Source organism: Martinezella sp. CNPSo 3957 (assembly GCF_057784395.1).
This window is the reverse complement of the sequence record NZ_JBXSOU010000013.1, coordinates 57,672-168,269: the sequence shown is the minus strand read 5'-3', so window position 1 is coordinate 168,269 and position 110,598 is coordinate 57,672. Positions and strand designations below refer to the sequence as shown.

106 protein-coding genes and 3 pseudogenes are annotated in these 110,598 nt (G+C 58.7%); 60 read left to right on the top strand and 49 right to left on the bottom strand.

All coding sequences use genetic code 11. The annotated features are described in order from the left end of the window. On the top strand, nt 1–555 hold a 555-nt coding region (locus AC13QE_RS25470; RefSeq protein ID WP_488485782.1), incomplete at its 5' end, for a biotin/lipoyl-containing protein. 277 nt (nt 556–832) lie between these two features. On the opposite strand, the gene AC13QE_RS25465 is transcribed toward AC13QE_RS25470, so the two are convergent. Then, the gene (locus AC13QE_RS25465) at nt 833–1,738 is read right to left on the bottom strand and encodes a LysR family transcriptional regulator (RefSeq protein WP_488485781.1); all 906 of its coding nucleotides are present in this window, start codon (nt 1,736–1,738) and stop codon (nt 833–835) included. A 152-nt stretch (nt 1,739–1,890) separates the two neighbouring features. Between AC13QE_RS25465 and AC13QE_RS25460 the strand changes: the two genes are divergently transcribed. The 9 genes from AC13QE_RS25460 to traR all read left to right on the top strand — a co-directional run bounded on the left by AC13QE_RS25460 (nt 1,891) and on the right by traR (nt 10,051). Then, nucleotides 1,891–3,063 carry an aminotransferase class I/II-fold pyridoxal phosphate-dependent enzyme gene (locus tag AC13QE_RS25460; protein ID WP_488485780.1) on the top strand — a complete coding sequence of 391 codons (1,173 nt, stop codon included), beginning with the start codon at nt 1,891–1,893 and terminating at the stop codon, nt 3,061–3,063. Nucleotides 3,064–3,168: 105 nt separating this feature from the next. Further along, nucleotides 3,169–3,825, top strand: a complete 657-nt coding sequence (locus AC13QE_RS25455) for an RraA family protein (RefSeq protein WP_488485779.1) — start codon at nt 3,169–3,171, stop codon at nt 3,823–3,825. 65 nt (nt 3,826–3,890) lie between these two features. Further along, nucleotides 3,891–4,727, top strand: a complete 837-nt coding sequence (locus AC13QE_RS25450) for an ABC transporter substrate-binding protein (RefSeq protein ID WP_488485778.1) — start codon at nt 3,891–3,893, stop codon at nt 4,725–4,727. Between the two features lie 74 nt (nt 4,728–4,801). Further along, nucleotides 4,802–5,500: an amino acid ABC transporter permease gene (locus AC13QE_RS25445; protein ID WP_488485777.1), complete on the top strand. Its 699-nt coding sequence runs from the start codon at nt 4,802–4,804 to the stop codon at nt 5,498–5,500. Between the two features lie 9 nt (nt 5,501–5,509). Then, nucleotides 5,510–6,259: an amino acid ABC transporter permease gene (locus AC13QE_RS25440; protein ID WP_488485776.1), complete on the top strand. Its 750-nt coding sequence runs from the start codon at nt 5,510–5,512 to the stop codon at nt 6,257–6,259. Beyond that, the gene (locus AC13QE_RS25435; protein ID WP_488485775.1) at nt 6,256–6,981 is read left to right on the top strand and encodes an amino acid ABC transporter ATP-binding protein; all 726 of its coding nucleotides are present in this window, start codon (nt 6,256–6,258) and stop codon (nt 6,979–6,981) included. The genes AC13QE_RS25440 and AC13QE_RS25435 overlap by 4 nt, the downstream gene beginning before the upstream one ends. A gap of 4 nt (nt 6,982–6,985) precedes the next feature. Beyond that, on the top strand, nt 6,986–8,248 hold the full coding sequence (locus AC13QE_RS25430) for an NAD(P)/FAD-dependent oxidoreductase (protein WP_488485774.1): 1,263 nt from the start codon (nt 6,986–6,988) through the stop codon (nt 8,246–8,248). Then, the gene (locus tag AC13QE_RS25425; RefSeq protein ID WP_488485773.1) at nt 8,245–9,039 is read left to right on the top strand and encodes a prephenate dehydrogenase/arogenate dehydrogenase family protein; all 795 of its coding nucleotides are present in this window, start codon (nt 8,245–8,247) and stop codon (nt 9,037–9,039) included. Before AC13QE_RS25430 ends, AC13QE_RS25425 begins: the two co-directional genes overlap by 4 nt. 307 nt (nt 9,040–9,346) lie before the next feature. After that, nucleotides 9,347–10,051 (top strand): autoinducer-binding transcriptional regulator TraR, encoded by a 705-nt coding sequence (traR, locus tag AC13QE_RS25420; protein ID WP_488485772.1) that lies wholly within the window; start codon nt 9,347–9,349, stop codon nt 10,049–10,051. A 9-nt stretch (nt 10,052–10,060) separates the two neighbouring features. On the opposite strand, the gene AC13QE_RS25415 is transcribed toward traR, so the two are convergent. The 8 genes from AC13QE_RS25415 to AC13QE_RS25380 all read right to left on the bottom strand — a co-directional run bounded on the left by AC13QE_RS25415 (nt 10,061) and on the right by AC13QE_RS25380 (nt 19,095). Continuing rightward, entirely contained in the window at nt 10,061–10,369 is a 309-nt protein-coding gene (locus AC13QE_RS25415) for a transcriptional repressor TraM (RefSeq protein ID WP_488485771.1), read from the bottom strand. A 233-nt stretch (nt 10,370–10,602) separates the two neighbouring features. Then, entirely contained in the window at nt 10,603–11,886 is a 1,284-nt protein-coding gene (pepT, locus tag AC13QE_RS25410) for a peptidase T (protein ID WP_488485770.1), read from the bottom strand. A gap of 142 nt (nt 11,887–12,028) precedes the next feature. Further along, nucleotides 12,029–13,282 (bottom strand): CapA family protein, encoded by a 1,254-nt coding sequence (locus AC13QE_RS25405; RefSeq protein ID WP_488485769.1) that lies wholly within the window; start codon nt 13,280–13,282, stop codon nt 12,029–12,031. Between the two features lie 81 nt (nt 13,283–13,363). Beyond that, nucleotides 13,364–15,031: a dipeptide ABC transporter ATP-binding protein gene (locus tag AC13QE_RS25400; RefSeq protein ID WP_488485768.1), complete on the bottom strand. Its 1,668-nt coding sequence runs from the start codon at nt 15,029–15,031 to the stop codon at nt 13,364–13,366. Then, nucleotides 15,028–15,903: an ABC transporter permease gene (locus AC13QE_RS25395; RefSeq protein WP_488485767.1), complete on the bottom strand. Its 876-nt coding sequence runs from the start codon at nt 15,901–15,903 to the stop codon at nt 15,028–15,030. The genes AC13QE_RS25400 and AC13QE_RS25395 overlap by 4 nt, the downstream gene beginning before the upstream one ends. 11 nt (nt 15,904–15,914) lie before the next feature. Next, nucleotides 15,915–16,892 carry an ABC transporter permease gene (locus tag AC13QE_RS25390; RefSeq protein WP_488485766.1) on the bottom strand — a complete coding sequence of 326 codons (978 nt, stop codon included), beginning with the start codon at nt 16,890–16,892 and terminating at the stop codon, nt 15,915–15,917. Between the two features lie 5 nt (nt 16,893–16,897). Then, nucleotides 16,898–18,493 carry an ABC transporter substrate-binding protein gene (locus AC13QE_RS25385; protein WP_488485792.1) on the bottom strand — a complete coding sequence of 532 codons (1,596 nt, stop codon included), beginning with the start codon at nt 18,491–18,493 and terminating at the stop codon, nt 16,898–16,900. Nucleotides 18,494–18,753: 260 nt separating this feature from the next. Beyond that, the gene (locus tag AC13QE_RS25380) at nt 18,754–19,095 is read right to left on the bottom strand and encodes a hypothetical protein (protein WP_488485765.1); all 342 of its coding nucleotides are present in this window, start codon (nt 19,093–19,095) and stop codon (nt 18,754–18,756) included. Nucleotides 19,096–19,429: 334 nt separating this feature from the next. Between AC13QE_RS25380 and AC13QE_RS25375 the strand changes: the two genes are divergently transcribed. From AC13QE_RS25375 to AC13QE_RS25360, 4 genes are all read left to right on the top strand, one after another. Beyond that, a complete protein-coding gene (locus AC13QE_RS25375) occupies nt 19,430–19,708 on the top strand; it encodes a helix-turn-helix domain-containing protein (protein WP_488485764.1) in 279 nt (92 codons plus the stop codon). A 76-nt stretch (nt 19,709–19,784) separates the two neighbouring features. Beyond that, entirely contained in the window at nt 19,785–20,228 is a 444-nt protein-coding gene (locus tag AC13QE_RS25370) for a Cif family virulence factor (RefSeq protein ID WP_488485763.1), read from the top strand. 426 nt (nt 20,229–20,654) lie between these two features. After that, on the top strand, nt 20,655–20,957 hold the full coding sequence (locus AC13QE_RS25365; RefSeq protein ID WP_488485762.1) for a type II toxin-antitoxin system Phd/YefM family antitoxin: 303 nt from the start codon (nt 20,655–20,657) through the stop codon (nt 20,955–20,957). After that, nucleotides 20,954–21,427 (top strand): PIN domain-containing protein, encoded by a 474-nt coding sequence (locus tag AC13QE_RS25360; protein ID WP_488485761.1) that lies wholly within the window; start codon nt 20,954–20,956, stop codon nt 21,425–21,427. Before AC13QE_RS25365 ends, AC13QE_RS25360 begins: the two co-directional genes overlap by 4 nt. Before the next feature lie 274 nt (nt 21,428–21,701). Here AC13QE_RS25360 and AC13QE_RS25355 read toward each other — a convergent pair whose 3' ends face one another. From AC13QE_RS25355 to traA, 8 genes are all read right to left on the bottom strand, one after another. Continuing rightward, entirely contained in the window at nt 21,702–22,202 is a 501-nt protein-coding gene (locus AC13QE_RS25355) for a GNAT family N-acetyltransferase (RefSeq protein WP_488485760.1), read from the bottom strand. Between the two features lie 114 nt (nt 22,203–22,316). Continuing rightward, nucleotides 22,317–23,723, bottom strand: coding sequence for a hypothetical protein (locus AC13QE_RS25350; protein ID WP_488485759.1), 1,407 nt, complete (start codon nt 23,721–23,723; stop codon nt 22,317–22,319). A gap of 28 nt (nt 23,724–23,751) precedes the next feature. After that, nucleotides 23,752–24,801 carry a class I SAM-dependent methyltransferase gene (locus tag AC13QE_RS25345; protein ID WP_488485758.1) on the bottom strand — a complete coding sequence of 350 codons (1,050 nt, stop codon included), beginning with the start codon at nt 24,799–24,801 and terminating at the stop codon, nt 23,752–23,754. 223 nt (nt 24,802–25,024) lie between these two features. Beyond that, a complete protein-coding gene (locus AC13QE_RS25340) occupies nt 25,025–25,762 on the bottom strand; it encodes a LuxR family transcriptional regulator (RefSeq protein ID WP_488485757.1) in 738 nt (245 codons plus the stop codon). Nucleotides 25,763–25,891: 129 nt separating this feature from the next. Next, nucleotides 25,892–26,524, bottom strand: coding sequence for a TraH family protein (locus tag AC13QE_RS25335; protein WP_488485756.1), 633 nt, complete (start codon nt 26,522–26,524; stop codon nt 25,892–25,894). Nucleotides 26,525–26,536: 12 nt separating this feature from the next. Beyond that, a complete protein-coding gene (locus AC13QE_RS25330; protein ID WP_488485755.1) occupies nt 26,537–27,736 on the bottom strand; it encodes a conjugal transfer protein TraB in 1,200 nt (399 codons plus the stop codon). A 16-nt stretch (nt 27,737–27,752) separates the two neighbouring features. Further along, entirely contained in the window at nt 27,753–28,283 is a 531-nt protein-coding gene (gene traF, locus AC13QE_RS25325; protein WP_488485754.1) for a conjugative transfer signal peptidase TraF, read from the bottom strand. Next, nucleotides 28,280–31,582 (bottom strand): Ti-type conjugative transfer relaxase TraA, encoded by a 3,303-nt coding sequence (gene traA, locus AC13QE_RS25320; protein WP_488485753.1) that lies wholly within the window; start codon nt 31,580–31,582, stop codon nt 28,280–28,282. Before traA ends, traF begins: the two co-directional genes overlap by 4 nt. Before the next feature lie 232 nt (nt 31,583–31,814). Between traA and traC the strand changes: the two genes are divergently transcribed. The 5 genes from traC to AC13QE_RS25295 all read left to right on the top strand — a co-directional run bounded on the left by traC (nt 31,815) and on the right by AC13QE_RS25295 (nt 35,444). Continuing rightward, entirely contained in the window at nt 31,815–32,111 is a 297-nt protein-coding gene (gene traC / locus AC13QE_RS25315) for a conjugal transfer protein TraC (protein WP_488485752.1), read from the top strand. Continuing rightward, a complete protein-coding gene (gene traD, locus AC13QE_RS25310) occupies nt 32,086–32,331 on the top strand; it encodes a type IV conjugative transfer system coupling protein TraD (protein WP_488485751.1) in 246 nt (81 codons plus the stop codon). The genes traC and traD overlap by 26 nt, the downstream gene beginning before the upstream one ends. Further along, on the top strand, nt 32,318–34,300 hold the full coding sequence (traG, locus tag AC13QE_RS25305) for a Ti-type conjugative transfer system protein TraG (RefSeq protein ID WP_488485750.1): 1,983 nt from the start codon (nt 32,318–32,320) through the stop codon (nt 34,298–34,300). The genes traD and traG overlap by 14 nt, the downstream gene beginning before the upstream one ends. 222 nt (nt 34,301–34,522) lie before the next feature. Further along, the gene (locus tag AC13QE_RS25300) at nt 34,523–34,864 is read left to right on the top strand and encodes a hypothetical protein (RefSeq protein WP_488485749.1); all 342 of its coding nucleotides are present in this window, start codon (nt 34,523–34,525) and stop codon (nt 34,862–34,864) included. Between the two features lie 181 nt (nt 34,865–35,045). Beyond that, nucleotides 35,046–35,444: a WGR domain-containing protein gene (locus AC13QE_RS25295; protein WP_488485791.1), complete on the top strand. Its 399-nt coding sequence runs from the start codon at nt 35,046–35,048 to the stop codon at nt 35,442–35,444. Nucleotides 35,445–35,569: 125 nt separating this feature from the next. Here the strand turns inward: AC13QE_RS25295 and AC13QE_RS25290 are convergent, their stop codons facing one another. Continuing rightward, a complete protein-coding gene (locus tag AC13QE_RS25290; protein WP_488485748.1) occupies nt 35,570–36,625 on the bottom strand; it encodes a Fic family protein in 1,056 nt (351 codons plus the stop codon). Nucleotides 36,626–36,767: 142 nt separating this feature from the next. After that, nucleotides 36,768–37,076, bottom strand: a complete 309-nt coding sequence (locus AC13QE_RS25285; RefSeq protein ID WP_488485747.1) for a DUF736 domain-containing protein — start codon at nt 37,074–37,076, stop codon at nt 36,768–36,770. A 392-nt stretch (nt 37,077–37,468) separates the two neighbouring features. On the opposite strand from AC13QE_RS25285, the gene AC13QE_RS25280 reads away from it, so the two are divergent. Next, nucleotides 37,469–37,879, top strand: a complete 411-nt coding sequence (locus AC13QE_RS25280; RefSeq protein WP_488485746.1) for a hypothetical protein — start codon at nt 37,469–37,471, stop codon at nt 37,877–37,879. Nucleotides 37,880–38,042: 163 nt separating this feature from the next. Continuing rightward, nucleotides 38,043–38,627 (top strand): hypothetical protein, encoded by a 585-nt coding sequence (locus AC13QE_RS25275; RefSeq protein WP_488485745.1) that lies wholly within the window; start codon nt 38,043–38,045, stop codon nt 38,625–38,627. A gap of 62 nt (nt 38,628–38,689) precedes the next feature. On the opposite strand, the gene AC13QE_RS25270 is transcribed toward AC13QE_RS25275, so the two are convergent. The 6 genes from AC13QE_RS25270 to AC13QE_RS25245 all read right to left on the bottom strand — a co-directional run bounded on the left by AC13QE_RS25270 (nt 38,690) and on the right by AC13QE_RS25245 (nt 44,654). Next, the gene (locus tag AC13QE_RS25270) at nt 38,690–38,998 is read right to left on the bottom strand and encodes a DUF736 domain-containing protein (protein WP_018326263.1); all 309 of its coding nucleotides are present in this window, start codon (nt 38,996–38,998) and stop codon (nt 38,690–38,692) included. A 634-nt stretch (nt 38,999–39,632) separates the two neighbouring features. Then, nucleotides 39,633–40,556, bottom strand: a complete 924-nt coding sequence (locus AC13QE_RS25265) for an ArdC family protein (protein WP_488485744.1) — start codon at nt 40,554–40,556, stop codon at nt 39,633–39,635. A gap of 274 nt (nt 40,557–40,830) precedes the next feature. Further along, nucleotides 40,831–41,418 (bottom strand): hypothetical protein, encoded by a 588-nt coding sequence (locus tag AC13QE_RS25260; protein WP_488485743.1) that lies wholly within the window; start codon nt 41,416–41,418, stop codon nt 40,831–40,833. Nucleotides 41,419–41,802: 384 nt separating this feature from the next. Then, entirely contained in the window at nt 41,803–42,114 is a 312-nt protein-coding gene (locus AC13QE_RS25255) for a hypothetical protein (RefSeq protein WP_488485742.1), read from the bottom strand. Between the two features lie 133 nt (nt 42,115–42,247). After that, nucleotides 42,248–44,005: a ParB N-terminal domain-containing protein gene (locus AC13QE_RS25250; protein WP_488485741.1), complete on the bottom strand. Its 1,758-nt coding sequence runs from the start codon at nt 44,003–44,005 to the stop codon at nt 42,248–42,250. A gap of 331 nt (nt 44,006–44,336) precedes the next feature. Beyond that, entirely contained in the window at nt 44,337–44,654 is a 318-nt protein-coding gene (locus AC13QE_RS25245) for a hypothetical protein (RefSeq protein ID WP_488485740.1), read from the bottom strand. 292 nt (nt 44,655–44,946) lie between these two features. Between AC13QE_RS25245 and AC13QE_RS25240 the strand changes: the two genes are divergently transcribed. Further along, nucleotides 44,947–45,207: a hypothetical protein gene (locus tag AC13QE_RS25240; RefSeq protein ID WP_488485739.1), complete on the top strand. Its 261-nt coding sequence runs from the start codon at nt 44,947–44,949 to the stop codon at nt 45,205–45,207. A 164-nt stretch (nt 45,208–45,371) separates the two neighbouring features. On the opposite strand, the gene AC13QE_RS25235 is transcribed toward AC13QE_RS25240, so the two are convergent. The 5 genes from AC13QE_RS25235 to AC13QE_RS25215 all read right to left on the bottom strand — a co-directional run bounded on the left by AC13QE_RS25235 (nt 45,372) and on the right by AC13QE_RS25215 (nt 53,079). After that, complete coding sequence (locus AC13QE_RS25235) at nt 45,372–50,465, bottom strand: DEAD/DEAH box helicase family protein (RefSeq protein ID WP_488485738.1); 5,094 nt, start codon at nt 50,463–50,465, stop codon at nt 45,372–45,374. Between the two features lie 99 nt (nt 50,466–50,564). Next, complete coding sequence (locus tag AC13QE_RS25230; RefSeq protein WP_488485737.1) at nt 50,565–50,966, bottom strand: DUF3085 domain-containing protein; 402 nt, start codon at nt 50,964–50,966, stop codon at nt 50,565–50,567. A 13-nt stretch (nt 50,967–50,979) separates the two neighbouring features. After that, complete coding sequence (locus tag AC13QE_RS25225; RefSeq protein ID WP_488485736.1) at nt 50,980–51,588, bottom strand: DUF1419 domain-containing protein; 609 nt, start codon at nt 51,586–51,588, stop codon at nt 50,980–50,982. Nucleotides 51,589–51,728: 140 nt separating this feature from the next. Continuing rightward, a complete protein-coding gene (locus AC13QE_RS25220; RefSeq protein WP_488485735.1) occupies nt 51,729–52,691 on the bottom strand; it encodes a DUF3991 and toprim domain-containing protein in 963 nt (320 codons plus the stop codon). 211 nt (nt 52,692–52,902) lie between these two features. Further along, entirely contained in the window at nt 52,903–53,079 is a 177-nt protein-coding gene (locus AC13QE_RS25215) for a hypothetical protein (RefSeq protein WP_165422072.1), read from the bottom strand. Between the two features lie 506 nt (nt 53,080–53,585). On the opposite strand from AC13QE_RS25215, the gene AC13QE_RS25210 reads away from it, so the two are divergent. After that, nucleotides 53,586–54,428, top strand: coding sequence for a DUF3800 domain-containing protein (locus AC13QE_RS25210; protein WP_488485734.1), 843 nt, complete (start codon nt 53,586–53,588; stop codon nt 54,426–54,428). Nucleotides 54,429–54,513: 85 nt separating this feature from the next. Here AC13QE_RS25210 and AC13QE_RS25205 read toward each other — a convergent pair. Beyond that, nucleotides 54,514–55,264 (bottom strand): annotated as a pseudogene (locus AC13QE_RS25205) (ATP dependent DNA ligase). A gap of 303 nt (nt 55,265–55,567) precedes the next feature. Between AC13QE_RS25205 and AC13QE_RS25200 the strand changes: the two are divergent. After that, nucleotides 55,568–55,786, top strand: coding sequence for a hypothetical protein (locus tag AC13QE_RS25200; protein WP_488485733.1), 219 nt, complete (start codon nt 55,568–55,570; stop codon nt 55,784–55,786). Further along, a complete protein-coding gene (locus AC13QE_RS25195; RefSeq protein ID WP_488485732.1) occupies nt 55,779–56,366 on the top strand; it encodes a hypothetical protein in 588 nt (195 codons plus the stop codon). The genes AC13QE_RS25200 and AC13QE_RS25195 overlap by 8 nt, the downstream gene beginning before the upstream one ends. 74 nt (nt 56,367–56,440) lie before the next feature. Here the strand turns inward: AC13QE_RS25195 and AC13QE_RS25190 are convergent, their stop codons facing one another. The 4 genes from AC13QE_RS25190 to AC13QE_RS25175 all read right to left on the bottom strand — a co-directional run bounded on the left by AC13QE_RS25190 (nt 56,441) and on the right by AC13QE_RS25175 (nt 62,264). Continuing rightward, nucleotides 56,441–56,686 carry a hypothetical protein gene (locus AC13QE_RS25190; protein WP_488485790.1) on the bottom strand — a complete coding sequence of 82 codons (246 nt, stop codon included), beginning with the start codon at nt 56,684–56,686 and terminating at the stop codon, nt 56,441–56,443. Between the two features lie 124 nt (nt 56,687–56,810). Beyond that, nucleotides 56,811–60,071 (bottom strand): error-prone DNA polymerase, encoded by a 3,261-nt coding sequence (locus tag AC13QE_RS25185; protein WP_488485731.1) that lies wholly within the window; start codon nt 60,069–60,071, stop codon nt 56,811–56,813. After that, nucleotides 60,068–61,591 carry a Y-family DNA polymerase gene (locus AC13QE_RS25180; protein ID WP_488485730.1) on the bottom strand — a complete coding sequence of 508 codons (1,524 nt, stop codon included), beginning with the start codon at nt 61,589–61,591 and terminating at the stop codon, nt 60,068–60,070. The genes AC13QE_RS25185 and AC13QE_RS25180 overlap by 4 nt, the downstream gene beginning before the upstream one ends. Continuing rightward, on the bottom strand, nt 61,506–62,264 hold the full coding sequence (locus AC13QE_RS25175) for an ImuA family protein (protein ID WP_488485789.1): 759 nt from the start codon (nt 62,262–62,264) through the stop codon (nt 61,506–61,508). Before AC13QE_RS25175 ends, AC13QE_RS25180 begins: the two co-directional genes overlap by 86 nt. Nucleotides 62,265–62,555: 291 nt before the next feature. Here AC13QE_RS25175 and AC13QE_RS25170 point away from each other — a divergent pair, with 291 nt between their 5' ends. Then, a complete protein-coding gene (locus AC13QE_RS25170) occupies nt 62,556–63,329 on the top strand; it encodes an SOS response-associated peptidase (RefSeq protein ID WP_488485729.1) in 774 nt (257 codons plus the stop codon). 19 nt (nt 63,330–63,348) lie between these two features. Here the strand turns inward: AC13QE_RS25170 and AC13QE_RS25165 are convergent, their stop codons facing one another. Continuing rightward, the gene (locus AC13QE_RS25165) at nt 63,349–63,702 is read right to left on the bottom strand and encodes a hypothetical protein (protein ID WP_488485728.1); all 354 of its coding nucleotides are present in this window, start codon (nt 63,700–63,702) and stop codon (nt 63,349–63,351) included. A gap of 181 nt (nt 63,703–63,883) precedes the next feature. On the opposite strand from AC13QE_RS25165, the gene AC13QE_RS25160 reads away from it, so the two are divergent. The 8 genes from AC13QE_RS25160 (at nt 63,884) to AC13QE_RS25125 (ending at nt 70,309) form a co-directional block, all read left to right on the top strand. Beyond that, nucleotides 63,884–64,102, top strand: coding sequence for a helix-turn-helix domain-containing protein (locus AC13QE_RS25160; RefSeq protein WP_488485727.1), 219 nt, complete (start codon nt 63,884–63,886; stop codon nt 64,100–64,102). Between the two features lie 403 nt (nt 64,103–64,505). Beyond that, complete coding sequence (locus AC13QE_RS25155) at nt 64,506–65,417, top strand: 3'-5' exonuclease (protein WP_488485726.1); 912 nt, start codon at nt 64,506–64,508, stop codon at nt 65,415–65,417. A gap of 267 nt (nt 65,418–65,684) precedes the next feature. Continuing rightward, nucleotides 65,685–66,653 (top strand): AraC family transcriptional regulator, encoded by a 969-nt coding sequence (locus AC13QE_RS25150; RefSeq protein ID WP_488485725.1) that lies wholly within the window; start codon nt 65,685–65,687, stop codon nt 66,651–66,653. A 113-nt stretch (nt 66,654–66,766) separates the two neighbouring features. Next, nucleotides 66,767–67,420, top strand: coding sequence for a nitroreductase family protein (locus tag AC13QE_RS25145; protein ID WP_488485724.1), 654 nt, complete (start codon nt 66,767–66,769; stop codon nt 67,418–67,420). 33 nt (nt 67,421–67,453) lie between these two features. Further along, nucleotides 67,454–67,999: a carboxymuconolactone decarboxylase family protein gene (locus tag AC13QE_RS25140; protein ID WP_488485723.1), complete on the top strand. Its 546-nt coding sequence runs from the start codon at nt 67,454–67,456 to the stop codon at nt 67,997–67,999. Between the two features lie 43 nt (nt 68,000–68,042). Further along, nucleotides 68,043–68,705, top strand: a complete 663-nt coding sequence (locus AC13QE_RS25135; RefSeq protein ID WP_488485722.1) for an FMN-dependent NADH-azoreductase — start codon at nt 68,043–68,045, stop codon at nt 68,703–68,705. A gap of 80 nt (nt 68,706–68,785) precedes the next feature. Then, nucleotides 68,786–69,253 (top strand): DUF3788 domain-containing protein, encoded by a 468-nt coding sequence (locus AC13QE_RS25130; protein ID WP_488485721.1) that lies wholly within the window; start codon nt 68,786–68,788, stop codon nt 69,251–69,253. 138 nt (nt 69,254–69,391) lie between these two features. Next, nucleotides 69,392–70,309: an NADP-dependent oxidoreductase gene (locus AC13QE_RS25125; protein WP_488485720.1), complete on the top strand. Its 918-nt coding sequence runs from the start codon at nt 69,392–69,394 to the stop codon at nt 70,307–70,309. 74 nt (nt 70,310–70,383) lie between these two features. Here the strand turns inward: AC13QE_RS25125 and AC13QE_RS25120 are convergent, their stop codons facing one another. After that, complete coding sequence (locus tag AC13QE_RS25120; protein ID WP_488485719.1) at nt 70,384–71,070, bottom strand: hypothetical protein; 687 nt, start codon at nt 71,068–71,070, stop codon at nt 70,384–70,386. A gap of 105 nt (nt 71,071–71,175) precedes the next feature. On the opposite strand from AC13QE_RS25120, the gene AC13QE_RS25115 reads away from it, so the two are divergent. Together AC13QE_RS25115 and AC13QE_RS25110 are read left to right on the top strand one after the other, a co-directional pair. Beyond that, the gene (locus tag AC13QE_RS25115; protein ID WP_488485718.1) at nt 71,176–71,331 is read left to right on the top strand and encodes a hypothetical protein; all 156 of its coding nucleotides are present in this window, start codon (nt 71,176–71,178) and stop codon (nt 71,329–71,331) included. Between the two features lie 29 nt (nt 71,332–71,360). Further along, complete coding sequence (locus tag AC13QE_RS25110) at nt 71,361–72,191, top strand: hypothetical protein (RefSeq protein WP_488485717.1); 831 nt, start codon at nt 71,361–71,363, stop codon at nt 72,189–72,191. A gap of 55 nt (nt 72,192–72,246) precedes the next feature. Here the strand turns inward: AC13QE_RS25110 and AC13QE_RS25105 are convergent, their stop codons facing one another. The 6 genes from AC13QE_RS25105 to AC13QE_RS25080 form a co-directional block, all read right to left on the bottom strand. Further along, nucleotides 72,247–72,663 carry a very short patch repair endonuclease gene (locus tag AC13QE_RS25105; protein ID WP_488485716.1) on the bottom strand — a complete coding sequence of 139 codons (417 nt, stop codon included), beginning with the start codon at nt 72,661–72,663 and terminating at the stop codon, nt 72,247–72,249. A gap of 64 nt (nt 72,664–72,727) precedes the next feature. Beyond that, a complete protein-coding gene (locus AC13QE_RS25100; RefSeq protein ID WP_488485715.1) occupies nt 72,728–74,533 on the bottom strand; it encodes a response regulator receiver domain in 1,806 nt (601 codons plus the stop codon). Next, on the bottom strand, nt 74,526–77,444 hold the full coding sequence (locus tag AC13QE_RS25095) for an ATP-binding protein (RefSeq protein ID WP_488485714.1): 2,919 nt from the start codon (nt 77,442–77,444) through the stop codon (nt 74,526–74,528). Before AC13QE_RS25095 ends, AC13QE_RS25100 begins: the two co-directional genes overlap by 8 nt. Beyond that, the gene (locus tag AC13QE_RS25090) at nt 77,441–78,580 is read right to left on the bottom strand and encodes a DNA cytosine methyltransferase (protein ID WP_488485713.1); all 1,140 of its coding nucleotides are present in this window, start codon (nt 78,578–78,580) and stop codon (nt 77,441–77,443) included. Before AC13QE_RS25090 ends, AC13QE_RS25095 begins: the two co-directional genes overlap by 4 nt. Next, on the bottom strand, nt 78,577–78,768 hold the full coding sequence (locus AC13QE_RS25085; protein ID WP_488485712.1) for a hypothetical protein: 192 nt from the start codon (nt 78,766–78,768) through the stop codon (nt 78,577–78,579). Before AC13QE_RS25085 ends, AC13QE_RS25090 begins: the two co-directional genes overlap by 4 nt. Before the next feature lie 186 nt (nt 78,769–78,954). Next, complete coding sequence (locus AC13QE_RS25080; RefSeq protein ID WP_488485788.1) at nt 78,955–80,091, bottom strand: RHE_PE00001 family protein; 1,137 nt, start codon at nt 80,089–80,091, stop codon at nt 78,955–78,957. Between the two features lie 189 nt (nt 80,092–80,280). Here AC13QE_RS25080 and AC13QE_RS25075 point away from each other — a divergent pair, with 189 nt between their 5' ends. From AC13QE_RS25075 to AC13QE_RS25040, 8 genes and pseudogenes are all read left to right on the top strand, one after another. Further along, nucleotides 80,281–80,538, top strand: a complete 258-nt coding sequence (locus AC13QE_RS25075; RefSeq protein WP_488485711.1) for a type II toxin-antitoxin system VapB family antitoxin — start codon at nt 80,281–80,283, stop codon at nt 80,536–80,538. Beyond that, complete coding sequence (locus AC13QE_RS25070) at nt 80,535–80,936, top strand: type II toxin-antitoxin system VapC family toxin (RefSeq protein WP_488485710.1); 402 nt, start codon at nt 80,535–80,537, stop codon at nt 80,934–80,936. Before AC13QE_RS25075 ends, AC13QE_RS25070 begins: the two co-directional genes overlap by 4 nt. Before the next feature lie 25 nt (nt 80,937–80,961). After that, nucleotides 80,962–81,246, top strand: coding sequence for a DUF7673 family protein (locus AC13QE_RS25065; RefSeq protein WP_488485709.1), 285 nt, complete (start codon nt 80,962–80,964; stop codon nt 81,244–81,246). Beyond that, entirely contained in the window at nt 81,239–82,420 is a 1,182-nt protein-coding gene (locus AC13QE_RS25060; RefSeq protein ID WP_488485708.1) for a site-specific integrase, read from the top strand. Before AC13QE_RS25065 ends, AC13QE_RS25060 begins: the two co-directional genes overlap by 8 nt. A 108-nt stretch (nt 82,421–82,528) precedes the next feature. Next, nucleotides 82,529–83,505, top strand: a pseudogene (locus AC13QE_RS25055) (Fic family protein). Nucleotides 83,506–83,703: 198 nt separating this feature from the next. Beyond that, nucleotides 83,704–84,224, top strand: a pseudogene (locus AC13QE_RS25050) (tyrosine-type recombinase/integrase); the annotation flags it as partial. A 121-nt stretch (nt 84,225–84,345) separates the two neighbouring features. Further along, nucleotides 84,346–85,464, top strand: coding sequence for a serine hydrolase domain-containing protein (locus tag AC13QE_RS25045; protein WP_488485707.1), 1,119 nt, complete (start codon nt 84,346–84,348; stop codon nt 85,462–85,464). A 154-nt stretch (nt 85,465–85,618) separates the two neighbouring features. Further along, nucleotides 85,619–85,912 carry a hypothetical protein gene (locus AC13QE_RS25040; RefSeq protein WP_488485706.1) on the top strand — a complete coding sequence of 98 codons (294 nt, stop codon included), beginning with the start codon at nt 85,619–85,621 and terminating at the stop codon, nt 85,910–85,912. 706 nt (nt 85,913–86,618) lie between these two features. Here AC13QE_RS25040 and repC read toward each other — a convergent pair. From repC to repA, 3 genes are all read right to left on the bottom strand, one after another. After that, nucleotides 86,619–87,833 carry a plasmid replication protein RepC gene (repC, locus tag AC13QE_RS25035; protein WP_488485705.1) on the bottom strand — a complete coding sequence of 405 codons (1,215 nt, stop codon included), beginning with the start codon at nt 87,831–87,833 and terminating at the stop codon, nt 86,619–86,621. Nucleotides 87,834–87,988: 155 nt separating this feature from the next. Next, entirely contained in the window at nt 87,989–89,011 is a 1,023-nt protein-coding gene (gene repB, locus AC13QE_RS25030; RefSeq protein ID WP_488485704.1) for a plasmid partitioning protein RepB, read from the bottom strand. Further along, complete coding sequence (repA, locus tag AC13QE_RS25025) at nt 89,008–90,222, bottom strand: plasmid partitioning protein RepA (protein ID WP_488485787.1); 1,215 nt, start codon at nt 90,220–90,222, stop codon at nt 89,008–89,010. The genes repB and repA overlap by 4 nt, the downstream gene beginning before the upstream one ends. A gap of 376 nt (nt 90,223–90,598) precedes the next feature. Here repA and traI point away from each other — a divergent pair, with 376 nt between their 5' ends. Genes traI through trbI form a run of 12 tightly spaced genes read left to right on the top strand, consistent with a single transcriptional unit; the run spans nt 90,599 to nt 100,917 of the window. Then, a complete protein-coding gene (gene traI / locus AC13QE_RS25020; protein WP_488485703.1) occupies nt 90,599–91,237 on the top strand; it encodes an acyl-homoserine-lactone synthase in 639 nt (212 codons plus the stop codon). Then, nucleotides 91,234–92,205 (top strand): P-type conjugative transfer ATPase TrbB, encoded by a 972-nt coding sequence (trbB, locus tag AC13QE_RS25015; protein ID WP_488485702.1) that lies wholly within the window; start codon nt 91,234–91,236, stop codon nt 92,203–92,205. The genes traI and trbB overlap by 4 nt, the downstream gene beginning before the upstream one ends. After that, entirely contained in the window at nt 92,195–92,605 is a 411-nt protein-coding gene (trbC, locus tag AC13QE_RS25010) for a conjugal transfer pilin TrbC (RefSeq protein WP_488485786.1), read from the top strand. The genes trbB and trbC overlap by 11 nt, the downstream gene beginning before the upstream one ends. After that, nucleotides 92,598–92,897 carry a conjugal transfer protein TrbD gene (locus AC13QE_RS25005; protein WP_488485701.1) on the top strand — a complete coding sequence of 100 codons (300 nt, stop codon included), beginning with the start codon at nt 92,598–92,600 and terminating at the stop codon, nt 92,895–92,897. Before trbC ends, AC13QE_RS25005 begins: the two co-directional genes overlap by 8 nt. A gap of 11 nt (nt 92,898–92,908) precedes the next feature. After that, on the top strand, nt 92,909–95,371 hold the full coding sequence (locus AC13QE_RS25000; protein WP_488485700.1) for a conjugal transfer protein TrbE: 2,463 nt from the start codon (nt 92,909–92,911) through the stop codon (nt 95,369–95,371). Then, on the top strand, nt 95,343–96,152 hold the full coding sequence (gene trbJ, locus AC13QE_RS24995; RefSeq protein ID WP_488485699.1) for a P-type conjugative transfer protein TrbJ: 810 nt from the start codon (nt 95,343–95,345) through the stop codon (nt 96,150–96,152). Before AC13QE_RS25000 ends, trbJ begins: the two co-directional genes overlap by 29 nt. Next, nucleotides 96,149–96,382, top strand: a complete 234-nt coding sequence (gene trbK / locus AC13QE_RS24990) for an entry exclusion protein TrbK (RefSeq protein WP_488485698.1) — start codon at nt 96,149–96,151, stop codon at nt 96,380–96,382. The genes trbJ and trbK overlap by 4 nt, the downstream gene beginning before the upstream one ends. Then, nucleotides 96,376–97,566: a P-type conjugative transfer protein TrbL gene (trbL, locus tag AC13QE_RS24985; RefSeq protein ID WP_488485697.1), complete on the top strand. Its 1,191-nt coding sequence runs from the start codon at nt 96,376–96,378 to the stop codon at nt 97,564–97,566. The genes trbK and trbL overlap by 7 nt, the downstream gene beginning before the upstream one ends. A gap of 19 nt (nt 97,567–97,585) precedes the next feature. Further along, nucleotides 97,586–98,248 carry a conjugal transfer protein TrbF gene (locus AC13QE_RS24980; protein ID WP_488485696.1) on the top strand — a complete coding sequence of 221 codons (663 nt, stop codon included), beginning with the start codon at nt 97,586–97,588 and terminating at the stop codon, nt 98,246–98,248. Nucleotides 98,249–98,265: 17 nt separating this feature from the next. After that, entirely contained in the window at nt 98,266–99,120 is an 855-nt protein-coding gene (trbG, locus tag AC13QE_RS24975) for a P-type conjugative transfer protein TrbG (RefSeq protein WP_488485695.1), read from the top strand. Then, the gene (gene trbH, locus AC13QE_RS24970) at nt 99,120–99,599 is read left to right on the top strand and encodes a conjugal transfer protein TrbH (RefSeq protein WP_488485694.1); all 480 of its coding nucleotides are present in this window, start codon (nt 99,120–99,122) and stop codon (nt 99,597–99,599) included. The genes trbG and trbH overlap by 1 nt, the downstream gene beginning before the upstream one ends. A gap of 10 nt (nt 99,600–99,609) precedes the next feature. Further along, on the top strand, nt 99,610–100,917 hold the full coding sequence (trbI, locus tag AC13QE_RS24965) for an IncP-type conjugal transfer protein TrbI (RefSeq protein ID WP_488485693.1): 1,308 nt from the start codon (nt 99,610–99,612) through the stop codon (nt 100,915–100,917). A gap of 501 nt (nt 100,918–101,418) precedes the next feature. Here trbI and AC13QE_RS24960 read toward each other — a convergent pair. Both AC13QE_RS24960 and AC13QE_RS24955 read right to left on the bottom strand, forming a co-directional pair. Then, the gene (locus AC13QE_RS24960; protein WP_488485692.1) at nt 101,419–102,288 is read right to left on the bottom strand and encodes an amidohydrolase family protein; all 870 of its coding nucleotides are present in this window, start codon (nt 102,286–102,288) and stop codon (nt 101,419–101,421) included. Next, nucleotides 102,285–104,300 carry an acetoacetate--CoA ligase gene (locus AC13QE_RS24955; RefSeq protein WP_488485691.1) on the bottom strand — a complete coding sequence of 672 codons (2,016 nt, stop codon included), beginning with the start codon at nt 104,298–104,300 and terminating at the stop codon, nt 102,285–102,287. Before AC13QE_RS24955 ends, AC13QE_RS24960 begins: the two co-directional genes overlap by 4 nt. 161 nt (nt 104,301–104,461) lie before the next feature. On the opposite strand from AC13QE_RS24955, the gene AC13QE_RS24950 reads away from it, so the two are divergent. From AC13QE_RS24950 to AC13QE_RS24940, 3 genes are all read left to right on the top strand, one after another. After that, nucleotides 104,462–105,790 (top strand): aspartate aminotransferase family protein, encoded by a 1,329-nt coding sequence (locus AC13QE_RS24950; RefSeq protein WP_488485690.1) that lies wholly within the window; start codon nt 104,462–104,464, stop codon nt 105,788–105,790. A 124-nt stretch (nt 105,791–105,914) separates the two neighbouring features. Next, the gene (locus tag AC13QE_RS24945; protein WP_488485689.1) at nt 105,915–107,180 is read left to right on the top strand and encodes an aminotransferase family protein; all 1,266 of its coding nucleotides are present in this window, start codon (nt 105,915–105,917) and stop codon (nt 107,178–107,180) included. Beyond that, on the top strand, nt 107,119–108,012 hold the full coding sequence (locus AC13QE_RS24940; protein WP_488485688.1) for a prephenate dehydrogenase/arogenate dehydrogenase family protein: 894 nt from the start codon (nt 107,119–107,121) through the stop codon (nt 108,010–108,012). Before AC13QE_RS24945 ends, AC13QE_RS24940 begins: the two co-directional genes overlap by 62 nt. On the opposite strand, the gene AC13QE_RS24935 is transcribed toward AC13QE_RS24940, so the two are convergent. Further along, the gene (locus tag AC13QE_RS24935) at nt 107,990–108,724 is read right to left on the bottom strand and encodes a TetR/AcrR family transcriptional regulator (protein ID WP_488485687.1); all 735 of its coding nucleotides are present in this window, start codon (nt 108,722–108,724) and stop codon (nt 107,990–107,992) included. The genes AC13QE_RS24940 and AC13QE_RS24935 overlap by 23 nt on opposite strands. A gap of 512 nt (nt 108,725–109,236) precedes the next feature. On the opposite strand from AC13QE_RS24935, the gene AC13QE_RS24930 reads away from it, so the two are divergent. Continuing rightward, complete coding sequence (locus AC13QE_RS24930; RefSeq protein WP_488485686.1) at nt 109,237–110,580, top strand: amidohydrolase; 1,344 nt, start codon at nt 109,237–109,239, stop codon at nt 110,578–110,580. The last annotated feature ends 18 nt before the right edge of the window (nt 110,581–110,598 follow it).

The following is a 110,598-nucleotide window of genomic DNA, read 5'->3' as shown; positions in this document are numbered from 1 at the left end:
AAGCTGGAGCGCAAGGTCGACGATTTCGAATTCGCCTCCTACCTGATGTATCCAAAAGTCTTCACCGACTATGCACTGGCTGCCGACACATACGGACCTGTCTCGGTATTGCCGACGCCGGCCTATTTCTACGGTCTCAAGGAAGGCGATGAGCTCTTTGCCGAGATCGAGAAGGGCAAGACGCTCGTCATCGTCAACCAGGCGATGACGGCGACCGACGAGAAGGGCATGGTGACGGTGTTCTTCGAACTCAACGGCCAGCCGCGCCGCATCAAGGTGCCGGATCGCGCCCATGGCGCCTCCGGCAGCGCGGTGCGCCGCAAGGCCGAGACTGGTAATGCCGCCCATGTCGGCGCGCCGATGCCGGGCGTCATCTCCACGGTCTTCGTCTCGCCCGGCCAGGCCATCAAGGCCGGCGACGTGCTTGTTTCCATCGAGGCTATGAAGATGGAGACCGCGCTGCACGCGGAAAAGGATGGTACGATCTCCGAGGTGCTGGTGCGCGCCGGCGACCAGATCGACGCCAAGGATCTGCTTATGACGTTTAAGTATTGACCAAGTAATCGAGCTAACGGCTCTCCAGGAACAAATTTGCGACGTCGACACTCGTTATGCGGGTACGAACCGCTGAAAGCTTAAAGTGAAAAATTGAGCTGATTGAGATTCGAGTTCCATATCGCTGTTACTTTCCCCGCGAGCCAAAACCCGCCACCTCGCCCGGCAAGAACTGCCGGGCATTTTTTTTACAGAAGATAACCTCCGCCTACGGCGGAGGTCTATGACTTTCGCGAATAGCCACGGCTGCCGTGCCTCAACGGAAAACCGTACAAGCTTAACTCTGCAATTGCCGGGAAAAGTCGCAGATATCACACATAAGGTCTGCTATCGATGACACGAAGGCAGACGGACCATCATTCCGGTACGCAGCGCTATAGGTGATCGGCGGGAGAATAGGCCGCGTCGCAATGACCACGAGTTTTCCTTCGTCGACCAGCGGCCGAAAGCATTGGCGCGGCAGATAAGAGATACCGACCCCAGCGACCGTCAGACCGAGTAGAGCCATCAAGTTGTCGCTAATGAGCGACTGATTGAATACTAGGCCCTGCGACCGCATCCACCTGTTATAAAATAGCCCGGTTCCAGATTGCCCTCCCTGCAGGACCGCAGGATACTCGGCCAATTGCTCAAGGGTCAGTGCATCGTCGGTCTTTACGAGGCCGGGACGCGCCATCCAGACGTTCGATACATCCGCGAGGCGTACATATGTAACGTCCTCGGAGGGAAAAACTTCGGGCACAACAATCAGATCCAAATCGTTATCTTTGAGCATGTCGTCAAGCGTTCGACTTGTTGCTACGATGGGCTCGAGACTTACGTTCGGGTGCGTTTCGCGAATGCGTGAGACCAAACGGGGAAACCAGGTGAGAGCGGAAAGCTCGGTGATACCAATTCTTAACCGACGCGCCGGGGTCTCTTCCGAGGATTTCAATTCAAGGACTCGGTCATGTAGTTTGAGCATTTCTAGGCCTAGCGCCAGAAGATGCTCACCTTTTTCCGTCAACCTGGCTCCCCGTTGATTCCGATCGAAAACCGCAAGGTCCGCGGTCATCTCCAGTTCTTGAATTCTCTTCGAAATGGCAGACTGGGTCGTGTTCAAGCGAGCCGCCGCCCGTTCGAACGTCCCGAGTTGCGAGATCCAGTAGACGGCTTCCATTTGTTTCAGGGTGATAAGGGTCACAGCATCATTCCAAATAGCGATTTCCTTGAATTCCTTTTAATCTGTTTTTCGCATGACAGAAAGGCCCTAGTATTTATTTGATCAAGACGACGTGACCTCCAACGAAAAGGTGCCCCTCTGTGTCAACAACTCTCGCTCACCGAGTAACCCAAATGAAGCCTTCGGCCAGCATCGCGGCGAAGAAGAAGGTAACGGAACTTCAGGCGGCAGGTCATCAGATCATCGATTTTACAGTTGGCGAACCCGATCTCGACACGCCGGCCCATATCGTAGACGCTGCAATCCAAGCGATGCGTCACGGTGAGACTCACTATACGGCGACCCCCGGCACACCGGCCCTTCGCGCTGCAATCGTTGGAAAACTGCGCCGCGAGAACGGCCTGCAATATGGTTCAGAAAACATTGTTGTCGGAAGCGGTGCTAAACAAATTATTCTATCTGCTTTCGAGGCAACGCTGAATGAAGGCGACGAGGTCATCGTGCCCGCGCCTTACTGGGTATCGTATCCCGACATGGTCAAGCTTTACGATGGCAAGCCTGTGATCGTCACTTGCCCGGAACAGGACGGTTTCAAGCTGACCGCCGAAGCGCTCGAAGCGGCTATAACACCCAAAACGCGTTGGCTGGTACTTAATTCCCCCAATAACCCGACTGGCGCCGTCTATAACAGTAATGAAATCAATGCGTTGGTGGACGTTTTGGCACGTTATCCGCGGGTAATGGTGCTGACCGACGATATCTATGAGCATATTATGTTCGATAACGCCGAGTTCGTTAACGTCGTCCAATGCGCGCCAAACCTGTTTGATCGGACGCTTGTAGTGAACGGATTGTCCAAAAGCTTTGCAATGACCGGATGGCGGGTCGGTTACGGTGCAGGACCGGTTGATCTGGTCAATGCGATCGTGAAACTGCTCGGGCAGAGCACCACCTGCGCCAGTTCCATCTCACAAGCGGCAGCTGTTGCAGCATTGGACGGCAAACAGACGTTCGTCACCAACTCCTGTGCCGAATATCTGAAGCGGCGCGATCGGATGCTGGAACTTATAGGCGAAATTCCCGGTATATCGGTCACAAAGCCACAGGGCGCTTTCTATCTTTATCCTTCGGTCGCCGGACTGATCGGACGCACGACGCCTGACGGGAAGACTTTGCAGACCGACCTTGACGTATCGATCTACCTTTTGGAGGAGGCAAAAGTCGCTGTGCTCGATGGCGCGGCTTACGGGTTGTCGCCCTATCTGCGGTTATCATTCGCGACGTCCCTATCGGCGATCGAAGCGGGATGTGCCCAGATTACGGAAGCCGTTTCGAAGCTTCGCTGATTTTTCATTCCTTAAAGAGATTATGGTGCATCTAATAATATCTCTTTACGGACTTTTAAAAACTATTAACGTTCCCAAGAACGCAGTCAGCTAAAGGCAATTACAATGGTTGAGATCAAGAAAAACCGCAGCCCTGCGCAGGCCGATCCTGCTCTTCTCGACGGTTTTCGTACTGCAGCGACTGCGGTCATCAGCGATAATCTGCAACGCCTTCCCGGTGTTGCCGGCTTGCAGCCCTATCATAGCCACGGCGGTGTCATGGTGGGCACGGCCTTTACCGTCAAAACGCGCCCCGGCGACAACCTCGCCATTCACGAAGCCTTGGAACATGTTCGTCCCGGCGATGTCATCGTTGTCGACGGCGGTGGTGACTTGAGCCGCGCCCTAATCGGCGAAATCATGGTCAACATCGCCATCTGGAAGAAGGCGGCTGGTCTGGTAATCGATGGCGCAATTCGAGATGTCGGCGCCATCGCTGGCCTCGGTCTGCCTTGCTTTGCCCGCAGCGTCATCCACAAAGGCCCCTACAAGGACGGCCCGGGTGAGATCAATGTCCCGGTATCCGTCGGTGGCATGGTTATCCAACCTGGCGACATAGTCGTTGGCGACGAGGACGGAGTGGTGGCGTTTCCGCAACAGATTGCCGCCGAGCTTCTCAAGGCTGTGAAGGCGCAGGAAGCACGTGAAGCCGAAATGATCAGATCAATCCACGAGGGCAAGTACAAGGGGGCCTACGGCAAGGCCGTCACTGCCGCGCAATAAACTATAAAACATAGCAGAGCTTCGCCAAGAAGCCACTCACCCAAACCAAACCAGAGGGAATGAACATGATTTCTTTGAAGACAATTTGCGGCGCTGCCGTTCTTTCCGTAATCGCCTTGACTGCGGCGAAAGCTGATCAGCTAGCCGACATCAAGGCTAAGGGTACACTCATCTGCGGCACGATGGGCACATTCGAGCCCTTCAGCTTCCAGGACCCGAAAACCCGCAAAACCGTCGGTTATGAAATCGACCTTTGCCAGAAGGTCGCCGACGCTATCGGCGTGAAGCTCGAACTGAAGCTTCTGGCCGTCGAAGCTCGCATTCCCGAATTGACTCAGGGTCGGGTTGACATTCTCTCCGCCGCCATGGGCTACTCCGACGAGCGAGCCAAGCAGATCGATTACAGTCTGACTTCCTTCGTTAGCCGCCAAATGTTCATGACGAAAGCAGGCAGCGGAATCACCACAATCGCCGACCTCAAGACCGACAAGATCAGCGCCCCCAAGGGCTCGAGTTCAGAGAAGTATGTGCGCGCCCTTCTGCCGGAAGCAACGCTCCTGACCTTCCAGGATCCGCCTAGCGCATTCCTCGCTCTCCAACAGTCTAAGGTGAAGGCGCTTATTCTGTCTGAACTGGCTCTCAAGAAGTTTCAGGCACAAGCCGGAGACGGCCTTGAGTTCATCAAGGAGCCGGCTGCCATCGAATATTGGGGACTGACCGTCCGCAAGGGTGAGCCGGCGCTGCTTGCCGTAGTCGACAAGGCACTTAAGGATCTAGAGACTTCCGGTGAAGCCCAGAAGATCTTCGATAAGTGGATCGGCAAGGACTCGCCCTTCAAGCTCGAACGCACCTTTACGCTGGACAAGCCGGTTGGAAATTCAGTTCTCGCCGAAGTCAAGTAATCGACAATCGCTGTATTGGCCCGGATATTCTAAATAATATCTGGGCTTAACCGGTTCAGATGAGGAGCGCTTGCATGGCCTACTCGTTCGATTTCTCGTCGGTTCTATCAGGCGATCACCTTCATTGGCTAATAGATGGCCTGATCCTGACGCTTGAACTGACGGTCTGTTGTTGGCTGCTGGCATTTGCTTGGGCGGTCGTGCTGCTGATATTGCGCAACTCCACCTTCAAGTCCGCAGAATGGTTCGTTACCGCATTCGTAGAAGTTCACCAGAACATTCCCCTGCTGGTGCAGGTCCTTTTCTGGTATTTCGCAATGCCGGAACTTTTCCCTGAGGCGATCCGGACCTGGATCAATGAGCGCAATAGCGAATTCATCCTGGCAATGTTTGCCGTGGCGTTCTGCATGTCTGCCTATATGTCGGAGGCGCTCCGCAGCGGGATGCGCGCAATACCTCACACGCAATACGAGGCAGGTCGCGTTCTCGGCTTCGGTTATCTGCGGACGATGCGCTATATCGTGTTGCCGCAGGCGATCAAGCACGCTATTCCGCCGTTGCTCAACTATTCGCTGCTTCTATTCAAGAATACCAGCATAGCGATGGCGATCGGCGTCCACGAACTCACGTACCAGAGCCGGCAGATCGAGAATGATACCTTTCGTACATTCGAAACATTTGCAGTGGTGACGGTTATCTATCTGGCCATTTCGTTCCTGATCATGATGGCTGGCGCAGCTTACGAGCGCCGTCAGTTCGTACCAACGCGGTGAGGAACAGCCATGATTGACGTAATTCGTGACAATTGGCTGCTTTTTTTGATCGGCCAGTACCCCAATGGCCCGCTGGGCGGGCTCGTAGCGACCCTGCTGATCGCAATAACAGGCCTGCTTCTCGCTCTCCCCTGCGCGATGTTGCTAGTACTCGGCCGGATCAGCCCATATCGAAGCGTCCGCCTAGCTGCGAGCGCCATAGTTCAGACGCTACGTGGCACCCCCTTCATCATGGTGATCTTCTGGAGCTATTTCGCGCTACCGTGGCTCATAGGTAGACCAATTAGCGGCTTCTGGACCTTAGTGGGCGCCTTGGTTATATACGAGGCCGCCTATCTGGCAGAGGTTATCCGTGCTGGGATTCTTGCCCTCCCTAGAGGGCAGACGGAGGCGGCGCGTTCTCTCGGTCTGGGTTACTGGCGGGCGATGATCTACATCATTCTCCCACAAGCAATCTATAACTCTCTGCCCAGCCTTCTCAGCCAGTTTGTTTCATTAATCAAGGAAACCTCACTCGGTTACGTGATCAGCGTGAACGAATTCACCTTCGCGGCCGCGCAAGTCAATACGGCGCTTCTGACGAAGCCCGTGGAGGTCTTTTCGATCCTCGCAGTCACATACTTCTTGCTCTGCTTCTCGTTGACCGAGACGGCACGTTTCATCGAACGCCGTATCTCACGGCGCCGCAAGGGGCAGGGAACTGCTCAGGAAAACCCCAGCCCCATCATCAACCCGCTCACGACGGAGCCGGCCCCATGATCGAATTCCAGAATGTCAACAAGTGGTATGGAAACTATCAGTGCCTGACGAATGTCTCGGCCACCGTGCCGAAGGGACAGGTTGTGGTGTTGTGCGGACCTTCCGGTTCGGGCAAGACCACGCTGATACGCACGATAAACCGACTGGAGGAAATCCAGAATGGCAAGATCATCGTCGACGGTCGTGACGTGCATGAGAAGAAACTCGATGTTAACGAGCTTCGAATGTCGATCGGTTTCGTCTTCCAGCAGTTCAATCTTTTTCCGCACATGTCGGTGATGGAAAATCTGACGCTTGCACCCCGGAAGATCCGTAAACTCTCGAAAGAAGAAGCCATCGAGAACGCGAAAAAGCTTCTTGACCGCGTCGGGCTCGCATCGAAGGCCGAAAGCTATCCAGCACAACTTTCAGGCGGCCAAAGCCAGCGTGTGGCGATCGCTCGTGCGCTTGCTATGGAGCCTCCGATCATCTTATTCGATGAACCGACAAGCGCTCTGGACCCGGAAATGGTCGGCGAGGTCCTGTCAGTCATGAAGAGCCTTGCCCATAGCGGCATGACGATGATGTGCGTGACGCACGAGATGGGTTTTGCGCGCGACGTTGCAGATCGTGTGTGGTTCCTCGATGGTGGCGTCATCCTGGAGGATAGCACACCTGAGGAATTCTTCGGGAACCCGCAGCATCCGAGGGCTAAGCAGTTCCTCTCCGATCTCAGGCACTAATTCAATGCGGCCTTCTTCTGATATTTCGGGCACGATGCCCGTTGCCATTGTGGGCGCCGGGGTCATCGGGCTTTCCCTTGCGGTGCAGTTGCAGCGCGAAGGTCAAAAGGTCACAGTCATCGATGCAGGTGAGCCTGGAGGGGGAGCATCCTACGGTAACGCTGGCTTTATTAGTCAGGGAAGCATTTTCCCCCCGGCCTCTCTTTCTCTTCTCAAAAAGTTGCCCTCAATGCTTTTGGACCCGGATAGCCCATTGGTGATCCGGCCATCCTATGTGACCCATTTCCTGCCGTGGGGTCTGCGGCTCCTCCTGGCCCTTCGTACGCCAAGGCTCCGTCGGATTATCGAGGCGCTGGCCGCAATGAATCGACAAGCCATACCGGCCTACCGCAACCTTCTTTCTGCCGCACAGGCGGAGGATCTCCTCGTTCAAAAAGGCAGTTTGTTAGTTTGCCGCTACGGCTCGACACTTTCGGGAAAGGCCGTTCTGATACCGACGTACCGTGAAAATGGTATAGCGGTTGAGGAAATTGACCGGGATACCTTACTCGGGCTAGAGCCTTCCTTGAGTTCGGATCTCGCCGGCGGCCTTTATTTTCCGACGAATGCACATTGCTTGGATCCTGGCGAATTGTGCCTTCGTTTTGCACGAAGTATAGTTTCCGGCGGCGGGCAGGTCTTCAGGGCAGAAGTGGGAAGAATCTGCCGCGAAGGCGATACTTGGCGCATAACGACGCCGTCCGGAGATCTGTTCGCAAGCCGCATCGTCGTCGCAGCAGGACACCGCTCAGGAAGCCTTCTGACAACTCTCGGTTTGAAAGTCCCCCTGGCATCGGAGCGAGGTTACCATTTGATGTTGCCAACGCCTGGCCTAACGTTGACGCGACCTGTCGTCATGGCGGAGCCGTTCTTTGCAGCGACACCGATGCAACATGGTATGAGGTTGGCCGGAACGGTGGAGTTTGCAAATGCTGACGCTCCGCCGGATTTCCGACGCTCCACAAACCTCTATAAGCTGGCGTTACCCTACCTACCCGGGCTCAGGAATGACGGAGAAGCAACATGGATGGGCATTCGCCCGTCTCTGCCCGACGCCTTGCCTGCAATAGGTCGATCATTCACGCATCCCGATCTTTACTACTCCTTTGGCCACCAGCACGTGGGCTTGACCCAAGCAGCCGCCTCCGCGCAGCTTCTAACAGATGTTATTCTGAACCGCCCGAGCTTTATGGACGCGGCACCATTCGGTCTGGAGCGGTTCGGATGAAGCTGCAGCGTTCGTTTAAGACTGTTGGAATCGTTGGCTACGGAGCCTTCGGGAAGTTGATAGCACACCATCTTTTCCTGTATTTCGAAGTCAATGTTTATGATCCGGCGATCGCCGCCGAAGAAATTCCAGGTACTAATCGGATCAATGTTGTGGATTTGCGTTCGGTGGCCTCGTGCGACATCGTCGTCTTGGCCGTTCCGGTTGCGCGCATGGAAAAAGTCATTCGGGACCTTCTTCCTTACCTCGCTCCTGATGCCATCGTCGTGGACGTAGGATCGGTAAAGATGTCGCCCGTTTCGGCCATGACGCGGCTACTACCTGACACGGTCGAGGTCATTGCGACACATCCACTGTTCGGACCTCAAAGTGCCAAGGCCGGAATAGAGGGGCGGAAAATCGTTGTTTGCCCCGTTCGTGGCCGGCATGCAAGACGTGCCGGGGCCTTCCTCAGAAAGGTCCTTAGACTCAATGTGATATTTGCGAACCCAGAGAAGCATGACCGCGAAATGGCTGTTGTGCAGGGTATCACGCATTTGGTCGCGAAAGTTCTGGTGGAGATGGAACCGTTACCCACGGCCATGACAACCGCAAGCTTCGATCTTCTCATGGCGGCTGTGGAGTTGGTCAGATACGATTCACCGAATGTATTCCTTGCTATTGAGCACGAAAACCCATTTGCGGCAGAAGTGCGACGGTCCTTCCTTGACGCACTGATAAAGTTTGCAGGGGGCACAATGCAAAAAAGATCAACCGGCTGTTCGCCGATTACCTCAGAAAGCGCATTGTGAATGTGGGCGTTGGATCCTTCTAATATCATCCGCATTCCTTAAATGGCGGCGCTGCGCTGTGACTTCAGATCGCGGGCTCTCCGGGGAGTAGTGCAATTGGAATTTTGTTCGCGGCAAAGCGAAACAATAATGGGAAACAACCGATCCACATTAGCGAAAAGACGCCACCAAAATTTCTTTACATGCACCATTCAGTTCCATAATATCTATTATCTTACTTTCAATCATAAGTTGTATTCTGTGATAAATACCATTCGCTGAGGGGCGCCTCGTGACCTGTCCCACCTGATAATTTACGGAGTAAAACATGCAATATTGGCTACACAAGCTAATCGATCTTGCTGCGCTTCGAGGCGACGAAGTTGTTCTCAAGGGTGCTCTGACCCATCTTGCCCACCAAGCGGGATTTTCCGGCTACGCCTATCTATTCATCCGACCTGGTCACACCATCGCCTCATCGAATTATCCTGCCGAATGGCGGTCGATCTATTTCAAGCGAAAATTCGAGGCCATCGATCCGATCGTAAACCGGGCAAAGTCGCTGAAGCAGGTGTTTCCGTGGAGCGGAGAGGCAGAAAGGCGGCACCTTTCCAAAGAAGAGCGGGTGTTCTTTGACCGCGCAGCGGATTTCGGGATCCGCTCTGGAATCACCATACCCATTAAAGCTGCCAATGGATCGATTTCCATGTTCACGCTGGCCTCCGATAAGTCCGCAATTGACCTCCAACGCGATATCGATCCTGTTGCGGCGGCCGCCGCCGTCGGCCAGCTTCACACCCGTATGTCGTTCCTTCCCCTAACACCGACTGACCAGCACCCGGCCTGGCTCGACCCGAAGGAGGCCGCTTATCTCAATTGGATCGCGGTCGGTAAAACGATGGACGAAGCCGCCGATCTGGAGGGCGTCAAATACAATTCCGTCAAAAGCAAGCTCGAAGAAGCCAGGAAGCGGTTTCAGATTCACACCATGCCGCACCTAGTTGCGCTAGCCATCCGGGCAGGGCTCATCTGATCGACGGCATCAATTGACGGATACGTTTGGGATATAACCCAGAATCCTAACCAGCGTATTGAGGGCGTTCATCTGCGCGTGCATCGCGATCATAGCTTCCACGTATTCGAGATGCTGCTCTCCACCAGCGGCCTTTGCGGTTTTATGGTCTACTGGTAATGCTTGGAACAGCTGATCAGCCTTCTCCACCAGTTGCCTATGGAGACGTATGGCGTTGACCGTCAAAATCTCGATCTCCGCTGTGCTCAGACCCCGTGTAAGCCCGATCACCGGGCGCAGTTCACTCGTATCCGATCCCGTCGCGTCACTCAAATTCATTACCGATCCTCCCAAGTTTAGTCCGCGGTCCGCCCCAAACCGCTAGTCCTCGATCCCGGCCGGGTTGAAAATTGCACCCGGCGTGTCCTGCGGCCTTTGGCTCCAGCGCATGGACACACATCGAATCAAACGCAGTGACATTTCTCACAGATCTCCTAACCTATCCACCCTGCTCTTTTTGTGAATTAGTGAACCTTAAACTGCTCCAAGTTCATTCGTACCACTCTGACGAGTTAGCTCGCGCTGCTTCGCCCGATCCGGATCGACCCGTTAGCGTCCCGGGTTTTCGCGCCGCGTTCTGCTGTAAGAGTGCAGAGCATGAAGGCGGTCTCGTAGGATTTTTCGAACGCCGGAATCGGCAGGAATTCGAAGCGCGAATGGAAATTATAAGCACCGGTGAAAAAATTCGGCGTAGGCAGACCGCGCGCAGATAGGGCCGCCCCGTCGGTTCCGCCACGCATCGGCGTGAGTTTTTTCTCGATCCCGAGCCTGTCCAACGCGCTGAACAAGAGTTCGGCTGAGCGGTCATCGCCCTTAAGGCAGTCCCCGATATTACGGTAGGTGTCGGCTACACTGTAATGTACCGATGCGGACGGATATTGCGACCCGATCCGTTCCGCGACATCGCCGATGCGTTGTTTTCGTTGTTCGAACATGGCGTTATCGAAGTCGCGGATCATGACCTTGAGCCGCGCCTCGGTGTCGTTCGCAACAAGATCCTTGAACCAGAAATACCCCTCTCGTTTCTCCGTGCATTCAGGTGTTTCGTTGCGGTCGAAATGGGAAATGAAGTCGAGCGCCATCAGCAGCGGATTGATAAGCACGCCCTTCGCGGACATTGGATGCGCGCTGACGCCGGTAAAGACGATCTCGCCGGATGCTGCATTGAAATTCTCCACGACGACCTCGCCGAGCTCGCAGCAATCGATGGTGTAGGCAAAGTCGCATGGGAAGCGGCTCAGATCGAGTTCCTTGGCGCCGCGCAACCCGATCTCCTCGTCCGGAACGAAGGCGACGAAGACATCGCCATGGGCGTCGGCTGAATCAAACCGTGCGACAAGCGTCATGATGACCGCGATAGCAGCCTTGTTGTCCGCGCCAAGGACGCTCGTGCCGTCACTGACAATAATGTCCTCCCCCTGCCAAGCGAGAATTTCCGGATGGTCTGCGACCCGCAGCCAGATATGGTGCTCGGGGTTGAGGCACAAATCCCGCCCCGCAAAGCGTTTGATCTGAGGCCGGATGACCGGCGATAGGCCGACATCGACCGTATCAAGATGGGCAATGAATCCGATGCGCGGCACCCCTCGCCTGTTGCCGCGCTTTACGCCGGTCACGATGGCATGCTCGTCGACGACGACGTCATCGACGCCGAGGTCGCGCAGTTCCTGCGCTAAGAGCTTCGCGAGCTCAAGCTGACCCGGAGAAGAGGGCAGATGTGTCGAAGCCGCATCGCTCTGGCTTTCGATGGTGACGTAGCGGAAGAACCGGGCAACAAGTTCATCGCGAGGGCTCATCGCTTTTTGTTCAATCCAATGCATTCCATTGCCTCACTTGCGACGGATAATGATACTCTGCGGGATGTGCCGAGAACAGGCGACGATCGCCACCCATCCCCCTCGCCTCCCAAATCATACAGCCTCTACGCATGGAGCCAGATCACGATCCAGCCGACGCATGAACGCGAAGAATGCCGACTCCGTTCTCCAGTTCGATTTGCGCGCCCAGTTCTGCTGACTGTTCCTTGAAGCGCTGGAGGATTCTTATTGCACTGCTCCCGGTCGCAAGGTGGGGAACCATCCGGCTTTCGAGCAATCGATCCTTCAACCCGTCCTCACCGCCGATTACGATAGGATAGAATCTGATGTCGCTCAGATCATTGTCTCGCCCGTAAGAACATAGGCCGACAACACTTTCCCACACTTCCGGCGCCTGCCATGTCGATTTTTCCGACCTGACATGAAAGATGAAATTTCCCAGGCTGTAAAAAATCGGGCGACGGCGATAGATCTCCACGGGCTGGAGCACCGGCGCGCCGTGGCTGACGAACATTGAGGCGCCTGCGTCGATGCACCTTTTAGCAACGGCGCTGACCCACTCTGGCACCTGATACCAGTCGGACGCCCAGTGGTGATGATGCAGATAAGCTATGACGAGGCACCCCTCGTCGGCAGCAGAAGCGATAGCCGCCAGGTTCCGTGCAATGTCGTTTTCATCGACTTTGACGCTCCTTCCGTAGCTGTCGGATCGTTTGAAGATTGCGCGCGCGATCCCGATCTCTTCTTGCGGATCGACAAGCGGCGGATCGTCCGGCTGGCTGTCATTGGTGAGGTCGATCGCAGTGTAGCCGACACTCTCCCGAATGGAGCGGAGCTGGCCGAACGCCGTCTCATCGACTTCGATGACCTGCGACAGACGCAGCCGGTTCACGCCCGGCCGCGGAGGCCGACCTATGTCAGCATTCGCTGCATACATGAAATCGGGACCCGGCCCGCCGTCCATCGCGACGATGGCGATACGCCGTCCGGCAATTGTCCGGATGCCGGCCCGCGAAGCCTCAAATTGATCTCGGCCGAGACCGGCGTGGAGAAAGCTTCGCTTCTCAACCTCGTTCAGGGTCGATAGCACGCCGGGCGGGCCAAGATCGAAGGCATGGTTGTTCGACAGCGAAAGTGCCCCAAATCCGCTGGCTCGAAGCGCATCCAGAACCACGGGTTCGCTGCAACCAAAGAACGACCCCTTGAGCGGCCATCCACCATGACTTCCAAGGATGGTGCCCTCAAAGTTGGTAAATGAAAGATCCGCTCCCCGAAGTAGGGCTTGCACTTCGTGAAAGGCGGGCGCGCGAATGGCGCGGATGTCGTATTTTATGAGCGATTGGCCCGTGACGGCCAACGTGAACCTGTCATTCATTCGTCACCTTTTATGGCTGCGAAGCGCCATCAACGTTTGGAAAGCGGGAGTTCAAAACCTGGCCGCAACAGCTCGGCGGGCTCAACAGGTGAACCGGCTCGGCCGTGCATCGACGAGGGCGCGGGTGTAAAGATTTTGGGATTGCGAGAAGATGAAATCGGAAGGCCCGAAGTCCTCGACCCGGCCGTCCCTGAAGATATAGACGGAGCTGCAGAGCTGTTGCACGACCGCGAGATCGTGGGAGATGAAGATCATCGTCATTTCCCGCTCCTCGATGCTCTCCTTGAGAAGCCCGATGATGTCCGCCTGTACGGACACGTCCAACGCCGAGGTTGGCTCATCCGCAACGATGATCTCAGGCCTCGCCAATAGCGCCCGAGCGATGCAGACGCGTTGCTTCTGGCCACCCGACAGCTGATGCGGATAGCGGCTGAGAAGGTTTCGGGGAAGTCCTAGCCGATCTATCATCGCCGCCGCCTCCCCCGGCTCATTATCGGATTGCATTCCTGCACCAAACCGAATGCTTTCGCGCAAGGTCTCTCCTATGGTCATCCTGGGGTTGAGTGAGACCGCCGGATCCTGGAAGATCATCTGCACGCGACCGAGAAGACCGTTGCGGCGGCCGCTTTTCGAAATATCGAACTCAGTTGCCCCGATCGTAACTATGCCGGCTGGGGCCGTCTCCAATCCGGCGATGATCCGGCCAATCGTTGTCTTTCCACTTCCGCTTTCGCCAACAATGCCGACGATCGCACCGCGCGGCAGCTCGACGCTCACATCCTGCAATGCGAACTTCCCGTTGGTCCGACCAAAGCGGCGCAACAAGCCCGGCGAAAAGCTCTTCGAAACGCCGGCGGCGGTAAGTAGGATCGTGCGATCCGGCACCTCCCGAGTCGAGATGCTCCGATCGCCCTTTGCGTCTTCCTCAGCAGCAGTTGTAGAAGTCCGCAGCCGTGGAACCGCGGCAAGAAGGCTGCGCGTGTAGTCGTTCCTGGGCATATCGAGAACGGTCGCGGTGCGATCCTGCTCCACCGCCTGACCCTTTCTCATGACGAGAACCCGGTCGGTGATTTCCGAAACCACCCCCATATCGTGGGTGACGAGGATAATGGAAACGCCCGTCTCGTCGACAAGGGTGCGAAGTAGTTTCAGAATTTGCTTCTGGACCGTAGCATCCAGTGCCGAAGTCGGCTCGTCGGCGATGATGATGTCTGGAGATCCAGCAAGCGCGATGGCAATAACCACCCGTTGTCTTTGTCCTCCGGAAAATTGGTGAGGATAATTCCCGTATCGACGCTGCGGCTCAGGAATACCGACACGGGCCAGGAGCTCAACAGCACGCATGCGAGCCTCCCGCCTCGAGACAGAACTGTTGATCGCAAGGATTGTTTCCTCGACCTGAGCGCCAACACTCATCAGCGGATCGAGGGAAGCCGTATGATCCTGAAAAATTGCGGATATCCTCCGCCCACGGATGCCTCCCTGCCCTTCTTCCATGGTGTTGATCGGTCTGCCATCGAATTCGATCGTCCCGGTCGTCCGTTGAAATTCAGGGGCAAGCAAGCCGAGGACGGCATTGCCCAATGTCGACTTTCCGGCACCCGATTCGCCTATGATGCCCAGGATCTCGCCGCGCCCGAGCTCGAAACTCACATCCTGCAGAATCGTGACCGGCCCGGATGCGGAGAGATGGCGAAGGCCGAGGTTCTTCACCCGAAGCAGACGCGTTTCTTCAATTTCATCAGTCATTCCGGACGGCTCCTTGGGTCGAGATGGCGGCGAACGTCCTCACCGACGAGATTGATGCTTGCGATCAGGCCAAAGAGGGCAAGGCCGGGGAAAAGGCTGATCCAGTATTGGCCTGTCAGAAGGTACTGGAACCCGTTTGCGACCGTGGAGCCGAGCGACGGCCTGTCGATCGGAACACCGAGGCCAAGAAAGGACAGCGTCGCTTCAAGCGCGATTGCATGGCCGATTTCGATCGGTATCAAAGTGACGGCCGGCGCGATGCTGTTTGGAAGAAGGTGGCGGAAGATGATCCGAGATGTCGGCAGCCTCATGAGCCGCGCGGCATCCATGTAGGACTTGTTCGTTTCGCTCAACGCCACGCTCCGCGCCAACCTGGCATAACCAGCCCACTGGACGATGATCAGCGCCAGGATGATCCGGTCGATTCCTGGCCCCAGCGTGACGATCGCGATCAGAGCGACGAGGATCGTCGGCAGGCTGAGCTGAAGATCGACGAGCCGCATGATCGCGATATCGGCCCATTTGCCGAAATAGGCGGCGCTGACGCCGGCCGTCAGCCCGATCAGGGCGGCAATCGCCGCACTCGTGACCGAGACAACCAAGCTGATGCGCAAGCCATAGAGGATGCAGCTGACGACATCCCTCCCGAGCCCGTCCGTTCCGAGCAGATAGAGATAGCCGCCGCTGCTCAATGTGCCTGGAGGAGCGGACGCCTCCCACCCATAGATTTGTAGGGGGTCGTAGGGATTTTGCGGAGCAACCACCGGTGCGATGAGAGCAACCAGAACGAAGGTGGCGAGCAGAATGCCAGACACGGTCAGCGTTGGCCATGGAGGGTGCCCGCTCAAGACCCGGAGAATAAGAGCTTTCATGACGGTTCCCTTTATGAAGGCAGACGCACGCGCGGGTCGAGCACGGCATGGAAGAGATCGACAAAGGCATTCAGTGCAACGAAGACGACCGAGATGAAGGTCAGTGTCGCCATCACCACTGGACGATCGAGAAGCTGGATGGAGTCGATCAGGAGCTTGCCGACGCCGGGCCACGAGAAAATCGATTCCACGATGACGGCGAAGGCCAGCATGCCGCCGAATTGCAGGCCGATGATCGTCATGATCGGCATGCTGATGTTCGGCAGCGTGTGACGAAGCAGGATTCTCCGCGGAGAAAGCCCTTTCGCACGGCAGAACCGTGTGAAGTCCAGGCTCTCGACCTCGATCGTGCCCGACCGCGCCAGACGCGCGATCAGCGCGATGTTCGGTATGGCGAGCGCGAGCGCCGGAAGGGCCATATGCCACAGGCCGTCCCAGGTCAGGACGCTCCATTCCTGCCCCATGAAGTTCGCCGTCGCACCCCTGCCCCCGGATGGAAACCAACCCGTCAGGATGGCGCCGACGAGGATCAGCACCATGCTCAACCAGAATGAGGGAACGCTGAGTGCGAACACGCTCGATTTGAGGATGGCGCGGTCGCACAGGGTGCCTCTCCTCCGGCCGGCAAGGAGCCCCACTCCAATACCGGCCGGAGCCGCGATGAGCATCGCCACGCAGGCGAGCTCGAGCGTCGCGGGAAGCTTGCTCATGACCAGCTGGAGGGCCGGCAGATGATAGATGTACGACGTCCCGAAGTTTCCACGGATGACGTTATCGATGAAAAGAGCGTATTGGCGCCAGATCGGTTGATCCAATCCCAGCGCCGCCGTCGCGCGCTGAATATCCTCGGGCGTGGCGGTTTCGATGTTGACGATGTTGAAGACGGGATTGCCGATGCTGTGAATGCCAATGAAGCCGATCAACGACATGGCAATGAGGAGAAGGAAAGCTTGGCTCAGTCTTCCCAATGCTGCTGAAATCAGGGCCATGTCGCTCACTCCGTCACTGGAAGCGTCTGCATCGCGGTCGTCCAGCCGCGTGGATGCATCACGTAGGAGCCAACCCGCGGGCCGAAGCCGACGATATGATGGAAATGGTAGAGTGGAATGATTGGCTGGTCGGCCATCACGAACTCCGTCGCGTCGGCCAGCGCCTTGTTCCGCTCCGGTCCGTTCGGGAGGCTTTCCGCCTTTCCAAGCATTGTGTCGAAAGCCTCGTTCCGGTAGTGCCCGAAATTCAAGGCGCCGGTTCCACGTTCGGAATTCGGCGAGGCCAGGAGGGCGTGGAGAATAATATCGACCGCCTCGCCTGACGTGCCGCCGTACCAGACGGCAAAGTCGCCGTTCGCCCGCTTGGTGTTGAAGACCGAGAACGGAAAGGCTGCGGGCTGGACGCTGACGCCGATGCGAGCCCAGCTTTGGGCGACAGCCTGGAGGCTCTCGCTGTCGCCGGGATAACGGCCGGCGGGTCCGGCAAGAACCACGTTGAAGCCGTTTGGAAAGCCGGCCGTCGCGAGAAGCTCTTTCGCCTCCTTATAGTTCGGAACCTCCGGCTTCAGATCTGTCGAAGTGCCAGGCAGGCCAGCCGGGAATACCTGCGCCGCGGCGGTTCCATAACCGGACAGAATCTTGTCGACGAGGATTCCACGGTCTGTTGCCATCGCAAGCGCGCGCCGTATCGACGGGTTTTTGAAGGGATTGTGAATCTGCTTGCCGGATTTGTCCGTCACACCGGGAAGCGTTTCCCGCTCGACGTCGAATTGCAGGAAATTGATACGTGCGGCACTGATGTTCTCGATCCCAGCACCGCGCTGCTTCAGGGAAGCAACGTCGCGGGCCGGGATAGTGTCTGCAAGATCGGCATCTCCGGCGGCCAATGCCGCCACACGCGCCGCCGGGTTCTCGATGATCCGAAAGGTCACCGTCGACCAGGCGGGTTTGCGGCCCCAATAATCGTCATTCCTCGTGAGCTTCAGCATCTCGCCGGAACTCCAACTCTCGAACTTGTAAGGGCCTGTGCCGTCGGGAGGGCTGCCGGCATTGAGCTCCTCCGTGGTCTGGAACCCCTGCCCCGTCGGCCGATGCATCACGAAGATCGAGGATAAGGACAGCGGCAGGTTGGGAACATCGCCGTTCGTATCGATGACGACGGTGAGAGCATCGGGCGCGGAGACGGCCCTGATTCCATTCAGATACGAGCGAAAACCGCCATTCGGCGTGTTCAGGAAATTTCGAATACGCTCGATCGTGTAGACCACATCGTCCGCGGTGAAGGGCGAGCCATCGTGAAAGCGGACATTTTCCCTGAGCTTGAATTCCCATTGTGTGTCTGACGTCGCCCGCCAGGAGACGGCAAGCCCGGGCTTCAGATCGAGACGCTCATCCTGATAGACCAGCCGCTCGTAGATGTGCGACAGCAGTGAGGTATTTTCGTTGAGGTTCGCATAATGCGGATCGAGCGTCATCAGCTTGTACGAGGTCGCGATCCGCAGCTCCTGAGCCTGTGCCGGCCCGGCCAGTACGGCCCAGACCGCGAGCAGGATCAGCGACGCGGACAGGATGAGCCGACGCAATGGATTTCCGAGTGTCATCATGAAGTTCCCTTTTTCGTTTTCGGCGCGGCCGGTGCCGCCGCGGTGGAAGCGGTCCCACCACGCATGCCTGTTGAGATGATTTCCTCAAGGATCCGGCTTGCACCGTTTGGCTTGAGCGGTTCTCCCGATGAGCAGCCCGAAGCGCAATCCTCTGATCGCAAAAGGCAGAGCCGTTTCCGCATCAGCGTAGGTGAACGAAAACGGATTAATCCCTAGGGAAGGATCGAAACGGCGAACACGGCCTGCGACGGACGGTGCTAAACACCGTGAATCGCTCCCTGCATCGCCGCCGCGACCTGACGACGGAAGCTGCCGCGAGACGATATTTCGGCGTCGATCTCAAGCAGATCAGCGATGACGGAACGGAGCTGTGGCCAGGGATATTCATCGCTTGAAATGGATGGTTGCCATCTGGCCAGCATGGCATCGAGCTTGACGCTCACGCCAACGATCGATTCCGCTGGCGTATCCCACAGCCTTTCGGCCAGATCGTCCTCCATGGCAGCCGTGCGTTCCTCTTCCTGGACCGCCTCGCTATATCCGATCTCCTGGTCGGCCGCCTTCCAGACGCCGGGCGCGTCGGGTGGCGTCCCAACCATCGCGAGCAGTCTCTTTTCGAGCCCCTGGTGCCGCAGACATGATTCGATCAATTGGTGCGGAGCCGCACGCCATTGTTGCCAAATGACAAAGGCGAGATCGTCATTCTGGACGTCCAACGGCCCCGTGAGCCGGGCTGCAAGCCCAGGATGTGTGGGAAAAGACGCCTCCACGAAGGAATGGAGGTCTCCCTGCGTGACCCTAGACAAAGTTCTGCTATTGTCGGAATCAGCCATGATCCGAGCTCCCATAAGCTTGGGTTGTGGTCAGGCTGCATTCGGTGTTCGAGCACCGAGTGCAGCTGCTAGTAGCACCTACGTAACATACGAGATTCGATTGATCAATTCGAAATCACATGAGTTCAACAAAATCACAGGTACGCAACTGCGCGCGGCGCGGGCAATGATTCATTGGAGTGCAAAGGACCTTGCGCAAGCGGCGGGGATTGGTGTCGCGACAGTAAGCCGCGCAGAGGTCGAAGACGGAGTGCCCTCGGTGACGAGCGCTAATCTAAAGGCCATGCAACTGGCCTTGGAAGCCGCCGGAATAGAATTTATCCCCGAAAACGGTGGCGGAGTCGGTGTTCGTCTCAAGAAGTCGGGCGTAGACCGTTAAAAACACAATCGCTCGGAACACGAGGCTCCAGCCGTTCAATCGCCGGGGTGGTTCTATTACCTGTTTAGGAAAGACAATGGTCCTGCCAAGGAGCGTTGAAGAAGAGTTAGATGAACGTCACGCCGTGGCCCGCGCGGCATATCTCAATCGGGACATAGCCGCATATGGCGCGCTCTTCTCGCCCGATCTGGCTTATCAACAGGTCGACGGTTCGATAATCGGCCGCCGCCAGCTCCTGAAGGATGTCGCCCTGCAGTTTCGCCGGCGTCATAGGGCGACATGGCATTTTATTCGCGAGGATCTGAAAATGGAGGCCGACGAGGTCATTGAAACCCTCGTTCAGCTGGGCACCATCGAAGCAAGCGCATTTGGTCTCATTCGTCGAAGATGGATGCTCAACCGGCGCGCGGCCTATGTCTGGACCAAGAAGAGGGTTGGTGCCTGGGCGATCAGCCGGGTGCAAGTCTTCTCTGAGGAGATCAGGCACTCCGGCTGGCGGTTTGGATTTGGGCGAAGATAGACCGGATATCCGATCTTCAACGTCAAATTGGTTTGCTGACGATAGCCCACCGTGGAAATTTGATCGAGCACCGGCTAAAGCTCGCGCGGCTTTGAAGGATCGAGCTGCAAGAACGAAGTAAGGCGGCGCTCGAACTCGGAGGAATTTTTGGTTTGGCGCTGCCAAATTACCAAAGGCTTCCACCCACGAAACCAAAACTGCTCGCCGCCTTGCTGCATCGAGCTAGCATTGCAGCTGCAGTTTTGATTTTGGCCGGGTCCGTTGGATCCGGTGCGCGGCAAGACGAAAGCTGGCTATCTCCGGAGGCCGCATTGGATATGAGCCCTGTTTTTTCCTCGCTCACTTTCCCGCGTTTTCAAGTACGGCGATGTGGAAGTACCGCAACGGACGTGCTATATACCTGACCATCTGACTAGGTATGAATCGATGAGCAAGCATGTGCAACTAGCGAAAACAAAGACGTCTGGCAGCCGGACGTCTGGCGGACGATGGAAACTTGAAGACGCGAAGGCGCGGTTCAGCGAGGTGGTGCGGCATGCGCGCGAAGACGGACCGCAGCGCGTGACTGTGCGCGGTCATGATGCGGTCGTCGTGATGAGCGTGGAAGAGTTTGAGCGACTGGTTCCGGAAAAGCCGCGCGCACCTTTCGTCGAATTTATGGAGGGTTTGCATCTCGACGGGCTTGATCTGACACGAGAGGACGATCACGGTCGTGACGTCGAGCTTTGAGGGGCTGGCTGCTCGACACGAATGTGGTGGCCGCCCTGATCAATCCGCGGGGTGCCCCGTCGGTAAAGGCCTGGGCGGCTCGACAGAGCGAAGAGACGTTTCACATCAGCGTTCTGACGCTCGCTGAATATGACAAGGGAATTTATAACCTTCCTGACGACCACGCCGATCGGCCGCGTTACATCGCGTCATGCGATGCGCTGGCTGACCGCTTCGGCTCGCGTGTTCTGTCCCTGGACGACGATATCGTTCGTCGTTGGGGCCGGACTTCCGGCGAAGTAAAGCGCGCGAGCGGCCATCCGCCCCCGGTGATCGATACGATGCTCGGTGCAACTGCGATCGAGCACGATCTCTATCTGGTTACACGCAACGTGAAGGACGCAAAGCCGTCGGGTGCCGTGGTGTTCGATCCATGGAACGACGATGCCGGCATGTTTCCGTTGAGCCCCGGCGCGAGCAGACGAAGATAGCGACATGATAAGAGACCGATTCCTTGAGGGACGGCCCAACCAAAGATCGAGCGGCCCGCAAGTCGCGGTTCAGCATGAACTCACAGGCTCTATAATTGTGTGATGTCCTGCGGATAATACAAAAGAATCTGGTAGCCTGGGAAAGAAAATGAGCATTCCGAGGACTTACAAATTAACGCTTTGCCGCTGTTCTATTTAACATTTCGCCGTCACTATAATTAACGTTTGGCCAGAGTGTCAGCAAGAGCCCGGAGCGGGGAGGCGCCATATCTCCTCATCCATCCAGTCGCCGCACCATAATGATATCGTCAATTTCCTTGACACCATCGAGCACTCCGCCAGGTATCCGGCCGACCTCGACAAATCCATGGTGCTGGTAGAAGCGCAGTGCGGCGGAATTCTCGGCGTTGACAGCGAGTTCCATTTGGAGAACCCCAAGGCCCTTTGCATGATCCGAAACCACACTCAGAAGGCTTGAAGCAATTCCCGTCCCGCGTTCGCTCTTTCGCACATAGACGCTGACAAGCGTGGCGCGATGCGCCATCTTGCTCGGGCGAAAACGTACGAGCCGCATGATGCCGACGGGCTCGTCGTCGCTGAACGCGACAAACACCGGATCATCAAGCCGTTGGCGCCACCTCTCATTCGAGAGGGATTGCCAATCTTCAAATCGGCTCGCGAAGGAAGCCGGCTCGCAGCGAAGGGCCTCCAGCCGAATGCTCCGGAAAACATCGATTTCGTCGGGGGCAATGCGCCTGATTGCTACTCGCTTCATGGCTATGATCGACTCCAGAAAAACGACACCGGCTCCGGTCCGGGAGAGTTATGGGCTCCAACGAACCATTCGCAGCGCCTAGCGGATCCTCCGTACGGGCGTTCCGGTCCAGGATTATGCCCATTGCCACTCGGGGGAAGCCGAGCGAATTCCTTCAGTTCGGATATGCGCCGACAACTCCGCCCAAATCGGATCGCTGGTGAAACTGGCAAGATCGCCGGCGGTATCCTCCAGAGACCGGGCGCCATATCTGTTTGCTATCTCCAGCGCAGATCCGTTTTCCTCAATCTCCATGAACGGTGAGCCGTTCGCTGGGCGCAGGACCCGGTGCCCCCACATTCCGGGCCGCTCGTCGGTACGAAGCGCGTCAAGAAGTTCCCGATCGCTTGACGGATCGAGGGCAGCAGCAACAAGGTACCGCATGAGGGGATAATAGACGGTCTGTCGGCATCCACCGAGGACACGAACGCCCGGCAAGATCGACGTCACCAGGAAGGTCATAAGCAGATTCGGCACCAATTTGCGCTGGCGCAGCGATACCGCGATACTTTCCGGATCAAACCGCACGTCGCGAACTGAAGGCGAACCGCCGCAAAGGACACCCTCCCGCAAACGCAGGGGAAATAACCTGCCATCCTCCAAGCCCCAGAAAAAATCGGTCGTTCGGCGTACCCATCCTGCCCACGGGCCGCTGTTCAGCCGGTCCAGCGCCAGCAAGATATTTTGCGCGAACAGGCCGCTAGCAGCAAAGCGGGACGACAGCCAGGATGCTGAGTCTTCGAAATGTTCCGCCACAAGATCGGCAACATCGATATCGTCAAATTGTAGCAGCCGGAGAGACGGCGCAAACCATCTTCGCCACAAAGACTGATTGGCCGCTTTGATCGCATCAGCGGCAGACGGAAAGTCCGTGTCCGGCAAAATGGCCTTGAGCCAGACAGCAGCGGAATTGGCCAACCCACGGCCACCTGAATCCGCCAGCCTAAAGCGATAAGGCCCCTTGAAGCCACAAATGCTGTATGGATCCATCCGGCTTCGAGACAGGCCGAAAACGTTCAGCACCTCGCCACCGAGGGAAAGCCACCCTGGACCTTTTTTCGACTTTTCGATGAACTTGACGGTCGAAGAACCATAGCAGATGTGCCATTGCAAACTGTGTGCGGTCAGGCCGAGTGCGCTAAACAGATGTGTATAGAAAGCATCGGGCTCGATCAGCAAATGACAGTGAGGCCCGGTTTGCATGACCGGTGAGTCCGCAATTTGCCGGCTTGCATGTTCTGCATCGTCCTGATCGGCACCTGACCTCAAGGCGATGCGCGTGAGAAAGGCCTGAAACCGAACCATCGCGTCGTCCCGGATGGAACATCGACCGCGGCCGCCCGCCTCATAGACGGCAGATGCGTATTCCGTGAGCGGACGTGCCCAGGACGGGGCGAGATCCGGCATAAGACAAGACAAGGTCCGCCTTACCTCCTCCGCCGCAACTTGATCGCAGGCGCCACCCGACGGCTCGTTACTCATCTTCGGCACCTCCCCGTGAAGGTACTGCTCACGCTTCACTGCCGATCGACATCGGTGGCCGCCATGCCCAGTCTGCTTGCATGGGGTTTATCTCCTGGTTCACGAGGACGTGCGGCAGTTGTTCGTAGCAAAATTCTGACGGGATGGCCGGCCTCACCATCAAGGTGACCAAATCACGCAAGGAATTCAACGAATTGGATGAAACGATCGTGAAGAAATTTCCGCTATTCCAGGTCACGACGGAATACCGGAAGTACGATTGGAGAGCCGATCGCGATGTCTCCAGATCAACCTGGAAGTCGAACATCGTATCCAGAACATCACGTCTCTTCTCCACAATCTGTCTTCCGGAAAAGAACCGCGATTTGAACATCTCGTCTTTCTGGCGCTCTCGTTCGAAATAGGCGTCGGCGTTTCGATCGCTCAGCTTTTGCACCTGAACCAAGACGCCATTGGAACGGAGCCGAGGGGCTATGAACCCGGTTTGTCTATCCCGATCCCGGCCATACATCTGGAACGTCGTATCTTCGAGCAGGACGTCATATCCGTCACGGAAAGGCTGGAGCGTTTCCTCCTTCTCATACCGTTCGTCGTTTAGATCGAAGAAGGGTCCATGATAGAAGTGCGCATCGTCACTGCCTCTTCGGGCGAAAAAGCAGACCCGGTTGCTGTCGGTCGGGCTGCAATTAAGGGTTTTCAAGCGCCCGTCGCCGAGTTTCGCCAGCGCTCTTGCAAGTGTGCCGGCGCCGGCTCCCAGAGTATAGACCGTCGCAGGACGGCCGAGGCGGGCCCATGTTTTCTCCGCAAAAGTGAGGATCGCGGCACCCAAACGGCACTCCTCCTCCAGCCGATAAGGAATGCTTGCAAAATAGTGGCTGTCGAAATGCCCCCACAAGCGCCGGTGCGTGTCCCAGAATGTCATACAATCGAGATCGAACGACAGAAGATCCATCTCAGGCTCCGGCCTGCCCAGATCGGGCGCGCCTCCCACTCCGCTTGCTGTTTGTTCAAAGAATGTCGCGAACGAATTGAGACGCGGAGCTTTCCGCCAGGCATCTATTGTCTTGCTGTCCACCATGATGCGATCCTCGTTTCAACCCGAATGATAGGTGCCGACCTGATCCATGTTCGAAACAGGCGCCACCGGTCCGCTGATCGCCCTCTGTCGAGCATCCATTTGAGCTACCGGCGATTGTGTAGAGTTGATTGCCCATAAACGTGGAGGCAATCTACCGGTATTGGGAGATTGACCCTCTCAAAGGACACGATCGAAGGCGTCGCGGACGCAGTTTTGCGGAGGCTCAGGGCTGGATTATTTCAAGGACGCTTGCCCTTGCGATGGCCTGATAGAGCGTCCTGGCATCAAGTTTGCGTTTAGCCAACTTGAGATAGAGACGCACGGCATTCTCCGAAATCTGCAGTCTGGCGGCGATGCGCTTCGAAACGAGGCCGCGCGCCAGAAATTGCAGGCATTCCTGTTCCCGCCGCGACAGTTTTCGGTAGCCGCCACTTTTGCGAAGGCCCGACACGGACAACGCCTTCTCGTGCAGATAATGGGAAAGAACCTGAAGGTCGTGCTTGCTTGACATGCGTAATTTTCGCCACTCTCGCCTCGGCAAGTTCGACGTTACCGAGAAGAGGCTACGTTCGCCACTCGATCCTCTAATCGGGATCGTCAGACCGTGCCGGCCGATGTCAAACGATTCGGCCTCCTTAAAAAAGCTGCGAGTCTCGGGAGATCTCCGATCAAGGTTCGACCAATCGACGGGCAAGAAACCTGTTTGGCTGAGGTCGATGACGGGGTCGATCTCGAAATAGTTCTTTCGAAGATAAAGGGAAATCCATGCGTCTGGATACGTCGCGCAATAGAAGGGATAGGCGCCTGGCCGGTCCGCGAGATGGACCACCAAAAAGACCAGGTGAGCAAATTGGTAGCGGTCACGAATATGAGCAATGGCATCATTTAAGTCCGCTCCGCTCCCCACACGTCGCAACATCGCCAACGACCATGACAATGGCTGCAGTTGTCGATTTTCCATTTCTTTCCTTTCGAGAGATGCCCCGCTTTGCGGCTTTGCGCGTGATCGACTATCCGTCACACGGCATTGTGCGCGCCCAATCACGTTCGGATGATCACGGTTTCCTTTGGGGGTCGCCGGAAATTCCGCTTATCTGGATCCCCCAATTTCGGAGAGATCGATGCGTATCCCCGCCCTATTTGGATCGCTTGGACCGTTGGATTTCGTAGCCTCCAAGCTCTCTTTCTGGTTTGGCTTCGCACCACCAGCTGTAGCCGCCTCGATGCCCGGTTCATCTTGCTTCGGCTGCGCGACTTTTTTCTCGCCAGGATCCTCCGCACGAAACACCGCCACCCCCTCGAAATATCCCGTCTGCCAGGCGACGACCGCATCATCCATGACTTGTGGCAGGACTTCCTTCGCCGTCGGATTGCCATACCATTTCATGACGATGCGAAAGACCTTGGCAAAGAGCGCCGTCCCCATGCGGATATTCTCACAAGGCTCGACCATATCCGGCTTCAACTGACCGGCCTCGACAAGGCCAACACCTGCCGGATACTGGGTGATACCCACTCGAACCGTGTTGCGGCCGAGATTGTCGCGGATCAAAGCCAGTGCCTCCTCCGGCGTTGTTGGCTTCGGCACCAGCACCACTCGGTTGCCAGAGCGTACGGTGACGGCGAGAGGGTCGTGCGATCCGGCCTTCGCGATGAACTGCTCAACAATCCCGGGCTTAAGGGAAGGATCGGCGCATTGCTGGATAAGGACGGCATCGAGCATCCCGGGTACTCCTTATGGGTTGAATGCCATAACGATGGGTAGGTCGAAAAGCCGAGCCCAAGCGGTCGCGCTGGCTTTCTGCGTGGCGACGATCGAAGTGTTTTTGGTCCACCAGCCGTTGCCAACGGCAACGATCACATCGGGCGCGTACAGCATCGATTGCAGAACCGGCCAGAGAATGAGCTGCTCGTAGCAGATCAGCGGCGCGGTCCTAATTCCGTCGACATCGACCACTGGATTACCGAAGAAGTCGGCCCGGGCGCCACCGTCTTGGCTGGTCCATCGCAACCAGGGCTGCCACATCGAGCCGGGAACCGGCATGCGCTCACGATAGAGGATGCTCGCTGCATCGGCCGAGATCACCACCATCACATTGTCGTAGCCCCGTGGGTCGATGACGGCGGCACCTGCGATGACGGTGAGGTTCGAACCACGGAGACCTTCCTGCCAAATCCGCGCCACGGTCAGCGTCCAGAAGCCGAGCGCGCTTTCCGGCAGCACCACAACATGCACGTCTGGCCGCTCGGCGATTGCCCGACGCATCGTTGCAATCAGGTCACGGTGATACAGAAGCGATCCATCGCGACCGAGGTTTTGGCCTTGCTGAAGGTCGACGCCCTTCCACGCGTTAGGTAGTTTCGGTTCCGTCCACGTTGCGGCGGACCAGAGCCAGAATCCTCCAAGGATGATGGCTGCGGCCGGCCAATGCCTCGTCGTCATGATGAGCAGGCCGGTCGCCATCGCGGACAGTCCCAACCATCCCCAGCCGGGAAACAGCACGCCGGCCGCTGTCAAGGGATGCGCCCAGCCGGTAATGCCGAACGGCGGCAGCCCCGTCAACGCCATCGCGAGTAGATAAAGTTTCGCTTTGGCCCAGCCCGCGCGCCTCGTCCCGGACGCAACTCCGACACGGTGCGTTATCCAGAGTGCGGCATGGACCCCAACGAACGACACAGAAGCCGTCACCCAGAGCAGAAGCCCAGGCCAAAGATCGGCGGCGTAAAAGTTGGCGACACCCTGCGGCAACCCGCGAGAGGCCGCCAGGAAATAGCCCGCCGCAACAAGTGCGGCGATCGTACGTGACGGCGCCATTGCCCAGAGCAAAGGAAAGATCATGGCGAGCGGGAGAAGAAGCACCTCCCCGCTCCAGCCGACCCACCCGCAGGCGATGGACGCGATGATCAGGAGGGTGGATTTCCAGCGATCAGTCATATGATCGCGACCGCGATCACGGATCGAAGGTGAGGACCTGCCGCGCCAGACCGAGAACACCGGAATCTGGAACCGGACCAAAATATCTGCTGTCATAAGAACTCGCAAACGGTGAGTGAAGAAACAGATGGTGCGGCGGCACGACACCGCCGGGATCGGGGTTGATTGCCCTGCCCTCGCCGTCGGTGCGCCACACAGACGATGCTGGAACCGGGCGACCGTCGATGAGCACGTGATCGGTGATTTGAACCCGCTGTCCAGGAAGTGCTGCAACCGTCTTGATCAGCGGTGCGAAACCGCCGGCGCACAGCCCGCGCCGGAGATATCCGCGCCGCCAGGCCTCTATGAACGTGGCTGTCGCGGGCGGGCACAGAAACACCCGATCGCCGATCGCGACCGGATGCTGAAGCTGTTCGATACGCCAGAGGCCGAGCGGCTCGCTGGGGGTCAGGTTCAGCCGATAGCCGCCGACAAACGCAGTCGCCGCCAGTGCGGGCGTGACTGCGGCGACGCCCGTCAGAAACAGAAGGATGCGCCTCCGCCTCATTGCTTCATCATCGGCGTCTGGCGCTGGGTAAGACGCTGTTCCTCGGCTTGTCTTAGCGATTGGACGGTGCGCTCGTGCGCGGCGAGCTGTTGCGCTGTGCGCATCACCGGCCAGGCTTGTTTCAGCTGTTCCTTCTGCTCCGGCTTCATAGCCTTGGAGAGCTCTTCGACAAGTTTTCCGGAGGGCTCGCGCGCCGCGTTGCTCAACAGCGTCCGTTCCCCGAAACGCTCGGTCACCGCCTTGTTGAAACCATCGATTTCAAGCTTGGTTTCGCGATCGCCGAGTGCATAACCCATCGCCGCTGGCAAATCGTTTCGATCGATGGCGTCACGCACCCGTTCCAGCACAACACGCGCTGCCGGCGACAGCGCCGGAATGTCGATCGAGATCCGCTGGCGCAGGGTCCGCTCGTCCGCCTGGTGCCGCATTGTGGCGGTCTCGCGCATCCGAAGATATTGCTCAAGATCCCGCTTCAAGGCCGGAAGATTGACCTCTGCGACGCGGCGCGCCTCGCGCTCTGACTTGGTGGCAAGAATACCGGTCTTGCCCTTCAACGCGCCGACCGATGCCGGCTCCGGCCCGAGTTTGTGCAGGATCTGTTTCGCAATATCCTTATCCGCCAGAACCGCATCGAAGTTCATCGCACGGAAGGCGGTTTCGGGATCGGCGAAGACATAAGCGAAGCGCGCCGAGACCTCCTCCCATTGACGTTTCAGGGCAGGATCAGCGCCAAGCTTGTCACCGACCGTATCGGCAACAGAGCCGGAAAATGTCTTGATGCCTGCGACCATGGGCGCGGCCTCCTTCATCGGTTGGATATTCAAGGATTGGGTGATGCCGAGCCGAGCGGCGAAGGCAGCAAGGCGCTGGCCGAGATCGACGAATTTCGCCTTCTGGCGCAACGTCCAGTCGAGCCGGTCGCGCACCAGCGTGCGAGCGACCTGGACAATGTGGAGGCCACGAGCCTCGGCGAAGCGCAGCGCCTCGCGATAGAGCTGGCCGCGCTCGTAATCGAGCGTCGTCTCCTTGGCGTTCTTTCGGGAGAGAACCTTGGCCAGGCCCCCATTGAAGGAGAAGGACCTCGTCCCGTAGTAGAGCTGCAGATCCTCACGATGGCGGGTCATCGCCACATAGGTCAGATGGCGATCCAGAGACAGGGAAGCGAGCACCTTGACGCTGTCGACGGTGGCGCCCTGGGACTTGTGAATCGTGGTGGCGTAGCCGTGATCGAGATTGTTATAGAACCGCTGTTCGACCACGACACGCCGCCGATGATCCCCCTCGCCGACCATGACCCCGATGCGGTTCGGTTGAGCCTCAACGACTTGGCCGATCATGCCATTCTTGACGCCGAGCGATCCCTCGTTCTTGAGGAAGACGATCTGGTCGCCGGCGTCGAAACGGCGTTCACCATCGGCCGTCTTGAAAACTTGGCCGTCGCCGACGATCCCGCGTTCGACCAACTTTTCGCGAGCCATGACATTGAGCATGCGCACGTCGCGGCGAAGATGGGCGAGGATCAGCGTAGTCTTGGTCTGATCGTAATCCCGGTTCCAATCGGCGACGAGATTTTCAACGGCTTCGGACTTCAGGCGCGAGCCAAGCACCCTGCCCTGGCCCTGATATGCGACGAGCGCCCTCTCGACATTGCCGCGCGCGAGATCGAGCGACGCCTTGCGCATCCAGTCCTCGCGCTGGCGATAGATGGTTTCGAGCTCGGCATAGCCAATGCGATCGACGATGGCGCGGAAAGCGGCCCCGGCCTCGATCGGCTGAAGCTGCTCGGGATCGCCGACCAGCACGATCTTCGCGCCTGCTCTTGCCACCGCATCGACAAACCCGGCCATCTGTTTCGAGGCCACCATGCCGGCCTCGTCCATGACGAAGATCGTCTTGTCGTCCAGAACGTCTCGGCCCCGGTTCCAGCGCAGCTCCCAAGACGCGAGCGTGCGGCTTTCGATGCCCGCTTCCTTCTCCAGGCCCTCCGCCGCCTTGCCGGCAAGCGCTCCGCCGACGACGCGGTATCCGGCCAGTTCCCACGCCTCGCGGGCAGCTTTCATCATCGTGGTCTTGCCGGCGCCGGCGCGTCCAACCACGGCCGCGATCCGCGCGGGTCCGGCGATCCGCTCGATTGCGGTTTTCTGTTCTTCCGAGAGCCGCTCATGCCGCCGGAGCGTTGCGGCCAGAGCACCTTCAGACACAGCATGACCGTCCCGGTTCGACAGCCACAACGCCTGCCGTACCATCGTTGCCTCCAGCCGGATCATCGCTCGGGTCGAATAGCGCGCCGGCATTTTCTCGCCGGTGGCAAAATCGATCGTGTCGCGCTGCAGCCGCAACACGTCCGGGTTCAGGATGATTTTGATCATCAGCTGCTGGAAGACGGCGGGGTCGGCGACATAACGATGCAGGACCTTGGCGACATCGCGCTCATCGAACACGCTTTTCTCCCGCGTGATCAGGTCGAGCACGATGGCGGGATTGCGCATAATCCGGCGGGCGTTCTCCGAGCGTCGTTGCTCGTTCAGCTCGATCCGTTCCAGTTCCGCGCGGACACCCTGTTGTTCCGCCTTGCGCTCGATCGCCTTGGCTCCGACGCCAAGGTGGATGGTGGGCTCAAGATCGATACCCTGCTTCTCGTAGGAGCGGCCGTCTACCCTCAGATCAATGCCGCCGAGCACCAGATGATGGTTCAGCCGTTCGAACCAGCCGTCGCGCAACACGTTGAAATCATCGGTTGAACCGGCCCAGAGTTCGTAGAGGATCTTCCCGGACTTCGTGCGCACCGGCTGGCCGTCCTCGCCCATAACGGCAACCTTCTTCGACCCGAAGCCCTCGTCGGTAAGCGGCCGCAACGTGGTCATCAGGTGGATATGTGGATTGCCGGGATTGTCGTGATAGACCCAATCGGCGATCATGCCCTTCGCCAGAACGTGCTTTTCCACGAAATCCCGAACCAAGGCGATGTTTTGCTCGGCGGACAGCTCCAGCGGAAGCGCGATGGTCAGATCGCGCGCCAGCTGCGCGTCGGCACGTCTCTCAAAGGCTTCGACCTTGTTCCAAAAGGCTTCAGAGGCACCGGAGATCGAGCAGTCGACGATCAGCGAGCGGACCCATTTCGGGGCATCCGCAGGAAGTAAGAATTCTTCATGCAGCAAGCCTTGTTTGCGGGTGTAGTCGATGGAGCGGGCCTCACGCTCGTATTCCATCTTCGCGCAGTGCCGGTAGGCCGCAGACAGCACCACGCTGCCGCCCGAGCCACGGCTGACAATGCTGGCTGAGAAATGGGCGATGGCCACGGCGAAGAGCGCTCCCGGTTAGAACCAAGTTCGTCGGGAGTGGCGGCCGAAAAGCAACGCGTCGCATCGCGACGTATAATTGCGCCCTTGGAGCCATTCCTTCGGAACGACGGGATCATTCACAAAAGCATCGCCCTTGGCGATCTGCAGATCTGCAGATTTCAATTTGAGAGCATCCGGGAGAATCTGGGCCTCGCAAGTGCAACGCCCAGACTTCAAAGGAGCAGCCGGAATGAAGAAGCCGTCATCGCGGATCAGGGAAGAAATCGCCAGATTGCAGGATCAGCTGAAACTGGCCGAGACCCGTGAAGCCGAACGCATCGGCCGCATCGCGCTGAAGGCCGGTCTCGGGGAGATCGAGATCGACGAGGCAGACCTTCAGGCTGCCTTCGAGGAGATCGCCAAACGGTTTCGCGGAGGCAAAGGTGCTGCGACCGGGAAGAAGGACAGCGGAGATGGCCGAAACGCAAGCGGGACGTCCGCAACGCAGCCGCCTGGCGCGGATGCGGGCGGGCTTGGTGAGGCTTGAACGGGTGGCCAAGGCGATGACATCAGATGCACGCAAAAAAGCCACGCGCGAAAAGATCGAGCTCGGCGGCCTGATCGTCAAAGCGGGGCTGCGCTACCAGAAACGTTCTTTGCTGCTCGGCCTGCTGATCGACGCCAGCAGGCGGATCAGGGGCGACGAGATGGAGAAGGCCCGGCTGGCAGCGATCGGCGCGGAGGCCTTCGGCAATGACGGCGAATAAGCTGCTTCTGACAATCCTGCCCGCGGCAATCATGATCGGTGTAATGGTCCTGACGTCGGGGCTTGAACATCAGCTGGCGGCGCTCGGAACATCGGCACAGGCGAAACTGATGCTGGGCCGCGCAGGGCTCGCCCTGCCCTATATAGCTGCCACCGCGATCGGCGCAGTCGCGCTGTTCGCCGCCAATGGTTCGACAAATATTAAGGCTGCCGGTTTGAGTGTGCTCGCGGGAAGTGGTGTGGTCATTTTCATCGCCATTGCACGTGCGGCGATCCGCCTGGCTGGCGTTGCCGGCAACGTGTCAGCCGGACAATCGGTCCTCGCCTATGCCGACCCGGCAACGATGATTGGCGCGGGCGTCGCCTTCATCGGAAGCGTCCTTGCCTTGCGGGTTGTGATCAAGGGGAATGCCGCCTTCGCAATGGCAGCACCAAAGCGGATCGGTGGCAAGCGCGCGGTCCACGGCGAGGCCGACTGGATGAAGTTGCAGGAGGCTGCAAAGCTGTTTCCAGCGGACGGGGGCATCGTCATCGGCGAGCGATATCGTGTCGATCGTGATACTGTTGCCACCACGCAGTTTCGCGCCGATGAACCGCAAAGCTGGGGCGCCGGCGGCAAGGCGCCGCTCCTCTGCTTCGACGGCTCCTTCGGCTCGTCGCATGGCATCCTCTTCGCTGGTTCCGGTGGCTTCAAGACGACCTCGGTGACGATCCCGACCGCGCTCAAATGGGGTGGAGGTCTCGTCGTGCTTGATCCATCGAGCGAGGTCGCGCCGATGGTCAACGAACACCGGCGTCGGGCTGGCCGGAAGGTGATCGTGCTCGATCCGGCAGCCTCGGGTGTCGGCTTCAATGCGCTGGACTGGATTGGTCGTCATGGCAATACCAAGGAAGAGGATATCGTTGCCGTCGCCACATGGATCATGACCGACAATGCGCGCGCTGCGTCCGCCCGCGACGATTTCTTCAGGGCATCGGCGATGCAACTCCTGACAGCGCTGATCGCCGACGTCTGCCTGTCTGGGCATACGGATGAAAAAGACCAGACCTTGCGCCGGGTCCGCGCCAATCTGTCCGAACCCGAACCAAAACTTCGGGCGCGCCTGACGAAGATCTACGAACAGTCGGATTCGGATTTCGTGAAGGAGAACGTCGCCGTCTTCGTCAACATGACGCCGGAGACGTTTTCCGGTGTCTATGCCAATGCGGTGAAGGAAACCCATTGGCTCTCCTACCCGAACTATGCCGGCCTGGTCTCCGGCGACAGTTTCTCAACCGACGATCTCGCCAATGGCGAGACCGACATCTTCATAGCGCTCGATCTGAAAGTGCTGGAAGCCCATCCGGGCTTCGCGCGCGTCATTATCGGTTCGCTGCTGAACGCGATCTATAACCGCAACGGCGACGTAAAGGGTCGAACCCTTTTCCTACTCGACGAGGTGGCACGTCTCGGCTATCTGCGCATCCTTGAGACCGCCCGAGACGCAGGCCGCAAATACGGCATCACGCTGACGATGATCTTCCAGTCGCTCGGACAGATGCGCGAGGCCTATGGCGGGCGTGATGCAATGAGCAAATGGTTCGAATCCGCATCGTGGATTTCATTCTCGGCGATCAACGATCCTGATACCGCCGACTACATCTCGAAGCGCTGTGGCGACACCACGGTCGAGGTCGACCAGACCAATCGCTCGTCCGGAATGAAGGGGTCGTCACGATCGCGATCGAAGCAACTCAGCCGCCGGCCGCTGATCCTTCCGCATGAGGTTCTGCGCATGCGCGCCGACGAGCAGATCGTCTTCACTTCGGGAAATGCACCGCTCCGATGCGGGCGCGCCGTCTGGTTCCGCCGCGAGGACATGAAGGCCTGCGTCGGAGAGAACCGGTTTCATAAAATCGGAAAGCCGTCTGAAGCCTCCGCGATCGAACCGGCGCGTAGAGCGGCGAGCAAGGCTGATCCAGAAAGATGAAGAGTATAGGAGAAATCAGCGCAAGCGCTGCCCCGCGGGGCAGGATTTCGGGAATTCTCGTCGTGCAAGGAGCGGGAATAGGGCAGCCGCAGGAGCCTCGATACCGTGGCTCGAGAGGCGGGACCGACTGCGCCCCGCGCCTCGCACACCGTTTGGCCGCCCGTTCAACCAACTCGTCTCGACTACGGAAAAAGACGACTCCTTTTCCGCGGCAAAAGAGAGATGAAGCCCGCGGTGTCGACATCGTGCGGATGGTGGTTCGCCATTCCCGGAGACAATGCTACGGCTTTCCACATTGAAATATCGACAGGACCGAATGCTCATGGAATTGCTTTCCCGTTCGCTGGATTGGCCGCAATCGTCCTGGCACTCGACATTCTGTTCTCGCAGAGGGGAAAGCGCCTCTCCCTCAAGATCAAATGCTTGATGTTCAGCGCTCTCGTATTTTGCCTGACAGCATTATGGTGCGTTGTGTACGGGCCAGACCTGTGGATCATCATACAGTCGGGCAGCATTATTGTCATCGCGACGCTCGCCGGCCTCTTGTCTTCGCGCAGCGGTTGATCTGCGATGAGTGAGCCTAGCCGAAGATCGTGTGGGGTCGCGTGCCGTGGGGCCGCACGCAAAATGCGTCCATCCATAGCCCACCAGACATGGCCCCATCATCACCGAAATGAATCGATCCATGCCGACCGATTCATAAGTGTCGTTGGACGCGGCTGCCGAGATCAACGATTCTCACATCATGATCTCACAACCCTACCAGCTCTATGTCGAACGCACGGACAAAGCCCGCAACATGGCTCGCTTCTATGCCATGACGATCGAGCCCAATCTGTTCGGCGAGATCTGCCTGGTACGCCGCTGGGGCAGGATCGGAACGCAGGGCCAAATGAAGATCCAGCATTTTGTCAGAGAGCGAGATGCGGTCGCGGCCTTCCTCGATCTTCTCCGAAAGAAGCGAAGTCGCGGATACCGAGCCGCCGCTTCGGCGGCTCGGTATCCGGCTTTTCTTCCGGAAAAAGGAGAAGAAACCCAAACTCGCGATAATCCCAATAGCCCCTGGCAATCCAGGCGCCATCGCCTTGGCGGTCGGTGCTACGACGACAATGGCCCCGCCAAACATGGCGTCGCTACAATTTGAAAAATGCACTCCTGGCCATCGCATCGCCTGCGTCATCGATGGCTACACACTATGGATCGATGGCACGAAATTCCTGCTGGCAGTATAGCCGATCTCGGCGGATCGGCGTACCAACCACTCCAGCTTTAAGTCAGGCCGTACCAAGTCCCGCGACCCGCTCCATGAAGGGTCAGATGTCCCTGTTCCGTCAACGCCCGAAGATGATCCTTGACGGTGTTGCGGCTTGTGCCCGTGGCTTTGGCCGCGTCCATGACAGTCACGCGCCCCCGCTCTCGTGCCAGTTCGAGGATCGCGACGGATAGTTCCGGCAGGTCGCTCAATAGAATACGTTCACGTTCGATCTTACGCTCAAGCCGCTGCTTCTGGCGCTGCAGGCTCCGAAGAAAAAACTCAACCCACGGATTCCAGTCCTGTTCTTCTGTTCGGATTGTTCCCTGCGTGCGGCGAAGCGCGAGGTAATAGGCTTCCTTGTTCTGCTCGATCACGCTTTCGAGAGAGCTGTACGGGACATAGAGGTAACCAGCTCGAAGCAACAACAGGGTGGTCAAGGCTCGCGATAGGCGTCCATTGCCGTCCTGGAAAGGATGGATCTCCAGGAAGACTACGATGAAGACAGCGACGATGAGGAGGGGGTGGAACTTGCCATCCTTCTCTTGGGCCTGTTGCCAGGCTATCAGTTCCGACATCCGACCGGGCGTATCGAATGGAGATGCCGTCGCGAAAACGATCCCAAGGCTTCGCCCATCTTCGTCGAAAGCCTCGACGTTATTGGAAAGTGTCTTCCAGTTTCCTCGGTGCCTCTCGTCCTTGGTCGAGTGGGCAAGCAGGTCCCGATGAAGTTGTCGGATATGATTTTCGTTGAGCCGGATCGCGTCGAAGGCTGAGAAGATCGTTTCCATCACCTCGGCGTAGCCTGCGACCTCCTGTTCGTCTCGACTGGCGAACGAGCCGATGCGGAGGTTCGAGAGAAGTCTTTCGACTTCACGGTCGCTTAATTTTGCGCCTTCAATGCGGGTCGACGATCCAATACTTTCGATCGTTGCGACCCGACGCAAGCTGGACAGCCGGTCTGGCGCGATGCGGCCGAGTGCGCGCCACGCTCCTTTGAATTCGTCGATTTCGGCGATGAGTGACAGGATCTCAGGCGTGATACGCAATTTGGAAAGATCGAGCTCTGTCATCCATTATTCCATCCATTTACATCCAAATGAGATATCGCACACCACGATCCATTTTTCCATCCATTTTCATCCAATAAACGAAAATCGCGGAAAATGTTAGAATGGAAGAGGCTCCGCCGATAGCGGAGCCTCGTGATGTCAATCAATCCCGGTTCGGGCGGGACCAGATAAGCTGGAGGCCGTCTTCGCCTTCGACCTCGGCGAGCGTTGCGTAGATTGGAGCCGCGAAACTCGGATCGTCGAGCTTGACCGAGAGGTAGTCGCGGCCCTCGCCGGAAGTTTTCTGCCAGGCGGCGCCCAGCTCGACGCTACCGGCGTAGACGCGGAACTGTGGACCCTTATCGGAAGGATTCTCGACCCGGGCGATGCGAGCCTTGACGTTGAGGGCGAGAGTGCGAATGGAGCCGTTGAAGCCGTTTTCGGTGGAGGTGAAGGTGCCGATGGTTGCCATTGTCGTATTCCTTTTCTCGTGTTCGGGCCGCGCCCATCGCGACCTCGATGGCTGTCGAACAGACCGGTGACGATCGGACCGCACCTGATAAGGCCGAAACGCAGTGGAGGGCGGCAACTGTCACTTTTGTTAGTGGGAGAGGAATGGCGGCGCAGCCGACAGGGGTAAGAAAAGGGGACGTTGCCGTTGCGGGAAGACGATCGAGGCGCAGCCGGTCTCCGGTCAGACATGCCTCATCGAGCCCGCCATGGACCGGTCCCTCGTCACGCAATGAAAGGAATTCGCACATGGCTGCGCCGCAAACACCGAATACACGCGAAAACACCGCTCTCTGCATTGACTTTAAGTTACGACGAATCAAATGCTTGCTCGCCTGACAGAGGAGAACACTGATGGCCGAAGAAACCAAGATTGAGAACACTGCGACCACAGAACCGGCGGCCGCAGCACCCGTTGAGAAGAAGACGCGCAAGCCACGGACGCCGAAAGCTGCCGCCCAAGCCAACTCCGTCGATGCCACCGCTGCACCTGCCGAAAAGCCGGCCAAGAAGACGCGTGCGAAGCGTGGCTCCAAGACGGCTCCGGTTAAGGTAGAAAAGGCGGTCGCACCGAAGACGGTCGCCACTAGCGCACCCCGCGTCAAAGCTGTTGCTTCCGCTCCGGTCGCCAGGCCTGTTGACGTCATTGATGATATCGCCGACCTGATAAAGCTTGAGGAAGAGAACAAGCAGCTTCGTAAGGAGCTCTCCGAAAAGCTGCGTGCCGAAAATGCTGATCTCCGCAAGCGGCTCGGAAAGGCCTGAGTTCTGGTTTTGAGCGGCGCCACGTATTTCCATGCGATGGCGTCGCCGATCTTTCGTCTGATTGGGTCAAGATCAATGCGGTCTTGCTGGCAGTGAATGACCGCGGCAATGTCTCGCCGCCATGCTTTGAAGGTTACATGTGATGAGAACACCATGGAGATTTGTGGCTGACCTGGTGTCGCGAAAACCGAAACCACATAGTCGTGACGAGAGCCCAGCAATCGAACCGAAAACCATCGCTCTCGAATACAAGCCTGTCCCCGAAGAGGAACAACCTGGCCTCGACGCGACCGTAGTCGACCGCTCCGCAGAACCCGTCTCCGAGGCGCAAGTCGAGGCAAGCCCACCGGAGCCTGATACCAATGCTGGTGAAGTCGGAACAGCGGCATCAGTTGCGGCAGAAGCTTCTGCGGCCGCAGTCGGCACTGAAGAGCCCGCAAAACTCGCCACCACACCACGGGCCGAGGAAACCTCACCTGCTTCCCCTAAGACCAAAGCTGTCGAAACACCGGTGAAGCCAGCGTCGGCACGTCGAAAGAAGATTGGGCCGATCGTGGAGCCGACGGCTTCGGTCGGAACTGCGTTAGAGGAACCTCCGGCCGTCGCAGCAGCCGGCCCGAAATCCTTCACGGATGAAATGGCCGACCTCGATGCGGAGGTTGCGGCGTTGCGGCGTCAGCTTGCAAAGAAGCTCGTCGAGCAGAACTCGCAATTGCGCAAGATGCTCGCCAGGTTCGATCCGCGTTAATCGCGGACCGCCGTTCCGACAGGGGAAAAGGCCCCGCCGGTGGCGGAGCCTCGTGATCTCAATCAATCCCGGTTCGGGCGGGACCAGATGAGCTGGAGGCCATCCTCGCCTTCGACTTCGGCGAGTGTTGCGTAGATCGGAGCCGGGAAGCTCGGATCGTCGAGCTTGACCGAAAGATAGTCGCGGCCTTGCTCGGAGGTCTTCTGCCAGGCCGCGCCCAGCTCCACGCTACCGGCGTAGACGCGGAACTGCGGGCCCTTGTCGGAAGGGTTCTCGACCCGAGCGATGCGGGCCTTGACGTTGAGGGCGAGAGTGCGGATGGAGCCCGTGAAGCCGTTTTCGGTGGAGGTGAAGGTGCCGATGGTTGCCATTGTCGTATTCCTTTTCTTAAGTTCGGGCCGCGCCCATCGCGGCCTCGATGGCTGTCGAACAGACCGGTGACGATCGGACCGCACCCATTCGGGCCGCAATGAAATGGAGGGCGGCAAGTCGCAGATTTGTTAGTGGGAGAGGAGGAGGGCGTAGCCTTCCGGGGTAAGAAATCTGCGAGTTGTCGTTGCGGTAAGACGATCGAGGCGTAGCCGGTCTCCGGTCAGACATGCCTCATCGAGCCCGCAGATGGGTTGCCGGAAACTCTGACGGGAAGGGATATGGCAATGGCATTCCGCTGCATTCGCCTTGGGCACGAATGGCATCGTGCGCCACGCCCAGTTCGATCGCCGTCTTTGCTTGCTTCATCAGGGGACAAGCGTTCCTGCTAGCACTGGCACGCTTGCTGACTGCGCACTGTGGGCTATCGTTGCGCGCGCGAATCGCCACCTGGAGAACTAATGCGTCAGCAGACCAAGCCGTTCATCGTCGAACGTAAACCGCCCGTAAACCCAAACCCGACACTGCAAAACCGTCGATTGGGGAAAGCTGGACGCTGACATTGCACAAGCTCTTAGCGATCAGGGTGATACGGATTACGCGGCCGCCACCGGTGGGGACGACCGCGCTTAAGCGTTAGGCCGCAGCCTTCACGTCCGCTTCCGGCTGCAGTGAATGCAGAAAGCTCACAGCGCGTTGGGCATGGGCTGCCGCCTGAAAGATCGCCCGCTTGTCGTTGGCCAGCACCGATAGCCACGATTGCAGATACGATGCATGATCCGGCCTCGGCTCGAGCTCCGGCGCGATACCGAGGTCAGCGCAGAGGAAGCAACTGCCAAGTTCGGCAATGAGTTCTTCCCGCGCCCGCTCCGTCCGGTCCTTGGCATAGCGCGACAGGTCACGTCCGACGCAATGTTCCGCCGCCGTCCAGTGGGTCGCCTCATGGCTTAGGACGGCCGCGTACCCGGCAGCATCGCGGAAAGCCTCGAAAGGCGGCATCTGGATATAATCCATGACCGGGGAATAGTAAGCCTGGTTGCCGCCGTGGCGGATGACCGCGCCGGTATTGCGGAAGAAGCGATCGGCGCTCTCGATGCGCTCGACCGGATCAAGGACCTTGGGCGGCGGCGCATAAAAGCTGTCGGGCAAACCGTCGATCTGCTCGACATTGAACACCGAATAGGCCTTCAGGAAGGGGATCTCCCGATCGACCTCGTTACCGTTCCCGTCCGCTTCAGACCTGGTGAAGCGGCTGGCGAAGACGACGGTCGAACCGGTCTCGCCCTTGCGCACGGCCCCTCCCAGTTCGAGGGCCTGCTTGAAGGTCATCCACATCGACGAGGCGAAGCCACGCGACATCTGCTCCGACCACAGGAGCAACACGTTCATGCCCGAATAAGGAAGGCCGTTGTGGCGCAGCGGCCGCGAGATACGACCATCGGTGTTGGCGGCGCTCCACGGTTTCATCCAGGGGCGGACGCCTTTTTCGAGATCCTCGACGATCCGATCGGTAATCCGCGTGTAGATGTCCGCGCGGCCCGCTTCTGATTTCTTTATCATGACTTCTCTCTCTTTCTCGTAGGACCGCGCCTATCGCGGTCCGTCACGGAGGTTCGAAGTCAGGGGCCGATGGTGTGGCCATGCACCGAAGGCCGCAACAGCGTGGAGGACGGCAAAGCCGTTGCATGGGCGCCCGGCTCCTGCAGGACCGCCAAGCGGGGCGGACCGCGATAGGCGCTTCTTTAGTTTTCCTTTTCGACATGAGAAAAGGCCGGCGCTGTAAGCACCGGCCTTGGACGAGGAAAAAAGGCGGGGACCGACCCCGCCAAGCGCGTCACCCGAGTGCCGCCAACTGAGCCTCGGCCGCCTTGCGGTCGAGCGATGCTCCGGGGTTTTCGACCGGCCGGTCGAATGGCTTCCAGGCCTCGCCGACGACCTGTTCGTAGGCTGCCACCGCACCCTCGGCTGCCATGCGCAGCGCATGGGACTGGATACCCATGTCGGCCGCGAATTCCCGCTTGCGCTGGGCGGCGCTATCATAACCGACCGGACCATCGAGATCTTCATCTCGGGCATCGTTGGATGCCTTGGCAGTTGCGTCGCGCGCTTCGGTAACGGCGCGGGAGTAGAACTGCCCGGCGCCGTGCGCCGATCCGACGAAGGCCCCGACGATACGCTGCAGATGGATCTGCATGGCCTTCTCGCCCAAGCCTTCGGAGAGGCTGTCGGCGGCCTCGATGATCAGCCGCTCATGCAGGCTGCGGATGCCATCGCTATCGACGACCGTGGTGCCGAAGCTTTCAGCGATCTTGAGTGCCTGGGCGGTGTCTGGGCAGGAGAGACGGACCATTTCGAGGGTTGCTCCTTTGCGGAGTTGCGATATCCGTGCGTTGGAGCGGTTTGGAGTTGCGGGCTTGGCCATAAACTGTTCCTTCCTTGGCTGGCGAAGCGGTTCCGGCCCGTGCCGGTCTGCCCTTCGATGCGGACGACCAGAACCGGCAAAGGGCGGGAGGCTTCACAGGTCCGATCCGGCCGAACCAGCAGGACAGGTTTGCGGGCCAGCAGGTTTCGATCTGCTTAGGCCCGCGAGCCTGCCCTTGCGCAGGGAGGCTGGGTCGGCCGCCACGCGGCGCGACAGCGGCCTTGAAACCCCCGGCCGCCGGTTCAGACCGCAGCGAACATGAAGGGCAGTTCAGCACGGCCGATATCTGGCTCTAGCGGAAGGAACAGATATGGCCAAGCCCCTCATGCCGACGACATCGAAGCCGGGCGAGTTCAGCACCAGCGGCTTCGTTTCCGGGCCTGCCTATATCGCCGGACGACGCAGAGGTCGCTTGTCGCGATGCCGCAGTTCACCGATGACCTGCTCTTGCACCGCCAGCCTGCAGGCTATCATGTCGAGTTCGACCCACCGCTCGAAGGCGAGGCTGTCGACGAGCTCCTGATGGTAAATACGAGGGCCGGATCTTCGACGCGCCCGGCTCCGGGCCTTCACCGTCATCGGCTGCCTTCCCGCGCGCGCCGTAATCTGCCGGGTCAAACATTCCGGATGCCGCTGGGTTTCTCGCCCGGCGTCGATTGCTTTCGCCAGCGTTTTCGACGCATGGGCGTCGATCATGGCTCGTCCCCCGACCTTCGCCAGCCGATGAAGGAGGACGGCCCGTCGACGGATAAACCGTCCGCACTGGTGGCAAATTCCACCCCCGAAAAATCGGGGGTGGCTGCTGCCATGCTCGACTGGGAGACGGCCGTCATGCTGCGTCCCTCTGATCGAAGCCGGCGTCGTCCTCTTCATGGTCCGAAAGATCTGCATCCTGCAGATCGTCCTGATCCGCAGCCCCGTCGAAGTGCCCGTCCTGATCCTCGGCTGGGTCGTCAACATGGTCGCCACCGTCATCTTGCGACGCCGCGCCATTGACGTCCGTGGTAGAGTTTGCCCGGATCCAATCGAGCAACTCGTCGGCTGGCGGTGCGAAGCGCGCCGACGCATGGACGAAGTGCTCGTTCGCGAAATGCTCGACAAGCGCGGCGCGAGTCTCACGAACCTTCGGACGGGGCTGCACGGATGCCTCGGCGCACGATGCTTCCAGTGCCTGGCGGGACAGGCAAAGGAGGAACTCTTCCGATCCCATGTTCGGCAGGTATTCGTCGGCGCCGATCGCCTCGCCGGCGATGCGCGAGACCATGCCGCTGCTCGACATGCCGCGGCGGCACGACAGAACGTCGATCAACACCGAGCGGATGGCGACCCGAAGCGTGTCCTGGTCGAAGGCGAGCTTGCCATGCTCGTCGAACAGGGCGACGGCATGGCGCGAGAAGCGCTTGCCGCCATAGAAGGACCCATCTGCACCGGAGTCGACACGGACGTTCTGTCCGGCAAAGGCCAGAACCATGAGCGCCATCAGCATATCATCCTCGATCGGCGCGCGGCCGAGTGCCTCGTGCAGGGCATCGGTGCGGAAATCGCCGATCATGTCATGGCCCTTCTGGGTCACGTCGGGGCGAACCTTCGGCGAGGCAATCGCGTCGCCCTCATCGCTGCCCAAGGCAGATCCATCAACATCCGCGCCCTTCGCCTTCGCCGCCTCGGGCAAGCGGTAGTGCACGGTCTGCACCTTACCATCCCGATCGAGGTAGAGTGCGGTGTAGTCGGACTTGGACGGCTTGCCGTACACTTGGCTTGCCTTCTTCGGCAGATCCGGCTGGCCCAAGCTGTTGACCTCGACAATGGCGCCACGCTTCGGCAGGTTGGCGGTCATCCACTCATGCTGGGCGCCGAGAAAGCCCTCGACATTGGTGGTGTAGCGACCGTCCTGATCGGCCGGCGCGAAGAGGTCTTCCACCCACTCGATACCATAGGCCTGTGCCAGATCGTCGCCAAAGCTCGCATCCCGGGCATACATGCGCTTCCTGGTTAGGGCATTGGAGATCTGCCACCAAGGAGCGGTGTCACCCTTCTTCGGCTTGTGCGCCTTCCAGACTTCCTTCTGGTCCACCTGGCCAGCGGCGGCGATGATGCGTAGCTGCTGCTCGGACGGCATGTCGCCCAGCGCCATCTGTTCGAGCATCGCGGGAAGGACATTCGCGAGCAGCCGCAGCTTGCGGATCTGGCGGACGGGAAGCGCGAGGGCGACCGCAATCGCCCCCTCCGTCCAGCCGAGAGCAACGAGCCGTTCGATGCCACGCCACTGATCGACCGGGTTGAGCGCCTCGCGTACAGAGTTCTCGACCATCGAGCGCATGGCACCCTTGTCGTTGGCGGCATCCGCGACAAGGATTTCGATCTCCTCCAGGCCGGCGGCGATGGCCAGTCGCACGCGGCGATGTCCGGCATCGATGATATAGCCATTTCCGCCCTCGGTTTCGGGGGCGACCACCGGCGGCTGGACGATGCCGACGGCCTTGATCGTCGCCAACATCAACGCGTCGGCCTGCGGGGACGACTTCGTCTGGCGCATCCGGTCGGGGTTTTCCTTCAGTGCACGCGGGTCAACCTTCATGATCTGCATGATGTCTTTCCTTTCGGGAGGTTCCGGACCGGCGCCTTGCCAGCCCTTCCTGTCTTCATCTCTTCTCGAAGACACCTCCCGGACCGCTGAGCGGCCGGACTGCCGCAACTGCGGCCGAGCATCCCTGCTGCGCGGGACAAGCGGGGCTGCCAGCCCTGCGAAGGACAAGGGGCCGGGATGGCGCAGGCGGCGGTTGAGCGACAGCGTCGGCAGGAGGACCGATCTGCGACGGGTTCATCCTTCCTGCTTTTCTTTTCAACAATCACTTATCGATTCGAACCGAAGCTCGAAGACGAGAGAATGCTGGCCGCAGCCATACTTCGGGGATGGATCAGGCTCGGCGTCCGAGAAGGGACAGGCCATCGGCGAGCATTCGCTTCAAGATCAGTTTCCTGCTTTCCGGTGTGGCAAAGGCAGCTTCTCGGACAGCAAGACCAGCGGGCGATGGACTGATGGTTTCAGTCGGTGAGACCGGGAGCGGCTGTTCGACCAGTGCGGCGACAACGACATGCGTGACCGTTGTCTCATCCGATTTTACCGAAACGGTGACCTGTCCTCCGGAGCGGAGGCGATCGACGCCCGTTTGAGCGGCCTCCTGCTCATCTTGCGCTTCGACCAGCGATGTCTGCGTCACCAGAAAAAATGGCATGTGTCCCTGCGATCTCTTTTACTGCAGATTCCATCCGCAAAGCGGTTACGGTCAAGATGCAGCACCTCCTCAGCGGACGCCTCCGATACAAAAAAGGCGCTCGACCCGTGAGGGGAGCGCCTTCTTCTGTATCCCGGAACAATGTCAAACGCCGCGGCGATTGCAGCGAGCAGGACATCGTCTCATCGAGAATTGATGCTCAGATACTGTTGACGAAGAGCAATTTCAAGTCGCGATTTAGATCGCCAACAGTTAGATCTCGCCGCTTATCAGGACTGGGAGGCAAAGCGACATGAGCAAAGATCCAGAGATCCGGAGAGCTATCGCCCAGCGTGCAATTGATCGGGCGCGAGCTCGTGGTGTGTCGATCGACACGGATCCCGCCTTCGTCGCCTTGCTGGAGGGATGGATCCGCGGAGACATCGACATGAAGGCCATGCGCGAACGGTATCTTGATATCATCGCTCTTCAAGCTGCGGAGCGGCGGGACCCGCGCAAAAGTCGCCTCGGCATAAACCCCTCGGAATCGTCGGAAGAGGCAAGCGAAGAATAAAAAAATGGGCCTGCGGAAACCGCGGCCCATGAAGTGTGGAGATTTAAAACCTCCAGAGGGGAACAGCTGCTGCGACGGAACTGGGAGGTGACCGCCATGTGCATCAGCTGAAGGCGTTATGCCTGAATTTTGACCAACTGGAAAACATTTATTGTGCAACGCAGCTATGCAGCTGCCGCGACGGTCTCGTTGTCCTGATCTGCCGCTAGGTGAGCCTCAAGTGCCAGCAGCTTCAGCCGCTTTTCCTTCAGGTCATCTGCGAACGCGAAAGCGCCTCCCTCTCGGGAACGGTAGGAAGCCAATCGCCGCTCGGCCTCTTCCAGACGCCCGCGATACTGGCGCTGTTCGTCGCCGAAGCCCTCAAGAGCATGCTCCAAACGCGAGATGGCGCCGAACGGCGTAACCGTGATCACCAGATCGATCTCGTAATCGGCGCCAGTGCGCTGGAGGAGAGTCTCGTAACGATAGCCATCGCCCTTGCCGAACCGCTCACCCTCATAGACAAGATCGAAGCCGCCGATCGTGCCCAAATGCACCTCGCCCTCTTGCTGCAACTGCAGAAGCGTGAGGATCTCTTTCATCAGCGCCCGACCGGCCTCCTTGCGCTCGGGGTATTCTTGACCCAGCACCGTCATCGTAAAGGCATCGCCGCCTGTCGGCTTAAGCCGCACCATGTCTTGGCCGACCTCGCCGATGCGCCGGGTCGAGACCTCGATTTCACGCTCGGCATCACGCATCTGCCGACGAACGGCATACTGATCGTCTTCGTGGGCGGCCCGCAGCCGTTCGAGCCTGGCAATATCGGCTTCCAGTCCGGCCTTCTGCATCAGGCGTTCGTCACCGGAGGCGATGGCCTTGGCCATGGCAAACTGGTTTGCGGCGCCCTCACCGATATCTTCGAGCCGACGGATCGATGTGTCGCCAGATAGGGCCGCAGCGATGAACCGCGCCTTGCGTTCGTTGTTCTGCCACATCGAGGCGTCGAGCGAACCTTCTGTCGCATAAGCGAAGATATCGACTTCCTCATGCTGATTGCCTTGGCGAACAATTCGGCCCTCGCGCTGCTCGATCTGCGACGGCAGCCACGGCACATCGAGATGGTGGAGTGCTTTCAGTCGGAGCTGGGCGTTGACGCCGGTGCCCATCGTCTCGGACGAACCGATCAGGAAACGGACCTTGCCGGCGCGGACATCACCGAACAGCCTCTGTTTGGCTTCGGTTTTCTTGTAGTCCTGCATGAAGGCGATCTGCGACGCCGGCACGCCGAGCCGGATCAGCTCGTCGCGGATGAAGCGATAGGCCGAGAAGCCGCGGGACTTTTCGACGTTGAGTGTGCCGAGATCGGAAAAAATCATCTGGGCAGCGCCCGGGAGATCGAAGTCTTTGCCGTCCGGACGCCGATAGATCGTCTCGCCAGTCTCCTTCCAGATCCGATGAGCATTGCGGACGAGTAGATTGAGCTTGTTTCCCTCCTCGTTCTCAGCCCCCGGCATGACGAAGCGCAGGTCGATCGCCGCATGGCGGCCGTCGGTGATAACCGACAGCAGAATGTCATCGCCGGGCTTAGCCGGTCCCTCACGCTGCTCGATCGCCTTGATGCGCGCGTCGAGCATCTGCTGATAGGTCTTGAACAAAACCGTTGGCTTCGCCGTCAGGATCTGCCGACGCCCGGTCGAGATATCAGGGACCTTCACATATTGCCTGAGATCCTCCGGCATGACGACATCCGCGAACGACCGGAACATGGCGATCAGTTCGGGCACGTTGACGAAGGAGGCAAAGCGGCTGACCGGTTTGTATTTGCCGGAAGGCTGGATTTCGAGCTCGGTCGTCGTATCGCCGAAGCAAGATGCCCAGGCATCGAACTCATGCAGGCTGCGTTCAGCAAGCGCGGCGTGGCCGAGCAGACGCTGGATCGAGAACATCTCGCCAAGGGTGTTGGTGATCGGTGTGCCCGAGGCCAGTACCAGAGCGCGGCCGGGGTTCTTCGTTTCGATGTAGCGGGATTTGACGTAGAGATCCCAGGCGCGCTGGGAGCCGTTCGGGTCGATGCCCTTCAGCGTCGACATGTTGGTGGCGAAGGAGAGTTTTCGGAATTCCTGTGCCTCGTCGACCACGATCTGGTCGACGCCGATCTCGGAGATCGTCAGTAGGTCGTCCTTGCGCGTCGCCAGGCCTTCAAGCCGCTCCTGCAATCCCTCTTTCAGCCGCTCAAGGCGCTTGCGCGAGACGCGGTCCTCGCCGTCGACCTTGGTCAGCAGATCCTCATAGAGCTGCAGCTCGTCCTGGATCATCTGTTGCTCGAAGGTGGAGGGCACGGCGATGAACCGAAACGCTGAATGCGTGATGATGATCGCATCCCAGGTCGCGGTTGCCGCACGCGACAGGAAGCAGGCCCGCTTTTCCTTGGTGAAGTTGGTCTCGTCAGCGACGAGAATGCGCGCGTTCGGATAGAGCGCCAGGAACTCGCGCGCTGCCTGCGCCAGGCAATGGCCGGGTACCACCAACATCGCCTTGGTGATCAGCCCGAGCCGGCGCTGTTCCATGATAGCAGCTGCCATGGTCATCGTCTTGCCGGCGCCGACGGCATGGGCGAGATAGGTCGAGCCATCGGCGATGATCCGCCAGATGCCGCGTTTCTGGTGCCCATACAAAGTAAAGGCGCCAGAGGCGCCGGGAAGTTTGAGATGGGAGCCGTCGAATTTGCGCGGCGCGATATTGTTGAAGCGATCGTTGTAATCGCGGGCCAGCCGGTCGGTGCGATCGGGGTCGGTCCAAACCCAGTCCTGGAACGCCTGCTTGATTCTCTGCAGCTTGTCGCGGGCAGCTTCGGTATCGACGACGTTGAGCACCCTTCGCTCGCCATCGATATCTTTGAAGACATCGAAGATCTGCGGCACCCGGCTGTTCAGGGCATCTGTGAGCAATTCCCCGGCATGGCGCCGGCTCGTGCCCCATTCGGATGTGCCGGCCGCCGAGTAGCCGAGCTGCCGAGCCTCGACCGTCCATGATCCGAGCTCCGGCATATGATGGATGCGGATATCGGCTTCCATCCTCTCCTTCACGAAGGCTACGACATCAGTGGCCGGGATCCACGGAGCGCCAAGGCGGGCGGTAATATCGGATGGTCGAAGATCGGCCGGCTGAACATCCTGAAGCGCACGGACATTGCGCTCATAGGCCGGATCGAGTTCGGCTGCGGCCTGCGCGGCGGCGAGCTTTGTACGGACTGCCCCTGAAAGATAAGCATCTGCGGTCTGCCAAGATCCATCAGTCGGGTCGCAAAACACCTCGTCGCCGAGCTCGTCGAGCACGGTCGCGGGATCGGTGTGGAGCAGCTCCGCGATCTGGTCGATATCGACGTGACCGCGTTCATTCAGCACGACGGCGAGCGCATCTGCAGGAGACGTGATGGTCGGCGCAACCGGTGGGGCAATCACGCGTTCGGAAAAGATCGGACCCGGCTTCGCCGTATTGGTCTCCAGATCGTAGTCCTCGATCGAGGCGACAAGCCAGCAATCGGGATCGTCGCGGAAGGGTGCGAGGTTCGGCTGCCGATGAGTTTCCTTGACCTGACCAGTCTCCGGATCTTCGGTAATGGACACCGTCGTATGGTTGATTGGCCCGAAATCCCGAACGAAGCTCGACCAGGCGATGCGCAGCCGGACCTGAAGATCCTTCCACGGCCGGTCGGTCTCCTGTGCCTTCAGCACCTCGCGCACGGCATCACGGATCGGGATCAGCTTCGAAATGATCCGAACGTGCTTTTCCGAGATGCCGTCCCCGGTGCGCCCCTTGCGCACTGTGACCGGAACTGCCACGCCATCGACCACCTGCATCAGGCCCTTCGACCGGTCGAGGAAGAAGCTCCCCTCGCGAATGGCACTGTCCATCGGCTGCAGATCAACGATTTCGCCGAGATCGTCCTCCAGATCGATGTCGATCTGCGTTGGCTCGCCGTCGTAGATGCCTTCTGGAAGAAGGCCGGTGACGGCGTTAAGGGCTGCCTCAAGACCGACGCCAGGGCAAGGCCTGCAGGTATAGGTTTCGCCGAACGGGCCGGAAGTCAGCGCGTGTTCGCCGAGCACAAAGTCGGGGTGCCGCACGAACCATCGATTGACGCGGATCGCGCCCTCGTCCTCCGACGCCGGACGCACCTCGTCCACATCGAGCCATGTCTGATCCCCCTCCAGCTCACCGGCCTTCCGCTTGCGGAAGAACAGGATGTCGACCACGACATCCGTACCGGCATCACGGCGGAAACTGCCCTCGGGCAGACGAATGGCCGCGATCAGATCGGCGGACTTGGCAATATGCTCCCGCGCCGTCGTATCGGCCTTGTCCAGTGTGCCATGCGAGGTGACGAAGGCAGCGAGCGCGCCGGGCTTCAGCAGATCGATGGACCGGGCAATGAAATAGTCATGCAGACGAAGGCCGAGCGACCGGTAGGCGCGATCCGAGCGCACGGTGCGATCGGAAAAAGGCGGGTTGCCGATGGCGAGATCGTATATCGGTGCCAGATCAGTTCGGGCGAAGTCACCATTGATGATCCGGGCCTTCGGCTGAAGCAGGCTTACGATACGGGCGGTCACCGGATCAAGTTCAATCCCGGTGACGTAGGCCGCGGTACGGTGAGGCTTCGGCATCAACGCCGCGAATAGGCCCGTACCAATACCCGGTTCCAGCACCCGGCCGCCGCGCCAGCCGAGTTTCCGAACCCCATCCCAGATCGCCTGGATGATGAATTCCGGCGTGAAATGCGCATACTGCGTGCAGCGGGCGAGCGAGGCATACTCGGCCTCGGAGACGGTCGTTTCGAGCGAGGAGCCGATCTCATCCCAGCCCTGCCGGAAATCGATTTCACCCGGCCTCCGGAATACTCCGTTGGCCAGCTCGCCGGCGCCAAAGCCGGTAAAGCGGATCAACTGCGCCTGTTCCTTTGGCGTCGCCGGCCGGTCCTGCTCGGAGATGTTATTGGCAACGAGGATCGCCGCAACGTTGGCGCGGGCACGATCCTTCCAGGACGAAGGTAAGCTGCGGTCACCCTCGAGATAGAAGTTTGCCCGGAGCCTCGTGGCTCGGGAGGGTACGGCCCTGGGGCGTGCGGATGCCGGCGCTGGCGCCGGCGGCGTGGGATCCGGATCGTCGTCATTTGCGGCCGCAGGCGAAAAGTCACCGAAAGCGGTCACGCCGAGGCCAAAGCCGGACGAGAGGGCGGTATTGCCAAACATGTCGAGCGTGAAGGGATCGTTGCTCATGATAAAATCTCCTTGTGGAAGCGCGCGTCATCGGTCCGCCAGGACGATTGGCGGCGAAGGAACGTTGATTGAGGCTGGAATCCCGCTGAGGCAGGGATGCTACGACCACTCGACGATGAAGAGTTCCATCGAGTCAGTGTCAAAGGTGATGCCGAGATGCCTGACATTGGGGGTGGCGGCGATCATTGACTCCAGCTGCACGGCGTCGATGAATTCGACACCGTCATCTCCCCCGAAGGTCTTGCGCTTCACCTCGAACCAGTCGTCGTTCGTGCGGGGATCGCATTCGAGCGCGTAGGCGACGAACGGCCTTTCGCCGTCCGGCAATTTGCCATTCGAGCAAAGGTAGACGCCGTGATCACCCACGAGCCATACACCCGGCAGCTCGTCGCGACCGGGATCAAGGCCGTAATGGGGATTGCGATAGCCGCCGTTGGCTTCGGCGTCGGCGCGACCGCGGTCGATCACCGCCCGCACGGATTCAATCGGAAAGGAAAGCATGGAAATTGCCTCCTCACGCTGCGACTGCCGCATCGGGAAGATGGCGCAGTTGGACGGGCAGTTTGTTGGCGATCTCATCGTCGGTCAGGTCGTGGAGCAGCTTCAACCTTGCGGATCCAGCTCCAGTGTAGAGAGCGATGACGCGCTGGCCCGGCAGATATTGCGGCGCGGTTGCATCCGAGTAGCCGCGATAGGCGTCCGCCGTGGCACTCCAGATGTGCTCAAGACGTTCATTCCGCGTCATCGCCCGCACGGGGCGCGTTTCTCGCTCGCTGATAGCCAATCGCATGTCTTCCACCGATCGGCCGTCGGAGAGGTCGCAATATCCATGGAAGTGACGGATGACACCGTCGATCCGCAGCGCGAAGAAAACGGATGCGACGGATCCGGTCAGGAGTTCGCGCATTGCGAACATTGAGCCCCGGATCCACAGAGGCGGCAGGATCTCGAACATATAGTCGTGTTCGCGCTCGGTGATTTCGAACCATTCGCCGGCATAAAGCGCGCTCGCGTCACCGTCGAAACGGTGAGGACGTTGCGCGTGCCGATCGAACAACCTTAACATCTGATGGTGGTCGGCGATGCCCTGATAGACTTTACGGATTGCGGAAGGGGTGCTCATTGACGGCTCCTTTGGCTCTGTCCGAACCGAAGCGCGGTGCTGCTATCAGCTCACCATCCTCTTCAGTCCTTCATGACCCCTCCCCTCACGCCGCCTCTCCGTCCGAGCGGGTCAAGGGCCGCTTTCGAGCGGGCGAAGCTTCATCCTTGACGCGGCCGGCGGGCATGCGGCAGGCCTCCGCTTGTTTCCATTCTTCTCTCCCTCCCGTCTTCCTCCCACGCCTTCAGCGCTTCATTCCAATCCTCCGACGGCGGCTTCAGCCGCAACCAGTCGCAGCCTACCTTATCGGCAATGGCACGGAGACGGCCGGCAAAGGTCTCGCCCTGGCTATTGGCGTCGGTGGCCGCGACCAGAGCAACACCGGGACGCGCGGCCAGCTTGCGGACTGCCGCTTCTGTCGCCGGCGACCACCCACCGCCGGTGCTGAGATAGAGGCTGCTCTCGCGAAGTCCCTCAAATGCCGCAAGGCTCATGGCGTCGATCGCCGCTTCAGTGACGCAAAGACGCATGGCATCGGAAGAACCAAGGCGAAACAGAATTTTCGAACCGCCTGTCGAAAAGCCCCGCCAACCGGGACCGCGCTCCTCCCAACCGGTGACAGCACCATCGTCATTGACATGCGCTGCCCACATGCTGCCATAAGGCCCTTCCCGAAGGACGTCCCTTTGGATAGCCTCCCGGATGATCATTGTCGGGAGGCAGCGCTCGGTACGCAGATAGCGCCACGTCATCGATCCCTGCCATGGGCTCCGTCGTTTTGCCCAGCGTTCAGGGACGGAAATGCAATGAGCGAGCCTTCCGGCCGGGCGAGACCAGACAGGATCCCTAGCGGCGATGCCGACAAGATCGGCCACCCGGTCCAGCGCCTCGACGAAGGTGACGCCGTCCAGGTGCTCCGTAAGACCGAAGACATCGCCTTTCGCGTCAGACATCGGATCGAACCAACCCCGCCCCCCATGGATGACGATGACGATTTCCGCACCGCGCCGGTATTTTTGGGCCTTTCGGGTGCTTTCCTTGACGTCGACGGCGAAGCCAGCCTGTTCCAACACGGCTGCGCACGGGACACGGTCGCGAAGTTCTTCCAGTTTCTCTTTCTCCATTATTTTCCCGGCGCTCTTGGCGCCGCCCCTCTCTCCAGATTCATATCTCCTGCAATTCGCGGGACCGTTTCCGGCGTCCGCGAAGAGCAAAGGGGGCAAGGGCGCGGCTGGCAATCTGCAGATTTGCACCCGCTCCAGATGACATGCCAGCAGCGGCGCAGCTTCCCTTGCCGCCTGCCGCTCGCAAGCGGCACCCAGGAGGTGAAGGGTCTCAATGAGACCCGCCCGGAACATATTCATGCACGATCTCCAGATCGTCTTCATCATCGAGTTCGTCGCTCGGCAGAACGCCGAACTCGTCGCCGGACCTGAACAGCGTGACTGGAACCATCAGGGTGCGGGAAAGCTGGAAGGCGTGGTTCTGCGCAAGCGAAAGATCCGTGTTCATCTGAGGCTCCATCTTTGGAGCGGGCCATTCCCGCTCGATGGCTCCCGTCAGTGTCTGGAACCGGTCGCGATCACCGCGGAGACGCAGCCGGAGCGGCCGCAGCTTGCTAGCGGACCCCGTCAGCGGGTTGATCGACGGAGATCCGGGGCTGGACCAGGAAGCCATCCATCAAGAGCGGGATTGGGATGCCTCCATGGACCTGCCTCCACTAACAATGATCATGTTGATGCGCATCTCATCGCTGCCGCTGGTCCACCCTGGGGCTTTTGATCTTTCCGCTCCGGACATCAAGTCGGAGTCGATGCCCATAGCTGATGGAGCCGTCTCTCCTATGCGACGTGAGGCGACGAAAGCCGGATATTCGCGATTGCGAGCCCTAGCGCATGCGGAGCCGCCCCTTGAAAAGCCAACACGCAACCGATATATATTGGTCATAGTCGAGAGCGCTGATCCGTCGGTGCGTTGAACGATTGTTTCACTCGGCTTACCGAATTCGAGCGGACCGCATGCGGTCCGCTTTTTCGTTTCAGGGGGATTCGTTGCATCTACTATATCTCGACGAGTCTGGTCACTCGCATGATCCAAGCTCCGACTTCTTTGTCCTCGCCGGGTTTAGCATATTCGAGCGCCAAACGCATTGGCTGGAAGCCCAGATAGATCCTGTCGCGGCGCGCTTCAGCTCAACCAATCCTCGGGAAATCGAGTTTCATGGAAACCCAATGCGCTCGGGCAACGGTGCCTGGAAAGGTGTGCCTCCCAATGACAGAGTTCAAGCCGTCGTCGATATCTTGTCGCTGCTGGCCGACAAGCAGTTGAAGTTGAAGGTGTACGCCTGCGTCATCGAAAAGAAGCTCTTTTCCTCTAACGATATTCTTGCGCGTAGTTTCGAGGACGTGGCGTCGTGTTTCGATGGATATCTGAAGACACTCTACAAGAAAAAGAACCCCCAACGTGGCTTGGTCATCCTCGACAAAAGCAATTACGAGGAGAAAATCCAAACCTTGTCTCATGTTTTCAAGCACGTGGGGCATGCCAATGGGCAGCTTCGGAACTTCGCAGAAGTCCCGCTTTTTCTCGATTCCAAAGCGTCTCGCCTGATTCAGATGGCGGATTTGATCGCCTACTGGATTTTTCGTCACTTTCAATCAGGCGACCAGCGCGGCTACAACCTCATAAGGCCGTACTTTGCGCGGTATGGCGTCGGGCCAGTCTCAGGCCTTCGCTGTCATGTCACACCGGAGACAGAGGCGCGCCTCGCATCGCTTCCAGTCCCAATTCACCCGTTTCCAAAAGCGACGCCGAAACTTATTGCCGCCGAAGCAGCCCCAATTTCCACGCTGGAAGATTGATGCGGTTGTCGTTTTGCATTTATTCGCAAGACTCCGCATGCGATAATTTTCAAGAGCGGCTACCCTGTGCTGATAGCTCCGCACCTCATCGCGGTAGACGATAGACCTCGGCATTGTCCTGCCGCTCCCGGAGACCTTTATACGAAGCATGGCGCAGTTTGCCGTCATCGGTCCAGGCACGATACTCGATCTCGGCGATCAATGTTGGCTGAACCCAGACGACGCCGCGCTGTTTCAGCGCGACCGGCGCCCACGCAGTCTTGAGTTTGTCCAGATCCTTGCGAAGCCTGGTCGCACCGCGTTCATTGAAGCCCGTTCCGACGTTGCCGACGTAAACGAGATCATCACCTTTATAGGCAGCGAGAAACAAATTACGGATGCCGCCGTGCGCAACAGTGGATGGTTCATAGCCGACGATGAAAAAGCTGTCGCTCTGGACACATTTCACCTTGATCCAATCGCCGGTACGACCGGAGCGATAAGGCTGCTCGCGGTTCTTCGCGATGATGCCCTCCAGACCGTGCGCACATGCGGCGGCTAGCAGTTCATCGCCATCGGCTTCGACCGCCTCGGACAGTTTTATGACGCCTGGATGATCGAGAAGAAGCCCCTCCAGGATCTGCCGACGTTCAGCGAGATCCACCGTCCCATTTTATCTCATAGAGCCATTGCGGCCCTTTCGGGACCTCGGACTTCAGAAGCGCTAGCGCCGGCTCGATCCGCTCTGGCATTGGATCGAGCGGCAATTGCGGCTGGTCGGGATCACGAGCTTTGCGTGCCCGGCTTCGCAGCGGCATTTCCGAGGTGGCGAGAAGGGGTTTCGAGGACTTCGTCATGGAAAACAGTGCAGCAGAGAAAGCTTAATGAGTCCAGTCGTTCCTCAGCCCGGCAAGAAGTCGTTCGGTTTCGCCGGCCGTTGCCGCAACCAAGGCTGCGGTGCCGCGCCGGGAATGATCCGGGTGGTTTCGCCTCGATTTTCGGGCCAGTTTCTAATCAAATGGGCACGCTATTGACTCAATTCCAAATGAGAACATAATAGGAACAAATTGCCGCGGCGATCACCGGCCGCGCAATTCCATATCGACAGGTCAGCAGTGTGAACCCCTATGATTCCAGGGGTGCAAGAGACGTATTGCCTCATGACAACCGCAGCCGCTCAGACAGATGAACCGCAATTCGATCGGGTGGCCTCGGTGCTCGACCTATTCGAAGGTGATGCCCGCGCCACGATCGGCGCTCTGCTCACCGAGCTGCAGTTCGTCCGCAGACAACTGGCTCTCTGCGAAGCTGGAATGAGCGTCGGCTTTACGCGCGGCTGGGTTCCACGTTTCGAAAGCGAAGGAGGAAGCAATGTTTGAATATTCGAGAGATCCGCGGCCAAGAGAGGGTGTTCTCACCATAAGCCAGGACGACGCGCAGGCGCTGTATGATTTCGTCGGCTATTTGGGCCGGCATGCCTTCGATACGTTCAGAGACGACCGGCCCGGCTTCCGTGGGAAGTCGCCTGACATGCTTCGCCATCTCGACGGGATGCGCGACCTGCTGGAAAACGTCATGGACTACCCGACCCTGGACGAGGAACTTTGCTGGGACGAGGCGAAGCCGCTCGCGACGGACGAGGTTCATGGCTTGCTGCTGACGGAGATCGGAAACCGGACCGCGATCCGGTTTCTCGAGATTCCGGTTTACTGGAATGACGAGCACAGATTCTTCGGGACACTTGCGCTTGCCGTCGATGACGAGGCCGGCGAAACCTGCGGTCTGTTCGAGGTCGAGGATCTCGCCGGCGAGCACGTCAGTTGCGGTCCAGGCTGGTCTCAATCCGGCGCTGATCTCGATGAGACGATCCGCATCTTCATCAATGCATTTCCACTGCAGCAATTAGAAGCGCGCAACGAGGACTGCATCAACGAGATGCTGGCTGCGAAAGTCGCTTGATGGCGGCCAATCTGTCGCGCGCCGGGGTCGGCGCGACGACATTTTCATCATATGCCAGCACTTGGCTACACATCTCAGTCGAAGGGATTATCGATATAGACCCGATCAACGAGCTTCAGACTGCGATCGGGCTGCACGATGTATGTCTCGCGCACCCGTTCGCCCCACTGGTCAGTGAAGGTGTGCGGAAGGATGCTGCCAACGGGTGACTTTTGTAACCTTTGTCGCGGCTGCCCACCGTAGGTAATGCTTCCGGGGATGGGCTCCAGCCCTTCTGTGCTGGTTTGGCAGGCCGCAAGCATGGTAGCCAAAATCCCCATGACAATTATTCTTTTCATCGCATCCTCCCGTCCCGCAACAATACACCAAACCAGACGTGAGTATCGAGGTTCCAGGAGGCAAGGCCTCTTGCATCAGCGGAGTCCAGGCCAACACTGGCTTCGCTCACTGAAAATTCCGAGACTTCACCTTCAACCTATCAATAAGCCGATCCGGCTCATAAATCTCCCGCGCCTTGATCACGGCCCTCTCTCGCGAATCCGGACTACCAGGCGTCCCATGGGCAAATTCATCCCCTCGCCCTGTCGGCAGCCTGAAGGCCTCGTCACGATCGGCAAGCCCGGACAGATCGCTTGTCAAATCGAACAGCTGCTGGGCAACGAGATGCACGACGTCGCCTTCCCGCTGGATGCGGCCATTGATCGCCATCATGCTGGAGCCGAGCACGACACGCCGGCGCTTCTCAAACAATGTCGGCCACACAACAACATTGGCCGGCCCGGTCTCGTCTTCGACAGTCAGGAACATGACACCCTTGGCCGAGCCCGGCTTCTGCCGCACCAGCACGAGACCTGCCGTCATCAGCCAGCGGCCATCGCGCGCCGACATCGCCTCCTCGCACGTGACGATATTGCGGGCGGCGAGATCCTTGCGCAGGAAGGCCAGCGGATGCTGCCGAAGGGTCAGGCCGATATGGCTGTAATCCTGAATGACGTTGTGTCCCTCCGTCATCTGACGAAGGCTGACCTCCGGCTCCTGCTGTTCGGCAATCGTCCTTTGCTCGCGTTCGGCCGCCGCGGCAAAGAGCGGCAAAGGCTCGTCGCGCAAGGCTTTGATCGCCCAGAGCGCATCGCGCCGCTGCAGCTTGAGCGACGACAGGAAGGCGTCCGCTTCGGCAAGGTCGACCAGGGATGCCGCCGGCACACCGGACCTGCGCCAGAGATCGTCGACGCTCTCGAACGGCTGATTGGCCCGCGCAGCGATAATACGAGCCGCATCAATCTCGGCAAGTCCATGGACCATGCGCATGCCAAGGCGAACGGCGTGGCGATCACTGCCCTTAATCGGTTCCAGCGTGCAGTCCCAGCGTGAGCGATTGATACAGACAGGACGGACTTCGACGCCATGCTTGCGGGCGTCACCGACGATCTGGGCCGGCGCATAGAACCCCATGGGCTGCGAATTCAGAAGTGCGGCACAGTAGGCGTCGGGATAGTGGCATTTCACGTAAGATGAGGCATAGGCGATGAGGGCGAAGCTTGCGGCATGGCTTTCGGGAAAGCCATAGGAGCCAAAGCCTTCGAGCTGCGAGAAGGTCTTTTCAGCAAATTCCGGCGTATAGCCGTTCCTGACCATGCCGGAGACGAGCTTGGCCTTGAACTTCGAGACACCGCCGGTGAACTTGAAGGTCGCCATCGACTTGCGCAGCTGATCGGCCTCGCCGCCGGTAAAGCCGGCACAGACCATCGCCACCTTCATCGCGCTCTCCTGAAAGAGCGGCACGCCAAGCGTCTTGCCGAGAACGGCTTCCAACTCCGGTGTCGGATAGTCGACCGGTTCCTTGCCCTCGCGCCTCCGCAGATAGGGATGGACCATATCGCCCTGGATCGGGCCGGGTCGGACGATCGCCACCTGGATGACGAGATCATAGAAGGTGCGCGGCTTCATGCGCGGCAGCATGGACATTTGCGCCCGGCTTTCGATCTGGAAGGTGCCGAGCGTGTCGGCCTTGCGGATCATCGCATAGGTGGCGGGGTCTTCCTGGGGGATCTTGGCCAGATCGAGGTCTTGGTGCTTGTGATCCTGGATCAATGCGAAGGCCTTGCTCATGCAGGTGAGCATGCCGAGCGCCAGCACGTCGACCTTCATGAACTTCAGCGCTTCGACATCGTCCTTGTCCCACTCGATCACCTGCCGGTCGGCCATGGTCGCCGGCTCGATCGGCACAAGGTCGTCGAGCCGGTCATGGGTGAGTACGAAACCACCGGGGTGCTGGCCGAGATGACGCGGCGCCCCCATGAGCTGCTGTGCCAGTTTTAGCGTGAGCGCCAGCCGGCGATCGTCAGGATTGAGGTTCAGCTCGCGCAAGCCGCGTTCGGTCACCAGTTCCTCTGACCATGACCACATGCCTGACGACAGTGCCTTGATCACGTCCTCCGGCAGGCCGAGGGCCTTGCCGACGTCGCGGATCGCGCCCTTGGCGCGGTAGCGCGTCACGGTCGCGCAAAGGGCCGCCTTGTCATGGCCATAGGTCTTGTAGATCCATTGGATCACCTCCTCGCGCCGCTCATGCTCGAAGTCGACATCGATGTCCGGAGGCTCGTCGCGCTCCTGGCTGACGAAGCGCTCGAAGAGCAGGTTGTTGGTCTCGGGATCGATGGAGGTAATGCCGAGGATATAGCAGACCGCGGAGTTGGCCGCCGACCCCCGCCCCTGGCACAAAATGCCCTGGCTGCGGGCATAGCGCACGATCGAAAACACCGTCAGAAAATAGGGGGCGTAGTTCATGGTGCGGATGAGATCGAGCTCGTGGCGGATCACCTTCAGCACCGATGGCGGCAGGCCCGCGGGATAGCGGTTCGGAATGCACTCCCAGACATAATGCTCGAGGGATTCTTGCGCGTTTTTACCGGGAACGATCGCCTCCTCCGGATATTGGTAGGTGAGCTCCTCCAGCGAGAACGTGCAGCGCTCGACGATCTCCAGCGTGCGGGCGAGCGCTTCAGGATAACGCGGAAACAGCCGCTCCATTTCTTCCGGCGGCTTCAGATAGCGATCGGCATGGCGCTCGCGCTCGAAGCCGATATCGTCGATGGTGGTCCTATTGCGAATGCAGGTGAGGATATCCTGCAGCTGTCGGCGCGACGGCTCATGAAAGAGGACGTCATTGGTGACGACCGTCTTCACCTTGAAACGAACAGCAAGATTGGAAAGATCATGCAGCCGCAGCTGATCGTTCGGACGCCGGCGCAGGCAGAGTGACAGATAGGCGCGATCGCCAAAGAGTTCCGCCATTTTTCTGAGCTGCAGGGCGCAGGTCTCGTCGGCAAGATCCGGCACAAGGATGCCGATGAGGCCTTCGGCATAAAGGGCGACGTCTTCGAGATGGAGAATGCAGTTGCCCTTGCCGCCGCTGCCCTTGCCAAGCGTCAGCAGCCGCGTCAGCCGGGAATAGGCGGCGCGATCAGTGGGATAGACGAGGATCGACATGCCATCGGTGAGATCAAGGCGGCAGCCGACGACGAGGCGCAGGCCGGTTGCACGCGAGGCTTCGAGCGCCCGGACGATACCGGCCAGCGAATTGCGATCGACGATACCAAGCGCGCTGATGCCGAGCGCCTTGGCCGTCCGGAACAGCTCGTCGGCCGATGACGCGCCGCGTAGGAAGGAAAAATGAGTGGTGACCTGCAGCTCGGCGTAGCTCATGCAAAGATCCCGTGACAAAACCAGCGATGCGAACCTGTGGCGGGATCGACGCCGTCGCCGGAACGGAAGATCCACAGCCGTTCGCCGGCCTCATCCTCGACCACGAAATAATCCCTGACCGCATCGAATTCCGAACTCCTGGTCCACCATTCCCCGAATATGCGCTCCGGCCCATCCGCGCGTCTGACCCGTCGGCGCTTGCCGCGCCAGGTGACGGAAACGGGCGGATGATCCGGCAAAAGCGCGATGACCTCGATCAATTCCGGCCGCGCCAGCAATCGGACCGGCCGTGGCCAGTAATGCACCCATGTTTCCGTGACGTCGTCAGCCGCGGCTGCAATCCGCCGGACGCTGCGTTCGGGGACATCGGATGCGACCGGTGCGATGCGATAGACACGCTGCCCGCGATTGCCGAAGGTGTCGATCAGCGGCGTGATGTCCCGATCTTTCTCATCGCCCAGCGACGATCGCTGCTCCTCGCCAAGCGGTTCGATCATGACGGCAATCAGCGTCAGCTTCTCGATGCCGAAGCCTGGCTCGATCTTTTCCGTTCGATCGCGAAACAGCTTTGTCAGCCAGGCGATATCGCGGGCCGGTTTGGCCGTGCCGGCACGGATCGCCTGCCTGCTGCCGTCGACCTTTTCGACAATGAGATCGGTGCGACGAACGCCGAGCCCCTTGCGCTGCAGCTCTGCGACCAGCCTGACGATGAGGCGGCCGACATATTTGTCGATCGTCTCGGCCGCACCAATCGGTTCGGCAAAGGCGCTAACGACCTCGATCCATTCCGGCGCCCGGATCGGATCGATCGGTTCGGATATCCGACCGAACATCTGGTCGAGACGCTTTCCGATCTCCGGTCCGAAGCGCAGCGCCAACGGCGCCCGCGGCGTTGCCGCCAACTCACCGATGGTCTTGAAGCCGAGGGTGCGAAGGCTGGCGACGATCTCCACCGGCAGCCGCAGCAGCGAGATCGACAGCCGTTCGACGGCGCAGGCGGTCTCTCCAGGCGGGATGATGACGGTCTCGCGACGGGTGGCGCGGGCACAGGCATGGGCCGCACCCCACGTGTCGCCGATTGCCGCATGGACGGTCAGTCCCCTCGCCCGGAACCGGTTGACGATCCCTGTGAGCATCGCAAGCTCGCCGCCCTGCAGGTGATCGGCACCTTCCGTATCCATGATGATGCCGTCGGTGCCGTCGGTGCCGTCGACGGCAACGATCGGGGAATATTGCGTCAGGGACCAGAGCGCGATCCGCTGGAGCGCTTCAGCGTCGGCTGTCGAATCCGCATCGACGAACTGCAGACCATGGACCATCGCCTGCGCCTTGGCGGCCGGCATGCCCACACGAATGCCTGCTTCCCTGGCCTTTGCATCGGCCGCGGACACAAAACGCTTGGAGCCGCTCCTGGCAATCAGGACCAGCGGTCTGTCAGGCGATAATTCTGCTCTTTGATCCATCCGCCTGATCCGCTCGATCGGCAGATCCGGCAGATAGATGGATACGACCCGTGGCATCGCACGCCCTCACGACAAACTCAGCGCACTCACCCGCCTTCACCCTGATCAGTTCAAGAAGCCATCTTGGCCGGCCCACACCTGGGACCGGCAATTCCTCCGATGGCAACACGCTCACCCGCCACCTTGTCGTCGAGGCCGTCGGCTGCCCGAAATCCGAGGCCTCCACCTGCCGGCGCCAGCGCCTGACCACCAGTCCCATGGTGCCGGTTTTTTCTGCCGCCAGCTGCAGGCGGCGCGACGCCACCATCGGCAGCCGGACGACCTCGCCGACGACGGCGCCAAGGCCGCCAAAGGCCAGCGCCTCCTCCATCGAGGCAAGAACATCTTCTTGCCCGTCGCCCTCGACGAAGATGACCCGATCGGGATGGAGGCCAGCCTGCGCAAGCGCCGGAAAGAACAAGTCCGGCCGCGTCAGGCACCAGACGATCTTGCCTCTTGTGCGCGCCGCAATACCGGCGGCAAAGAGCGCAGCGGCAGCACCATCGACGACCCCTATCCCGCCGCCCGCAACCTCGTGTACGGCACCATAGGCGAGACCCCCACCCGGCAGCGCCGCGTCGATCTCAGCCACACCGAAGGCCAGACAGTCGCTTCTCTTGCCCGCATTCCCTTCCAGTAACGCGATACGGTCCTTCAGATCCGATATGGCCCTGTTACGGGTAGCAGTCATCATTCACGGGTCCCTGTGGAGGTCGTGTTGGTATCGACGTGATGTCGGTCAAGTGTATATGTTCACTAAATGTTCCAAGTCGCTTTACGTGTCAAGCAACCCGAAATAGGAATATTATCCCTCTATTTTAGTGGACTTTAAGATTCGCATTGGGAATCATGGAGATGACTTAAAACGTCCAGTGACGGAGCTTTCGAAAAAGTTTCGAAGCCGATCCGTTGACAGCCGTCAATTGGCGTTTCGACGCTTCGTCGGCTACCATGTTCTACCTGCAAGGGAGGCGGTTGGCTAATGTGTAATCTTTACCGCATGGAGGACAAGGACTGGGTCAACAAGTGGGCTCAGGATGCCGAGAGCCTGATCAACCTGATGCCCGCCTATCAGATGAACCCCGACCAGATGGGACCGATCCTCCGGAACACCACCGATGGACGAAAACAGCTCGTCCATGCCCGCTGGGGCCTTCCCTCCCCACCCTTCGTTCTCGTCAAGGCGGCCGAAGCCAAGGCGGAGAAGCTCAGGGCGAAGGGCAAGGAGGTCGATTTCGAGCAGCTGCTGCGCGAACAGGTCGACCGCGGCGTCACCAATATTCGCAATCTCAAGCTTGCACATTGGAGGCGTTGGTTTGGCGTCGAGAACCGCTGTCTCGTTCCCGTCACCAGCTTTGCCGAGCCGGATCCGGCAAGTCAGGAAGAGGGCGGCAATGTGCCGAACGCCTGGTTCGCGCGCGGACCAGATAAACCGCTAATGTTCTTTGCCGGCATTCATGTTCCGCAATGGACATCGGTGCGCAAGGTCAAGGATGGGCTGACGACTGACGATCTCTACGGGTTTCTAACCACCGATGCGAATGATCTGATCAAGCCGATCCACAAGGCGGCTATGCCGGTCCTGCTGCTGACCAAGGAAGAGGCCGACGTCTGGATGACGGCGCCATGGGAGGAGGCGAAGGATCTCGCCCGGCCATTGCCGGATAACGCACTGACTGTCATGTCCCGAGAGCCCTATGGATCGACGATCGTCACCAAGGAGGGTGAGTTGGTCAGTCCCTCAGGCTTGCTGTAACGAACAGAGTCTCGGCAGCTCAATGCAGTGGCGCCTGTTCGGACAAGAGGAGTTCGTGCACCGCCGTATCGACGATTTCCTTCAGCCTACGCCATCCGTAGAGGTCACCTTCGCTGACCCGCTCCTCGATCGCGGCAATCATCCACCCGGCCGCAGCTGCGTTGTCGGCGTTCTTATGGATGTTGAAGTGCTTCAAACATGCCTCGATCCGTGGGCGAGCCGAGCCGCAATCGTGGTCTATCCTCGCTATGAGTGAACGGGCGTCGCGGTAGGTCTTCGCTATACGCTGCTTACCCTCCACGCCGCTCTCGACGATTGTTCTGACGGAATAGAGCAAGGCCATCAGCAAGTCAGCCGTTTCGTCGGGCACCACTTCCTACACCTCCTGCGCCTTCGCTCGCGTTTTGCCCGCGAGGCCGCCGACGCTACCTCTGGTTCGTTCAAGATCGCCATTCATAGTTCTATAATACGTGGTTTTATGAACTGTCAAATGTTGTGTTTCCGCCATGGATGCACGGCAGCGAGTGGCACTGAATCTCAGGCGAATACGGGTTATGCGAGGGATCTCGCAGGACAACCTCGCGCTTGAGGCCAATGTCGAGCGCGCCTATGTCGGCTATCTTGAGCGGGGCAATAAGAACCCGACCGTCACGACCCTTGAAAAGATAGCGGAAGCGTTGTCTTGCGATATCTCGGAGTTCTTCGTGCCGGTCGCCGACGACCTCGTCACCATGAAGCCGCTGAAGAGCGGACGGAAGCCGTCGCGCGGCTGACGGTTACTCCTGCGGCCGTAAGTATGGCTAACATGAGTTTGGTTGGGTTGCTTCAGGTCATCTTCAGCTATCCGTGGTAGGGCTAAACCGTGCGAGACTGGCGCCCCCAATCGAAGTTTCGCATGAGGCTCGCAAAGCTTCTCAGCTCTGCCTCACGCTAACGAGGCAGAGCTTTCCCACTCCGCATGCGTCATTAGACGTCACGCGATTCGAGCGAAGCTCTCTTGCAGCCCTTTCTGCTCAATTTCGGTGAGTATCGGGCACCCGACAGGCTCGAAAGCTTCTCATTTGGCGACCGACGCTCTAGATTTACGTGATCCTTTTCAATGGACGACTAATGACGTCTCAGCTGGACATGTTTTCGGAGAGTGCGCAGTCCGTTCGCAAAGCGTCGGCGCCAATCATGCGCGCTCGGCCGGCCGGATCAGCGCCTGACGAAGCCGAGATGGTGCGGATCCTGCAAGCGACCGGACGATACCAGATCCTGAAAAAACTCGAAGCTCGCCCGATTACCGCTGTTCCAAGACCTGGCTATCCGCTGCAGGGCGCCATCCTCGATACCGAGACGACCGGTCTCGACGCAAGAAAGGACGAGATCATCGAAATCGGACTGATCGGCTTTACATTCAATGACGAAGGAGAAATCGGCGATATCACAGGCGTCTATGGCGGATTACAGCAACCGACCATATCGATTCCGATGGAAGTCACGCGACTGACTGGCATCACCGACGCCATGGTCCTCGGCCAGATGATCGACATGCCGGAGGTGCGTGCGCTCATCGAGCCCGCCGATCTCATCATTGCCCATAATGCCGGCTTCGATCGACCCTTTTGCGAAGCTTTCTCCTCGATCTTTGCTCGGAAGGCGTGGGCTTGCTCCAATTCCGAGATCGATTGGAGCGCCAGGGGATATGAAGGGACCAAGCTCGGCTATCTCATCAACCAGAGTGGTTATTTCCATGTCGGGCACCGCGCCGTCGATGACTGCTTTGCACTGCTGGAGGTGCTGGCACTCCGTCAGGGCGATAATCATCAAACACCTTTTGCCGAGCTTTATCAGGCAAGCCAGCGTTGCCGCGTGCGCATCTTCGCGGAGAACTCACCCTTCGATCTGAAGGACAGGCTGAAAGAGCGAGGCTATCGCTGGTCCGATGGCAGTGACGGCCGGCCGAAATCTTGGTGGATCGAGATCGCCGAAGACGCCATGGAAGAGGAGCTTCGGTTCCTGCGAAACGAGATCTACCGCTGGGAAGATGCAGATCCGCCGGTCCAGCGTCTGACGGCATTCGATCGATTCAGGCAGCGCAGATAGTTCTTCTGCTCTTGAGGGGAGTCGAACCCGAGGCCCGGTCAAGGGTAATAGCTAACGATTGAAATACAAGAATTTCGGCCGAATCCGCTCGAATATCATTTCATCGTCTCCGCTGGCGCGGCCCGTATCCGATTAGACACATCTTGATCCAATCACCCAGCAACCTCCCGCGATTTGTGATCCGGTAGCTCGTGGATTCAGCCATGGAATGCGAGTGGTTATCGTGCGATACGATGGAATGCCTGAGCCGTAGATTCCCGAGGTCCTATGTCTGAACTCGATTGGTTGAGCCAGCTGCTGCAAATCATCACAGTTACCGGCCAGCTCGAAGTGCGCTGTGCCTACGGCGCTCCGTGGCGCATTATCTGGAACCGGGCAGAGGCGAACGAAATTCCCTACCACATCGTTGTCAGGGGCCGGGCGATCTTTGAGGATCCGGAGGCAAGAACCCGACGAGAATTGACAAGCGGCGATATCGTGCTGCTACCACACGGAGCGGCGCATGTGCTGCACGATGGTAGCGGGCAGACACCCGTTCCCACGCAGCAGCGGCAGGGTGCTGCCGGCTGGATGTTGAGCGAGAACGACAGCGACGGCGAGCAGCTCGACCTGTTGTGTGGGCGATTTTTCATCGCACCTCCTCACGATCGACTGATCCGCAACTACCTACCTCTGAACCTGGTTGCGCGAACCATGGATGGTCCCTTAGAACACAGTTTGGAGGCCGCAACCAACCAACTCGCCGCTCTCGTTGGGCTGATGCGAATGGAAGCGGCCGGCGATCGGCCGGGAGGACGGGCCGTTCTCAACGCCCTGTCTTCGGCTCTTTTCACGCTGGTGTTACGCGCAGCGAGCGAGTCCGCAACGGCTCCCGAGGGTTTGTTGGCGTTAGCCGGCCACCCGCGATTGGCGCCGGCAATCAGCGCCATGCTCGCGGACCCAGCCAAGCCTTGGAAACTGCCTGATCTGGCGGACCTGTGTGGCATGTCACGCGCAACCTTCATGCGACACTTTCAGGACAGGCTCGGTTGCTCTGCCCTCAACCTCTTGACTGATCTGCGCATGAGTCTGGCTGCAAACGAGCTCAAGAAACCGGCGGTCAGTACCGAGGCAATCGCCGAAACGGTCGGCTACCAATCCGTTTCGGCATTCCGGCGCGTATTCGCCGAGAAGATGGGGATGACGCCAGGGGAATGGCGCAGGCTGGCGCAGACCGGCGGGAAAACTGCGAGTTAGCGCGGACCTAAAGCTTGATCCTTTTGAGCATTATATTGAAGCAATTAAGTCTCGATAATATCACTGCCGCTCGTAAAATCGGCTCCGTAATCACTTGATGAGGGAGCCACCCAATGAACTACATCAGCAACACAGCCTCCGAAACTGCGCCGACGAATGTCGTCATCGAAACCATCCTCAGCCGCAGCGCCGCCAAATATTACGACACCACCGCTACATTGAGCGACGATCAGATCCGGGATCTGGTGCGCATCGGCACGGCAGCGCCGACGTCGTTCCATCTTCAGAACTGGCGGTTTATCGCCGTCCGTACACCTGAAGCAAAGGTCCGGCTCCATCCGATCGCCTGGAAGCAGCCCGCGATCCTCGACGCCGCCGTTACCTTCGTCATCATCGGGCAATTGGCCGATGCCAGCACCGTGCCCGCCCGCCTGGCGCCGGTCGTGGAAGCCGGCATCATGCCGGCTCACCTGGTGCCGGAATGGGAAGCACCCGCTCGCAGCCTTTACGACAATCAGCCCCAGCGGCAACGTGATGAAGCGGTGCGCTCCGCGACCTTCGGCACCGCGGCAATCATCTATGCGGCGCGCTCGCTGGGCCTCGGTTCGACGCCGATGATCGGTTTCGACGCGGAAGCCGTGCATCGCGAATTCGGCCTCGCCGAAGATGAAATCCCGGTGATGCTCCTAACCGTCGGACCCGAGCGGTCCGGCAACTGGCCGCAGAAGCCGCGCCTGCCCGTGGCCGACGTCCTGTCCTTCGCATAACCGAAAACTCAATCAACATTTATGGAGACGACCATGACCAGAACGACCGTTCTGACGCCGGAACAGGTGCCGGCTGCATCCAAAGAGACCCTCGATGCTTTCACCAGGAACATCGGCTTCACGCCAAATATGATGGCCGCCTTTGCACAGAGCCCGATCGCCTTCAACGCATGGGCTGCCCTGCTTGGCTCGCTTAGCAAGGCACTCGACGTGAGGACACGAGACAGCATCGGCCTTGCTGTCTCCGAAGTGAATGGCTGCAACTATTGTCTCACGGTTCACAGCTTCACCGCCGAACATATGGCCAAGCTGCCAGCCCACGAGATCATTTTGGCTCGCAAGGGCCACGCCACTGACCCGAAGCGGGATGCGGCGGTGCAGTTCGCGCGCAAGGTTATCGAAAGCCGAGGGCAAGTCAGCGATGCCGATCTGAAGGTTGTCCGCGATGCCGGGTTCACCGAGGCGAACATCATCGAGATCGTCGCTCTGGTCGCCATGTACACGCTGACGAACCTGTTCAACAACGTCTTCGATCCCGACAAGGACTTTCCCGCCATTATCCCGGCCGGCGCGATCTGAGTTCCGCTCTCTCGCAACCTCATGAAGCTGTTGGATCAATCCCATGAACATTCTCCACATCGATAGCAGTCCGCGGCAACAATCACATAGCCGTCAGCTTTCGGCGGCCATCGTCGAAAAGCTTCTTGAGGTTGCGCCTGGCGCGGACATCATCCGACGTGACCTTGGCGCCGATCCCCTACCTCAGACCGTAGCACTTTATGCCGCCGCGTTGGCGTCGCCGGCTACTTTGGCCACCCCGCCGGCAGGGTCGCTCGATCTTTCCGAACAGCTTATTCGGGAGGTCGAAGCGGCGGATGCAGTCGTCATCGGAACGCCGATGCACAATCTGACCATTCCCTCGGTCCTCAAGGCCTGGATCGATCAGATCCTGCGCGTCGGCCGCACAATGAAATCAACGCCGGCGGGGAAAGTCGGAATGCTTCGAGACCGTCCGGTCTTCGTCGGCGTGGCTTCCGGTGGATTCTTCACCGGCGAGCGCGCCAACCAACCGGATTTTCTGACGCCCTACCTGTCCGTCGCGCTCAGCTCGATCGGGCTAAAGAGCCAGCAGTTTCTGCCGCTTCAAGGAACTGCCTTCCTTGACTGGGAACATGCGACAGCGGCACGGCAGACGCTTCTCGACGCCCTCGACCTGACGGTCGTGCCGGGTTCCGGAGACATCCACACGAGCTCAGTGCTGCCGGCGGATGCGGGCGGACGATAGCCGAAGTTGCGTTCCCCGCCAGCAGGCTGGCCGGACATCTCAACCATTTCGCCCCGGCGGGGCACATAGGAGTCATTTAAATGCGTGAAACAACACTACCCCTTCCGCAGATCGGCGACCGAATGACCGAACGGGCAGCACCACCGCTTGATGCCGCTCTCCGTGCGTGGATCGGACCGGAGGGGTTCGCCCACTGGTCCGAGCTGCGGGCCTGGATCGACGAATTCTATCCAGACGTTTTTACCCCGGACTGGGTTTACGGTGGCAAGAACCGCGGCTGGACCTTGCGCTACAAGAAAACCAAGGCCCTCACTACCCTCGTCCCGGAGTTCAAACGGCTTTCGGCCGTCGTGGTCATGGGCCGGGCAGAGCGGGAGAAATTCGAGGAGCGGCGCTATGCCTGGCGGCCTGAACTGGTCAGCCTCTACGACAACGCCAAAACTTATATCGACGGAAAGTGGCTGACGCTTCCCATCTCGGATGGAAGCGATCTGCAGGATGTCAAAGACCTCTTGCTGATGAAGCGCCCGCCGGTACCGAACGTGTGAATGCCAACTATCGAGGCTCGTCCGTCGGCATCCAATCAACCAAGCCACAGTCGAGCGGCAACTACCTGCACGAGGCCGATATCGGCTCGTGGTTCCCAATTCATCTTTCAACGCAACGGAAATTAAGGAGTGCGTCCCATGAAAGCCATTGTAGCAACCAACCCGGAGGCGGGGCTTGCCGGTATAAAACTGGTGGAACGTCCCGAGCCAACGACCGCCATCAACGACGTCGTTGTCAAGGTTCATGCGGCGGGGTTCGTCAATACCGAACTCGAATGGCCGTCCACCTGGACCGATCGCAGCTCGCATGATCGGACGCCATCAATCCTTGGTCATGAGGTGGCTGGCGTGGTCACGGCTTTGGGTTACGGCACCACGGGCCTGTCGATCGGCCAGCGCGTATTCGGCCTGGCTGACTGGTACCGCGACGGCACGCTTGCCGAATATGTCTCCATGGAGGCTCGCAATCTGGCGCCGCTGCCGGGCGATGTCGATTTCACCGTCGGTGCCAGTCTGCCGATTTCCGGGCTGACTGCATGGCAGGGTCTGTTCCAGCATGGCCGTCTTCAGGCGGGACAAACAGTTCTGGCGCACGGTGCAGCCGGAGCCGTCGGTTCGATCGTGACGCAGCTCGCAAAAGAAGCCGGCGCCTATGTCATCGGTACCGGGCGCACTGCCGACCGTCAAAAGGTTCTCGACTTTGGGGCGAACGAATTCGTCGATCTTGCAAATGACAGGCTTGAGGACATAGGCAGCGTGGACCTCATCTTCGACGTCATCGGCGGCGACATCCAGAAGCGGTCAGTTGCCCTGATCAGAACCGGCGGAACGCTTGTGACTGTGGTCGGGCCAACCAATGTTCGGCCCGCAAACGGATCCACGGTTGATTTCGTGGTAGAGGCCGATCGGAACCAACTGTCCGAGATCGTTCAGCGAGTCCGCGACGGCAGACTGCGTACAAATGTCGGCAAGATCACAACCTTGACCGACGCTGTCGCCGCGCTCACCTCAACGGAGCGGCGCGCAGGAAAAACCGTCATCCGCGTTCTGGCCTGATTGATGCCGCATCTGGGGCGGCCAACAATTCTGGACGCCCCTTCGCCTTGAAGGGATTTGAACCTGCGGCCCTGTTATTCAAAGGTCCCTCGCCGCAAATTAATCAATAGCATAATCGGCTCGACCTTGAGGGAGTGATTGATTTTGCGCCGGAAGCGGATTCGCAGCTTTCGATGGTTACGAGGAGATTCCTTGCCTTCGTTCAAGTGATCGCTCACCGTGAAGACAGACAACACTAGCGAAGGATTCGGTGGGTGCGAGAAATTGAGGATTTCACTGACGATCGGCTGAAGGCGTGGTGCATCCACTGTGGCGCGGTGATTGCCGACATCCAAAGCAATCGCGACCATGTTCCGACCAAGTCGCTCCTGACGAAAACACTTCGAAAACGGGGCGCCGACTATGACAGCGGCGCGGGGAATGAAATGGACTATCTGCCACAGATTATCGTCTGTAGGCGCTGCAATTCCAGCTTCTCGCCAGACGAGAACTACCTTCTCTGCGTGCTTCACGCGGTCATGGCTGGAAGCCTCTATCCCGATCCGACGAAACATCCCGAAGCGGCAACCGTTCTGCGCAGTAACCGGCACGTAGTCCGATCCCTGAAGAGAAGGCCGGACGGACAGCTTCTTTTGTTCGAAAATCTCCAGCCGTTCACCCTCTTTCCCGACACCGACAAGGTACGGCGCGTCGTTGTAAAGAACGCTCGGGGCCACGCCTATCACGAAATCGGCGAGCCGCTGCTCGACGCGCCTAATCACGTTGCATTCGTACCACTGGAGCAGTTGAGTCGAGAGCAGCGTGACGCCTTCGAGACTGTCGGTACTGGCACGGAACTCTCAGTCTGGCCAGAGGTCGGAAGTCGCATGACCGTCCAACTGCTCGACGACGAAGCGATGGTCGGCGGCTGGATTACGGTCGAGCCGGGTCGCTACCGCTATTCTATAGACTGGTCCGATTCCGTCACGGTGAAGACTGTCGTATGGGAGTATCTCGCTACTGAAACTCGCTGGGAGCGCTAGAAATTGGCACGCGTTCAACGAGGGTGGTCATGAAAGCCTACGTGATCGACAGCAATATGCTGCAGTCGGACGAACTCCGCCGTTACTTTACGCAAGAAAGCGGCAATCTGGCGATACTCCCGGATTTTGCGTGGTACGAACTCTACAAGCAGCAATCCTTGGAAGGGCTGAGATTGGGGCTATCTGTCGTCGGCGATCATCCTGAGCAGGTGATCCTTCTTCGGTCCGGCGGCCATATATCGCGCTTGGATCCGGCGGTCGCTGAGGATCTGAACCGACTGATCTTTGACGGACCTGAGGGCGAGATTGGCGAGTTTGTTCGCCTCGTAAGATCCGACGAACCAATGGGCGATCTGGCGGCGGCTCAATTGAACTCTTTATGGGACTGGGCACGAACCCTGCAACCTTCGTTGATCGAAGGCGCGACGGACATCGCCGTGTCTTTTCCTGAGATGCAGGAGCAAATGTTCAATCATAAGGAGATTCGGATTATCAGGACGGCCGGCAAGTACACCGGACAGATGATTCTCACCATCTTCGGCGCCGCGCTGCAAATTTGGGAAACTTTGGCAGGCCACTACGAAGTCCGGTGGGAGGGCCTCGACGAAACCGTCGTATGCCGGGCCTATCTCTTTCGGTATGCGCTGGGGATAGTGATCAATCTGCTCTGGTGGATCCGGGGCGGCAGTCAAGCGGTGGTGCGCATGGATCGAATGAGCAATGATCTCATCGATCTCGGTTTTGCAGTGTATGCCACGTATTTCGACGGACTTTTCACTCGTGACGAGAAGGCCGCCTGGGTTCATGCCAATCTCGTCGCAGCAATTACAAGTTTTCGCGACATTCACAGCGGTGATTAAACCCCGGTCACACATGCTTCTGCACGACCGTCGATGTCCAGTACCGAGTCGACCTTCACTGGGCGCTCGTCTGCAGAAATCCAGTCAGCCTCTGAGCAAGCTCCTCTCGATTTCTCGTCTCGCATTCCCATACGATCAGCGTTGACCATCTCATTTGGTGGAGGGCGTCTAGGACAGACCTATCGCGCGCCACGTTTTTTGCAAACTTGTCTACCCAGAAAGCCACGTTGGTCGAGGGAACTGTCGCCCGAGCGCAGTCGTGCCGGTGCCAAAAGCACCCGTGAACAAAAATCACCTTACGCCTTCCTCGAAAAACGAGATCGGGACGCCCGGGTAAATCTTTTCCGTGAAGCCTAAAGCGAAACCCAAGACCGTGCGCCGTCTGGCGAACTATTGTTTCAGGTTTAGTGTCCTTATTTTTGACTCGCGCCATCAAAACCGAGCGCGCTTCCGGAGTCAGCTTGTCTGCCATGTCAGCCGTCCTACTAGCTTAGCAAAACTCCGTCAGTCAACTCGGTTAGTCTGATCAAGGGGCTTCAACCGCTCGGCATGCTCACAAAATCGAGTCCGATCCGGGATAGGTGACTTCCGGCCATCTGCAAGATGCGGGTAGCATTCAGGCCTCGCAGCTGATCGACGATCTCATAGGTTTTTTCGATTAGGACGCGCTGCGAGCCGTCCGCTTGACCATTCGCATCAAGCGCTGGTTTAAGACGAGCTGCAGAAAATACTTGTCTGCCATTTTCGTCTCGCACCCGTCCTTCGTTCATCGCGAAAAGGAACTCATATGCTGGCTGCCTATCGGAGTTCTCCAGCTTGAATACCTTTCGTCCTTCCTCGGTTTCAAGGAATATGTGTCTTCCCTGGGCCGCAGCGGTCAGGGCGCCTCGATGATCCGTTACCTCATGCAGCAGTATCGCGACCACCGATGTCATGGGGTGAAGGGAATGGGCCCATGGCTGCTCGCCGCTCGGCTGGCGCGCAACTAGGTCACAAGCGGGCGAGGCAGTAACCCAATAGGTTTGCGTTTCAGCTTCTCTAAAGATTGTGCCTGTGGTGATATGAGCACGTCGAAACTTCTCAGTGCTAAAGAAGCTGTTCAACCGGAACATAACGTCGATCTGCTTCTCCGTGCCACTGGATCGAGTCAGCTCGGATGAACCTTTGTAAAGCGCGCTCTCACCGCGTTTAGGCCACGTGTCCTTGGTCCATCCTTTATCCCGCAACTCCCCCAGGAGGGCACCGCTCGCAAGCCGTAAAAGATCTGGATCGCTCGATAGCCTGCGCCGAATGCCATCCACGATCTTATCAATTATGCTCATAAGGGGGACTTTTACGTCTGGTTCCCCTGTTAGGTCGAGCTGGCCAAGCGCATCCAGAAGGTAGAACCAGAGAGCCGTTTGTGTTTCTCCATCCCGGAGGTGCTGATCTTCGGTGGCAAGCGCTTCCAATTCCAGTATATTTTGAATCTCCGATATAAGTATCTGAAAAAGGTTCGGCCGCCAGGCCAGAAGTGCATTGCTTAGGCAAGCCATAATCCCGGCCGGGTCGTCTCCATCTTCGCCTATATCGACTTTCTTCAAAATGGCGACAAAACAATTCCTCGATTGGAGCCAACGGTTCCCGCCTTCGTAGCCGCCCGTCGCCAAACGCCGTTCGCTTCGGGCATATTTTCCTGCGCGCCTCGCAAGCTCCCGATGGATCAACCCGGTAATAATTTCGCCGCACGTATTCGGAGGCACGCCAAGATCGGTAAGTTCTTTTTGTGCAGCGGCCCGCACCGGGCCTGTTAAGTCACGGAGTTCGCCACGCTTGGCAAACTGCATCACCGCATCTAAAGAGGCCGTAGGCAAAGTTTTTGCTTCACTCAAGCGATCCCAGTGTACTGCAGCATCACCAGTGAGATCCAAGTCAGCGCTCCAGCCGCCAGCAAGGCTAGCGATGATTTCGAGCCAAACCTCATCTTGCTCCGGCTTCGAGGTGTATACCACGACGGTGTTGAAATGCTTCGACTCCGCCAAAGCCCTGAGGATGGCGACAGATCGCTCATTGTCGTCCTCGCCTGGTCCAAGATTATAATCAAGTATTATGAGATCGCTCTTGCGAAAACGCTCGGTATGAACGTCTTTTACGTCGTTCTCGACGTCGCAGATCATGTCGCGCTTTCGAAAACCTTCGTAGAGCGCCAATGCGCGATCGGCTTGTTTGAATTTTTTCGTGTCATCCCTTCCTCTCGCAAGATCGCCAAAAGTAGGAAACTCGTCGTCTATCATTAAGACCGCTCGCAACGGTTTAGTCTCGAACGTCTCTTTAACGGCCGCCTCATAAGCTGCATCAGGCATTCGTTTCGACCCCTTTTAATTCTATTATAAAATTGGCACCGCCTAAGACCACCGGGTCATTCGCGTCGGCATATCGGATTTTGTGCCCAGCCACCGCCAAATTGTTTCGGCTGAGAAACAAGCCAACACCACGCCCTGCACGCCTTCTTGAAAAGAACAGCTCAAAGAGCCTCGGAATATCCTCGGGATCTACACCAGGGCCGGAGTCGCTCACGATGACTAAGTTATCTTGGAAATCAATAGTAATACGGCGATCACTGGACTGCGACGTCCAGTAGATAGCGTTGTTAATCAAGTTTATGAAGACCGGATATATTCGCGACGGAATATCACGAAATGATATCTTACGAAATGTCGCCGTTGCTATGAAGTCTATTCGTTGGTCCGCAAGGATATTTGAAAAGAACTCCTGCAGATAAGTCGCAATCTGCTCTCCGGTTATTGGCTCGCGCGTTCTGTAACCGCCGATCTTGAGGGGCGCCAAAAAACGCAATCTGTCCGCAAGAGCCAAGTGAGCTCGCATTGCCTGCTTATAGGCATCAGTATCCATGGCGGCTCTGGGCAGCTTTGCCAGATTTCGCCTTACCTCAGATTCGAGCGCTTCAAACTCATGGCCGATGATCTCCACGGTAATTCCGACCTGTGCGACGGCTCGGATATCGCGAAGTTGCTCTTCCAAGTCAGCTCGATCGTCTTCTGTAACGGCATAGGCGCCCTCAAGGTCGATTCCGTCGATCAGTTGGTCCAGTGTTGTCAGGAACGACTGATATTTTCCCGCGAATGTTTCGCCCAGTTCAGACCTATGGACATCGATCAGACTGAGCATGCTCAGCAGGTTGGCCGTGGAAACACTGGCTCCGAGAAGGTGGCCAGCGCGATTTACCATCTCGGCACCGTCCGAATTTGCATGTTCTCGCCATACATCTCTCAGTCTAGCCAATCGCTCATCTATAGAATCCATGTAGCCGCGAAGCTGCTCCTGGAGAGCGGAACGCTGTTCTTCAAATCTCCGCGCGAGGACCTCTTTCGGCTGCTCTCCCTCCAAAGCAGCATCAACTTCGGCGGTGAGGCGGGCAAGTTCCTGAAGCTTGTCCAGTAACGTCTGATAACCGTCCCTATAGTCCCGCCATTGCTGTTCGAGATCGCCGAGCCGTGCGGGCGGGACGGGCGGGCGAAGACTTTCGCCAACCACCCGCATTTCCTGAGCTCGTGCAGCCAGAACCGTTGCCTGGATCTTATCCTTGGAGTGCAGGGTATCTTTGGCCAGTCCTACAAGGGCGTCGGCGCGTCTTATCGCGTCTTCCAATGGATTGGCTTGCGAACGCAGAAACTGACGCATGCCTCTCTGGCGCCGCTTTCGAGCCTGATCGGCAGCCTCTTTCTGAAGCGCTTTTCGCTCCATGATCCCGGGAAGAACCTCGTCCCGCATCGCAGAGTCGGAGCCGAAATATCTCCGCGCGGCATCCTTCAGGAATTCCACCACAAGGAGCCGCATCTCCCGAAACGCCCGATTGTCGACGAGCCCCTCGCGTCCCGCTTTGTCCTTTAGCGCTGGATTTCTGACCCGAGAAACGCCGATCCTACCGAAGCTACGTCGGTGAGCCCAAAATTCTCGCCCTGCATTCTTGCTCCTTCGTTCCTCCATCCCCAGGAAATCTGCGTCCGGACGCCCATACGGCATCACCCGCAAAAAATCCCGATAGACCGAAACACCAGCAAATTTCTCCGCTTGCGCCAAAATGAATGCGTGCTGATTTTCGTCGTGCGTGGAGCGGCGCTCATCGACTTCGAAGGTCCCTATGGTGAAATCGAATGCGCCGAGCTTATCCTTGCCGCGGACAGGTGGTGGCCTCTTGGGAACGAAAGTCTTCGTGCCAAGGTCTTGCCCGAATGCCACAACACGGCCAGTGAAAATTCCGCGTTCATCGAAACTTCCTTCAATGTAGTGCTCCAGATCGTGAAGCGCATCGATCCCGAAGATGTCGTCAGCGGCTAGAAGCTTATTGCTGTCGTCGCCACGATGAACTACGACCTCGTAGTTGAACTCCGGACGCGCTTCCGAGTAAGGATCCGTGAAGCCGGTCAGCGTTTGACGCAGGCGGTCTTTGACCTCGTCGACCTCCTCTCCGGTTTCATAAGGTCTGACCCAAACCCCTAATTCGTGGTTCAATCCTACCATGAACATAGCGGTGCCATGCCTAGAAGCGCCGGCAAACACAGGCCATTCATCGAGATGCCTGCGATGAAGAGGCATAGTCGTCCAGGCCGTTTTAATGGAAGCCGATGTCGGAACGGTCACGCCCTGCCTGGTCTCATAATCGGTGAAACGTGCCCACCCCTCCGCGAGACGCTTACCGCGCTCCGATTTGTCGTCTCCGAAATTAGCATTCAACGTCGACAGCAACGGCTCTAAGCCTGCGACCAGTTCGTCAGGCGATTTGAAATTTGCGACCGGCAGCCGAATATCGTCGAGCGAGATAAAGGGATTCTCAAAAAGCCGCCAATCGACCAGAACGACCACAAATTCAGACGACGGCTTTTTAGAAACGAGAACAGTTCCTGGAGCCAGAAACGCGACCGAAAGTCGCCCGATACCCTTTTCACCTTGCCGCGGTCGGGCGGGCAAGCCGAGCGTATCCACGGGAGCGCTGTCGAATTCCTCGATTTTACTTTCTGTTCCGATTACCAGCCATCGGCGGACAACATCGTCTCGGTCCATTCCGATGCCATCATCCACGATTGCGGCGATGTCGGGATCTCCATCGAATACATGGAGCGCAACGTTTCGCGCATACGCATCATAAGCATTTTTCCATAGCTCGCTAATTGCGGTGGGAGCGTCAGCGATCTGGCCGCGGCCTAAGTGATCGATCGTGCGCGCGCGAGTCTGGAAGGCAATTCCCTCTGTCATGCTGCAACCGATACATTCGCGGCCGAGCGCAATTGCAGCACTGCGGCTTTCAATGGTTCTAAGAGAGCCTTGGCTAACTCGACTGGGACGGCATTTCCCACTTGAACTCCTCCGGCCATAAGACCGCCCTCGAACGTGAACCAATCTGGAAACGACTGCAGCCTGGCGGCCTGGCGCAGTGTAATCCCATGATCTTCCGTGGGATGTACAAAGCGACCCTTCGAGGGATTGATGCATGCCGTCGTCATCGTCGGGGCAGGTACCGACGGATCAATGCGGCCATACACATCGTGGTGCCCGACGTGACGCTCATGGCACGGCAGTATCCGCCCAGACTGTTTCCGAGAGCCGCCGTTCGGCGGAGTCTTGGCAAACGTTTCCAAAAGGTCCTTTCCATGGCTCATATGGATATTGTTCATATCGCCGTCCAAGCACTCTTTCTCGAACGCGATCGAGGCGCTCAACCAAGCCGGGAGCCCGGAGCCCGAGTCTGGAGCTGCGTGCGTCGGAGGAGGAGGCCATGATGGGGCCACCGTCCTTTTACGGTCGTAACCCAACAGAAAAACTCGGCGTCGATTTTGCGCCACGCCGAAATCTCGGGCGTTCAATATGGTCGGCGCCATAACTCCGTAGTCTGCGGCGTCGGCCAATGAATAGAAAGCGTCGACGAATTTAGCATGCCGCGGCCAAAGCAGCCCAGGTACATTCTCGACCAAAAAGAACGTCGGACGGAGAACCCTCACATACTCAAAATACCGCAGGAGCAGCGAATTCCGGGGGTCGTCTACACCTGTGTTGTTGAGGCGATGTGCGGAGAAACCCTGGCACGGTGGGCCTCCAAGTAGAATGTCGCAGTGCTTCTCGACACCGATCGTTGATTGTACATCAAGAGGGTCCAAGTCGGCGATGTCGCCCTCGAATAAATGGGCTTTGGTAAGACCCGTTTTTATGAGGTTTGCACGGTACGTGTTGCATGCATGTCGATTCCACTCGACGGCGGCGGCGACCTCGATACCGGCTAAAAAAGCCCCCAGCGAAAAACCGCCAGCACCAGCAAAAAGGTCGCACGCAACAACTTTCGATTCCGTAGACTCAGCTCGGGGGTGGGCATCAAATTCCCGGACGTCGATCTTCACTTCGGCTTCCTCGGGGTCTGCAATTCCTCGGCGGGGACTTGGATCCCTGCAGCCGCAAGCGCACGTAGAACGATGATCCGCATCGTTTCACCGCTTTCAGCGGCTTTCATTTTCAAACTCTTTTTGGTGGAGGATGGAACTGTAATCTGCAGGCTTTCCTCACCCGCAGTCTTGCTCGTGGCGCGCATTCGACGTCCTCATTTCATGAAATCATGATAGCAACAAATTACTGGAACGCAAGCCGCTTTCGATCCTGAGTTGAGTGGAGAATGCTCCACGCTTTGCCGCGACCATTCGACTCTCGACTCCTGCGAGCAAGGCAACCCAGCCAGCCCGTCAACTGGTGAACTGATCCAGCCATATCCCCTCCCAACTCACAAAATTCCCCACGCCCGAATCCTCCCCCTCCCCGTCATCTCCCTCAAGCCCAGCTCCAAAACAATCCGCCGCGCCGCCTGCGGCGTCACCTCGAGCGTTTTCGCCACCATCCCGGCCGACAACAACGGCTTTGCCATGACGAGCTCTACCAGCTCCGGCAGTTTTGAAGACGTTCGTCTTCCCGACAATTTGCGTTCCATCATCTGCCGAGCCAATGCCAGCCGGTCATGCTCCTTCAGCCCGATCTCGGCGGCCGCCAAAAGCCCGCGGGCGATAGCCAGCAGCCGGGTTTCCCGATCGCGATGCCGGCGCCGATCCACCGGAATGGTTTTCAGGCCAAGATTGATAGCGGCGAGATGGGCGCCGGTGGTGATGCCGGCTTCCCGAAGGATCGACGCGGCCAAGAGGCGGCCGAGCCAGGCAGCGTGTTGCAGCACCGAAATCTCGTTCCAGGCATCGAGGGCGACGATGGATTGCATCACGGCGGGCAGGTGTCCGGCCTGGCGCAGCACGCCGCGCCATTCGTCAAGCCGCGCATCCTCGTCCCAGTCGAGATCATAGATCATCGAATCTTTTTCGGCCGGAGCCCGGCCGGGCTTTTTGGCTCGTTCGATCGCGGCGTCAGAGCGCGCGAGCAGAGCATCGATGGCGGCATAGTCGACGCCGGGTAAAATCTCGGCGTCGTCACTATCGTTCCCCTCCCCTTCCGGATCGATCGCAACCACGCGCCGGAGGGCACTGCCCGCCTCTCCTTGGTCGGCGCCCATCGACGCCATTGGCTCCGTCTGCCGGAGCGTCCGGACACCGTCTGCCGAGAGCGCCCAGTCCGGTGACTGAGCGGCGATGCGCCGGCGGGTGCGAAGAACGTCGCGAGCGATTGTCAGTTCATGGGTCGGGGTGCGGATGTCGCGGGTGGCGTCGTGAAGGACGAGATCTTCGAGATGCACGAGTTCGCCGTCGATCCACAGCGAAGCGCAGGCATCGGTGAATTGGGTCCGTTCGAGGAAGCCCTGACCGACCGGCGAACGGGCGATGCGCTCATCGAGACGGGTCAGAGCGACACCGGCTTCAAAAGCGGGCCGTATCAGGGCAGTCATACTGATTTTCGTGAGATCGTAAGCCATTGAAATTATGGTAAACGATTTGCTAAACGAATTCTATCTGAATATTAAAGTTCCTCACATGGTACGATTGGCGATTGATGTTCTAACCATCGATAGGTATCAAGTATCGATAGTGAGCCATCTCGTCGCCATACCTTGCTATCTTCGCCGCAAAACACTATCTTTGCGCCGTGAAATCCGCGCCAGGAGCGTTCAAAAATGGCCGAACCCCAGCTTTCCATCCGCAGCACCAAGGCACGCGATCTGGCGCACGCGCTGGCCAGACGTACCGGCCAACCGATTAACAAGCTCGTCGAAATCGCGCTAGAGCACTACGACCAGGAACTGCGGCAAAAGCCGACACAGACGCCAGCCGATACGCTTTGGGAGCTGATGGCCGAGGGCCGACGGTCCGTGCCATCCGGCACCACCTCCGCCCACGATGATCTCTACGACGAAAACGGCTTGCCGAAATGATCGCCGTCGATACGTCTGTCATTGTGGCCACGTCACTGGGAGAGCCCGAAGCTGAACGATTTCATGCGCTCGTCACCCGTGAGGAGGTCCTCATTGGCTGGCCGACCTTGCTTGAGGCCCGAATGGTGTTGACCGGCAAGAGCTTTCCCAACGCCGCGACCATCATTTCACAGCTCGTGGCGTTGCCAAATGTGACCGCGGTGGCCTTTGGAGAGCGGCATTATTATGCTGCCGAGAAGGCCTTCGACCTGTTTGGTAAAGGTCGCCATCCAGCTAGCCTTAATATGGGCGACTGCTATTCGTACGCCGTTGCCGCGATTGCAAAGGCGCCCTTGCTCTTCAAGGGGAATGATTTCGGCCAGACGGACCTAAAACTACATCCGGCCTCGGCCGGCTAATCACGAAACCGAGCCCGAGGGTCCGATGGAAGATCGCGTCCGCTTTGCCCTGGAAAAACTGCTTAATATCGCCCAGGAGGATACCGGCCAGAGCCGGCGGGTGGCCAACTTCTTGCTCGCCTGGTGGAACGCCGAGGTGCATGGCGGTTTCGACCTCACCGATCTTGCCAATGTCGATCGCGACATCGCCGAGGACATGGCGACGGTCTTCACCTTTCTCGCCCGCGAGGAGGATGTCGTTTATCCCTATGACTATCGCAGCGAGATCGAACAGATCATCGCACGCTGGCGGCAACAAAAGCATGATTGATCTCAAGGGAAACAGCGCAGACGTCCGCATTGATGACGCCGTCCTGACGCGCGCCGAAGAACTCGATGCGCTCGACGCCATCCTGCCCTTTGCCCGCCGCGATCAGCTGGCAACGCTGCTGACGGACGAGGATGTCGCCACCCTCAAGCATCTCGCCAAGGAGGGCATGGGCGCCAATACGCTGCGGGCGCTTGCCTCTGATCTCGGCTATCTCGAAGCGTGGTGCGAGCTAGCCACCGGCGCGCCCCTCCCCTGGCCGGCGCCAGAAAGCTTGCTATTGAAATTCGTCGCCCATCATCTCTGGGATCCGGTCGAACGGGCCGAGGATTCTTCCCACGGCATGCCAGATGACGTCGAGATCGGATTGCGCGCCAAAGGCCTGCTGCGTGTCGAGGGCCCGCACGCGCCCGATACTGTCCGCCGGCGGCTGACCTCCTGGTCGATCCTCACCCGCTGGCGTGGTTTGATAGGAGCGTTCTCCGGACCTTCGCTGAAGTCAGCCTTGCGCCTGGCCGTGCGCGCCGCGCCGCGGCAACGCCGCCGCAAGAGCAAACGAGCCGTCACCGGTGATATCCTGGCAAAGCTGCTGGCCAGCTGCGACGGCGAGCGCCTCGCGGATGTTCGCGATCGCGCCCTGTTGTTCACCGCTTTTGCCTCCGGCGGCCGGCGGCGCTCCGAAGTTGCCGACCTGCGCGTCGAGGATCTCGTCGACGAGGAGCCGGTGCATGCCGATCCGGCAAACTCCGCCTCCCCTCTCCTGCCGTGTCTCACCATCAATCTCGGACGCACGAAGACGACGACGGCTGAAGATCAGGCGCATGCCATTCTGATCGGCCGGCCGGTTGTCGCGTTGAAGCGGTGGATTGAAGAATCAAGGATCGAGAGCGGACCGCTCTTCCGGCGGATCGACCAGTGGGGGAACATCGACCGGCGAGCGCTGACGCCGCAATCGGTCAATCTGATCCTGAAAAGCCGGTGCAAGCTGGCTGGCTTGGATGCAGAGATGTTTTCGGCGCATGGGCTGCGGTCAGGCTATCTGACCGAGGCGGCCAATCGTGGCGTATCCTTGCAGGAAGCCATGCAGCAGTCGCTACATAAATCGGTGGCCCAGGCGGCGAGCTATTACAACAATGCCGAACGAAAGAACGGGCGGGCGGCGCGTCTGATGGTGTAGCCCAAACTGCCAATCCTTGCCTTGACTGACATACGATGAGCGATAGACTCCGTTGCTATACCTCACAAACTATGTAAATTTGAGTTATAGAAACGATGGCTATAACTCATGCACTGGAATTGGACGCAGAGCGGCTGGCCGCACTTTAACTATGACCTTGAAGCGATCGAGCCGCTCGAGCGGCAATTTCTCAGATCCTCGGGAGAGATCATAGGCGCCGTGCGGCACTTTGATGACGAGGATGGTCAGTCGCTGCGCATTGAGCTGTTAAGCGACGAGGCCGTCAAGACCTCCGAGATCGAAGGCGAGATGCTCGATCGGCTGAGCGTGCAGTCGTCCTTACGCCGGCAGTTTGGCCTTGACGCCGACAACCGAGCAATCCGGCCTCAGGAACGTGGGATCGCCGAGATGATGATCGACGTCTTCGAGACCTGGTCCAAGCCGCTCGCTCATGAGACCCTCTTTCGCTGGCACTCCATGCTGATGGCCGGAAACCGTCACATTGCGACGATCGGCGGCTATCGGACGCACGACGATGCAATGCAAATCGTGTCCGGATTGGTCACCTCTATTTCGAAAGTATCCATCCCTTTGAAGACGGAAATGGCAGGATAGGCCGAGCGCTGGCCGAAAAGTCGCTCGCGCAAAGTATCGGACAACCGAGCCTGACCTCACTTGCATACACCATTGAAAAGGGCCGTAAGGCGTATTACGGCGAACTTGAGGTAAATCAGCGCACGCTCAACGTAACTGGATGGCTCGTCTATTTCTCCCGGACCATCTTAGACGCACAGCAAGCGACCCTTGCCCGTATCGCGTTTTATATCCGCAAAGGAAAATTCTATGACCGATTTCGCGGTCAGTTCAATGAACGCCAGGACAAGCTCGTCTCCCGTATGTTTCGAGAAGGGATCGAAGGCTTCAAAGGAGGTTTAAGCGCCGAAAACTACATCTCGATCACCGGAACCTCCCGCGCCACTGCCACACGTGACCTTCACGATTTGGTAGAAAAGGGAGCAATGATCCGGAGCGGCGAGCGACGCCATACGCGATACACATTGAATATGCCCGAAGCCAAGAAATAGGAAAGTGTATTCGCCTGCGTCTGGCGAGCGGCGCCTGCTTAATTTCAAGGCCCCAGACCGTGCAAATTGGTGTTGCATGGCCTGCCTTCCTCAAGACACGCAGCTTTTCGTCGTTTCCGCCATAAGAGGCAATCAGCGTGCCTCTTATCGCCAGGATGCGATCTTCGTGCCTCGATCTAGAAACGTGCCATATAGCATGCTTTTGTCTCCGGCGGCCGCCGGCGTTCCGAAGTCGCCGACCTGTGCGTCGAGGATCTGGTCGAACCGGTGCATGCCGACCCATGAAACCCCGCCTCCCCTCTCCTACCATGCTGACCGTCAATGTCGGCCGCACGAAGACAACGACGGCTGAAGACAAGGCCCATGTCGTTCCGATCGGTCGGTCGGTTGTCGCGTTGAAGCGCTGGATTGAAGAAGCGAGGATCGAGAGCGGACCGCTCTTCCGGCGGATCGACCAGTGGGGCAATATCGACCGGCGAGCGCTGACGCCACAGTCGATCAACCTGATCCTGAAAAGCCGGTGCAAGCTGGCTGGCTTGGATGCAGAGATGTTTTCGGCGCATGGGCTGCGGTCCGGCTATCTGACCGAAGCCGCCAACCGTGGTATTCCCCTGCAGGAGGCGATGCAGCAGTCGCTGCATAAATCGGTGGCTCAGGCCGCAAGCTACTACAATAATGCCGAACGGACGAACGGACGGGCGGCTCGATTGATTATGTGAGGCACGGTATCGCGATCACTTACGGTTCTACACGACACCTACCGGCACTGCGTCGCCTTGCGGACATAGGCGAAATATGTAGTCCTGTGTCTACTTTGTAGGCCACGGGAGGATTGTTGGGATGAAGGCTCGGATCGACACGATTATCGAGAAGGCGATCGAGACAGGCAAGATCGTCGGCACTGTCGTGATCGTCGTCCAGGACGGAGAGACCGTCTATAGTCGCTCCGCGGGTTATGCCGATCGCGAAATGGGGAAACCCGTCGAAATCGGGACCATATTTCGTCTCGCTTCCGTCACCAAACCACTCGTTGCAGCGACTGCTCTCGCCCTTATGGACAAGGGCAGGCTGTCGCTCAGCGACCTCGTACGAGATCATCTTCCCTATTTCCAGCCTCGGCAGCCAGATGGGAAGATAGCCGATATCACCATCCATCACCTGCTCACTCATACAGCAGGCCTCAGTTATGGGGCAGACCCCAAAACCACGCCACCGGAGCGAATGTTCAATAGCGGCCTTTCCGATACAGACCTCGATTTCCAGGAGAACTTCAGCCGGCTATCGGCCTTCCCGCTGCTGGCAGTGCCGGGCACACTTTGGTCTTACTCGATCGCCATCGATGTTCTTGGAGCGATCATCGCGCAGATCGAAGGGTGTAGCCTCGATGAAGCGGTGCGTCGTCATGTAACCGGACCGCTCGGGATGAGCGACACGGGGTTCTCAGTCAGTGATCCCCGGCGACTTGCTACACCCTATGCCGATGGCGATCCCAAAGCCGTTAGAATGAGTGACCATCATCTAGTCCCGGACAATGATGGCAACTTGCTGACCTTTGCGCCGACCCGGCTGTTCAACCCAAAGGCTTTCCAGTCCGGTGGCGCTGGCATGGTGGGGACGGCACCGGATCTCATCTCCTTTCTTGAAACCATCCGCCAGGGCGGGGCTCCCATCTTGAAGTCTGAGACGGCGAAAGCGGCACTCCTCAACCAGATAGGCGACATTCCACGCCCAGGCGAACCAGGACAGGGATTTTCCTTTTTGGGCGCGGTCATCCAGGACCCGGTTTTGGCAGAGTCTCCGATGTCGAAAGGATCGGTAACATGGGGCGGCGTCTACGGACACAGTTGGTTCATCGATCCTGTGAAAGGCATTTCCGCTGCGATCATGTCCAACACCGCCGTCGAAGGCTGCCTAGGATTGTACCCGCGAGATATCGCCAAGGCGATTTACATAGCGTGATTATAGCCGTCAAAACGAGGGTTCGCTATGGCGGAGAAACTATAGAGCCATCGACTGGTGGCTTCCAATATTGTGCGCTGCTCTAAAGGTGCAGCAGCTCTTCCATACCCCGATCTGGAACAGCTCGAACAGCATACTCATGGTGCCTCCAGGGATGAGCGATACGGCGCACCCAAGTCAACTTGCTATTCACGCAACTAAGCGCGAAATTCATGATTCGATAAAAAGCTTCACTTTCAAAGGCTTAGAGTTGTGGTCAGCTGACCACAACAATGACGTCCGTCGCATTGAACCACTGCCGTCTGACCCTCGCGCCAAAATCCTCGAGTCGGTCAAGATACTCGCCGGCCTCGAAAAACAATTAGTTTCAATGGATTATGCTCGTGGTCAGCTGACCACAAGAGAATCATTGAGCGTGTCACAGTTTTTGTGTTCAGTCTTCTGCTGAAGACGGATTTGTGTCTCCATAGCCAATGGACGCAGCAGCGCCTTGGGTAAGCTGCATCCAATAAAGTTGCACATGCGTGTGGCTACCCTTGCATAGGAAGGTAATCGGTATGACAAGCAGCCCGGCGCTTTCAGTGGCGTCGGATTTATCAACAATATGAATCGTCCTACACCGAACTCGCGGTTCTCAGGCGTCGGCCCAACAGGTGGCGGCAACGCGACAAATGGATTGCCGAACGCGTGGCCGACAATGGCAACTCGGGCTGGATGAACTATGCGTCCAAATGGCCAAGCCCGGTGACGTGGTCCGCCTCGCACCGGCCGACCGATCCCTCCACTGGCGCGGGCTCGGCAATAGCAAGGTCACAGGGCAAGTCACCAATTGCGGCCCGAGATCGCCTCCGCGGCGCGAGCCGTGGATTGCGCGATGGCGGCGCTTCTTCAGCAAATCCCTGGCATGGTAACTTTTATCGGTGAAACATCGATCAATACCAAGCTGACTAAGCGCACCGAATAATCCTCCCCCCAAAGATCCGGCCATCGCCCCCGCGCATTTGCGTCAACTGGGACCCAGACCTTAATTCCCCGCCTGTGCTGCCGCGACCTCGCCGCACCTTCGATCGGAATTTAGCTCGTCCCTCATTTTGGTTGTTGAATGCCGAATTTTTTGGATCCGCCGCTGTTAGGTTGAAGAAATGGGACACGCATTAACCAGCCAGCGAGCCAACCTGCCCGTTGGCCCTTAGCAAGGCCATGATCATTGGCCCAAGCGAGAACTCCCCTCGTGCGCTACGTCGAGTAAGATCCCTTAGATAGCCGCCGGCGGAACTGATGAAGTTAGCACGCTCCAGCATGCAGGCGACCGTCGCAGCCGCATTTTCTGGACCCATTACCTCGCAAGCGTCTTGATACGCTGAGGGGCTTACGGCCAGCATAGAGCGAACAACCACCGCGGCCGACATCAGGTCCCGCCAGCTTCGGATTGTGCCATCAGGTCCATAATCCGATATCGTTGGGCAGGCTTTTAACACGACACTTAGCGGAAACGCTTTCATCGCCTCGCTCGATGGTCGTGCGTTTCCGCTGAACTCCGCCCCCCGCTCCTTTTCAGAGCGAGGTTCAAATTCATGTATGGATTCGGTATTTGAATTCTGTTTGTGCTGCTCAATATGAGCATCATTGCTGCTTATATTTTCAGGAAATTTCTGCGTTTCCAATCGGTTGATTATTTCCGCCCGGAGCATCTCCATTTCTTTAAGAACAGCCCTGAGGTCCGACAGTGTAGGCGCACGCGGAATTTTGCGAACAAGAGCGACGTAAACGTCCTCAACAGTTAGCCAGTCGCCTTCAGCACTCTCTTCCATGGCCGCTGTGATGAGCTTTCGAACATCGCGCCGGCAAATCGTTAGATTCTCCTTTGCCCTCCGCAGATTTGCTCTATCGGCGAACACCTGTTGAGCAAGGGCCGCCAGTTCTTCTGAGCGTGCAAGGAGAGGGGATAGGTCGAAGCCAAATGCATTCTCGATCTGCCCGTCTCCGTCCCTACGCGCATAGCGCTTTCCGTTGGCACTATCCTTACGGATGATCAGCCCTGCTTCCACTAGCAAGGCGAGATGCCTGCGTAAGGTGGCGCCCGACATGGCGTGAGCCCGAAGCATAAGCTGGGCGTTCGAGGGAAACACAATCAATTGTGCGTCCTGGCTCAATTCGTTATCTGGATAAAAACTCAAAAGAGCATCAAGAACCGCGAGACTATTGGACTGAATCCCAAGCAGCTCCATTGCGGCTGACGCGTCCCTAAATACCTTCCATTTATCAACGGTCTTGCCGTGCTTTATCTCGGCGGCCGCCGTCTGGCGCCGCACAAGCGCAAGCGTCATCGGCCGCCGCCCAAATGGCGTCGTCACACTTCCGGTCTGCATCTTCTTTTACCTTTCAGCAGGCAAAAGAAATCAACCCACCAAAACGGTGCCAAAAACTCTTGACGAGGATTCGAGGAAATGCGATTCTGTTCTTGCTACAGAGACAGAAGGGCTTCCGCGACGGCGACGTTGAGGAGGCTCTTTTCTTTTGCGGGTTATTCTCCGTTTTTGCGTTGAATCGTAGTCCGATAATCTTGGTAGAGCGCCGGCAAATGCTCGAGCACAAAAGCAGCAAAATCGGGCGTAGCTCTCCTGTCGATCGTGATTTCCAGTTTCGATTTGCTTTGCGTCACCTGAGCAAGTCTATCGCCATCAGGGGTCGACATCACATGAGGCAGGCCACGTGCCGGCCGGGCGGGCTTTAAGTGGGTCATCACGGCCTTAAATCGATCCGCCGACGGCAATGCTTGCACTGCCTCTGAGGTCGCGAATATGATCGCCTCCGAAGGATATTGAGCTTTCTCAACCAGCTCCGCTAGCTGCTGCCAGCTTGGGCGTCCAATGCCTGGTGCGGCGCCAATAGCGTCGATAAGCTCTGAGGGGAGGGCGTCGACGAGAAGAAGCATTTTGGACAAATTGCTCTTGTCGATCGACATCGCCGCAATAACGATTTCCCGTGCAAACTGTTTGTTGAGCCGATGTGCAAAGCGCGCCTTCTCGATGAAGGTTAGATCTTGTCGCTCGTTGTTTTCTTGGCCTTGTGCTACAACAAGTTGCTCGTCCGTAAGCTCGCGAACGACTGCCTTCACAGGAAGACCCAGATCCGAAACGGCCCGCAGCCTGCGGTGCCCAAAGGCGACCTGATAGCGGCCCGACTGCTCGGGATGCGGTCTCACCAGAATTGGGACCTGCTGGCCCTGTTCTCGGATAGATGCCAGCAGACCCTCAATGTCACCTTGCATCCGATCCTGAACGAAAGAGGGCTCAATCGTCGAGGCTTCCAGCTCGACCACAGCCTGGCCTTCGGCAAGACGTCTCTCGATCTCCTCGGCACGGCCGAGCCGCTCATTTTGCTCGCGTAATGCGTTACCGATGTTCGCAGTCAATTTCGTCGCTGGATCGCGCTCTTTCCTGGCAACTCCGAGGAGCGGCATGGAGCGGTTCTTGGCAGTTCTGCTTTCGATTGTCGCTGGGTCGGCAGTGTTTGTTGACACGCCAAGGATATCTTTTCGACTCATGTGGGCCTACCCCATGCTTTTTTAATCAGCGTTTCAATCTCCCCGTTGACCGCATTCATTGCCTCTAGAGCTCGATCATAGGTCGACCGGGTAAACTGACTGCGCTCAACTTCAAAAAGGGTCTGGTTCGTCAGACCGGCATCGGAAACCGCTGTGGTTTTAAGCATCGGGAAATTCAGAACATTTTCCCCGAAGATGGAACGAAGATAACCGACCATCTGGTTTTGCGGACCATCGCTCGGCTCGAAGCGCGTAATCAGGTAGCGCATCCAGTTAAACTTGAATTCGGCTCCGGCGTTCTCGATTTCCCGCAACAAGTTCGACGTCATTGCCAGGAATTGGTTCATCGACATGACATCGAGCATCTGCGGGTGCACGGTCACCAAGATGGATGTTGCCGCCGTAAGCGCCGACAGCGTGAGATAGCCGAGCTGGGGAGGGCAATCGATGACGACGACGTCGTAATTCTCAGCAATATCTTCGATGACTTGACTGATTCGCCCGTAGAAGAGGGTGTCGCCTTCCTTCCGCTTCATCAGAGCACGCGGGGTGTCATGCTCGAATTCCATTAGCTCAAGGTTCCCGGGTATCAGGTGCAGGTCGGGAATATAGGTCCCTCGAACGACTTGCTCGACCGGTACGCGCTCCTCATCGTATCGAATGGCGCCGTAAAGCGTCTCGTTTGGACCAACGTCCGTCTCGGGCTGACTGCCGAAAAGGGCGGAAAGACTTGCCTGGGGATCAAGATCGATTGCCAGGACTCGGTATCCACGCATCGCCAGGTACTGGGCCAAATGCGCAGCCGTGGTCGTTTTTCCCGAGCCGCCCTTGAAATTCATCACGGAGATGACTTGTAGCTGCTCGCCATCGCGACGATGTGGCAGGTAGCGCCGATTGCCGCGGCCGATTTGATCCATGTGCTTTCGCAGCGCATGGATATCTTCGATGGAAAAAGTTCGCCGCCCTCCCGGGCTGATGCTCACATTTAGCTCCGGCATTTCCGACGCCATCTGCCGTAGATAGGATTCACCTACTCCCAGCAGTTTCGATGCCTCTGATGGCGCAAATGTCCGAATGCCCTTCTCGGCGGTCGGGGGAAATACCTTCAGATGATGTGCTTGAAGTTGGCTGGAGAGCGCATCGGCGTGGCGCTCCATCAACGCAGTTAGCCCTTCAACCATAGGCGTCATTTTTGCGGCGGTCTTCGCCATCTCAAAACCCATTTTTTGCCAGTGGCGGTATTTTTCGCGGAACCGGCAAAGTTCCGCCAGCAACACTAAGCGTCGATTCTGGTTGGCGAGCAAGAGGTTTTTGGTTAACGGCACGTTAACGACGTGTTCGCCGAAATTTGACGGCTGTCAATATTGCTGAAGACTTTCCGTATATTAGCTCGGTTCCTGATTGCTTGACCAGTCGTGATCAACTGCAGATCTGCAGAAAATCTGGCACGTTTTGCACACCTCTGTTGGCTCGATTCCCGGCTCGACTACCCGACTCACCAGAATCACCCTCTGCAGATCTGCAGATGGCCAATCGTGGTTTGAGGTGATCTTCATCCCGCCTGACAAAGTTCACGTGGAGATAAGGATGCAGGTTCTCACCATCTCGCCCGACCGATATGTCGAGCATCAAAATCTTCTGAAACAGATGCATCAGCTGCGCGCCCATGTGTTTGGCGGGCGGCTCGAATGGGACGTCACCATCACCGATGGCGGCGAGAGGGATCAGTACGACGACCTCAATCCGACCTACGTCCTCGCCACCTTCGGCGGCAGTGGAGTTGTCGGATGCGCACGCCTCCTTCCCGCAGTCGGACTGACCATGTTGGAACGGACCTTCCCGCAGCTGCTCACTGGTGGTTCGCTCAATGCGACCAGCGCGATGATCGAGAGTTCCCGCTTCTGCGTCGATACGGCCTTGCCCTCAGGCAGGGGAGGAGGGCAGCTCCACCTTGCAACGCTGACCATGTTCGCCGGAATCATCGAATGGTCGATAGCGAACGGCTACGACAAGATCGTCACGGCCACCGATCTGCGCTTCGAGCGCATCCTGAACCGAGCGGGATGGCCGATGGCGCGTTTGGGTGAACCCGTGGCAATTGGCAATACCGTCGCCATCGCCGGCACACTTCCAGCGGACCAAGAGAGCTTCGAAAGAGTACGCCCGCCGAACTATCGGTCCGCTCTCTCTTGTGCTGATAGCCACTCCGAGAGGAGCGTAGCGTGACTCAGCTTCGCTCCCATCCAAGGCTTGTCCGCAAGCTCCAGGACGCACTCGGCGACCAACTCTGCGTCGCCCTCGACGATGCGACAGTCGTCGAGATTATGCTCAACCCCGATGGCCGCCTGTTCATCGAACGCCTCGGGCACAGTGTAGCCGAAGCCGGCATCATGACACCCGCAGCCGCCGAGGTCGTGATAGGCAGCGTCGCCCACGCGTTGCAGTCGGAGGCAGACGACGAGCGCCCGATCATTTCCGGCGAACTGCCGATCGGTGGCCATCGTTTCGAGGGTCTGCTTCCGCCGGTCGTCTCCGGACCTGCCTTCACGATCCGCCGCCGCGCCTCGCGCCTCATCCCGCTCGACGACTATGTGACCTCGAAGGTGATGACAGAGGCCCAGGCCTCTGCCATCCGAAGCGCCATCGACGCCCGCATGAACATCGTCATTTCCGGCGGCACGGGATCCGGCAAGACCACACTCGCCAACGCAATCATCGCAGAGATTGTTTCAGCTGCACCCAACGATAGGATGGTGATCCTCGAGGATACCGCGGAAATCCAGTGCGCGGCGGAAAACGCAGTCTCCCTGCATACCAGCGATACGATCGACATGGCGCGGTTGCTGAAAAGCACCATGCGGCTACGTCCAGACCGCATCATCGTCGGTGAGGTCCGCGACGGTGCAGCGCTGACCCTCCTCAAAGCCTGGAACACAGGCCATCCCGGAGGTGTCACCACCATCCACTCCAACACCGCGATGTCGGCGCTGCGCCGGCTGGAACAGCTCACGGCAGAAGCGAGCCAGCAGCCCATGCAGGAAGTGATCGGCGAGGCGGTCGATCTCGTCGTCTCCATCGAGCGGACGGGAAAGGGAAGGCGGGTCCGAGAGGTGATCCATATCGAGGGATACCGCAACAATCACTACCAGACTGAACATTACGCCCAGATCGACGAGGACAGCCATATTGCGTAAGACCTATCCCATTCTCACACTCATCACGGTCGCCGCCATTTCCTTCAGCCTTTCGGAACCCGCATTCGCGTCCTCAGGTGGCGGCGGTCTTCCGTGGGAATCGCCACTGCAGCAGATCCAGCAATCGATCACCGGCCCTGTCGCGGGCTTCATCGCGCTTGCTGCGGTCGCGATCGCCGGCGCCATGCTGATCTTCGGCGGAGAACTCAACGATTTTGCCCGTCGTCTTTGCTACGTCGCCCTGGTCGGCGGCGTTCTCCTCGGTGCCACCCAGATCGTCGCTCTGTTCGGCTCAACCGGTGCGTCGATCGGCGAGCGCCACAGCGAGGCAGGTGTTGCTCCGGTCGTTTCTTTCGCCGTGACGATGGCGTCCGTGGCAGGGGAGGGAAGTCATGGCTGAACCCGGTTCCAACCTCACCCGGTCGCGGGTGCATCGAGCACTGTCGCGCCCCAACCTGTTGATGGGCGCCGATCGCGAGCTTGTCCTCGTGACCGCGCTCGCCGCCGTCATCCTAATCTTCGTCGTCCTGACCTGGTATGCGGCGCTGTTCGGCGTCGCGGTCTGGTTGGTCACGGTCGCAGCCCTTCGCATGATGGCCAAGGCCGATCCGCTGATGCGGAGGGTCTACATCCGGCATATCTCCTACAAAACCTTCTACCGCGCGACATCGTCGCCGTGGCGCCGGTATTGAGGGAGTATGAGATGGTTGCCCTCAAATCCTTCCGCCATTCCGGACCGTCCTTCGCCGATCTCGTTCCCTATGCCGGGTTGGTCGATAACGGCGTCATTCTCCTGAAGGACGGTTCGCTTATGGCGGGCTGGTATTTTGCCGGACCCGACAGTGAAAGCTCGACCGACACCGAGCGAAACGAGGTGTCGCGGCAGATCAATGCCATCTTGTCGCGCTTCGGTTCCGGCTGGATGATCCAGGTCGAGGCTGTCCGAGTGCCGACGGGGGATTATCCAACGGAGGAAGCCAGCCATTTCCCCGATCCGGTCACCCGTGCCATCGATGCGGAGCGGCGTGCGCACTTCCAGAAGGAGAAGGGACACTATGAGAGCCGGCATGCGTTGATCCTGACCTGGCGTCCACCGGAGCCGAGGCGGTCCGGATTGACGCGCTATGTCTATTCCGACGTTGGCAGCCGGTCCGCCACTTATGCCGACAAAGCACTCGAAACCTTTCTGACCTCGATCCGTGAGGTCGAACAATATCTAGCGAATGTCGTGTCGATCCGACGGATGACGTCACGCGAAACGCCAGAGCGCGGCGGCCATCGTGTCGTCCACTACGACGCGCTCTTCCAGTTCATCCGCTTCTGCATTACCGGGGAAAATCATCCAGTGCGTCTGCCAGAGATCCCCATGTATCTCGACTGGCTTGTGACGGCCGAGCTGCAGCACGGCCTGACGCCACTGGTCGAGAACCGGTTTCTGGGCATGGTGGCGATCGACGGCCTGCCCGCCGAAAGCTGGCCGGGAATACTCAACAGTCTTGACCTGATGCCGCTGACTTATCGCTGGTCATCCCGCTTCGTATTCCTTGACGCCGAGGAGGCACGCGCAAGGCTCGAGCGTACCCGCAAGAAGTGGCAGCAGAAGGTCAGGCCATTCTTCGATCAGCTCTTCCAGACGCAGTCGCGGTCACTCGACCAGGATGCCATGCTCATGGTGGCAGAGACCGAGGACGCGATCGCCGAGGCCTCGTCGCAGCTCGTGGCCTACGGCTACTATACGCCGGTCATCGTTCTCTTTGATGAGGACCAGCAAAGCCTGCAGGAGAAGTGTGAGGCAGTCCGCCGCCTTATTCAAGCGGAAGGTTTTGGTGCACGGATCGAGACACTCAATGCGACCGATGCGTTTCTTGGCAGCCTGCCGGGCGTGTCCTATGCCAATATCCGCGAGCCGCTGATCAACACGCGCAATCTCGCCGACCTTATCCCCCTCAATTCGATCTGGTCCGGAAGCCCGGTAGCACCTTGCCCGTATTATCCACCGGCCTCGCCTCCGCTGATGCAGGTCGCCAGCGGATCAACTCCCTTCCGGCTGAACCTGCATGTCGACGATGTCGGCCACACGCTGATCTTCGGACCGACCGGTTCTGGCAAATCAACGCTGCTCTCATTGATCGCGGCCCAGTTCCGACGCTACGCCGGTGCGCAGATCTTCGCCTTCGACAAGGGAGGCTCGATGCTGCCGCTGACGCTGGGGATCGGCGGCGATCACTATCAGATCGGTGGCGAGGCACCGGAAGCAGGGGAGGGGCGGGCACTGTCCTTCTGCCCGCTGGCCGACCTCTCCTCAGACGCGGACCGCGCCTGGGCGTCCGAGTGGATCGAGATGCTGGTTGCCCTGCAGGGTGTGACGATCACTCCCGATTATCGCAATGCGATTTCCCGACAGATCGGGCTGATGGCGGAGTCGCGCGGACGATCACTGTCGGACTTTGTCTCGGGCGTCCAGATGCGCGAGATCAAGGACGCCCTCCATCACTATACCGTCGATGGTCCGATGGGGCAGCTTCTCGATGCCGAGGAGGACGGTCTGGCGCTCGGTGCTCTCCAGTGCTTCGAAATCGAGGAATTGATGAACATGGGCGAACGCAATCTCGTGCCCGTGCTTACCTATCTCTTCCGACGCATCGAAAAGCGTCTGACCGGTGCCCCCAGCCTGATCATCCTTGACGAGGCCTGGCTGATGCTTGGCCATACGGTGTTCCGCGACAAGATCAGGGAATGGCTGAAGGTGCTGCGCAAGGCCAATTGCGTCGTAGTGCTGGCCACACAATCGATCTCAGATGCCGAGAGGTCCGGCATCATCGATGTGCTGAAGGAATCCTGCCCGACCAAGATCTGCCTGCCCAACGGAGCGGCGCGGGAGCCGGGCACACGAGAGTTCTACCAGCGCATCGGCTTCAACGAACGGCAGATCGAGATCGTCGCGACCGCGATCCCGAAGCGCGACTATTACGTCGTGTCGCCCGAGGGACGACGTTTGTTTGACATGGCGCTCGGTCCCGTCGCGCTCTCCTTTGTCGGGGCATCCAGAAAGGAAGACCTGAAGCACATCCGAGCCCTGCATTTTGAACATGGGGCCGCCTGGCCTCTCCATTGGCTCCAGCAAAGGGGGATCGCCCATGCCGATATGCTTTTGTCCACCAACTAGGATATTGCACGCAGTGCTCGGTGTAGCCCTGACAGTCTCTTCCGCTCTCCCCCTTCCTGCGCGGGCTGGTGGCGTCACGGGGCAGGCGACCGAATGGACGCAGCTAGCCAATAATACCGAACTGATCAGCCTCGTCGGCAAGTCTGCCGAGCAGGTGAACAACCAGATTACCCAGATCTCGCAACTGGCCGAGCAGATCCAGAACCAGCTCAACATCTACAAGAATATGCTGCAGAACACGGCGCAGCTTCCCGACCATGTCTGGGGTCAGGTCGAAAGCGATCTGAAGAACCTCGAGACCGTCGTCAACCAGGGCCAGGGCGTCGCCTTCTCCATGGGCAATGTCGACGACGTGCTCAAGCAGCGCTTCCAGAGCTTTGCCGACATGAAGAGTAACCTACCGGACGGGGCGAGCTTTTCCACCACCTATCAAAACTGGTCCGACACCAATCGCGATACGATCGCCGGCACGTTGAAGGCCGCCAATCTGACAGCCGAACAATTTTCCAGTGAGGAGAGCACCATGTCGCAGCTCAGGTCCATGTCGGAGTCGGCCGATGGCCAGATGAAGGCGTTGCAGGTCGGGCATGACATCGCCGCGCAGCAGGTCGCGCAGATGCAGAAACTGCGGGGCCTGGTCTCCCAGCAGATGACGATGATGGGCACCTGGTACCAGTCCGAGCAGGCACAGAAGGATCTGGCACAGGCGCGGCGCGAGCAATTCTTCAGCGGAACCGAGCGTGATATCCGAGGCGGCCAGACGATGGAGCCGCGGTGGTGAGCCCCCGTCTGATCGCCATTCTTGCTCTCGTCGCGGTCGTTTGCGCGGTCGGTGCGAGCGTCATTACCTGGCTCGTCGTCCAGCCACAGGAAACGCCAATCTCCGGATCGGGCACAGCCGCAGTCAATTCGTCCTCCGATGAAGAACAGCGCCGACATCGTGAAGAGTTCTTTGGCGGGAATTCCGATGGCGACATCCGCGGCGGCCAGGAGATGAAGCCCCGATGGTAGCCGCTCTCTCTTCCCGCACGCTCGAACGGTTATTCATCGCGAGCACGGTCGTGCTGTTGGCAGCAACGCCGGCGCTGGCGCAACAGGGACAGGTCCTGACCACACTGGAAAACTCCGTCGTCACCGCCGCCAAAAGCTGGGAGACGACGGTGATGAATGCGGCGCGGTCACTGTTCTGGATCCTTGCCGGTATCGAGGTCGGGATTGCTGCCGTATGGCTGGCGATCAACGCCGCCTCGCTCGACAGCTGGTTCGCCGAACTCGTCAAGCGCATCATGTTCATAGGCCTGTTCGCCTTCATCCTCGACAGGGGACCGGAGTTCGCCAAGGCCGTGGTCGACAGCCTCTATCAGATCGGTGCCGGTGGCGGTTCGGCATCTCCCGCCAACATCTTCGACGCCGGCATTCGTGTCGCGACGAAGATGTCGGAACAGGCGAAGTTTGGCCTTTTCGAGGATAATTCCCTGGCGATCGCTGCCGTCTTCGCCATGGTCGTGGTCGTCGTGTCATTCTCGCTGGTTGCTGCGATCTTCGTCGCGGTGATGGTCGAGATGTACGTAGGCCTGCTCGCCGGCATGATCATGCTCGGGCTGGGCGGCTCCTCCCATACCAAGGACTTTGCGATCAAGTACCTGGTCTATGCCTTCTCCGTCGGCATGAAGCTGATGGCGCTTGTCATGATCGCCAAGATCGGCTCGGACATTCTTCTCGGCCTGGCAGAGGCGCCGACCGCGACCTCGGAACAGTTCATCACGACGCTGGCGATTGCCGGCATCTCCGTCGTTGTCTTCGTCATCGCCATGTATGTGCCACCCATTCTGCAGGGCGTAGTCCAGGGCGCATCGGTCGGCGGCGGTATGGAAGCGATCCGCCACGGCGGACAGGCGGCATCCGCGGCACTCGGCGCCGGTTTCCTGACGATCGGGGCGGCGAACAGAGGGTTCGGAGCCGCTAGTGCCGCAAGGACAGGGGGGGCGTCTCTTGCCAGTGCGGCGCTGCGCGGTATGCAGGCCGGGATTGGCGGAGCGGCCGGGGCTGTCGGCTCAGCAGCGAAGGAAAAGGCCATCGGATCGCCGGGAGCCTATGCCGGATCGACGCTCGGCCTTGCCAACGCCAAGCTTGATCAGCAGCCCGGCCGGGCGGGCACCCCGCCTCCACCACCGCCGATCAACGACAGCAAATAAAGGGGGGGGCCGATCCGGTATGACCAGACAGAATATTCCAGATAATCCCTATATCGCCGCGCGTAATGAATGGAACGAGCGTTATGGCTCGTACGTCAAAGCGGCCGCCGCCTGGCGCGTCGTCGGCATAGCCGGAATGACCATGGCCGTAATCGGTTTTGGTTACGCGCTCTACCAGAGCACCCAGGTCAAGCTGATCCCCTATATCGTCGAAGTCGACAAGCTCGGGACATCAGTCAATGCCGGCTTCCCTCAGCAAATCGAATATGCCGATCCGCGCGTGGTCCGCGCGACACTCGGCAGTTTCGTTTCGAACTTCCGCTCCGTGACGCCGGATGCGGTCGTGCAGAAGCAGTATATCGATCGGACCTACGGGCTGCTCCGCACCTCCGATCCCGCGACGGAAAAGGTCAACGGCTGGTTTCGTTCGAATTCGCCCTTCGAGAAGGCGAAGACCGCAACGGTGGCGATCGAGGTCAACAACATCATCGCTCTATCGAACCAGAGCTACCAGATCGACTGGACCGAGTTCGAGCGGGATCGCCGCGGCAAGGAGACCGCTACGCGCCGCTTTCGCGGCGTCGCTACCGTGACTTTGACGCCGCCCCAGGACGAAGGCGTCATCCGCCTCAATCCCATCGGTCTCTATCTCCGCGACTTCGACTGGACTGCACAGCTTTGAAAGGCATGGCTCCCAACATGAACATACGACACTTCAGAATGCGAGCCGCTCTGACTGCCAGCGCAGCAATGCTGATGATTTTGCCGGGAATGGCTCTCCCCACTTCCCAGGCACGTGCCGCCGATGGCGTCACCGCCAACGAGGCGAAAGGCATGGGGATTTCGACACAGTGGCGCGGAAGCCGCGGCCTTGTCACGAAAGGCGCGGATGGAAAGGTGGTCTTCCTCTATGGCGAAGTGCAGCCATCCGTCGTCTGCTCGCCGCTGCAGGTCTGCGACATCGAGCTCCAGGGCGGCGAGGTCGTTCGCGACGTTCTGGTCGGAGATACCGTGCGCTGGAAGGTGGAGCCTGCGACCTCGGGTGCGGCAGGTGGTCAGGCGATCCATCTGATCGTCAAACCGTCGGAGCCGGGTCTGGTTACTTCGTTGGTCGTGACGACGTCCAGGCGGACCTATCACATCCAGCTGAAATCGCATGCCACGCAGTATATGGCGCGCATCGGTTTCGAATACCCCGAGGACGTCTCGGCAAAACTTGCCGACGTCAACGCACGGCTGGAAGCCAGCACGATACCCGGCGCCGGCGTTCCCGCTGAGCAATTAAGCTTCGCCTATTCCGTCTCGGGCAGTGCCGGCTGGCGGCCGACGCGGGTCTATTCGGATGGACAAAAGACCTACATCCAGTTTCCGCGGTCGATCTCCGGTCAGGATGCGCCGGTTCTCTTTGTCGTCTCCGGCAGCCAGAACCGTATCGTCAACTATCGCATGAAGAGCAATATGATGGTGGTCGACTACAATATCGACCGTGCTGTCCTCGTCTCAGGTGGCGGCTGGAAACAGCAGAAGGTGACGATTAGCAGGGGAGGGCGGTGATGCCGAACCTCTCTCGCCACATCCCGAACCGCGGCGGCCCTCTCCGCTCTCTCGCTGCAGCCAGTGCCCTCGCCATCCTCGCTTCCGGGTGCCAGTCAATGGACACCACTGGTCTCGCATCGAGCGCGGCACCTCCAGAGATCTCCGGACCAGCCGCGGGCGCCATCGCCGGCGACATGGTCAGCCGTCTTGCCGAACAGATCGGACAGGGGAAGGCGACCGTTGCGCTCGAGCAGGATGGCTCTCCGTTCGGGCAGGCGCTCGAGGCTGCGTTGAAAGGATGGGGCTATGCCGTTGTCACCGACCAGAAGACCGATAGCAAAGCGGCTGTTATTCCGCTTGCCTATGTCATCATGCCTTACGACGGCCAGGTGCTCGCACGGCTCTCGACCAGCACCGTCGAACTCGGCCGGGCCTATACCGTGACGACAGCGGGTGCGACGCCGGCAAGCGCCCTGTCGCTGATGCGGCGCGGGTGAGGAGGACATCATGGTGCGATCCCTCAAGCTTGGCGGTGCTGCCAATAATCAGGCCACGTCCGGCATCAAGCGAGTAAACCGCCTGCCGGTCATCGTCGTGATCGTGCTGCTGATCGCCTTCCTCGGAATCATCTTCTTTGGGCTCGCCTCGCGCGGGCTTTACTTCGGCACGGATAATGGTCCGGACACCAGTTCGGGCAATCCTGCCTCGACCTATGCCGACCAGATCAAGCGGGGCGTCACCGATGGCATCATTGGGGAGCCACAGCCGCAGACGACGTTCCAGCCGACCCCGGTCGAGACGAAGCGGGCCGAAGAGAAGACGGCAAATCCGTTCATTCAGCCCGAACAGAGACAAGAGCAACGGAACGGATCGGAACTGGAGCCGGAGGAGGTTTGGCGGGCGCGTCTGGCCCGCGAGCAACAGGAACAGGTTCTGCGCGAGCAGCAGCGCCAACGCATGGCGCGGATGCAGGCACGAGACTCCGCCTATGACGCGCCGCTGGCGCTCGATCGCGGCAAGCTGGAAGCGCGGTCGGAAAAAGAGGAGAGCGCCACAGCCCGGGTGACGACGACAGCCGCCGCGAGTGCAAACGCGTCGGATCTTTACGCCGCCGCCGTGCGCGCCGGTCTGGGCGGGCAAAACGTCGATCCCAACGGACAGAGCTCCAAGGAAGACTTCTTCAACGCCGACCTCAAGGATCTCGGCTATCTGCCGAACCGCGTCGTACCGCAGCAATCCCCCTACGAACTCAAACGAGGCTCGGTCATTCCGGCGACATTGATAACTGGCATCAACTCGGACCTTCCCGGGCGTATCACCGCGCAGGTCAGTCAGAATGTCTATGATAGCGCAACAGGCCATCGCCTGCTGATCCCGCAGGGCACCAAACTGTTCGGTCGCTATGACAGCAAGGTTTCGTTCGGCCAGAGCCGTGTGCTCGTCGTCTGGTCCGATATCATTTTCCCGAACGGCTCGACATTGCAGATTGGCGGCATGGCTGGCACGGACGCGGAGGGCTACGGCGGTTTCAATGACAAGGTAAACAACCATTACCTCAAAACCTTCGGCTCGGCCGTCATGATTGCTCTGATCGGAACTGGCATAGACATGGCGGTGCCCCAAAGCTCGACACTTGCCACCCAGGATACGGCATCCGATGCGGCAAGGCGCAATTTTGCCGAAACCTTCGGGCGAGTGGCCGATCGGACAATCCAGCGGAACATGGACGTGCAGCCGACGTTGCAGATCCGACCGGGCTACAAATTCAATGTTCTCGTAGATCAGGACATTGTCTTTCCGGGCCAATATCGTTGAAGAACACAGACAGATTTCAGACTAACATAAGCTTAGAGGAGGGGTTGTTGAGAGCCAACGCCGCTCCCCCAATCTCTTGATTTCGGGGGGCTAGCGATTTGTTTGAGGGTCATCGGTTCTGACCCCATCAAAGCGAATATCTCTGATTTGCCTCATCGGATGTCGGCGCAATCAGGCAGCCAGTGCAGCGGGTGTCTGGCCGGGTGGTCGATGACGGCGATCTGGTCGAAGATTTTCGAGCGCTGATGGCGGCTGGCGCTGACCGCTTCGATGCCGGCAATCAGTAGAAAGATCCACCTAGTCGATCAGCTGAAAGTCAAAGCCAGAAATTTTCAGTAACATAGGCCGGCAAGTTATCCGTCGGAAACCCAAGGCCCGGAGCCACTTCCACCTTTCTAGTAACTTAGGAAGAGGAAGCCTTGCCGCCAACGATCGAATGATCTCTAGGGGTCGTCGAGATTGGCGGCAGAGGCTCAGCATCTAAGAGCGATTATTCGGCCCTCACAACTGCAAAAGTTTTGCAGCGTTGTCTTTCAATATAAGCGGACGGACGTCATCCTTGATGTCGATTTTCGCAAAGTCATCGAGCCACCGATCAGGCGTGATCATCGGCCAGTCGGAGCCGAACAGCATTTTCTCCCGAAGAATCGTATTCGCATACCGCACGAGGATGGGCGGGAAATACTTTGGCGACCAGCCCGAGAGGTCGATATAGACATTTGGCTTGTGCGTTGCGATCGCCAAAGCCTCCTCCTGCCAGGGGAAGGAGGGATGTGCGAGGATGATCTTCATATCGGGGAAATCTACGGCAACATCGTCAATGTGCATCGGATTTGAGAACTTCAGCCTCATCCCGTTACCGCCACGCATGCCGGCGCCCACGCCGGTCTGTCCGGTATGGAAAAGGGCGATTCCTCCGCTTTCTGCGATCGCCTCGTAGAGAGTATAGGCGTTGCGATCGTTCGGATAGAAACCCTGCATCGTCGGGTGAAACTTAAATCCCTTGACGCCAAAATCGCTGATCAGCCGCCGCGCCTCGCGTGCGCCGAGCTTTCCCTTGGCCGGATCGATTGATGCGAACGGAATGAGGACGTCGCTGTTTGCTGCCGCCAATTCGGCGACTTCTTCGTTGCGATAGCGCCGGTAGCCGATCTCGCGCTCGCAATCGACGGGAAAGATGACAGCCGCGATATTCTGTTTCCGATAGTAGGCAGCTGTTTCCTCGACGGTCGGTGGATGTTCCCATGCGGCACGGAAGTACCGGGCCATCGCGCCCTGCAAATCATCGTAGCCATCGTCGGCATGGCAACCGCATGGTTCTTCCGCATGCGTGTGGATATCGATCGCTCGGATCTTTTTTAAGTCGATCATGCCTGGGACTCCTTTTTTTTCGCTTCGCGGCGTAACTGGGCAAAGCTTGCGTACCAGTCGACCGCCTCGGGATTGCGCATCGATCCGAGGTTTACGGACGCACGGACCGAATTGCCCATCAGAAGTTTGCGGACAGGGATTTCCATCTTCTTGCCCGTCAACGTGTAGGGAATGTCGGGCGCTTCGATGACGATATCAGGCACATGGCGGGGACTTCTCTCTTCGCGCAGCCGGGATTTGATTTGCGAGATCAGCTTGTCATCAAGCTTCCCCTGTTCACGCAATCGGACGAACAGGGGCATGAAGTAACCACCATTCTCTTCTTCGATGCAGACCACAAGGCTATCGGCCACACCTTCGATCTGCTCGAGTGTGCGATAGATTTCCGCAGAGCCGATGCGGACGCCGAACCTGTTTAGGGTCGCATCCGAACGTCCATGAACGATGCAACTCCCTCTCTCTGTGATGGTGATGCGGTCGCCATGGCACCAGACACCTGGAAAAGCGTCGAAATAGGAGGCGCGGTATCGCTCGAAGCCTTCGTCGCCCCAAAGAAATAGCGGCATGGACGGCATTGGTTTCCTGATCACGAGTTCGCCCGACGTTCCGATCAGGGGCTCGCCGTTGTCGCCATAGGCATGCAAGTCGACACCAAGCGCCCGGGCCTGGATTTCCCCTGCATAGACTGGGAGAGACGGCACGCCGGCGACCAGCCCCGAACAGAATTCGGTTCCGCCGGACTGCGATGTAACCCAGAGATCCGGCTTCACGTTCTTGTAGAGCCAGGCAAAGGTCTCCGGCGTTGCTGGCGATCCGACAAGGAAGATATTCCCAAGAGAAGTGAAATCGCCCTTGTCCTTGGGGATGATGTTCTGAGAGGCCATGAGCTGGACGGACGTCGGGCTGGTGCCGAGCGATTGCGCGCCGGTTTCAGCGGCAAGTCCCCAAAGCATGCCGGCGTCGGGAAAAGCTGGATGTCCGTCGTAAAGTACGGCCGCGCCGTTCATGAGCGGCGCCCACATCAGGGTATTCCACATCATCCAGCCGGTCGTCGTATAGAAGCACATTACCCCGCCGGGCTTCAGGTCCAGATGAAAAGCTGCGGATTTGTAGTGCTCTAGCAGAATGCCAAGGTGGCCATGCACGATAGGCTTCGGAAGGCCAGTGGTCCCAGAAGAGAAAAGAATCCAGAGCGGGTGATCGCCCGACACGTACTCATATTCAAACTCCGGCTTGGAGGCGTCGCCGTCCAGCAGTGACGGCCAGCGGAGAAGCGGCCTTCCAAGGTCTGGCAGGACTTCCTTTTCTTTCAGGTAATCCAGCCAAATTACCGCCTCTACGCTGTCCAGAGAGCCGACGATGGCAAGAATCTGTTCAGTCCGGTCGAAGTTCTTGCCGCCGTAGCGGTAGCCGTCGCTGACGAAGAGTACCTTTGGCCTGGTCTGGGTAAAGCGGTCGATAACCGTGCTCGCGCCGAACTCCGGTGCAGCGGTGGACCAGACGCCCCCGATCGCCGCAGTCGCCAGCATGGCCAGCACGGCTTCTGCGATATTCGGCATGTAGGCTGCCACCCGATCGCCCGGCCGGACGCCAAGATCGCGCAATTTCGAGGCGATCTTATGAACATCGCGAACGACCTCTGCCCAGCTCATGGCCCGGAGAGGGCGGATTTCGGACTTGTGAAGCAGGAAGGGTCGATTGGGATCGCCATCGTTTACGTGCCGGAGGACGTGCTGCGTATAGTTTACTTGCGCGCCGGGAAACCACTGAGCGCCCGGCATGACTCGCTCAGTGAGCGCGGTGCTGGGGGCCGTGAGCGAATGGATTTTGAAATAATCCCAAATGGACCGCCAGAACGCCTCAACATCCGTCGCTGACCACTTCCAAAGCTCGGTGTATGTGCCGAATTCGAGATTGCGCTCCGTCTCGAGCCATTTCAAGAATTTCGAGATGTTTGAATTGGCAACGTACTCATCCGAGCCCGCCCAAAGCAATTCTCCCTGTTCAGTCATGTCGTCTGCCTCCCTAGAAACAGTGCGCATAAATCGGTGGCAACCGATCGCTTCGAAGCACTGGAATATCAATGTTCCTACTGGTATCACCTAGACATCGTACAATAAATACTGTACATCGTTCAAGAGAATTATCGGAATGATGAGAGGGAGACGTACAAATGGGCCAGACGAGCGCTGCTCAGCAGAACGCCAACGACTCGCTCGCAGAGGCAATGACGGCCGCCATCGAGTCATTCACGCGCCGCAACCCTGCCAGCGCGGAGCAACATCGGAAGGCCAGCAACGTAATGCCCGGCGGCAATACTCGCACCGTACTCTTTCACGCGCCTTTTCCGATTACGATGGCACGCGGCGAAGGAGCCAGTCTTTGGGATCTCGACGGGCATCGATACGACGATTTCCTCGGGGAATACACCGCCGGCCTTTACGGCCATTCGGACGAGATGATTGTCGAAGCGATTCAGAACGCTCTAATGGACGGTTTGAGCCTTTCCGGCCACAACCGGCTCGAAGCCGAACTTGCCGCCGAAATCCGCAATCGCATTCCCTCGATCGCTCTCGTTCGCTTCACGAATTCTGGTACTGAAGCCAACCTCATGGCCCTGGCGCTGGCAAAGGTTGCGACCGGCCGTTCCAAGATACTGGTCTTCGATGGTGCCTATCATGGCAGCGCAATCAGCTTCATTGGCGGCTCCGCGTCTCCAATCAATGTGCCTCACGACTTCATTGTGAGCCGCTACAACGATACCGAGGCGGCTCTTGGACTGATCAATAAGCACAAGGGTGAGTTGGCCGCCGTTCTGGTCGAGCCCATGCTCGGCGCTGGCGGCTGCATTCCTGGCGATCCTGACTTTCTGCGTGCGCTTCATCAAGCGACGGAAGAGGCGAGGGCGCTTCTGATATTCGATGAGGTGATGACATCGCGTCTCGCCGTTGGCGGGCGGCAGTCATTGCTGAATATCAAGCCGGACATTACCGTCATCGGCAAGTATTTCGGAGGCGGCCTTTCGTTTGGCGCCTTTGGCGGCCGTGCCGACATCATGGCACGCTTCGATCCGCGGCAGCGGGCGGCGCTCTCTCACCCTGGCACCTTCAACAACAATACCCTGACAATGGCGGCGGGATTGGCGGGCCTCCGCGGCAGACTCTCCCAGCAGGTGGTCGTGGAACTCAACGAACGCGGCGACAGACTTCGGAATGATCTCAATGCGGCGTTTTCTGAAGCGTCGTTCCCGATGAGCCTCACCGGTCTCGGATCCGTCATGAACGTCCACGCGACGGTAGCGACCGTCCGCAACGCCGGTGACCTGGTTGGGCAGAACGAAGACCTGAAGCGGTTGTTCTTCTTCGACATGCTGGAGGAAGGGATTTATCTCGCCCAACGGGGCCTGATCGCCTTGTCACTTCCCATCGGCGATGAAGAGACAGCGCACTTTATAACAGCGGTCACGCGGTTCATCGACCGCCGGAAACCGTTGCTGAGCTAAGCAAGAAAAAGGAAGCTATAAGATGATGGATAGTTTTTCACCTACTGGCGGACCAATTCAGCTGTTTTACACTCCCGTTGGGGGGAAGCGGCTCCCGACCATTTCGCGTGGCGATGGTCTCTATATGTGGGACACGGACGGGAAGCGCTACGTCGACGCGTCCTCCGGCCCGATATGCTGCAATCTCGGACACGGCAATCGCCGCGTCATCGAGGCGGGCATCGAGCAGATGTCGAAAGTCTCCTTCGCGAGTAGGAACCTGTTCGAGAACGAACCCAATATCCAGCTGGCCGATATGCTGGCTAAGCTTTGCGGCCCCGGGTTCGAGCGTGCTTTCATCGTTTCCGGTGGTTCGGAAGCGACCGAAGCGGCTCTGAAATTTGCTCGGCAGCACGCTGTCGTGACCGGCCAAGCAAGCCGCTGGAAGGTACTCGCCAGAATGCCAAGCTATCACGGAGCGTCGCTCGGCGCGGTGTCGGTTACCGGCGACCCGGAGAGTGAAAACCTGTATGGCAACATTACTCGAATCATGCCGAAGGTTCCCGCTCCTTTCACCTACAGGCTCGAAGAGGGGCAGAGTATCGAGGGCGCGGCCGAAGTTGCGGCGAAGGCTCTTGAAGACACTATTGTCGCCGAAGGGGCGGACAGCGTGCTCGCTTTCATTATGGAGCCAGTCGGCGGCCTCGCAACCGGCGCTTTGGTTGCCCACGACGTCTATTACAGGCGCGTTCGAGATATCTGCACCCGTCATGGCGTTCTGCTGATCTTTGACGAAGTGATGAGCGGGGCGGGGCGAACCGGAAAATTCCTTTCGGCAGAACACTGGCCGGACGCGCGGCCTGATATCTGCACGCTCGCAAAGGGGGTTTCCGCGGGCTATACGCCCCTTGGCGTGGTGATGGTGAGCGCCCACATGACAGACGTCCTGCGCGGCGCCGGTGGCTTCGTCCATGGCCACACCTATTCGGCAAACCCGTTGTCTTGCGCAATTGCCTATGCCGCGCTGTCCGAACTCGTCGATAGAGATCTTATGAACAATGCGGCAAAGATGGGCGACCTTCTAAAGGCGGAACTGACCTCCCTTATGCATCGATGCGATTTCATCGGTGACGTGCGCGGCAAAGGTCTCCTTACTGCGGTCGAGGTGGTCTCGGACAAGGAGCGGAAGTCCGTTTTTTCAGCCGGCAATCCCTCCGTTGGTCGACTCGTGCAACTCGGCATCGAACGGGGCATTACGCTGTATACCCGCCGCACCGCAAATGGCAGATTTGGCGAATGGCTCATGATCGCGCCGCCTCTGATCGTCAACCCTGAGCAGGTCCACGAGATTGTCGGTCTCCTGGAAGAAACGTTCTCGGCATTCAAAGCCGAAAAAACCGGAAAATCATGACCTCGTCCACAGCAAGCTTGTCACAGATGCCCAGCCGGCCATCCCTCGGGATGGTCGGCGTGGGTGCCTTCGGCAGTTTCGCCATAAAGCACTGCGTGCGCACTTCCGCGTTCTCGGCTTCGATCCGTTCGCCGATCTCCAGCCGCTGGAGTCTCAGTATGGCCTCCGTTGGGGGAGCTTACCCGAAGCGGCGAGCTGCGACTTCGTTGTATTGTCGATGCCGGTCCAGAAACTCGCCTCGGTTGTTCGTGACATTCGGCCCTATCTGCGTCAGGGCAGCGTCGTGCTCGATGTTTGCTCGGTTAAGTGCGGCCCGGCGGCAATTCTGAGCGAATTGCCCGGTCATGTGCAGGTCGTCGGCACACCCCCCCTCTTCGGACCTCAAAGCGGTATGGAAGGAATCGCAGGATTGCCGATTGCTATCGTTCCGATCCGCGGCTCGGCCTGGCGGCTCGTCGCCGCCTTTTTTCGGGAAAAGCTGAAGCTCAAGGTGGAGGTCACCACGGCAGAAGATCATGATCGGCAGATGGCCCACGTGCAGGGCCTTTCGCACCTAATAACTCGCATACTTCTCTCGAAGTCGTCGCCGCCGCTCTCCATGACGACAACGGCGTTCGACCACCTTAATTCGATGGTGGAGCTTCTCTCTCGCGATGCGGACGATCTGTTTCATGCGATCTGCGCTGACAACCCGTACGTAAAGGATGTCATTTGCGATTTTCTCGATGCTTCGAAGAGTGTCGGGGAGCGCTTTTGCGGGGACATGGAAGAACAAGCGCGCCCTGTGGCAGCCGCCCTCAGATCAATGGCTATGGTTGCTTGTTCAAAATGACCTCAAGGCCGGCGATAAACGCATCGATGAACAGATCAAAACTGCGATCCATCGGGGCCTCGGCGCCGTTTTGCCATCGCAAAATGAAGCTTCGGTTGGCGAGCTTTTCGATATTGCGCGCCAAGAGCGGATGTTTTTCTCTTTCCACAGAGGCTACGACCTTTTGCATTCCGGTCGCCCACTCGGCCGCCTCTTCCTTCGGAACCATTGCGAATTCCTGCGTCGTGAAGCCCACCATTGTAGCAATAACTGCGTTGTAGGCTGCGTCGATTTGCTCAGGCGGGCAACCTGCCTGCGTCAGGACCGTCAGAATTCGTTCGATCATATCGAGGTCGACGCTCGCATTTGAAACAAGTTGCACACCGATCAGCGGCGCCACGTTGGGATGCAGGCGGATGGCCTTGCGATAGTTGCGAAATAGAGCCTTTAGCCATTCCTTCCAATTCAGCGAAAGGGGCGGTGCAATATCGTTCAAGACTTCCGTGATCACCTCGGCAATGACCGCATTCCGGCTTGGAATATGCCAGTAAATCGCAGTCGGATAAACGCCAAGCTCCTTTGCAAGATTGCGCATGCTGAAGCTTTCAAGCTCCGTGGCATCGATCAACTTTATTGCGGCGGCGACGATCGCCTCTCTGGTGAGGCCCGGCTCCGCCTGGGGCTTAGACTTCCGTGGTGCACGACGTTGGCGACCTACGACGGCCTGATTCATAATTCTACACTCCAAATTTCTTCATTCGTCGGAAAGCCTACACAGAATGGCGGCCATGAGCTGGCGATATCGACAGTGGTCGCGCGAGTATTCCAAGGAACCGAACAGGATACAAGCTTTATTGTACAGTGTTACGCGGCATCTTTATGCTGGCAGGGATGAACGCATGCGCATACCCAAATCCTGGAAATATACTTGCCTCCCTGTCGCCTCATGACAAACGTGGATCAAGTTGTCGCGGCAGACATGCTCGCAAGGGCGACGTACCCGGTGAGCATCTCTAGATTGGGAACCTATCCAAGTGCGGTTCCAAGTGCAGTTTCGTCACAAAACGCTGAACTGATCCCACTCGTTCGGATCGCTTGGAGCGTCTTTTCAGATTCCCCTCCATAGCGGCTCTTTCTTCGCGCGCCGGCAAGAAGCCGGTCAAAAAGAATTGTACACTGTTATTGTACGGGGATTAATTGTAGCGTAACCTCCACTGAATTACGATCTGTTCGAGGAACTGGCAGATGTCTGTGCAATTCGAATCCGCGCTGCCCGCGCCAATCGGAGTTGCGGTGTTTGATCAGGCCAACGAACTGGCGGAGCGCATCTCTCCCAAGGTGATTGAATGGCGCCGCGAAATTCACGCCAGGCCCGAATTGGCGTGTCACGAGTACCAGACCAGCGCGATGGTCGCGGGGCATCTGCGCTCGATCGGCTTTGACGAGGTGCGCACGGGGCTGGGCGGCGGGACCGGAATCGTCGGCGTTCTGCGTGGATCGGAAGAAGGACCTGTCATTGCCCTCCGGGCGGACATGGATGCGCTCCCGATACGGGAAGAATCGGGTTTGCCGTTCGCCTCGACTGCGACCGCGCGTTGGGGCGGCGTCGAGGTTCCCGTCATGCACGCCTGCGGTCATGATGCACATACGGCTATACTGATGGGTGCGGCCGAAGTCCTTGCTTCACTGAGGGAAAGCATCAAAGGTACGGTTCTATGCGTGTTCCAGCCTGCGGAAGAGGGACCACCCCCTGGCTGGAACGGCTCGCACGGCGCCAAGCTTTTGCTGGAGGAGGGGGCGCTGAGCAGTCCGAAGCCTGACGCTCTGTACGGGATCCATGTCGTCGGCGGACGGCCCCCTGGAACTGCGGGGGACATTCACTATCACTTTGGCCCCGGTGGCTACGCGATGCGGCAGTTTAAGATCTTCATCGAGGGGAAAGGAGGCCATGCATCTATGCCGTGGCGGACTGTCGATCCCCTCGTGATCGGCGCGCAGGTGTTGCTCGGCCTTCAGACGATCATCAGCAGGAAGACCGACGTCTACCAGAATCATGCGACGCTCTCGATCGGGAGCTTTCGCGGCGGGGAGAAATTCAATGTCATCCCGGACGTCGCGATCATGGAGGGTGCGTTGCGCGTCACCGATGCAGGCAGCCTCTCGGAGATGGCGTGCCTCCTGACCGCTACGGTAGAAGGAATAGCCGGAGCAGGGGGCGCTGTTGGCCGTGTGGAGTGGGGTCACCATGATCCGCAACTGATTAACGACGTCGGACTTTGCTCAATTGCCGCAGCAAGCTTCGAGCGGGCAGTCGGCAATCATAACAAGGTCGTCATTGCGCCACCATTCGCCCTCGACGACTTCTCCCAATACTCGCAACATATGCCCTCGCTGTTCTTTACGGTCGATGTGCCGCCCGAACCGGGCCAGAACGTCCCTTCGGGCGACCATCACACACCAACCTTTTTTGTAAACGAGGGCGCGCTCGTCGTGGGGGTGAAGGCGTTTGTCCAACTCACCCTTGATGCTCTGGAAAGCCTGCCTGCGTGGAAGGAAGGCCACAGTGCACCGGAGCGCAAGCTCGGTTAGAGAGCAACGCGAACAGCT

What these genes read in the sequence shown, in the direction of transcription:
- AC13QE_RS25460 (WP_488485780.1), top strand. Translation starts at nt 1,891, where the DNA reads ATGAAGCCTTCGGCCAGCATCGCGGCGAAGAAGAAGGTAACGGAACTT.
- AC13QE_RS25455 (WP_488485779.1), top strand. Translation starts at nt 3,169, where the DNA reads ATGGTTGAGATCAAGAAAAACCGCAGCCCTGCGCAGGCCGATCCTGCT.
- AC13QE_RS25450 (WP_488485778.1), top strand. Translation starts at nt 3,891, where the DNA reads ATGATTTCTTTGAAGACAATTTGCGGCGCTGCCGTTCTTTCCGTAATC.
- AC13QE_RS25445 (WP_488485777.1), top strand. Translation starts at nt 4,802, where the DNA reads ATGGCCTACTCGTTCGATTTCTCGTCGGTTCTATCAGGCGATCACCTT.
- AC13QE_RS25440 (WP_488485776.1), top strand. Translation starts at nt 5,510, where the DNA reads ATGATTGACGTAATTCGTGACAATTGGCTGCTTTTTTTGATCGGCCAG.
- AC13QE_RS25435 (WP_488485775.1), top strand. Translation starts at nt 6,256, where the DNA reads ATGATCGAATTCCAGAATGTCAACAAGTGGTATGGAAACTATCAGTGC.
- AC13QE_RS25430 (WP_488485774.1), top strand. Translation starts at nt 6,986, where the DNA reads ATGCGGCCTTCTTCTGATATTTCGGGCACGATGCCCGTTGCCATTGTG.
- AC13QE_RS25425 (WP_488485773.1), top strand. Translation starts at nt 8,245, where the DNA reads ATGAAGCTGCAGCGTTCGTTTAAGACTGTTGGAATCGTTGGCTACGGA.
- traR (WP_488485772.1), top strand. Translation starts at nt 9,347, where the DNA reads ATGCAATATTGGCTACACAAGCTAATCGATCTTGCTGCGCTTCGAGGC.
- AC13QE_RS25415 (WP_488485771.1), bottom strand. Translation starts at nt 10,369, where the DNA reads ATGAATTTGAGTGACGCGACGGGATCGGATACGAGTGAACTGCGCCCG.
- pepT (WP_488485770.1), bottom strand. Translation starts at nt 11,886, where the DNA reads ATGAGCCCTCGCGATGAACTTGTTGCCCGGTTCTTCCGCTACGTCACC.
- AC13QE_RS25405 (WP_488485769.1), bottom strand. Translation starts at nt 13,282, where the DNA reads ATGAATGACAGGTTCACGTTGGCCGTCACGGGCCAATCGCTCATAAAA.
- AC13QE_RS25400 (WP_488485768.1), bottom strand. Translation starts at nt 15,031, where the DNA reads ATGACTGATGAAATTGAAGAAACGCGTCTGCTTCGGGTGAAGAACCTC.
- AC13QE_RS25395 (WP_488485767.1), bottom strand. Translation starts at nt 15,903, where the DNA reads ATGAAAGCTCTTATTCTCCGGGTCTTGAGCGGGCACCCTCCATGGCCA.
- AC13QE_RS25390 (WP_488485766.1), bottom strand. Translation starts at nt 16,892, where the DNA reads ATGGCCCTGATTTCAGCAGCATTGGGAAGACTGAGCCAAGCTTTCCTT.
- AC13QE_RS25385 (WP_488485792.1), bottom strand. Translation starts at nt 18,493, where the DNA reads ATGACACTCGGAAATCCATTGCGTCGGCTCATCCTGTCCGCGTCGCTG.
- AC13QE_RS25380 (WP_488485765.1), bottom strand. Translation starts at nt 19,095, where the DNA reads ATGGTTGGGACGCCACCCGACGCGCCCGGCGTCTGGAAGGCGGCCGAC.
- AC13QE_RS25370 (WP_488485763.1), top strand. Translation starts at nt 19,785, where the DNA reads ATGGTCCTGCCAAGGAGCGTTGAAGAAGAGTTAGATGAACGTCACGCC.
- AC13QE_RS25365 (WP_488485762.1), top strand. Translation starts at nt 20,655, where the DNA reads ATGAGCAAGCATGTGCAACTAGCGAAAACAAAGACGTCTGGCAGCCGG.
- AC13QE_RS25355 (WP_488485760.1), bottom strand. Translation starts at nt 22,202, where the DNA reads ATGAAGCGAGTAGCAATCAGGCGCATTGCCCCCGACGAAATCGATGTT.
- AC13QE_RS25350 (WP_488485759.1), bottom strand. Translation starts at nt 23,723, where the DNA reads ATGAGTAACGAGCCGTCGGGTGGCGCCTGCGATCAAGTTGCGGCGGAG.
- AC13QE_RS25345 (WP_488485758.1), bottom strand. Translation starts at nt 24,801, where the DNA reads ATGGTGGACAGCAAGACAATAGATGCCTGGCGGAAAGCTCCGCGTCTC.
- AC13QE_RS25340 (WP_488485757.1), bottom strand. Translation starts at nt 25,762, where the DNA reads ATGGAAAATCGACAACTGCAGCCATTGTCATGGTCGTTGGCGATGTTG.
- AC13QE_RS25335 (WP_488485756.1), bottom strand. Translation starts at nt 26,524, where the DNA reads ATGCTCGATGCCGTCCTTATCCAGCAATGCGCCGATCCTTCCCTTAAG.
- AC13QE_RS25330 (WP_488485755.1), bottom strand. Translation starts at nt 27,736, where the DNA reads ATGACTGATCGCTGGAAATCCACCCTCCTGATCATCGCGTCCATCGCC.
- traF (WP_488485754.1), bottom strand. Translation starts at nt 28,283, where the DNA reads ATGAGGCGGAGGCGCATCCTTCTGTTTCTGACGGGCGTCGCCGCAGTC.
- traC (WP_488485752.1), top strand. Translation starts at nt 31,815, where the DNA reads ATGAAGAAGCCGTCATCGCGGATCAGGGAAGAAATCGCCAGATTGCAG.
- traD (WP_488485751.1), top strand. Translation starts at nt 32,086, where the DNA reads ATGCGGGCGGGCTTGGTGAGGCTTGAACGGGTGGCCAAGGCGATGACA.
- traG (WP_488485750.1), top strand. Translation starts at nt 32,318, where the DNA reads ATGACGGCGAATAAGCTGCTTCTGACAATCCTGCCCGCGGCAATCATG.
- AC13QE_RS25300 (WP_488485749.1), top strand. Translation starts at nt 34,523, where the DNA reads ATGAAGCCCGCGGTGTCGACATCGTGCGGATGGTGGTTCGCCATTCCC.
- AC13QE_RS25295 (WP_488485791.1), top strand. Translation starts at nt 35,046, where the DNA reads ATGATCTCACAACCCTACCAGCTCTATGTCGAACGCACGGACAAAGCC.
- AC13QE_RS25290 (WP_488485748.1), bottom strand. Translation starts at nt 36,625, where the DNA reads ATGACAGAGCTCGATCTTTCCAAATTGCGTATCACGCCTGAGATCCTG.
- AC13QE_RS25285 (WP_488485747.1), bottom strand. Translation starts at nt 37,076, where the DNA reads ATGGCAACCATCGGCACCTTCACCTCCACCGAAAACGGCTTCAACGGC.
- AC13QE_RS25280 (WP_488485746.1), top strand. Translation starts at nt 37,469, where the DNA reads ATGGCCGAAGAAACCAAGATTGAGAACACTGCGACCACAGAACCGGCG.
- AC13QE_RS25270 (WP_018326263.1), bottom strand. Translation starts at nt 38,998, where the DNA reads ATGGCAACCATCGGCACCTTCACCTCCACCGAAAACGGCTTCACGGGC.
- AC13QE_RS25265 (WP_488485744.1), bottom strand. Translation starts at nt 40,556, where the DNA reads ATGATAAAGAAATCAGAAGCGGGCCGCGCGGACATCTACACGCGGATT.
- AC13QE_RS25260 (WP_488485743.1), bottom strand. Translation starts at nt 41,418, where the DNA reads ATGGCCAAGCCCGCAACTCCAAACCGCTCCAACGCACGGATATCGCAA.
- AC13QE_RS25255 (WP_488485742.1), bottom strand. Translation starts at nt 42,114, where the DNA reads ATGATCGACGCCCATGCGTCGAAAACGCTGGCGAAAGCAATCGACGCC.
- AC13QE_RS25250 (WP_488485741.1), bottom strand. Translation starts at nt 44,005, where the DNA reads ATGCAGATCATGAAGGTTGACCCGCGTGCACTGAAGGAAAACCCCGAC.
- AC13QE_RS25245 (WP_488485740.1), bottom strand. Translation starts at nt 44,654, where the DNA reads ATGCCATTTTTTCTGGTGACGCAGACATCGCTGGTCGAAGCGCAAGAT.
- AC13QE_RS25240 (WP_488485739.1), top strand. Translation starts at nt 44,947, where the DNA reads ATGAGCAAAGATCCAGAGATCCGGAGAGCTATCGCCCAGCGTGCAATT.
- AC13QE_RS25235 (WP_488485738.1), bottom strand. Translation starts at nt 50,465, where the DNA reads ATGAGCAACGATCCCTTCACGCTCGACATGTTTGGCAATACCGCCCTC.
- AC13QE_RS25230 (WP_488485737.1), bottom strand. Translation starts at nt 50,966, where the DNA reads ATGCTTTCCTTTCCGATTGAATCCGTGCGGGCGGTGATCGACCGCGGT.
- AC13QE_RS25225 (WP_488485736.1), bottom strand. Translation starts at nt 51,588, where the DNA reads ATGAGCACCCCTTCCGCAATCCGTAAAGTCTATCAGGGCATCGCCGAC.
- AC13QE_RS25220 (WP_488485735.1), bottom strand. Translation starts at nt 52,691, where the DNA reads ATGGAGAAAGAGAAACTGGAAGAACTTCGCGACCGTGTCCCGTGCGCA.
- AC13QE_RS25215 (WP_165422072.1), bottom strand. Translation starts at nt 53,079, where the DNA reads ATGAACACGGATCTTTCGCTTGCGCAGAACCACGCCTTCCAGCTTTCC.
- AC13QE_RS25210 (WP_488485734.1), top strand. Translation starts at nt 53,586, where the DNA reads ATGCGGTCCGCTTTTTCGTTTCAGGGGGATTCGTTGCATCTACTATAT.
- AC13QE_RS25200 (WP_488485733.1), top strand. Translation starts at nt 55,568, where the DNA reads ATGACAACCGCAGCCGCTCAGACAGATGAACCGCAATTCGATCGGGTG.
- AC13QE_RS25195 (WP_488485732.1), top strand. Translation starts at nt 55,779, where the DNA reads ATGTTTGAATATTCGAGAGATCCGCGGCCAAGAGAGGGTGTTCTCACC.
- AC13QE_RS25190 (WP_488485790.1), bottom strand. Translation starts at nt 56,686, where the DNA reads ATGGGGATTTTGGCTACCATGCTTGCGGCCTGCCAAACCAGCACAGAA.
- AC13QE_RS25185 (WP_488485731.1), bottom strand. Translation starts at nt 60,071, where the DNA reads ATGAGCTACGCCGAGCTGCAGGTCACCACTCATTTTTCCTTCCTACGC.
- AC13QE_RS25180 (WP_488485730.1), bottom strand. Translation starts at nt 61,591, where the DNA reads ATGCCACGGGTCGTATCCATCTATCTGCCGGATCTGCCGATCGAGCGG.
- AC13QE_RS25175 (WP_488485789.1), bottom strand. Translation starts at nt 62,264, where the DNA reads ATGACTGCTACCCGTAACAGGGCCATATCGGATCTGAAGGACCGTATC.
- AC13QE_RS25170 (WP_488485729.1), top strand. Translation starts at nt 62,556, where the DNA reads ATGTGTAATCTTTACCGCATGGAGGACAAGGACTGGGTCAACAAGTGG.
- AC13QE_RS25160 (WP_488485727.1), top strand. Translation starts at nt 63,884, where the DNA reads ATGCGAGGGATCTCGCAGGACAACCTCGCGCTTGAGGCCAATGTCGAG.
- AC13QE_RS25155 (WP_488485726.1), top strand. Translation starts at nt 64,506, where the DNA reads ATGCGCGCTCGGCCGGCCGGATCAGCGCCTGACGAAGCCGAGATGGTG.
- AC13QE_RS25150 (WP_488485725.1), top strand. Translation starts at nt 65,685, where the DNA reads ATGTCTGAACTCGATTGGTTGAGCCAGCTGCTGCAAATCATCACAGTT.
- AC13QE_RS25145 (WP_488485724.1), top strand. Translation starts at nt 66,767, where the DNA reads ATGAACTACATCAGCAACACAGCCTCCGAAACTGCGCCGACGAATGTC.
- AC13QE_RS25140 (WP_488485723.1), top strand. Translation starts at nt 67,454, where the DNA reads ATGACCAGAACGACCGTTCTGACGCCGGAACAGGTGCCGGCTGCATCC.
- AC13QE_RS25135 (WP_488485722.1), top strand. Translation starts at nt 68,043, where the DNA reads ATGAACATTCTCCACATCGATAGCAGTCCGCGGCAACAATCACATAGC.
- AC13QE_RS25130 (WP_488485721.1), top strand. Translation starts at nt 68,786, where the DNA reads ATGCGTGAAACAACACTACCCCTTCCGCAGATCGGCGACCGAATGACC.
- AC13QE_RS25125 (WP_488485720.1), top strand. Translation starts at nt 69,392, where the DNA reads ATGAAAGCCATTGTAGCAACCAACCCGGAGGCGGGGCTTGCCGGTATA.
- AC13QE_RS25115 (WP_488485718.1), top strand. Translation starts at nt 71,176, where the DNA reads ATGACCGTCCAACTGCTCGACGACGAAGCGATGGTCGGCGGCTGGATT.
- AC13QE_RS25110 (WP_488485717.1), top strand. Translation starts at nt 71,361, where the DNA reads ATGAAAGCCTACGTGATCGACAGCAATATGCTGCAGTCGGACGAACTC.
- AC13QE_RS25105 (WP_488485716.1), bottom strand. Translation starts at nt 72,663, where the DNA reads ATGGCAGACAAGCTGACTCCGGAAGCGCGCTCGGTTTTGATGGCGCGA.
- AC13QE_RS25100 (WP_488485715.1), bottom strand. Translation starts at nt 74,533, where the DNA reads ATGCCTGATGCAGCTTATGAGGCGGCCGTTAAAGAGACGTTCGAGACT.
- AC13QE_RS25095 (WP_488485714.1), bottom strand. Translation starts at nt 77,444, where the DNA reads ATGACAGAGGGAATTGCCTTCCAGACTCGCGCGCGCACGATCGATCAC.
- AC13QE_RS25085 (WP_488485712.1), bottom strand. Translation starts at nt 78,768, where the DNA reads ATGCGCGCCACGAGCAAGACTGCGGGTGAGGAAAGCCTGCAGATTACA.
- AC13QE_RS25075 (WP_488485711.1), top strand. Translation starts at nt 80,281, where the DNA reads ATGGCCGAACCCCAGCTTTCCATCCGCAGCACCAAGGCACGCGATCTG.
- AC13QE_RS25070 (WP_488485710.1), top strand. Translation starts at nt 80,535, where the DNA reads ATGATCGCCGTCGATACGTCTGTCATTGTGGCCACGTCACTGGGAGAG.
- AC13QE_RS25065 (WP_488485709.1), top strand. Translation starts at nt 80,962, where the DNA reads ATGGAAGATCGCGTCCGCTTTGCCCTGGAAAAACTGCTTAATATCGCC.
- AC13QE_RS25060 (WP_488485708.1), top strand. Translation starts at nt 81,239, where the DNA reads ATGATTGATCTCAAGGGAAACAGCGCAGACGTCCGCATTGATGACGCC.
- AC13QE_RS25045 (WP_488485707.1), top strand. Translation starts at nt 84,346, where the DNA reads ATGAAGGCTCGGATCGACACGATTATCGAGAAGGCGATCGAGACAGGC.
- AC13QE_RS25040 (WP_488485706.1), top strand. Translation starts at nt 85,619, where the DNA reads ATGAGCGATACGGCGCACCCAAGTCAACTTGCTATTCACGCAACTAAG.
- repC (WP_488485705.1), bottom strand. Translation starts at nt 87,833, where the DNA reads ATGCAGACCGGAAGTGTGACGACGCCATTTGGGCGGCGGCCGATGACG.
- repB (WP_488485704.1), bottom strand. Translation starts at nt 89,011, where the DNA reads ATGAGTCGAAAAGATATCCTTGGCGTGTCAACAAACACTGCCGACCCA.
- repA (WP_488485787.1), bottom strand. Translation starts at nt 90,222, where the DNA reads ATGGCGAAGACCGCCGCAAAAATGACGCCTATGGTTGAAGGGCTAACT.
- traI (WP_488485703.1), top strand. Translation starts at nt 90,599, where the DNA reads ATGCAGGTTCTCACCATCTCGCCCGACCGATATGTCGAGCATCAAAAT.
- AC13QE_RS25005 (WP_488485701.1), top strand. Translation starts at nt 92,598, where the DNA reads ATGGCTGAACCCGGTTCCAACCTCACCCGGTCGCGGGTGCATCGAGCA.
- AC13QE_RS25000 (WP_488485700.1), top strand. Translation starts at nt 92,909, where the DNA reads ATGGTTGCCCTCAAATCCTTCCGCCATTCCGGACCGTCCTTCGCCGAT.
- trbJ (WP_488485699.1), top strand. Translation starts at nt 95,343, where the DNA reads ATGCCGATATGCTTTTGTCCACCAACTAGGATATTGCACGCAGTGCTC.
- trbL (WP_488485697.1), top strand. Translation starts at nt 96,376, where the DNA reads ATGGTAGCCGCTCTCTCTTCCCGCACGCTCGAACGGTTATTCATCGCG.
- AC13QE_RS24980 (WP_488485696.1), top strand. Translation starts at nt 97,586, where the DNA reads ATGACCAGACAGAATATTCCAGATAATCCCTATATCGCCGCGCGTAAT.
- trbG (WP_488485695.1), top strand. Translation starts at nt 98,266, where the DNA reads ATGAACATACGACACTTCAGAATGCGAGCCGCTCTGACTGCCAGCGCA.
- trbH (WP_488485694.1), top strand. Translation starts at nt 99,120, where the DNA reads ATGCCGAACCTCTCTCGCCACATCCCGAACCGCGGCGGCCCTCTCCGC.
- trbI (WP_488485693.1), top strand. Translation starts at nt 99,610, where the DNA reads ATGGTGCGATCCCTCAAGCTTGGCGGTGCTGCCAATAATCAGGCCACG.
- AC13QE_RS24960 (WP_488485692.1), bottom strand. Translation starts at nt 102,288, where the DNA reads ATGATCGACTTAAAAAAGATCCGAGCGATCGATATCCACACGCATGCG.
- AC13QE_RS24955 (WP_488485691.1), bottom strand. Translation starts at nt 104,300, where the DNA reads ATGACTGAACAGGGAGAATTGCTTTGGGCGGGCTCGGATGAGTACGTT.
- AC13QE_RS24950 (WP_488485690.1), top strand. Translation starts at nt 104,462, where the DNA reads ATGGGCCAGACGAGCGCTGCTCAGCAGAACGCCAACGACTCGCTCGCA.
- AC13QE_RS24945 (WP_488485689.1), top strand. Translation starts at nt 105,915, where the DNA reads ATGTGGGACACGGACGGGAAGCGCTACGTCGACGCGTCCTCCGGCCCG.
- AC13QE_RS24935 (WP_488485687.1), bottom strand. Translation starts at nt 108,724, where the DNA reads ATGAATCAGGCCGTCGTAGGTCGCCAACGTCGTGCACCACGGAAGTCT.
- AC13QE_RS24930 (WP_488485686.1), top strand. Translation starts at nt 109,237, where the DNA reads ATGTCTGTGCAATTCGAATCCGCGCTGCCCGCGCCAATCGGAGTTGCG.